Raw genomic sequence first — 105,159 nt, 5'->3', positions numbered from 1 at the left:
CCCCCCAGCCACATCACCAGGCCGATCACGGCGGCGAAGGCCAGGGCGGTGATCAGCCACGGGCGCAGGGTACGGAACTTGGATTTACCGGTCGTTGGAGTCATGGTTCTTCTTCAGGCTTAGAACGGAGGCGCTTTTTCCAGGCTGCACGATAAGCATTGCAGGGGCCCAGGCAAAGCCTCTTTACCCGCTATTTACCCTTGCTTTACCGATAGTTAGGCATTCCGCCCGCATGCTTCGGCGAGCCACCCGCAGCCTGGCACCAGGCTATGACAACAAACGGCTTGCTCCGTTACGGGCGAAGGCTTGAAATAGAGCGTTCTGCATTCGCCCACTCCGCAATCGGCCAGGGACGCACAGATGATCGACCCGTTGAAACACCGCTTCGCGGCGCTCCGCAGTCGCGCCGAATTCCACTCCTTGCGCTACGTCCAGCGTAGCGGCGAGTACCTCTCGGTGCGCCGCAACGTCAGCGAACCGCCGCACTTCAGCCAGGACCGCGGCGCCATGCTCTGCGTACGGCTGAACGGCGTGGAAGCCTACGCCGCCACCAACGATCTCTCCGCGGCCGGCCTGCAGGCCGCCCTGGAGCAGGCCGAACGGCAAGCCGAGCGGATCGCCCGGCACGCCCTGTTCGACGTCCGCGGATTGCCGCCGGCAAGCGGCCGCTCGCAGTATCGCTCGCCGAACCAGGACGCCCCTTTCCCCTCCCTCGCCGAGTGCTACGAACTGCTCGCCGAGGAGTCCGCCAAGGTGCCGCGCGACGAGCGCCTGGTGAACTGGAGCGTATTCCTCGAAGTCAGCCGCCAGGAACAGCTCTACCTGAACAGCGCCGGCGCCGAGCAATACCACGAGCAGCGCTTCGTCTATCCCGGCGCCAGCGTCACCGCCTACGACGGCCATGACAGCCAGACCCGCAGTTTCGGCGGCCACCATGCCGGCCAGCAGGGCGGCGCCGAAGTGATCGAGCGCCTCGGCCTGGTCGGCGCCGCGCCGCGCATCGCCGACCAGGCCCTGCAACTGCTGGCGGCGCCGAACACCCCGAGCGGCCGCTGCGACCTGCTGCTGATGCCGGACCAGATGATCCTGCAGATCCACGAGTCGATCGGCCACCCGCTGGAGCTGGATCGCATCCTCGGCGACGAGCGCAACTACGCCGGTACCAGCTTCATCAAGACCGAGGACTTCGGTCGCTACCAGTACGGCTCCAGCCTGCTCAACGTCAGCTTCGACCCGGAAATCCCCGAGGAGCTGGCCAGCTACCGCCAGGACGACGACGGCAGCCCCGCGCGCAAGGAATACCTGATCCGCGAAGGCCGCCTGCTGCGTCCGCTCGGCGGCGCCCTGTCGCAACACCGCAGCGGCCTGGAGGGCGTCGCCAACAGCCGCGCCAGCAGTTGGAACCGCGCGCCCATCGACCGCATGGCCAATCTCAACCTGGAGCCCGGCGACAAGAGCTTCGCGCAGCTGGTGGCCGGTATCGAGCGCGGGGTGCTGATGTCCTACAACCGCTCCTGGTCGATCGACGACGCACGCAACAAGTTCCAGTTCGGCTGCGAATGGGGCCAGTTGATCGAGGACGGCGAACTCAAGGGCGTGGTGAAGAACCCCAACTACCGGGGCATCTCCGCGCAGTTCTGGCGCAACCTCAGCGCGGTGGGCGACGCCGGCACCTTCGAGGTGCTCGGCACGCCCTACTGCGGCAAGGGCGAGCCGAACCAGGTGATCCGTGTCGGCCACGCCTCGCCGGCCTGCGTATTCAGCGATGTGGACGTATTCGGGGGAGATACCTGATGCACCAGAGACAGCATTTCGAAGCCCTCGCCGAGGACCTGCGCCGGCATCTGGCCGAGGGCGAGGACTTCACCCTCTGGTACAGCGCCGAGGACTCCGAGTTCATCCGCTTCAACCGGGCGCGGGTGCGCCAGGCCGGCCGGGTGCGCCAGGCCAGCGCGCTGCTCCGGCTGATCCGCGACGAACGCCAGGCGAGCCTCGACCTGACGCTCTCCGGCGCGCCGGAAGAAGACCGCCAGCGTCTGGCCGAAGGCCTTCGGCAACTGCGCCAGAGCCTGGCCTGGATTCCCGCCGATCCCTATCTGCTGCTCGACACCTCGGCCTGGCAGCGAGAGAACCAGGACCTCGGCGCAGCGCCCGACAGCGGCGCGCTGCTGGCCAGCCTCGAACGCCGGGCGCGCGACCTCGACCTGGTCGGCATCTATGCCGCCGGACCGCTGTTCCGTGGCTTCGCCAACTCCTGGGGCGCCTTCGGCTGGCATGCCGGCAGCAGCTTCAACTTCGACTGGAGCCTGTTCCATGGCAACGGCCAGGCGGTGAAGGCCGACTACGCCGGCCAGCGCTGGGACGACGAAGCCTTCGCCCGGCGCTTCGAACAGGCCCGGGAGCAGCTCGGCCACCTGGGCAAGCCGCTGCGCCAGTTGCGCCCCGGCGACTATCGCGCCTACCTGGCGCCGGCGGCGCTCGAGGAAGTCATGCAGATGCTCTGCTGGGGCGGTTTCTCCGCGCGCGCCCTGGCTACCGGCGAAAGCCCCCTGCAACGCCTGCAGAACGGCGACGCCCTGCTCAGCCCGCTGCTGAACCTCGCCGAGCGCCCTGCCACCTCGCCCTCCCCGGCATTCAGCGCGGAAGGCTCGCCGCGCGCCGAGGTCGAACTGGTCGGCAACGGCCGCCTGAGCGGACGCCTGGTGAGTTCGCGCAGCGCCCGCGAATACGGCCTGGTAGCCAATGGCGCCGGCGCCAACGAGGCGCCCACGGCGCTGGACATGGCCGGCGGCAGCCTGGAACAGGCGCGCATCCTCGAGGCCCTGGATACCGGCCTGTACATCGGCAACCTGTGGTACCTGAACTACTCGGACATGCCCGCCGCACGCCTGACCGGAATGACCCGCTTCGCCACCTTCTGGGTGGAGAACGGCCAGATCCGGGCGCCGGTCAGCACCATGCGCTTCGACGACAGCCTGTACAGCTTCCTCGGCGCCCACCTGGAAGACCTCAGCCACGAGCGCGAACTGCGCCTGTCCAGCAATACCTACGGCGAACGCCAGACCGACTCGATGCACCTGCCGGGCGCGCTGACCGGGCGCTTCACCCTCACGCTCTGAATCCACACGGCGCTCCCCGGCGGTTCGCCGCCCGGGAGCGCCGCGTGCGCAATCCGAAGAACGACCGCCGATATTCCGGCGCCATTATCACGCCACCATAAACGGACCGACTCCCTCCTCGTTATCCACTCTGGTGACACACGCCCGAGAGGAACCCACCGCACGCATATCCCATTCGGTACACGGAGGTGAAGCTATGCCCGCTTTGAGTCGTCGTTCGTTCGTGACCCTGACCGCCCTGGCCTCCAGCAGCATCCTGCTGAGCCCGCGAGCCTTCGCCGGGAGCGGCGCGACAAGCGCCGCCGGCAAGCCGCAAGAGACCTTCCTGGATTTCAACGAAAGCCCCTACGGCCCCTCCGCCAAGGCCAGGGCCGCCATGCAGCGGGCGGCCGCGCTCTGCGGTCGCTACGACTACGACGCGCAGGACGCCCTGGTCGGCCTGTTCGCCAAGCAGAACGGCATCCCCGCCGAATGCGTGCACACCTACTGCGGCTCGCGCCAGCCGCTGCAATACGCCGTCGCGGCGTTCACCGGCAAGGAGCGCGGCCTGGTCATCGCCGATCCCTCCTACGACTCCGTGGTCGGCGCCGCCCAGGCCCAGGGGGCGAAGGTCGCTGCCGTGCCGCTGGACGCCGAGGCGGCCCACGACATCGAGCGCATGCTCGCCGCCGCGCAACGCGACGCCGGGCTGATCTATATCTGCAACCCGAACAACCCGACCGGCACCCTCACCCCGCACGAGCGGATCGTCAGGGCGATCGAACGCAAGCCCGAGCGCAGCGTGGTGCTGGTCGACGAGGCGTATATCCATTTTTCCGACGCACCCAGCGTCGTTGGCCTGGCCGTCCAGCGCCAGGATGTGCTGGTCCTGCGTACCTTCTCGAAACTCTACGGGATGGCCGGCGCCCGGCTCGGCCTGGCCATCGGGCATCCGCAGCTGCTGGCGCGACTGGAGCGCTTCGGCGGCCACAACGTGGTGCCCTCGCCAACCGCCCACGCCGGGCTGGAAAGCCTGCGTGACGACGACCTGGTGCCACGGCGCAAGCAGCAGAACGCAGAGGTCCGCGAGCGCACCATCGCCTGGCTGCGCCAGCAGGGCTTCCGCTGCACCGCCTCACAGTCCAACTGTTTCATGGTGGATATGCGCCGTCCCGCCGAGCTGGTCATCGCCGAACTGGAGAAACAGCGGGTGCACGTCGGCCGCCCGTGGGCCTCCTGGCCCAACTGGGTCCGCGTGACGGTAGGCAGCGAGGAAGAGATGCAGGCGTTCCGGAGCGCCTTCGCCGGCGTCAGCCGGCGCCACCAGGTCGCCATGCGCTAGCGCTGCGTCTCTGCGACGCAGGGCGGATGACCGCGCCGCGATTATCCGCCCTGCTCATGGCCCGAGGCGAGCAGCCAAGGGATTCGGGTTCGCCCGTTACCAGCCAGCCTGGCTGACGGTCATGGGACGAAGCGGGTTGGCCGTGGGGCTCAGAGAGCCGCCAGGGCCGCCGCGTAGTTCGGCTCGTCGGCGATTTCGCCGACCAGTTCGCTGTGCAGCACCTTGTTCTGCTCGTCGAGCACCACCACGGCGCGCGCGGCCAGGCCGGCCAGCGGGCCGCTGGCGATGGCCACGCCATAGTTCTCGAGGAACTCGCGACCGCGCAGGGTCGACAGGTTGACTACGTTCTCCAGGCCTTCGGCGCCGCAGAAGCGCTTCTGCGCGAACGGCAGGTCGGCGGAGATGCACAGCACCACGGTGTTGGCCAGCTTGCCGGCCTCGACGTTGAACTTGCGCACCGAGGTGGCGCAGGTCGGGGTGTCGACGCTGGGGAAGATGTTCAGCACCTTGCGCTTGCCGGCGAAGTTTTCCAGGGTCACGTCGGCGAGGTCGCCGCCGACCAGGCTGAAGGCCGGAGCCTGGGCGCCTTTCTGCGGGAGCTGGCCATCGACGTTGACCGGGTTGCCCTTGAGAGTCACTTGAGCCATTGCGTTGATCCTTCTAGTCAGTGAGAAGCCGCCGGCCCTGTGGCCGGCGGCGGAAGCATTCGGGGCCGGCGACGATGCTAGCACGCTTTACCCGAGCGAAAACCTCGGGTTTGAGCGTCGCCGTCCCCCGAGGCTCAACTCCTGGCCTTGGCGAAATACTCCCGGGTCAGGCGGAACACCACCGGACTCAGCAGCAGCAAGGCGATCAGGTTGGGAATCGCCATCAGCGCGTTGAGGGTATCCGCCACCAGCCAGGCGAAGTCCAGCTGGGTCATGGCGCCGAACGGAATCGCCAGGGTCCAGACGATCCGGAACGGCAGGATCGCCCGGGTGCCCGCCAGGTACTCCCAGCAGCGCTCGCCGTAGTAGCTCCAGCCGAGGATGGTGGTATAGGCGAACACCACCAGGGCCAGCGACAGGATGTAGTGGCCGACGCCCGGCATCGCCGCCTCGAACGCCGCCGAGGACAGCGCCGCGCCGCTGGCGCCGCTGGTCCAGACGCCCGAGGTGATGATCGCCAGGCCGGTCAGGCTGCAGATGATCAGGGTATCGATGAAAGTGCCGAGCATACCGATCAGGCCCGAACGCACCGCGCTATGGGTCGTGCCGGCGGCCTGGGCGATGCCGGCGGTGCCGAGGCCGGCCTCGTTGGAGAAGATCCCGCGTGCGACGCCGAAACGGATTGCCGCCATCACCGCTGCGCCGGCGAAGCCGCCGGTGGCGGCGATCGGCGTGAAGGCGTGGGTGAAGATCAGTTGGAACGCGCCGGGAATCGCCTCGGCATGGACCACCAGGACGATCACCGAGGCGACGATGTAACCGACGCACATGAAGGGCACCAGGGCTTCGGCGACCTTGCCGATACGGCGGATGCCACCAAGGATCACCAACCCGGTGACGAGCATGGTGGCGACCCCGGTGACCCAGTCGGGCACGCCGAAGGAAACCTCCAGGGCATCGGCCATGCTGTTGACCTGGACCATGTTGCCGATACCGAAGCCGGCGAGCCCGCCGAACAACGCGAAGGCCGCGCCGAGCCAGGCCCAGCGCTTGCCCAGACCGTTCTTGATGGCATACATCGGACCGCCGACGTGTTCGTTGCGCTCATCCTTCTCGCGGTAGTGCACCGCCAGCACCACTTCGGAGAACTTGGTGGCCATTCCCACCAGCGCGGTGCACCACATCCAGAACAGCGCGCCCGGGCCGCCGAGGAAGATCGCCGTGGCCACCCCGGCGATGTTGCCGGTACCGACGGTGGCCGCCAGGCAGGTCATCAGCGCCTGGAACGGGCTGATCTCGCCGCTGCTCTCGTCATCCTTGCTACGCCCCTGCCAGAGCAGGCGAAAGCCGACTCCCAGGCGCACCAGGGGCATGAACTTCAACCCCAGCATCAGGTACAGGCCGGTGCCGAGAATCAGCACCAGCATCAACGGCCCCCAGACCACGCCGTTCAGGTCGACCACCCACTTCTGCAAGCTTTCCATCAGCGATCCTTATTCTTGTTCGAATGAATGCGGCCTGGCGGCAGCGGGCATCCGGAACTCGGACGAACATCCCTGCTCGACAGGCCAAGGCTGCCGATCCTAACGAGGTTCTCTCGGCGAAATCGAGAAAAATCTTCGCCCGGAAAGCCTGCGTCTCATTGCGTCTCGCCGGCCGCCTGGCGACCGAACAGTTCCACCAGCCAGTCGACGAACACCCTCACCCGCGGCGACAACTGGCGCTGCGAGGGATACACGGCATGCAGCGGCAGCGATGGCGGCAACCATTCTCCGAGCACTTGTCGGAGGCTACCGTCGGCCAGGCCGGCGGCGACGTGATAGTGCGGCGCCTGGATCAGCCCGAGCCCGGCCCGGCAGGCGGCGACGTAGGCATCGGCGTTGTTGACGCTGACCCGGCTGCGCATCGGCAACGTGCGCAGACGCCCGTCGACGCTGAACTCGAAGTCGAAGGTACGCCCGCTGGAAGGCGACTGGTAGTTCACCGCGAGGTGCCCGCCGAGCTCGGCGAGCTGCCGCGGATGGCCATGACGCTCCAGGTAGGCGGCGCTGGCGCAGGTGACCTGCGGCAGGTCGGCCAGGTGCCGGCCGACCAGGCTGGAATCGTGCAGTTCGCCGACCCGCAGCACGCAGTCCGCGCCCTCGCGCAGCAGGTCGACCAGGCGATCGTTGCTGCTCAACTGCAGCTCCAGTTCCGGGTAGCGCTCGCAGAACTCCGGCAGGAACGGAATCACCCGCATCCGCCCCAGTGCGCCCGGCAGGTCGACCCGCAAGCGCCCGCGCGGGTTGTTCAGGACGCGTGGAAAGCAGCTTTCCGCCTCCTCCAGGTCCGCCAGCAGGCGCACGCAACGCTCGTAGTAGGCCTGCCCGTCGAGGGTCAGGCTGACCTGGCGGGTGGTGCGCTGCAGCAACTGCACGCCAAGGTGCGCCTCCAGTTGCTGGATCGCCTGGGTCACGCTGGCGCGCGGCAGCTCCAGGCTGTCCGCGGCCTTGCCGAAGGCGCCCAGCTCGACGATGCGGGTGAAGGCCTGCATGGCCTGGAAACGATCCATCGGACACCCTCGATTATTTGGAAAATACGAATGGTAAAACCGTAATTATGGGCTTTATCCAGACCAATGCAGAGCGAAGAATGACGACGTTTTCCTTCCCTCCCGCGAGGCTCGACACATGAAAACCCGTCAACTCGGCCACAACGGCCCTTCCGTCTCCGCCATCGGCCTCGGCTGCATGGGCATGACCGACTTCTACACCACCGGCGGCGACCGCCAGGAGGCCATCGCCACCCTGCATCGCGCCGTGGAACTCGGGCTGAACTTCTTCGATACCGCCGACATGTACGGCCCGCACAGTAACGAGGAACTGCTCGGCGAGGCCCTGCGCGGCAAACGCGAGCAGGTGTTCCTGGCCAGCAAGTTCGGCATCGTCCGCGACCCTGCCAATCCCCGGGCGCGCGGCGTCGACGGCAGCCCGGCGTACATCCGCCGCGCCATCGAAGGCAGCCTGAAGCGCCTCGGTACCGACCGCCTGGACCTGTACTATCAGCACCGCATGGACCCGCAGGTACCCATCGAGGACAGCGTCGGCGCCCTCGCCGACCTGGTGAAGGCCGGCAAGATCCGCCACATCGGTCTCAGCGAAGCCTCGGCGGAAACCCTCGAGCGTGCCCACCGGGTGCACCCGATCAGCGCGTTGCAGAGCGAGTACTCGCTGTGGACCCGCGATCCGGAGGACACCGGGGTGCTCGCCGCCTGCCGTCGCCTGGGCATCGCCTTCGTCCCCTACAGCCCGCTGGGCCGAGGTTTCCTTACCGGCACCCTGAAGCGCCCGGAAGACTTCGCCGCCGACGACTACCGTCGTTTCAGCCCGCGCTTCCAGGGCGAGAACTTCGCGAAGAACCTGAAGCTGGTGGACAAGGTCGGCGAACTGGCCGCAGCCAAGGGCGTGAAACCCTCGCAACTGGCGCTGGCCTGGGTGCTGGCGCAGGGCGATGACCTGATCCCGATTCCCGGCACCAAGCAGCGGCGCTACCTGGAGGAGAACGTCGCCGCGACGGAATTGCGCCTGAGCGCGGCGGAACTGGCCGAGCTGGATGCGATCTTCCCCGCCGAGGCGGTCGCCGGCAGTCGCTATAGCGAGGAAGGCATGCGCCTGGTCAATCTCTGAGACAGTGAAGCTGCAGTCACGTCCCCGTATGCCGGAGCCTGGTTGTAGGGCGAATCACCGCTTGCGGTTATCCGCCGCTTATCCGGGGTTTCGGCGGATACCGCCTGTGGCGGTATCCGCCCTACGGGTCTCTATCGCTCGCAATTTCCTGGCTGCCTACACGGCAGGAAAACGACGACGGGGCGGCCGCCATCGGCAACCGCCCCGCTCCCCTCGGCGCCAGGCGAACCTCAGGGCGTCCACCAGTAGCGCACCACGTGGAAGAAGATCGGCGCGGCGAAGCACACCGAGTCCAGGCGGTCGAGCATGCCACCGTGACCTTCGATCATGTGCCCCCAGTCCTTGACCCCACGGTCGCGCTTGATCGCCGACATCACCAGGCCGCCGAAGAAGCCCAGCAGGTTGATCAGCAGCGCGATCAACGCCGCCTGCCAGAGGTTGAACGGGGTGATCCACCACAGCGAGGCGCCGATGGCGGTGGCCAGGGCGATGCCGCCGACGAAGCCTTCGACGGTCTTCGACGGCGACAGGTTGGGAGCGATCTTGCGCTTGCCGAACAGCTTGCCGCAGATGTACTGCATCACGTCGGAGAGCTGCACGACGATCACCAGGTAGGCGATCAGCAGCAGGTTGCGCCCCTCGAAGCCGGGGATGTCGAGGGTCAGCAGCGCCGGCACGAAGGAGATACAGAACACCGCCAGCATCAGGCCCCACTGCACTTTCGAGGCGCGCTCGAGGAAGTGCTTGGTGTCGCCGCCCAGCGAGGCGAGGATCGGCAACAGCAGGAACACGTACACCGGGATGAAGATCGAGAACATGCTGTACCAGTCGATGTAGATCAGCAGGTACTGCATCGGCAGCACGAAGTAGAACGCCGCCACCAGCGCCGGGTAGTCGCTGCGCCGGGTCGGGGTGAGGGTGATGAACTCGCGCAGGGCGTAGAACGACACGCCATAGAACAGCAGGATTACCGCCGCCTGGCCAAGCCAGAAGGCGAAACCGATCACCAGGACCATCGCCCACCAGGCGTTGATCCGCGCGTTCAGGTTGTCGATCACCGCGTTCGGGCCGGGACCGGCGCGCCACTTGAGGACGAAGCCGACCAGCGAGGCGAGCAGCAGCAGCGCGCCGATCCCGCCGAAGAGCATCCAGGTCTGTTCGTTCATCTCAGGCCTCCTCTTCCGGCGCCAGGTCCAGCAGGGCCATGCGCGCTCGTTCGAGGAACGCCTCCTTGCCTTCTTCCGCCGTGGCGACCAGCGGCTTGCCGAAGCTCAGGGTGCAGAGCAGCGGCAACGGCAGCATGCGGCCCTTGGGCATGACCCGGTTGAGGTTGGCCAGCCAGACCGGCACCAGCTCGACGTCCGGGTGGGCCAGGGACAGGTGGTAGATACCGCTCTTGAATGGCAACAGCTTGACCTCGTCGTCCAGGTTGCGGGTGCCCTCGGGGAAGATGATCAGCGAATCGCCGCCGTCCAGGGCGCGGTCGAGGGGTTCGAGCGGATTGGCATTGGCCTCGCTGCGCTGGCGGTCGACCAGCACGCCGTTGAACACCTTGTTGATCACGTAGCTGCGCAGGCCGGCCTTGTTCCAGTAGTCGGCGCCCGCCACCGGCCGGGTACGCCGCCGCACCTCCGGCGGCAACGAGGCCCAGAGCAGGACGAAGTCGCCATGGCTGCTGTGGTTGGCGTAATAGATGCGTTGCTTGGGGATCGGCGTGGTGCCCAGCCAGAGGCTGCGCAAGCCGGTGATGGCGCGGGCGCCGGCGATGATGCCATAGGCGACGACTGATTCGAGCATGGGAAGACTCTTCAGGTTTGAGCGTTGAATAGAGGGACCGACAACAGGCACGACAAGGCCAGCAGGAACTGGGCGCCACAGGCCAGCGCCTGCCAGCGTAGCAGGCGCAGGGCGCCGCGGCTGCGCTGGTGCCAGGTGCGCCCTGCGGCGTCCGCGCGGGCCAGGCCGAGATCGGCCAGGGCCCGGTCCAGGTCTTGGGTCTGCGCTTCCAGCCTGTCGCCGACGTGGCTGAAACGTTCGAACAGTTCGGCGTCCAGGGCCACTCGCAGCGCCCAGTACTTCTGCCACAGGCCGAGCATGGCGATCGCCAGCATCGCCGCAGCGAAATAGCGCCAGCCGATGCCCTGCACGGCCTGGTACAGGCCCAGCCCGATGGCCAGCAGGGTCAGTGCGGCGGACAGCCGGTCAAGCTCGCGGCCACGGCGCAGCAGGGCCGCCACCAGGGCCAGGGTTTGCTCAGGCATGGCGCACCTCGCCCAGTTCCGCCGATGGCTCCGGCACGCTTCCGCTCAACGCCGCGAGGGTCCGCCGCTGGGCCTCGCCCAGCAGCACTTGCGGTCGCGCCCGACGTAACACGGCCACGGCCGACTCGACGTCCGCCGCGCGGCCGCTGAGCAGCAGCCAGGCGGCGACCAGCGTGGCGCTGCGCGAATAGCCCAGGGCACAGGCCACCAGCAGCGGCCCTTGCGCCAGCAGTTCGTCGATCAGCACCGCGGCGCGCCGGCAGTCCTCGACGTCCGGCGCGACCAGGTCGAGCAACGGCAGGCTGCGATAGGCCAGCCCCTGCGGCTTGCAGGAAAGTTCGGCGGTAGCGTCGAGCAATGCGCGGAAGCGGCCGTCGGCCAGTTCCGCGGACGACGGCAGGCGCCCCAGCCAGAGGCCCGGCAGCACCTCGTCCGGCTGCGGCCGGCGACGGGTCCAGAGCCAGGCGTTGATCCGCGCGGCAAGCAGATATGGCGCCAGCAGCCAGCGCGCGGCGGCGCTCAGGCGGCCAGTGCTGCCCTTCTGGAAGCCGGCGGCGCCGAACAGCAGGTAGTTCAGCGCCACCAGCGCCAGCGCCAGCGCCGGCCAGCACAGCCACAACGCCGCACCGCCGACGGCAAAGGCGACGGCGGCGCAGGCCAGCGCGCCGAGGCCGTAGCGAGCGGCCAGCCGCCGCCGTTGCCGGTCGCGGCTCAGACTGGCGCGGGCGAACGGCGCGGGCTGCGCCTGCGGCCACAGCCAGACGCACAGCCAACCGGCCAGCGCGCCGGTGGGCACGTCGATGAAATGGTGCTGCCAGGTGGTCAGCACCGACAGCCCGATCAGCGCGAACCAGCCATGCAGCAGCCAGCGCCAGGCGCCGCTGGCGTAGCGCGCGTAGCAGACCCAGAGCACTACCAGCAGGGCGATGTGCAGCGACGGTGCCTGGTTGTACGGTTTGTCGAACCCCATCAGCACGTCGAACAGCCAGCCGAACACGCCGCCCAGTTCCGGCCGTTCGAAGGTGAAGCGCAGGGGGAACAGCAGGAAGCAGGTCACCGACAGCACCTGGGCGCTGAGCAGGCGCAGGCAGTGGGTGTCCAGCTCGCGCTTGTCCCGCGGCAACAACAGCGACAGGCCGTAGAGCAGGTCGATCGACCAGTACGGCAGGATGGTCCAGGGCCACAGCGGCATCCCGCGTTCCCAGTCGAAGACCAGGCTGCCGACGTCGCCGCGCTGGCTGGTCAACCAGTTGGCCAGGCCATAGCTGGCGAAGAAGAACGGGCCGAGGAACAGCAGCCAGAGCACCGCCCGCTTCAGTACCCCCGGCTCGCGCGGCGCCATCAGCGGGCGACCTTCTGCGCCAGCGATACGCTGAAGATGCCCCACTGGTCGACCCGCTGGGTGATCTTGCGGAAGCCGGCGGCGGCCACCAGTTGGTCCATTTCCGCCTGGGTCCGGCGCCGCATCACCCAGGCCTGGCCCTGGCGGTGGCTGGTCAGCGCGCGGGCGATCAGTTCCAGTTGCGGGTGCCAGGGCTGTCCGGTGTAGACCAGGTAGCCGCCCTCCTCCAGCGCCTCGCCGAGGCCGGCGAGGGAGTCGCCGACCATGCGGTTGTCGGCGAACAGCTCGTAGAGCCCGGAAACCACCCCGAGGCTCGGCTTCGGTTGCAGCGCCGCCAGGTCGGCGCGATCGAAGGCGTCGCCCTTGACGAAGCGGGCGATGCCGGCGAGGCCCTTGCTTTCGATCAGGGCGCTGCCGTCACGCACGTTGATCTCGCTGTAGTCGCGCAGGAGGATGCTTTCCGGCAGCGGCTCGACGCCTTGCAGGGCTTCGAGGATGTAGCGGCCGTGGCCGGCGGCGATGTCGACGATGCGCACCTCGCGCTGCTCCTCACGCAACCGCTGCATGGCCAGGCGCAGCAGCTCCTCGGCGTGCAGCTTGCGCTGGCGGATGCCGCGCCAGCCGATGGAGTCCAGGTAGTTGCGGTCGATTAGGCGACCCAGCGGGCCGCTGCCGCTGGGCTGGTTGCGGTAGACATAGTCGAGGGTGCTGCCGGAATCGAAACCGGTGTCGAAGCCCAGCTTGACCCCGTCCGACCACAGGCTGCCCAGGCGCAGCCCGGCACGGGTGGCGCGCCAGTAGAGATCGCGCGGCGAGTTCTTCGGCAACGGCGCGGCCAGCGCCTCGGCCTCGGCGCAGGTATGGCCCAGGCGGTCGGCATCGAGCAGGCTCGGTCGTTCGGGGGCCGTGGCGAATGCCTCGAGGAGGAAGCGCCGGGCACGGCCGACGGCCAGGTGACGATCGCGCTCGCCAAGGGTGTCGTGGAAGAAGCCGGGCAGGATGTGCTTTTCCTTGCGCAGGCTGCCGAGACGCTCGAAGAAGCGCTCCTGCGGCGCACGATGGACGACGAAGTCGGCCCCGGAAATCAGCAGTTGGGTGGGAATCTGGATCGCCTGTGCGTCCGCTACCACCCGCTCGGCAGCTTCGTAGAGGCCGAGCAGGACGTTCACCGAGATCGCCTTGGCGATCAGCGGGTCGCTGTCGTAGGAGGCGATCCGCTGCGGGTCGTGACTGAGGAAGCGTGCCTTGACATAGCTGTTGACGAAGAAATTGCCGCGCCACAGGCGCATCAGTTTCAGCCCGCTGCGGGCGAACGGCACGTAGAGCTTGACCTGGAACGCCGGCGAAGCCAGCACCAGTGCGCGCACCTTCGGCGCGTAGTCGTGGGCCCAGGTGGAAACCAGCACCGCGCCGACGCTCTGCGCCACCACCGCCATCCGCTCTTCGGCGATACCGTGGACGGCCTGGATATGGTCGACGAAGGTCTGTACGTCGCGCACGCTGGTGGCAAAGCTCGGGCTGTCGCCGCGGGCGCCTGGCGAGAGGCCGTGGCCACGGGCGTCCCAGGCGAAGAAGTCGTGTTCCGGCAGGTCGAGTTCGTCGACCAGGTGGGCGATCCGCCCGGAGTGCTCATGGCCGCGGTGGAACAGCAGCACCGCCTGGCGCGTGCCGTCCGGCGCCGGGCGGCTGGCCGGCCAGTGGCGGTAGAAGAGCTCTACCCCGTCGTGGGTGGTGAAACGCAATTCCTGTACGTCGCGCATGTGATGTCCCTATGTCGTTGCCCCGGCCGGGATCCCGGCGGGGTTGCTTCCTGCGGGCGCCCACCTCCATGGCGTTCGCCCGTTCCCTCTCAGGCCTGGCCGTCGCTGCCCCGTCGACTCGCGGCCAGCTCGGCCAGGCCCTGGCGCACGCGGTTGCCGATGGTCAGCAACAGCAGGGCCGCGATCAGCAACATCAGCCAGTCGATCCAGGCCAGCGGCAACAGGCCGCTGGCCACCCCGGCGCCGATCACGCCGAAACACAACGCCCGGTCGCTCTTGCCCATCGGGCCGTCGTAGCGGCGCGAAGCGCCGACCATGGTGCCCAGCGCGCCAGCATATTCGCTGATCACCGCCAGCAGCACCACCAGCACCACCCACAGCGGGTTGACTCCCGGCAACAGGGCGAACGGCAGGTACAGGCCGCTGTCGGCGATCACGTCGGTGAGTTCGTTGAGGTAGGCGCCCAGGTCGGATTTCTGGCCGAACTCGCGGGCGAGCATGCCGTCCACCGCGTTCAGCGCCATGCGCAGGAACATCCACAGCGGAACGAGGGCGAACAGCCAGAGATGGCTGGCGAAACCGGCGACCAGCGCGCCGACCAGCAGCGACAGCAGGCAGGCCGCCAGGGTTACCTGGTTGGCAGTGATGCCGCGCTGGTAGAGGCGCTGCACGCCGGGACGAAGAAGATTCTGAAAGCGCGGTTTGAGTTGATAGACGGAAATCATGTCAGCCAGTCCTTGTGCCGAGTTGCTTCGGGCACCGACCTGGCGGTCGGCGCCCGCTCCATTCTACGACGTCGATGCGCCGCTAAAAGTGACACACTTTTATGCGTTACGCATGGTCCGTATCAGCGCATCCGTCAGAAATCGCGCTTGAAGAACAGGTCCAGCGAACTGGCCAGGCCGCTCGCCGCTTCGAGATAGAGGCGTTTGGTCAACTGGTAGCGCAAGGCGATGGTATTTGCCGGTTCGAACACTCCAACACCATAGCGCAGGCTGAGCTTGTCGGTGATATTCCCGCTGGCGACCACGCTGGTGCTGTTGCCGGTGCCCTCGGTGTCCAGCTGGAAGTCCTGGATGCCGAGCTGCTTGGCGATTTCCCCGGTGAGCGGTGCGCTACCGGCCAGGCCCAGGGCCAGGGCCGCCTCGCCGAGCATGTTGCTGTCTTCGCCGGTGCTCATCGGCCGCCCCAGCACCAGGTAGGACAACGCCTGCTCCTGGCTCATCGCCGGTTCGGAGAATACCGCGCTGGTCGGCTGCTCGGCGCTGCCGGTCAGGCGCAGGCCGGCGACCACGTCGTCGACCCGGCGGATCGCCTCGATATCCAGGTACGGCTGGTCGATCGGTCCGGCGAAGAACAGCCGCGCCCTACGGATCGTCAGGCGCTGGCCGTAGGCACGATAGCGGCCCTTGTTCAGGTTCAGCTCGCCGCGGGTATCCAGGTTGTCGCCGATGTGCAGGTGGCCGGCCAGTTCGGCGCTGAGGCCGAAGCCGGAAAACGCCAGCTTGTCCTGGCCGACCTCGACATCGATGTCCATCTTCATCTTCAGCGGCTGCTGCTCGGGCTGCTCGGAGCCGACGATCACCGCGTCGTCGGAGACCTTGACCGTGGATGGCGGCAACTGGCGGATGGTGATGTCGCCACGCGGCACCAGGACCTTGCCGGAGATCGCCAGCTCCTGGCCGGCCATGCCGATCTTCAGGTCCGGTTCCACCTCCAGTTGCGCATAGGGATCGACCACCACCGGCAGGCGGTTGCCACGGATGTTCAGGGCGACGTTCAGCGCCTCGCCCCAGCTCAGGTTGCCGGACAGGCTGCCCTGGCCGTACCTGCCGCTGCGCCAGCCGCCGCCGAGTTCCAGGCTTTCGCCAGCGATGCGAGCGTCGAGGGAAAGGTTCTCGAAGCTGGTCGGCAGCTCGCCGCCGCCGATGTTGCCGTCGCTCAGCGTCACCCGTCCGTCGACCCGCGGCGCCAGCAGGCCGCCGGACAGCCGGCCGCTGCCGTTCAGCCTGCCTTGCAGTTTCTCCACCATCGGCACGAACGGGCGCGCCAGCGACAGGTCGAGGCCGGCCAGGCTGAACTCGCCGCTCAGCGGCTTGCTCGCCGGGCGCGGGTCGATCTGCGCCTGCACCCGCAACTCGCCGAGCTTCGGTCCGCGGAAGTCGAGGGAGGTATCGACGCGGTTGGGCGCCAACCGGCTCTCCAGGCGCAGGCTGTCGTAGCCGACGTCGACCCACTGGCCCTGGTCGCGCAGGCGCAGCGTACCGCTGCCGGCGTCCAGGCTGACCACGCCGCTCGGGCCGCGGGCCGGAACGTCCAGTTGCAGGTCGCCGTTCAGCTTGCCCTGCCAGGCGAAGTCCTCGGGGAACCATTGCTTCAGGCTGTCCAGCGGGAAGTCGCGCAGGGTGTAGCGCAGCCGCGGCTCGGGCAGCAGGCGCTGCTCGCCGCCGCAGAGGCTGGCGGCGCCGGATACCCAGCAATGTGCGCCGAAATTGACCCTGCCGTCGGCCAACCGCTCCAGGCGCGCCGGCTGCTGTAGCTTCCAGTCCTGGCCGCCGCTGCTCAACTCGCCGCGCGCCAGGCGACCGCGCCAGTTGCCGCGCTCCAGTTGCCCGTCGAAGGCCAGGCCGAGCTTGAGCAAGGCGCCTTGCAGGTCCAGTTCCAGTTGCTGGCGGCGTTGGTCGCCGCGGGCATTGGCCTTGAACAGGCCGAGGTCGGTTTCGCCGCTGCGCAGGCCGGAAGCGACCAGCGCCAGGGTGCCGTTCTGCCGGGCATCGAGGTTCGCCTGCAGGTCGAGGCCGGCGATGCGCTGCTCGGCGTAGGCGATCTGCTGTCCCTTGAGGTTCAGCCTGCCTTGCGGCGCCGCGAGGCTGCCAGCCAGGTCGAGGCGTCCGTCGAGGCGACCGAAGAGTTGCGGCCAAAGCTGGCCGAGACGGTTCAGGGCGATGTCCAGGCGGCCTTGCAGGCGCTGGTCGAGCGCCCCGCTGCCCTGAACCTTGTTATCCCCCAGGCGCAGGTCGAGGTTGCCCAGCGTCCAGCGCTGCCCCTCGCCCTCGGCGCGCGCCTGGAATAGCGCCGGCTGGCCGCGCAGGCGGCCCTTGACGTCGAGATCCACCCCCAACGCCAGCCGCTCGTCGCGAACACTTCCCTGGCTGCGCAAGGGACCGGCCAGTGAACCCGGCAGCTCGGCGACCCAGTAAGCCGGGTTCAGTTCGCTGAGCTGCAGGGCGGTATCCCAAGCCACGCCATTGTCGAAACGCAACGTCACCCGCCCCTCGGCCTGGCCTTGCCCGGCGCGGAGCTGCAGCGACGGCAGGTTGAGCTGAACGAGGTCGCCGGACACCGGGCTGGCCAGCGTGAAGTCGCCCGCCGGACCGCTCGCCGCCGCGCTGAAATTGCCCAGGTAGCGCTGGTCCTGGTAATGCACTTCCGCCTTGAAGGTCTTCAGCGTCACCGGCGGCGGCTCCGCCAGCGGATACAGGCGCAGCCAGGGGAAATCCTTCCAGTCCAGGGTCGCGTCGGCGGCCAGGCTTTCGCGCCAGTCCAGGCGTCCGACCAGCTCCAGGCGCTGCTCGCCGCCAGCGTCCAGGCGCAGTTGGCGGATATCCGCGCCCTGGGCGTCGACCCGCCCGTCCAGGCTCAACGCCACCGCCCCGCCCTCGCCCGGCAGGCTGGCGCCACCGCGGATCAGGTAACCGCTCTTGAGATCGCCGCCGGCATCGAGCTGGATGGCATTCAGGGTCAAGGTGTCCGGTAGTCCGGCCGCACCCTTGAAACCGTCGGCGCGGATCAGCAATCGTGCCGGCAGGTTTTCCGCCAGCGCCTGCAACTCTCCTTCCAGGCTGCCGTCCAGGTAACCGCTGCTGCGGCCTTTCAGGGTCAGCGCCTGCTGCAGCTCACCGCCGACCTGGACGGCCAGCTTCCACGGCTTGCCTTCGGGAGCGGGCAGGCCGAGCGTGGCTTCGGCCTGCAAGGGCCAGTCGCCGCTCGGCTGCAAGCGCCCCTGGAGCGCCAGGTCCAGGCCGAAGCCCCGCGCCGTCAGCGAGTCGATGTGCAGGCCGTCGGCCAGCCAATGGGCCGCCAGCTTGAGTTCGGCGACCTGCTGGTTGCCGTCGAGCAGGAAGCTGCCGACCGCCACTTCGCCGAGCTCGATGCTCAGCGGCAGTTTCAGCGTCGGCAGGCTGATCGGCCCGCTGTCGGCGCTGTCGCCGCTCGGCGGCAGGTCCAGCGCGACCCGCTCGGCGGCCACCCGCTGCAGGCACAGGCGCAGCCCCGCCAGGCAGGCCGGCGACCAGCGCAGTTCAGGCCGCTCGACGACCAGTTGCGTACCGTCCTGCGCCCAGGACAGCCGCCGTGCCTGCCAGGCGCCACCGAGGCGACCCTCGAAGCCGCTGACCTGCAGGCCCGGCACGCGGCCGAGCAGCCAGGCGCTGCCGGTCTGGGTGCCGAGCAGCGCAGCGAGTCCCAGGAGCAGCGCGAGGAGCAGCCCGACTATGGCCAGCAAGGTGATCTTCAGCGCCTTCACAGTTCTGGCCCCATGGAGAAGTGCAGGCGGAAACCGCCGTCGTCGTCGAGCGCATGGGCCAGGTCGAGGCGCAACGGGCCGACCGGCGAGACCCAGCGCACGCCGAAGCCGACCCCGGTCTTGATCGACGGGAAGTCCAGCGAGTTGAAGGCGTTGCCCTGGTCGACGAAGGTCGCCAGGCGCCAGCGCTCGGCCAGCGGATATTGATACTCGACGCTGCCGGCGATCATGTAGCGGCCACCGATCTTGTCGCCATCGGAATTCTCCGGCGACAGCGTCCGGTAGTCGTAGCCACGCACGCTCTGGTCGCCGCCAGCGAAGAAGCGCAGCGAGGGCGGGATCGACTTGTAGTCGTTGGTGGCGATTCCGCCTACCTGCAGGCGGCCGAGCAGGCGATGGCCGCCGGCGAAGCTGGTCAGGCCCTTGGCCATGGCGTCGACATGGAGGACGTCGGCGTCGGCCAGCAGGCCTTCCTTCGCCCCCTTGACGTTGAACTGCAGGCGGTAGCCATGGCTGGGGTCGACCTTGTTGTCGGTCTCCAGCAGCGAGTAGCCGATCCCCGGCATCAGGAAGCTGCTCAGCCCGGAGTCGTCGCCCAGCTTGTACTCCTCGCGCATCCAGTTCAGCGAAACCACCCGCTGCCAGCCATCGGGCCGCTTGCTGTGCCATTCGCCGCCAAGGGTCAGCAGCTTGCTCTCGGTGTCGACCAGGTCTTCGAACTGGTAGCCGCTGGTGAAGCGCAGCTTGTCGGTGAGCGGCGGATCGAGGGGAATCTCGTACCAGGCGCCGACGTTCTGCCGCGGTGCGGAGATTTCCGACTCGAATCCCAGGCTATGTCCTTCGGCATTCACCCAATGGCGGGTCCAGTTGAACCTCGCGCGCGCCCCGACGTCGGTCGAGAAACCGAGGCCGACGCCCATGGTCCGGGGCTTGCGCGCCTCCAGCCGGACCGCTACCGGGATCGCCTGGCGCGCGCCGTCGGCCTGCGCCTGGGTCGGCGCGGCGTCGACCCGCACGCCCTCGAAGTAACCGCTGGATTGCAGGTTCTGGTTGAGTTCGGCGATCAGTTCGGAGTCATAGGGTTGGCCGGCCTTGAACGGCACCATGCGGCGCAACAGTTCTTCCTCGATGATCGAGTCGCCGTCGAAGCTCACCTTGCCGAAGGTGTAGCGCTGGCCGCTGTCGTAGACCAGGTCGATGTCGGCGATGCCGGCGCGCGGATCGATGCTCAGGCGCTGGGTGCTGAAGCGGCCCTGGAAGAAGCCGTAGCGCGAGGCCTGGTTCTGGATCAGCCGCTTGGCATCCTCGTAGACACCCTGGTTCAGCTTCGCGCCCGGTTTCAGCTGCTTGCCCGACGGCAAGCGGAAGCTCTCCAGGCTGGCGGCCTCGCCGAGCACCTGGATATTCACCTGGCGCAGGCGCACGGGCTCGCCGGGCACTACCTTGAGCGTGAGCTTCGGCGGCTTGCCGTCCTTCACCTCGCTGTCGATCTGCGCCTGGAAGTAGCCGAGCGCCTGGGCCGCCTTTTCCGCCTGCGCCTCGGCATTGCGGCGGAAACGTTGCAACGCCGCCTCGTCCCGCTCGCCGAGGCTACCCACATAGGCCTCGATATTGGCCTTCAGGGCGGCATTGGCGGGGGTGACGCGCACGCTAAGCTGGCTCTCCGCGAAGGCGGCCGTACTCAGGCACAGCAGCCCGGCCAGCGGGAACCGGAACAATCCTTGAGTCAGTCTCATGGCGCGGATGCTACGCAGGCGGGTGGCGCGCGTCCAGATTTGCGCGGACGCCGCCGACCACCTCCTGACATTCGGGTTTTATGACGCCAAGCGCCTGACAGGCATGGCTTTTCTCGCGCGTCCGGGGGAACGCTCAGGTCGCCGCCGGCGTCTCGCCAGGATGCAGGAGGACGTGCTCGCGCACCGCTCCCAGCGTCACCTCGCCGATCTCGCGGTAGCCGTGCCGCTGGTAGAAGTCCAGGTAGCGCGCATTGCCGGTATCCAGGACCAGCCCCTGCGAAGCGGAGTCCTCGGCGCACCAGCGCTGCACGGCCGCCAGCAACTGCTCGCCGATCTGCCTGCCCTGGTACTCGGGATGCACGCCGAGCATCGGCAACTGGTGGTGGGGGCCGACCGGCAGGCAGGCCTGCACCGCCCGGTGGTAATCCAGGTAGCGCCGGGTCGCGGCCAGGCCGACGCTGAACAGCATGCGCAGGCGCCAGCTCCAGCTCTCGGTGATATCCAGGCGCCGCTGCGGCGGCGTGATCAGGGCCGCCGCGACCAGCCGATCGTCGATGAACAGGCCGATGGCCGGCAACTCTTCGCCCAGATGGCGCTCGACCATCTCCCGGACGCAGGCACGCACGCGCTGGTCGTAGCCGGCGCGCTGCGCATCCATCAGGTAGGCGAAGGTCGGTTCGTGGCGGTAGGCGTGGTAGAAAAGCGAGCGGACTTCGCGACTATAGCCGTCGTCGAGCAGACGGACATCGGTGACCTGATCAGGCATGGAACGCATTCCTTGTCGGCCGCAGGCGCAGCGACACGCACGCTTCGCCACGGCGATTGGTCGAGCGGATGGCCTGGCCATCCCCGTCCGCGGCAGACCACAGGGCCGGCAAGGCGCCAAGCCACACAGCCATCGGGTACCCGGCGGACACTAGCACAGCGCCTCCAGGGTCGCCAGGCATCCCCCGGCTGGGCTAGCATTCCTGTTTTTGCCAGGACGCCCACCATGAAAATCGTCTCTTTCAATATCAACGGTCTGCGCGCCCGGCCGCACCAGTTGGCGGCGCTGATCGAGCGGCACCAGCCCGACGTGATCGGGCTGCAGGAAACCAAGGTCGCCGACGACCAGTTTCCCCAGGCCGAGATCGAGGCGCTCGGCTACCACGTCCACTACCACGGGCAGAAAGGCCACTACGGCGTCGCCCTGCTCTCCCGCCAGGCGCCCCTGGAACTGCATCGCGGCTTCCCGAGCGACGGCGAGGAATCCCAGCGGCGCTTCATCTGGGGCACCTTCAGCGACGCCCAGGGCAACCCGATCACCGTGATGAACGGTTACTTCCCGCAAGGCGAGAACCGCGAGCATCCGACCAAGTTCCCGGCCAAGCAGCGCTTCTACGCCGATCTCCAGTCGCTGCTGGAGAACAGCTTCAAGCCCGAGCAGGCCCTGGTGGTGATGGGCGACATCAATATCTCGCCGGAGGACTGCGACATCGGCATTGGCGAGGAAAACCGCAAGCGCTGGCTGAAGACCGGCAAGTGCAGCTTCCTGCCGGAAGAGCGCGAATGGCTGGCTACCTTGAAGAACTGGGGCCTGGTCGACAGCTTCCGGGCCCTGAATCCGGAGGTGAACGACCGCTTCAGCTGGTTCGACTACCGCAGCCGTGGCTTCGAGGACAACCCCAAGCGCGGCCTGCGCATCGATGTGATCCTGGCCAGCCGGGTGCTGCAGTCGCGCTTCAAGGACGCCGGCATCGACTACGACCTGCGCGGCATGGAGAAGCCCTCCGATCACGCCCCGATCTGGCTGGAACTGGCCTGAGGCTCAGCCCAAGGAAAAGGCTCATCCCCCGGATGAGCCTTCAGGCGATCGCTACCTGGTCCGGGCGATCTCGCCGACGCCGCCCCCCTATCCGGCGCGGGGCCTTTCCCTCAGGCAGGATTGTCCACCCGCGGCCCCTTCAGCTCCACTCGATTGCCATCCGGGTCTAAGAAGTACAGCGACCAGCCGTCGCCCTCGGCGCCGAAGCGGATTTCCGCGGGAACCTGCGGGACCAGGCCGAACCCCTCGAGATGGGCGACCAGCGCGGCCTCGTCGAACGGCTCGATGCGCACGCAGAAATGGTCGACGTTGCGCCCTTCCCCACCCGGAGCCGCACCGCCCTCCCGGCCGAGCGCCCCGGACACCGCGACCAGATCGAGCATCGACGTGCCCAGGCGCAGATGGGCCAGCTCCAGGTCGTCGCGCCACTTCACCACCACGCAACCGAGGACATCGCGATAGAACGCGATGCTGCGTTCCAGGTCGCGGACCCGCAGGACGATGTGATCGAGACGTTCGACGACGAAGGGTTGCATGGTCATTCACCTCTTGGACCGTGGACTATGGCAAGACTTTAGCCAGCACACCTCGGGTTGATAATGGTTTAATCCCTGATTCATTGATTACTGACAGTGAATTATCCCCGTGGATCACCTCACCGCTCTCAAGGTCTTCCGCGCCGTGGCCGCGAATGGCGGCTTCGCCGCCGCGGCCCGGCAGATGAATCTCTCGCCGGCCGCCGTGAGCAAGAACGTCGCCGAGCTGGAAGCGCACCTCAAGGTGCGCCTGATCAATCGCACCACCCGCAGCATGAGCCTGACCGAGGCCGGCGAAGTCTACCGGCAGCGCCTGGAGCGCATCCTCGACGACCTCGAGGCCGCCGACGCCGCGCTCACTTCGATGCAGCAGGGCCCCAGCGGCCTGCTGCGGGTCAGCGCCCCGCTGACCCTCGCCCTCACTTGCCTGACCCCGGCCATTCCGGCTTTTCTCCAGCGTTATCCGGACCTGCGCCTGGAACTGCTCCTGCAGGACGGCCGCCAGGACCTGATCGCCGAAGGCATCGACCTGGCCCTGCGTGGTAGCGACCGGGTTGCGGACTCCGGCCTGGTCGCCCGCCCGCTGCTGGTCCTGGAGCACGTGCTCTGCGCGGCGCCGGCCTACCTCAGTCAGCATGGCCAGCCGCTGCGGCCGGAGGCCCTGCGCGAACACGAGTGCATCCGCTTCAGCCTCTCTGGCCATGCCGACCGCTGGACCTTCCGCAAGGACCGCGAGTGCATAGCGGTGCCTATCGCCGGCCGTTACCGGGTGTCCTCCAGCCTGGCGGTGCGCGATGCCCTGCTCGCCGGCTTCGGCTTGAGCCTGATCCCACGGCTGTACGTACAGGCGGAACTGGCCGAAGGCCGCCTGGTTGAATTGCTGGCTGACTGGAAGGCCGACGAGACGGCGATCCACGCGGTCTATCCATCGCGCCAACTGGCCGGCAAGACCCGGGTGTTTCTCGACTTCCTGACCGAGACAATGGCGCAGGGCCATGATTCCCCAACGCTGTAACCTTAGCGTCCCCCGTCTGACTTAATCTCGCCGGCAAATCCCTTCCCCCATAGAAGACGATGCCCGCGATGCCACACCGCCAGCGCGCCAGTGACAAAGACCTCTGGAGCCGTACCCTGAGCCTGGTTTTCCTCGGATTCCTCTGTTACGCCTTCCCCTGGTCGGTATTCGCCGCCCCCTTGCCGATCCCCACGGACGACACGCCGGCGCTGCGCATCCAGGGTTCCAACACCATCGGCGCGAAGCTCCTGCCGGCCCTGGTCGAGAGCCTGATGGAAGAGGAAGGCCTGGAGGATATCCGCCGTACCCCCGGAGAACGGGAAAACGAACTCCATCTGCTCGGCAAGAGCCGCGACGGCCGCCTGGTGAGGGTGGAGCTATCCGCCCACGGTTCGAGCACCGGCTTCGCCGCCCTCCTCGAACGCCACGCCGAACTCGCCGCGGCCTCGCGTCCCGTCAAGGACAGCGAAGTTCGCGCCCTGGCCGGCTTCGGCGACCTGCGCAGCCCATATGCCGAGCAGGTGATCGCCATCGACGGACTGGCGATCATCCTGCATCCGGACAACCCGCTGGCCTCGCTGGACACCGCGCAACTGGCGGCGGTGTTCGCCGGCGAGGTGCGTACCTGGGAAGAACTGGGCGGCAAGGGCGGCGCCATCCGCCTGTACGCTCGCGACGAGCAGTCCGGCACCTACGACACCTTCAAGGAACTGGTGCTGGCCAGTCACGGCAAAAGCCTGGCCAGCGACGCCCGCCGCTTCGAATCCAACGATCGGCTGGCGGCCGCGGTGAGCGCCGATCCGCACGCCATCGGCTTCGTCGGCATCGCGTCGGTGGGCCGGGCCCGCGCCTTGGCCATCGCCGACGGCGAATCGCTGCCGATGGCGCCCCAGGAAAGCCTGATCGCCACCGAGGACTATCCGCTGTCGCGCCGCCTGTTCCTCTACCTGAAGCCCGGCGAGAAGAACCCCTGGGCCCAGGCCCTGGTACGTTTCGCCCAGGGCCCGCGCGGCCAGGCGATCGTCACCCGCAGCGGCTTCGTCGCGCAGAAGATCCAGGCGGTGCAGATCGCACCGCGCCCGCAGATGCCCGCCGAATACCGCAAGCTCGCGGAACAGGCGCGGCGCCTGACGGTGAACTTCCGCTTCCAGGAAGGCAGCGCGCTGCTCGACAACAAGGCACTGCTCGACGTACAGCGTTTGCTGGACTACCTGCGGCAAAATCGGAAGTTGCAGGAGCGCACCGTGCTGGTGGGCTTCGGCGATCCCAAGTCCGACGCAGAGCGCTCGGTCCTGCTTTCGCGCCTGCGCGCCATGGCCGTGCGCCGCGAACTGGCCCGCGGCGGCGTGAGTTTCCGCGAGATCGCCGGCTTCGGCGACGAGTTGCCGGTCGCCAGCAACGACCAGGAACTGGGCCGACAGAAGAACCGGCGGGTGGAAGTCTGGGTCTACTGAACGCTGTAGCACTTTGTAACCTCGCCGTTTTGCCGGCGCCCGGAGCCTGGTTTATTTTTTCCGAGTGACTGCGGGCCCCTCTGACGGTAAGCAATTGCCGCCATGTCGGAGTCACATGACCATCCGACAATTCGAAGCGAGGGGGCCCAATGGCAGCTCTGCATGCATTTCTCACCGAACCGTTCCTCGGTACGGCTACCTGGTTCTGGCTGGCCTTCCTGGCCATCGTCATCGTTCTCCTGGTCCTCGACCTCGGCGTGCTGCAACGCGACCACCACGAAATCGGCGTGCGCGAAAGCCTGCTGCTGTCCGCCGGCTACTTCGCCTGCGGCCTGGCCTTCGGCGGCTGGGTCTGGTACGCCTTCGGCCCCACCAGCGCGGTGGAGTACTACACCGGCTTCCTGGTCGAACAGTCGCTATCGATGGACAACGTGTTCGTCATGGCGATGATCTTCAGTTTCTTCGGCATCCCCCGCCGCTACCAGCACCAGGTTCTGTTCTGGGGCATCCTCGGCGCCATCGTCCTGCGGGCGATCATGATCGGCCTGGGCGCCGCGCTGGTGAAGGAGTTCGACTGGATCATGTACGTGTTCGGCGCCTTCCTGCTGTTCAGCGGCGTGAAGATGCTGTTCAACAAGCACGAGGAAGAACCCGACCTGGAGCACAACCCGGTGCTGCGTTTCCTGCGCAAGCACATGCGGGTGACCAAGGAACTGCACGAGCATCACTTCTTCGTCCGCCTGCCGGACGCCAGCGGCAAGCTGGTGCGCTACGCCACCCCGCTGTTCTTCGCCCTGGTGCTGATCGAGCTGGCCGACCTGGTGTTCGCGGTGGACAGCGTGCCGGCGATCTTCGCCATCACCCAGGACCCGTTCATCGTCTACACCTCGAACATCTTCGCCATCCTCGGCCTGCGCGCCCTGTACTTCTCGCTGGCGGCGATGATCCACCGCTTCGTCTACCTGAAGTACGCCCTGGCCCTGGTGCTGGTGTTCATCGGTGCGAAGATCATGCTCCACGGTGTGATCGGCAAGATTCCCGCCGGCCTCTCGCTTGGCGTAACCTTCGGCCTGCTGGCGGGCGGCATCCTGCTCTCCCTGCTGAAGACCCGCACGCCGAAAGCCACCGTCGAGGACAAGGCCGAACCGAATGCCGAACACGCTCTGGATCGAACGTCTGGACACCCACGCTGAACCTTTCTGGCGGGTCCGCCTCGGCACGCGCGGGATCTGCTTCCGCAACGAGCGGGCGGCCCGCGAGTTCGCCGCCCTGCTGCACAGCCGTCGCGCGTGGCAGCTGGAACGCAACGCCGAGGAAAAAGGGGCGGAGTCCCCGGAATGAAAAAGGCCCGCATCCGCGGGCCTTTCCCGTATACCACAGCCGTCAGCGGCTGCTGCGCAGCATCTCCCTGGGCACGTACTTGCCCAGCTCGAACTTGCCGATCGCCGCGCGGTGCACCTCGTCCGGACCGTCGGCCAGGCGCAGGGTGCGCTGCATGGCGTACCAGTAGGCCAGCGGGAAGTCGTTGGAAACCCCGGCGCCACCATGCATCTGGATCGCCCGGTCGATCACCTTCAACGCCACGTTGGGCGCCACCACCTTGATCTGGGCGATTTCGCTCTGGGCGATCTTGTTGCCCACGGTATCCATCATGTAGGCGGCCTGCAGGGTCAGCAGGCGCGCCATGTTGATCTCCATCCGCGAGTCGGCGATGTGGTCGATGTTGCCGCCCAGGCGCGCCAGCGGCTTGCCGAACGCGGTACGGCTGACCGCGCGCTTGCACATCAGTTCGAGGGCGCGCTCGGCCATGCCGATGGAGCGCATGCAGTGGTGGATGCGGCCCGGGCCGAGGCGCCCCTGGGCGATCTCGAAACCGCGGCCCTCGCCGAGGATGACGTTCTCGTAGGGCACCCGTACGTTCTCGAACAGCACTTCGGCATGGCCATGCGGCGCGTCGTCGTAGCCGAACACCGGCAGCGGGCGGAGGATCTTCACCCCGGGGGTGTCGACCGGTACCAGGATCATCGAGTGCTGCTGGTGGCGCGGCGCGTCCGGGTTGGTCAGGCCCATGAAGATCAGGATCTTGCAGCGCGGATCGCAGGCGCCGGAAGTCCACCACTTGCGCCCGTTGATCACCCAGTCGTCGCCGTGGCGCTCGGCGCGCGCCTCCATATTGGTGGCGTCGGACGAGGCCACGCCCGGTTCGGTCATGGCGAAGGCCGAGCGGATCTCGCCGCTCAGCAGCGGTTCCAGCCAGGTGCGCTTCTGCTCCTCGCTGCCGTAGCGCACCAGCACCTCCATGTTGCCGGTATCCGGCGCGGCGCAGTTGAAGGGTTCCGGCCCGATCAGCGAACGGCCCATGATTTCCGCCAGCGGCGCATATTCGTGGTTGGCCAGCCCGGCACCGTACTCGGACTCGGGCAGGAACAGGTTCCAAAGCCCTTCGGCCTTGGCCTTGGCCTTCAGCTCTTCCATGATCGCCGTCGGCTGCCAGCGGTCGCCCTCGGCGACCTGGCGCTCGAACACGGCTTCGGCGGGATAGACATGCGCTTCCATGAACGCGCTGACGCGTTCACGCAGCTCCTGGACCTTGGGGGAATAGGCGAAATCCATGGGGGATACCTTCTGACGGGTTGGCAGGCGAGGCATCGGACAAAGGCGCTGGTAACGATGCCGGAACAGGGCTTAAGATTTGCCCAGTCTATTTTTTCCGTCCATGAACATTCATGATCCATATGGGGGTCATCCAAGCCCCCAATAACAAGAAAAGTCGCGGAGCCAGTGCCATGAACCTGAACAAAGTCGACCTGAACCTGTTCATCGTGTTCGATGCGATCTATACCGAAGCCAACCTGACCCGCGCCGGGCAGATCGTCGGCATCACCCAGCCAGCCGTATCCAACGCCCTTTCCCGGCTGCGCGAGACCTTCAACGACCCGCTGTTCGTGCGCACCGCCCAAGGCATGGTGCCGACCCCTATGGCGCAGAACATCATCGGCCCGGTGCGCAACGCGCTGCAGTTGCTGCGGGTTTCGGTGCAGGAGAGCCGCAGCTTCGATCCGCAGCAGGCGAACAAGACCTACCGCATCAGCATGACCGACCTCACCGAAGCGGTCATCCTCCCCCCGCTGTTCCAGCGCTTGCGCCGCCTGGCGCCGAACGTGCATATCGAGAGCTTCCTCGCCAAGCGCCGCGAGACCACCAAGGAACTCGCCGCCGGCCGCCTCGACTTCGCCGTCGACGCGCCGCTGAACACCGATCCCCAGGTGCGCCACGTCAAGCTGATGGAGGACCGCTACGTCTGCGCCATGCGCCGCGGCCACCCACTGGCGGGCAAGCCGAAGCTGGCCCTGGACGATTACCTGGGCCTGACCCACATCCATATTTCCAGCCGCCGCAGCGGCCTCGGCTACATCGACCTGGCGCTGGGCAAGATGGGCATCCAGCGCAAGATCGCGCTGCGCTCGCAGCACTACCTGATGGCCTCCACGGTGGTCCAGCAGACCGACATGGCGATGACCGTGCCGGAACGCTTCGCCCGTCACCACGACCTGCACTACGCGGTGCTGCCGGTGAGCGACGTGCCGAAGCTGGAAACCCACCTGTACTGGCACGAGAGCACCGATCAGGACCCGGCCAACCGCTGGATGCGCGAGCAGATCATCGAGCTGTGCCAGCAGGTCACCGCGCGCGAGAACAAGGCGGCACAGCCGGCGTGAGCGCCTGCCAAGGGGCGTAGGGCGAACGAGGCTCGGGCATTTGCTTCCGAGGTGCCTCAGTGCGCCCTCTCCCTGAAGGGAGAAGGCGCCGTTGCGGAAACGACGGATAGTCGCCGCTACAGGCTGCGCGCGATCACCAGGCGCTGCACGTCGCTGGTGCCCTCGTAGATTTGGCAGACCCGCACGTCCCGATAGATGCGTTCCACCGGGAAGTCCTTGAGGTAGCCATAGCCACCGAGGGTCTGGATCGCCGCGGAGCAGACTTCCTCGGCCATCTCCGAGGCGAACAGCTTGGCCATCGAGGCTTCGGTCAGGCACGGCAGACCGGCTTCGCGCAGGCTGGCGGCGTGGTGGACCATCTGCCGCGCCACGGCGATGCGGGTGGCCATGTCGGCCAGGCGGAAGGCCACCGCCTGGTGCTCGATGATCGGCTTGCCGAAGGTTTCCCGCTCATGGGCGTAGTCGCGCGCCGCCTCGAACGCCGCGCGCGCCATGCCGACCGCCTGGGCGGCGATGCCGATGCGGCCGCCTTCGAGGTTGGCCAGGGCGATGCGGTAACCCTCGCCCTCCTCGCCCAGGCGCAGCGTGGCCGGGATACGCAGGTCGTTGAAGGCCAGCTGGCAGGTGTCCGAAGCGTGCTGGCCGAGCTTGTCCTCGATCCGCACCACCTCGTAGCCGGGCGTGTCGGTGGGCACGATGAACGCGCTGATGCCGCGCTTTCCGGCATCCGGATCGGTGACCGCGAAGACGATCACCATCCCCGCGTGGCTGCCCGAAGTGATGAACTGCTTGGCACCGTTCAGCACGTAGTGGTCACCGTCGCGGCGGGCGCGGGTCTTCAGGAAGCTCGCGTCGGAACCGGCCTGCGGCTCGGTCAGGGCGAAGGCGCCGAGCATCGAACCCTGGGCCAGCGGACGGAGGAAGCGCTCCTTCTGCTCGGCGCTGCCGAACTTGTGGATCGGCATGCAGCCGACCGAGTTGTGCACGCTCATGATGGTCGAGCAGGCGCCGTCGCCAGCGGCGATCTCCTCGAGGGCCATGGCGTAGGCCAGGTGCCCGGTCTGCGCGCCGCCCCATTCCTCGGGCACCAGCATGCCGAGGAAGCCGAGGTCGGCCATCTCGCGGATCGCCTCGGCCGGGAAACGGTGCTCGCGGTCCCAGTCGGCGGCGAACGGTTTCAGCCGTTCCTGGGCGAACTGCCGCGCCATGTCACGGATCTGGATCTCTTCTTCGCAGGGAATCATCGCGGGTTCCTCTTCTTCACTGCCTGCATCAGCGCAAGCGCTCGACGGCGATCGCGGTCGCCTCGCCGCCGCCGATGCAGACCGCCGCCACGCCGCGTTCCAGGTCGTACTGCTGCAGGGCGTTGAGCAGGGTCACGACGATCCGCGCGCCGGACGCGCCGATCGGATGGCCCAGCGCACAGGCGCCGCCGTGGACGTTGAGGCGCTCGTGGGACAGGTCGAGGTCGCGCATTGCCGCCATGCCGACCACGGCGAAGGCTTCGTTGACCTCGAACAGGTCGACCTCGCCCAGCGACCAGCCGGTACGCTGCATCAGACGCTTCACCGCACCGACCGGCGCGGTGGGGAACAGGTTCGGCGCGTCGGCGAACGAAGCATGCCCACGAATCGCCGCCAACGGCGCGAGCCCGCGTCGCTCGGCCTCGGAAAGGCGCATCAGGACCAGCGCGGCGGCGCCGTCGGAAATCGAACTGGAGTTGGCCGCGGTCACCGTGCCGCCTTCGCGGAACGCCGGCTTCAGGGTCGGGATCTTGTCCAGCCGGGCCTTCGGCGGCTGCTCGTCGCTATCCACCAGGCGCTCGGTCTTGCCGGCGGTGACCGTCAGCGGCACGATCTCGGCCTGGAAGCGCCCGTCGCGCATGGCTTGCTGCGCGCGGGTCAGCGAGGCCACGGCGAACTCGTCCTGTGCTTCGCGGGTGAAGCCGTAGGCCTCGGCGCAGTCCTCGGCGAAGGTGCCCATCAGGCGGCCTTTGTCGTAGGCGTCTTCGAGGCCGTCGAGGAACATGTGGTCGAGCACCTTGCCGTGGCCCATGCGGTAGCCGCTACGGGCGCGCTCCAGCAGGTAGGGCGCGTTGGACATGCTTTCCATGCCCCCGGCCAGCGCGACCCCGGCGCTGCCGGCGAGCAACGTGTCGTGGGCGAGCATCAGCGCCTTCATGCCCGAGCCACACATCTTGTTCAGCGTCGAGCACGGCGTGCCGCGCGCCAGCCCGGCGCCAAGCACCGCCTGGCGCGCCGGCGCCTGGCCCTGGCCGGCGGCGAGCACGCAGCCGAGCACGGCCTCGTCCACTTCGTCGGCTTGCAGGCGCGCCCGCTCCACCGCGGCGCGCACCGCCGCGGCGCCGAGGGTAGCGGCGTTGACGTCCTTGAAGTCGCCGAGGAAGCCGCCCATCGGGGTGCGGACGGCGCTGACGATGACGATCGGATCTTCGCGGGTCATGGGATCTTCCTCCTGTATTAGCGGGCGGCCATGCGGATGGCGCCGTCGAGGCGAATCACTTCGCCGTTGAGCATGCTGTTCTCGATGATCTGCCGGACCAGCGCGGCGTATTCGTCCGGACGCCCCAGGCGCGGCGGGAACGGCACGCTGGCGCCGAGGGAGTCGCGCACCTCCTGGGGCATGCCGGCCATCATCGGTGTCTCGAAGATGCCCGGGGCGATGGTCATCACTCGGATGCCGAAGCGCGCCAGCTCGCGGGCGATGGGCAGGGTCATGCCGACCACCCCGCTCTTCGAGGCGGAATAGGCGGCCTGGCCAATCTGCCCGTCGAACGCCGCCACCGAGGCGGTATTGACGATCACCCCGCGCTCGCCGCCCTCGTCCGGCTGGCCCTGGGACATGGCCTCGGCGGCCAGGCGCAGCATGTTGAAGCTGCCCACCAGGTTGATGTCGATGACCCGGCGGAAACTCTCCAGGGCATGGATGCCATTGCGCCCTAGGACCTTCTCGGCCGGCGCCACGCCCGCGCAATTGGCCAGGCCATGGAGGCCGCCGAAGGCCTCCAGTGCAGTGGCCACGGCCTGGCGGCCGTCGGCCTCGCTGGCGATGTCGGCCCTGACGAAGCGCGCCTGGGCGCCAAGCTCGGCGGCCTTGGCCGCGCCGGCCTCGGCGTTGATGTCGGCCAGCACCACCTTGCCGCCCTGCTCCACCAGCATCTTCGCGGTGGCGGCGCCAAGGCCGGAGCTGCCGCCGGTGACCAGGAACACTCGATTTTCGATACGCACGTCGTTTTCTCCTGCTGAATCAGTTCGCGGCGGCCGCCCGTGGGGCCGCCTCGCGTTGCCGGGCGATCTCCTGGTTGCGCAGGAGAAAGCGCTGGATCTTGCCGCTGGGGGTCTTCGGCAGTTCCTCGAGGAACTCGATCTCCCGCGGGTAGGCGTGCGCCGACAGGCGCTGGCGCACGTATCGCTGCAGTTCGTCCGCCAGTTCCGGCGTCGGCCGGTGGCCGGCGCAGAGCACGACGAAGGCCTTGACCAGTTCGGTGCGCTCCGGGTCGGGCTTGCCGATCACCGCCGCCTCCATCACTGCCGGGTGTTCGATCAGCGCGCTCTCCACATCGAACGGGCCGACCCGGTAGCCAGAGGTGGTAATGACGTCGTCGGCGCGGCCGACGAAGCTGATGCTGCCGTCTTCGTTGAGTTCGACGGTATCGCCGCTCAGGTAGTAGTCGCCGACGAAGGCTGCGGTTTCCAGGCCCTGGTAGCCGGGGAACCACATCAGCGGCGAACGCCGCCGGTCGAGGGCGAGGATGCCCGGCTGGCCGGGCGGCAGTTCGTTGAGATCGTCGTCCAGCACTACCACCCGGTGCCCGGGACAGGCGAATCCGGCGGCGCCGACCCGCACCGGATGCGCCAGGGCATGGTGGTTGCACAGCACCATGCCCAGCTCGGTCTGCCCATAATGGTCGTGGATGGTGGTGCCGAGCCTGTCGGCGAACCAGCGGATCACCTCCGGCGTCAACGGCTCGCCGGCGCTGCTGACCGCGCGCAGGCGCCCTTTCAGCGCAGTCTCCGCGGCCGCGCCGGCGGCCATCAGCAGGCGATAGGCGGTGGGCGATCCGGCGAGGTTGGTGATGCCGTAGTCACGGATGATCCGGCAGGTGCTTTCCACGCTGAACGGCCCTTCGTAGAAGGTGGTCGGATGGCCCATGGCGAGGGGACCGGCGACAGCGTAGTAGAGGCCGTAGGCCCAGCCCGGATCGGCGAGGTTCCAGAAGGCGTCCTCGGGGCGCAGGTCCACCGCCTCGCGCAGGTAGCCGACAAAGGCGAGGATCGCCTTGAGCGGCACCGGCACCGGTTTGGCCAGGCCGGTGGTGCCGGAGGTGAACATCATCAGGAACGGATCCTCGCCGCTGCGCGGAACCGGCTCGAACTCGGCCGGATAGCGCTCCAGCTCGGCCCAGAAGCTGAAATCGCCGCGACGGATGCCCTGCCCCTTCGGTCCGCCGACGGTGACGGCCAGAGGCGGATCGGCGAGTTCGTCGAGCTTGTCGCGGTTGGCCGCATCGGTGACCAGCACCTTGCTGCCGGCGGTCGCCACGCGGTGTTCGATGGCCTTCGGGCCGAAGGCGGTGAACAGCGGCTGGTACACCGCGCCCAGGCGCCAGGCGCCGAGGATGGTGACCAGAAGCTCGGGCGTGCGCGGCAACAGGCCGGCGACGCAGTCGCCCGGGCGTACGCCCTGGGCCTGGAGGAAATTGGCGAAACGTCCGGAGAGCGCTTTCAGCTCGCTGAAGGTATAGCTGGCGCGACTGCCATCCTTGCCCTCCCAGAACAACGCGATCCGTCCCGGCAGGGCATGCCGGTCGCAGCATTCGACGCAGGCGTTGAGCGCCTGGAGCGTACCGGAAAGCGTGGCGGCGGCGGTCCGCTGCAAGTCGAACCCGGCGGCAGTGGTGGCGTAGTCGCGCATTGCAGGACTCCTCGGCTTGTTTTTGTATGGAGTAGCCGGAATCTTCACGCCATGGCCGACGCGGGGCAATGTCGAAAGGCTTCAATCTGCCTGAGCGGTTTGGACAATCCGTGCTGGCCGCCTGCCCCGCCGAACCGTTCGCGACATACGGCGGATGACGCTGCGCGGGCATTCACCCTATCGATGGCCGAGCGTTTCGGACAAGACGCCTGACGACTCGGCCGACGCGGTTTCCGCCGCGACCTGCGTCCGGTACTGCCCGGGGGTCGAGCCGGTCCACTTCTTGAACGCCTTGTGGAACGCGCTGCCATCGGCGAAGCCCAGCTCCAGCGCCAGTTCGGCGAAATTCGCCGCGCCGGCGTCCAGCCGCGCGATGGCCAGGTCGCGGCGGACCTGGTCCTTCAGCGCCTGGTAGCTCTGCCCTTCCAGGGACAGCTTGCGGCGCAGGGTCGAGGGCGCCATGAAGAAATGCCCGGCGAGCGCGTCCGCGTCCGGCCAGCGTCCCGGCCGCAGGCTGCGCAGGTAGGCCTTGATCCGCGCCGCCAGGCTCTGCGGATCGCGATAGCGGACCAGAATGTTGGCCGGCGCGCCGAGCAGGAAGCGCCGCAGCTCCCGCTTGTCGCGGCGGACCGGCAAGGCCAGGCAGTCGGCATTGAACAGCAGGCGGCTGAGGGGACGGGAGAAACGCAGGTTGTCGCTGAACATCACCCGGTAGTCCTCGATGTAGTCCGGCTGCGGACAGCGCAGGTCGATGGCCAGGATCGGGATGCGCCGGCCGACCAGCCAGCAGGCCAGGCCATGGGTGATCATCCATAGGGTGAAGTAGGACAGCGCTCGCCCGTACCGGCCCGGCGCCTCGTCGAGGACGATTTCCGCCAGGCCGCCGCGGCGCTGCAGGCGCGGCTGGAAGTCGTCGAACTGCAGGCAGAGGAATCGCAGGATGCCGGTCAGCGCCGGCTCCAGGGTCTGCTCGTGGATCGCGCAGCGGCTCATGAAAGCGAAGCTGCCACTCTTCAGGCGCCGCGAGTCCATGCCGAAGAATTCGTCGTCCATGCGCCGAGCGAGATCCAGCCAGAGCCGCGAATAGGCGTGCGAGGTGACCCGCGCGTAGGGTTTGCCGAGCAGCTGCGGATCGATACCGGCGGCCTGGAGGACCTCCCCCTGCTCGCCGCCCTGCCGGCGCCACTCCACCAGCGCCTCGCCGACCAGGCGCACCGAGATGGTGCCCTTGGTGCTCGCCTGAGTCTCGCCGTCGTTCTTCACCCGCCCCTCTCGCCTCGCTGCGCGCCGCCCGCCACCTTAGCGCAGGAGCGGGGCGCGGCTCCATCCTCTCAATCGCACCCCTGGCGCAGCGCGAGTAGGCGAATCTCTTCGATGCTGATCTCGCGCATGCGGAACTTCTGGATCTTGCCGGTAACGGTCATCGGGAACTCGTCGACGAACTTGAAGTGGCGCGGGATCTTGAAGTGAGCGATACGCGCCTTGCAGAACGCCCGCAACTGTTCGTCATCGGCGTGGTGGCCCGGATGCAGCTTGATCCAGGCGACGATTTCCTCGCCATAGCGCTCGTCGGGGATGCCGATCACCTGCACGTCGGCCACCGCCGGGTGAGTGAAGAAGAACTCCTCCAGTTCGCGCGGATAGATGTTCTCGCCGCCGCGGATGATCATGTCCTTGCTGCGCCCGACGATCCGCACGTAGCCGTCGTCGTCCATCACCGCCAGGTCGCCGGTGTGCATCCAGCGCGCCGGGTCGATGGCCTCGGCGGTGGCCTGGGGGTCGTTCCAGTAGCCGAGCATCACGCTGTAGCCGCGGGTGCACAGCTCGCCGATCTCGCCGCGCGGCACCACCCTGCCCGTCTGGTCGACGATCTTGCTCTCCAGCCTCGGCTGGGTGCGTCCGACAGTGGTCACGCGCAGCTCCAGGCCATCGTCCGGACCGGTCTGCAGCGACACCGGGCTGGTCTCGGTCATGCCGTAGGCGATCTGCACCTCGGCCATGTGCATGTCGCCAATGACCCGCCGCATCACCTCGATCGGGCAGGTGGCGCCGGCCATGATTCCGGTGCGCAGGCTGGAAAGGTCGAATTCGCGGCGGCGCGGATGATCCAGCTCGGCGATGAACATGGTCGGTACCCCGTACAGCGCGGTGGCGCGCTCCTCGGCCACGGCCAGCAGGGTCGCCTCGGCGTCGAAGCTGGGCGCCGGGTAGATCATGGTCGAGCCATGGGTGACGCAGCCGAGGTTGCCCATCACCATGCCGAAGCAGTGATACAGCGGCACCGGGATCACCAGGCGGTCTTCCGCGCCGAGTCCGAGGCTTTCGCCGACCATGTAGCCGTTGTTGAGGATGTTGTAGTGGCTGAGGGTGGCGCCCTTGGGGAAGCCGGTGGTACCGGAGGTGTACTGGATGTTGATCGGCTCGTCGAACTGCAGCGAGGCCTGGCGCTGGCGCAGTTCCTCGGCGCCTACCGCGGCGGCCAGCCCCGGCAGGCCCTGCCAGTGCAGGAAGCCCGCCGGCGCCCGCTCGGCCAGGCTGATCACGCCGCGCAGTTCCGGCAGGCGCTCGCTAGCCAGTTCGCCCGGACGCGCCCGCGCCAGCTCCGGCAGCAGGTCGCCGAGCATCGCGTGGTAGTCGCTGGTCTTGAAGGCGTCGGCGCAGATCAGCCAACTGCAACCGGACTGCTTGATAGCGTATTCCAGCTCGCTGCTGCGGTATGCCGGGTTGATGTTCACCAGGACCGCACCGACCTTGGCGCTGGCGAACTGGGTAATGCACCATTCGGCGCAGTTCGGCGCCCAGATCCCCAGGCGTTCGCCGGGGCGCAGGCCCAGCGCGATGAAGGCGCGGGCGTAGGCATCGACCCGCTCCGCCAGTTGCCGCCAGCTGTAGCGCAGGCGTTGATGCCGCACCACCAGCGCCTCGCGCTCGGCATGACGCGCGACGGTGGCATCGAAGGCGTCGCCGACGGTGGTCGCCAGCAAGGCGACATCCTGGCGACCCGAGGTATAGCTCGGCTGATTCATGGCTTTCCCTTGTTGTGGTTGTTCTGGGAATGTCGCTGAACCGTCGTCCTGCGCCGCCAGGGCGCTACGACGGACACCGGCGAGCGGTGTCGGTGAAGTCGAAGAGCATGTTTACGTTAACGTAAAGGTAAACGCAAGAGGCTTATCCGCCCAGGGCCGTCGGCCCCGGCGCGGCCCAACGGAACGGCGTAGAATGGGTGGTTTTTTCACAGGAGCACAGCATGACCCCGGAAATCGCCATCGGCCTGGTGACGGCCCTCGGCCTCGGTGCGCTGGTCGGTCTCGAGCGACAATGGCGACAGCGCTCTTCCGGCATGGCCACCCACGCGATGGTCGCACTCGGTGCGGCCAGCTTCTCGATCCTGCCGCTGTTGCTCGACAACGAGGTCAGCGTGACCCGCATGGCGGCCCAGGTAGTCAGCGGCATCGGTTTTCTCGGCGCCGGCGTGATCATGCGCGACGGCCTCAGCGTACGCGGCCTGAGCACTGCGGCGAGCATCTGGAGCACCGGCGCGATCGGCGTACTGGCCGGCAGCGGTTTCATCCTGGCGGCCTGCATGACGACCGCGCTGATCGTCATCGCCAACCTGTTCCTGCCCGCTCTCGGCCGGGTGGTGGACCGCCACACCTCGGGCGAGGCCGAGCAGGAGCGCTTCTACCAGATCAGCGTGTCCTGCGAGGCGCGCAACGAAGCGCTGGTGCGCATGCAGTTGCTGCAACGCATGGGCGACAACCGCCTGAACCTGCAGAGCCTGGAAAGCCACGCGCTGAAAGGCAGCGGCAACGTGGAAGTGAACGCCGTGGTGTTCACCCTGCACAAGGAGGATTCGCTGGTGGAACAGATGGTCGGCGAGCTGTGCCTGGCACCGCAGGTCACCGCCGCCAGTTGGGTGATGAATCCCGCCGCGGAATGAACCGGCGAATTTAGGTTGCCCATTCTAGACGCTTCGCCGCAGGCTTTTCCCACCTCCAGACAAGAACAAGCCGGAGTGAACCACACCACCACTGCCTGTTTCGTGGACGGGGCGAGCCGCCCCGCGGGGAGGAGTCATGCGCTTGCGTTGTTTCTTGCGAGGTTGCCGCTGGGACGAAGGTAGCCTGGTCACGGTAGGCCCCGACCTGATGCTGCGCCAACGTTGCCGGCGTTGCGGCGCCCATCGCTATCTCAGCGTCGAGGCGCCGCCCGAGGAAGCCTGAGCGACTCCGGTCGCGTCCAGGCGTCGAGCGGCTGGCCCTTCAGCGCAGGACCAGGCTGGCCCGGGTGCGCAGGTAGCTCTGCCGGTAGACCACGCTGTTGGACGGACTGGCGGTATATACCAGGGAGTACATCGCGCGCTGTCCCAGGGCCATCGCCACGATCTGGGTCAGCAGCACCTCGTTGCCCTGGCTGATCCGGCAGTGGGTCTCCAGCGATGCCAGGCCGCCGAGGTTCGAGCGGATCGGTGTGGTGCAGCGCGAGCCCAGCCCGGCCTTGCGGTAGCCCGATTGGACGACATCGAAGACACTCTGGAACTGGCCGTCGATCTCCACCGACTCCTCTTCCATCATCTTCAGGCTGAGCAACTCGATGCTGGCTTCCTTCTCGCCTCCCGGCCCGAGCTTGGTCGCCAGTTGCCGGGAGCCCAGTTGCTCCACGTCGCTGGCCTCGGGTGGGATGCTCTCGGTGATCACCTGCCAGCCGGCCGGCCAGTCGACCTCGGGCTGATAGCCACTGCTGGCGCAACCCGCCACAAGCCCCGCCACTACCACCAGCGCCAAGCCGGACGCCTTGCTTCTCATAGCATTTCCTTACTCGCAAAACCCATCGGAGGGAAAGGTCGGACCTGTCGCCATGGCGCCGTCCGCGCAGTCTCCGAGCCCATGGCGACAACGTTCCCAGCTTACCGGAGAGACGGCGAGCGCCAAGGCGCAAGCCTGAACAAGCTAGCCGACTTGGCGAGGAACGCACAAATTTCATCGGCTGGCGTACAGGTATGGGACATCGGTACCAATAGCGAAGTCGCGCAATCCGTCAGTTTTTTTTGAATTTTTGCCATTGGAAAAAGTCTGTTCAGCGCAGCGTTTTTCCAAGTCCCATCCGGCCCGCAAGGAGAACCCATGGCTGAACCCCAGGACAAGTACACCCGGCGCACAGGCAGGACCTGGGCGGACGACCAGGCGACCTACAACCGTCTGCGCGAAGAAGCCGACGCCGCTCGCCAGAAGCTGCGCGAAAGCGGCTACAGCGGCGCCGAGTACGACCAGTTGCGTCAAGCCGCCTTCGATCTCAACCGCAAGGCCAACCAGTACTGGGAGCAGATGCTCAGCGACCTGCGCCAGGAAGACTGATCAGCGCCACGCCGGGAGACTGCCGCTCTCGGCCCGCACACCCCCTCCACTCTTTGCGTGCTCCTGGCGTCGGCTCATTCGGGCGCATCCGGGTATTGCACCTCGTCCAGCAGGCGAAACCCCACGTTGTCGGCGTCCAGCGCGCTGAGCAGCTCGATCTGTCGATCAATGTCCTGGTTGATATTGGCCAACTGGCCGATGAAGGCATTGGCCGCCTGGCGGGTGCCAGGGTCGGAGCTGCGCGACAGCTCGAAGCCGAGCTGGGTCAGGGCAGCGGCCAGGTGAGCGAGATTGCGCACACTCAACGAGTGCAACTGGCGGGAAACGGCCTGTTCATCCTGAACGGTGGGAGGGACATCCATGAGTCAGATCCTTCGACTGGCACAATGTGACATTCGTCACAGAGATTAACCGAAGCCCCGCAGAACATCCATGCCAGCTATTTCCCTTCGTCGGCTCTGGCCCGGCCCCTGCGTCGTCCTCAAGTTGTCAGATCCGCTGTCGATACTCTGCGAGCCGGAACACGCGCCATGCCCGCCTCGCCGGGCCACAGGGACGTCCTCGGCTGCCTCGTCGCAGCCTGCGTGCCGGTCCAACCTGGCAATCCATCGAGGCGTTCCATGCTGCAACAATCCCTACGTGCGCAAATCCTTGTCCTGCTCGGCGGCAGCCTGGCGGCGCTGCTACTCATAGCCCTGGCCTGCTTCGGCTCGCTGACCGGCGACGTACGCGCCTACCGCGAGCTGCTCGGCGGCCCCGTGCGGGCGGCGCAACTGATCGACGAGGCCAACCTGCAATTCCGCGGCCAGGTCCAGGAATGGAAGAACGTCCTGCTGCGCGGACGCCAGACGGAGGCCCAGACGAAATACTGGAGCCAGTTCGAAGCCCAGGAGCGAGCGGTGCAGGACATCCTCGGGCGCCTGGGCAGCGTGGCCGAAGGCGAGTTGAAGGATCGTGTCGAGCGCCTGCGCGAAGAGCACCGGCGACTCGGTACGGCTTACCGACAAGGCAGGCAACGGTTCCTCGAGGCGGGCGCCGACCCCATCGCCGGCGACCAGGCGGTGACCGGCATCGACCGCGCCACCACCGCGCAGATGCAGACCCTGCGCGACGAACTGCACCAGGCCAGTGATCTCCATTCCTCCTCCATCAGCGCGGAGGCCCGGCGCACCATGCTGCTCGGCAGCCTGGTGCTGATCGGCGCCAGCCTGGCCGTCGCCCTGCTCAGCCTGTGGCTGGTCAACCGCAACCTGGTCCGTCCGGTGCAACGCCTGATCGAGCACATCGCCCAGCTCAGCCATGGCGACTTCGGCGAGCGCATCGAGATCCGGCGCAAGGACGAACTCGGCAAGCTGGCCCTGGCCGCCAACACCCTGCGCGACTTCCTGGTGGACATCTTCGACCGGCTGCGGCGCAGTACCCGCGACCTGGACAGCGCCAGCGGCTCGCTGAACGCGATCGCCAGCCTGATGGCGGCCGGTACCCGCGAGCAGTTCAGCCGCACCGACCAGGTCGCCACGGCGATGCAGGAAATGTCCGCCACCGCCCAGGAAGTGGCGCGCTACGCCGGCGACGCGGCCAGGGCCGCCGACGAGGCGGACGATTCCGCCCAGCGCGGCGAAGACGTGATGGAAGAAACGATTCGCAGCATCGGCGAGATGCGCAAGGAGATCGACCATACGGTGGAGGTCATCCGCCAATTGGAAAGCGATAGCGGCAGGATCGGCAAGGTCCTCGACGTGATCCGTGGCATCGCCGAGCAGACCAACCTGCTCGCCCTCAACGCGGCCATCGAAGCCGCCCGCGCCGGCGATGCCGGCCGTGGCTTCGCGGTGGTCGCCGACGAGGTCCGCACCCTGGCGCAGCGCACCGCCGAGTCCATCGCCGAGATCCACCAGATCATCGATACCGTGCAGAACGGCGCGGTGAATGCCGCGCGCGCCATCGAAAGCGGGCAGTCGCGCAGCGAGGCCGGTGCCGAGCAGGTTGCCAACGCCGGCGCCATGCTGCGCCAGATCACCGCCTCGGTCGAATCGATCCGCGACATGAACCGCCAGATCGCTACCGCCGCCGAGGAACAGACCGCCGTGGCCGAGGACATTTCCCGCAACCTCACGGAAATCGCCTCGATCGCCTCCAGCAACCAGGAACAGGTGGAGCAGACCGAAGCCGCCAGCCGCGATCTCCACGGCCTCTCCGCGCAACTGGGCGATGCCCTGCAACGCCTGCGGGCCTGACCTGGGGTAAGAAAACGACTTCCATGAGGTAAGGCGGACAACCGCAACGCGATTATCCGCCGCTCCAACGGGGGGGTCATGGCGGATAGCGTTGTGGCGCTATCCGCCATGCACAGCCAGGGTTCGATCAGTCGAGGACGTTGTCCAGCACCTCGTAGATCAGCCCGGTCGCCACCGCCACCAGCAGCAGGTCGGTGCCGGCCTGCATCCACTCGTAGCCGTCGTAGTGCGGCAGCCGGCCTAGCAGGCGGCCGTCGAGTTTCTTGGCGATGCCGGGCGGCAGCGGCTTGCCGCGCGCCAGGTTCTTCTGGATGCCGGGCGGCAGGGCCGGCCCCGGGTTCCAGTAGCCGCGGTTGTCGCCGAGGATCACCCGTACCCCGCCGACGTCGATACGCGGTCCCGAGTCCCAGTTGCCGCCGCCGTTGCCCTTCTGGCCGGCGCCGCCGCCCTTGTTGCCGGGGCCGCCATGGTTGTCGTGGCCACCCTGGTTGCCTTTGTTGCCCTTGTTACCCTTTCCGCCGTCCATCTGGTTACCGTGCGGGTTGCCCTTGCCATTGCCCGGGTCGGCCAGGACGGCAGGCGTACCGCCGATCAGGGACAGGCTCACGACCAGCGCCAGCACAGAACGAGTGTTGAACATGATGATGTTCTCTCCATGCGAGGACGATCCCTCGATAGCTTAGAACCGTTTCGCTTGTTTGGTTCCATGCCGTCGATCGCGACGCACCCCAGGGAAAGCCCGAGCTGCAGGCTTGGTCGAACCTGTCGAATCGGCTATGCTGCCGCTCCCTGCAAGCGACTACCCGCTACTCCCCGATGACCTGGCTGCCCACTCCGCCATAGCCATGCCTGCCCCTTCCGGCCACCGTCCGAACGACCGTGGCCAGCGTTCGTTCGCCTGAACGCCTGTCGTCATCCCTTGTTTTTTCCAATGCCATCCCGCGGCCCGCGCTGTCGACCGACTGCACGGGCCGTGCCTCGCCCCTGGGTATCCCGATGCTACAGACGCTGAAACAGAACTGGTTCTCCAACCTCCGCGGCGACCTGCTCGCCGGCCTGGTCGTCGCCCTGGCGCTGATCCCCGAGGCCATCGCCTTCTCCATCATCGCCGGGGTCGACCCGAAGATCGGCCTGTACGCCTCCTTCAGCATGGCGGGGGTGATCGCCTTCGCCGGCGGCCGTCCGGGAATGATCTCCGCCGCGACTGGCGCCATGGCGCTGCTGATGGTCAACCTGGTGAAGGACCACGGCCTGCAATACCTGCTGGCGGCGACCCTGCTCTGCGGCGTGCTGCAGATACTCGCCGGCTACCTGCGCCTGGGTTCGCTGATGCGCTTCGTCTCGCGCTCGGTGGTGACCGGTTTCGTCAATGCCCTGGCGATCCTCATCTTCATGGCCCAGCTACCCGAACTCACCGATGTCGGCTGGCCGGTCTACGCGATGACCGCCGCGGGCCTGGCGATCGTCTACGGCTTCCCGCACCTGCCCCGGATCGGCCGGCTGCTGCCCTCTCCGCTGGTATGCATCCTGGTCCTCACCGGCATATCCATCTACCTGGGCCTGGACATCCGCACCGTCGGCGACATGGGTCAGTTGCCCGACAGCCTGCCGCTGTTCCTCTGGCCGGACGTGCCGCTGAACCTCGACACCCTGCTGATCGTCCTGCCCTACTCCGCCGCCCTGGCGGTGGTCGGCCTTCTGGAGTCGCTGATGACCGCCACCATCGTCGACGAGATGACCGACACCGGCAGCGACAAGAACCGCGAATGCAAGGGCCAGGGCCTGGCGAACATCGCCACCGGCCTGCTCGGCGGCATGGCTGGCTGCGCGATGATCGGCCAGTCGGTGATCAATGTTAAATCCGGCGGGCGCAGCCGGCTCTCGACCCTGGTGGCCGGCGTCGCGCTGCTGCTGATGGTGGTGTTCCTCAGCGACTGGGTCGGGCGGATTCCCATGGCGGCCCTGGTGGCGGTGATGATCATGGTGTCCATCGGCACCTTCCGCTGGGAGTCGATCCGCAACCTGAAGCGCTACCCGCTATCGACCAACCTGGTCATGCTGGTGACAGTCGGCGTGGTCCTCGCCACCCACAACCTGGCCTTCGGCGTGGTCGCCGGCGTTCTCCTGGCCTCGCTGTTCTTCGCCAACAAGATCGGGCACTACCTCGATATCGACAGCGAACGCTCCGCCGACGGCACCCGCCGCCACTACCAGGTGAGGGGACAGGTGTTCTTCGCGTCGTCCGGCAGGTTCGTCGCTGCCTTCGACCTGAAAGAGACACTGGAGCATGTGCTCATCGACCTGCGCCACGCCCACCTGTGGGACGTCACCGCCGTCGCGGCACTGGACAAGGTGGTCCTGGGCTTTCGCCAGCGCGGCGTGCAGGTCGACGTGCTGGGCCTGAACGCCGCCAGCGCGACCCTGGTCGATCGCTTCGGCGCCTACGACAAGCCGGGCGCCGTGGACATTCTCTCCGATCACTGAAACGCCCGTTCAGCGGCCGAGACTGGCGACGATGAATACTCGACGGAACGGGAACAGCGTTCGTCCATCCAGTTCCCGTGGATAGTGACGGTGCAGCAGTTCCAGGTAACGGTCGAGGAAGCGCCGACGCGCCTCTTCGTCCAGTTCGCCGAGCACCGGACGCAAGGCGGAGACCTTGATCCAATCGAAGATCGGGTCGTTGCCGTCCACCACTTGCAGGTACTCGGTCTCCCAGATGTCCAGCTCCGCCGTCAGCGGCGCCAGTAGCCGGTAGTAGTTGTCCAGCGACAGCACATTGCGCCGATGCAGCCGGTAGCGCAACGCGGGGCTGCCCAGCGATGCACCACCGGGGCCCGCACTGTCCAGCGCATCGAGCATCAGGCGATACCAGGAAGCATCGCGCCAGTTCGGCATGTGCGCCGCCAGGCAGCCTCCCGGAGCCAGTTGCCCCAGCAGGCGTGGCAGCAGCTTGCCGTGATCTTCGAGAAAGTGCAGTACCGCCGCTGCGAACAGCAGGCTGGCAGGGCGCTCGGCGCACCAGTGGCGCAGGTTGGCGCGTTCCCAACTGGCCTTGATCGGCAAGCGCGCGGCCTCCTCGAGCATCTCCACGGAGCTGTCCACGCCGTGCAGTTCGGCCAGCGGCCAGCGGCGGGCGAGCAATTCGGTAGCGATGCCGGTTCCGCAGCCAAGATCGTAGATCCGCTCCGGACAGCACAGCTCGATATGGTCCAGCAACTCAACCACCGGCCGCTGGCGCAATCGGGCGAACTGCATGTAGGCGGAAGGGTTCCAACGCGCCTCTAGATCCGCACGATCTCGGAGAAGGTCATGCACCATGGGCAACCTCCTGCTCCGCGGCGAGTTGGCACCCCAGGCTGCGCAAACTACCCAGCACGAGAGCCAACCCGCGCCGGGTATCGGCGTCGCGCAACAACCGCAGCAGGTCTTTCAGGCTTGGCGGCTGCTCTCGGAGCAGCTCCGCCTTGGCCACGCGTACCGCGTTGCCGACTGACCAACCGACGCTGGTGACCTGCTCGAAGAGCTGCGCCAGCCTGTCCACCATGGCCGGGTCCAGCAGATCGACGATATCCGAAAGCAGTGACAGCAGATCCACCAGGTTGTCCAGGCGGTGGCCCTCGATCAGCGGCTGCAACTTGACGGCCAGGGCCTGGAGACTCTCGCGGGTCTGCTCGGGAAACAGGGTGGTATCGGCCTGCGCCTGCGACGCGTATGGCTGCTGATGGCTATCCATGTCGGCTCCTCCCCGTGCGGGGTCAAAGCATTCCACGGGCTACGGCCCAGTACAGGCCGCGATTGAAACCCTGGCGCAACAACCCGCCAAGCTTGGTCGGCGGGGTCGGCTTTACGTCGTGCCGATAGTCGTACCAGAGCGGCATTCCGGCGTTCAGGCCCATCTGCGCGACAGCCTGGACTCGTCCATCGTAGATCGCGCAGGGCTTGCCGAGACGAATCTCGGCAGCGATGTTGCTGGCGACTACCGGCGCCTGGTTGTGACAGGCCCCACCGGCCTTGCTCACCGGCAGATCGACGGTATCGCCCAGGGTATACACCCGGTCGACGCCATACACCTGCAAGGTTTCATGGTTCGTCGGCAACCAGCCTTCGTCGGCGGCGGCCTGGGACAGGCCGCACTCCCTGACCGCATCCACGGCGTGGATCGGCGGTGTCGCCATGAGCAAGTCGAACGGCTGCTCGTCGCCCTCCTCCGAATAGGCGATGCGCCGCTCCGGGTCGACCCTGGCCAGGGTAAAACCGCGCTGGAAACGGATGCCGCGTTGCTCGAACAGGCTCGGCAGGATTTCGCAGGTCGGTCGTTGCAGGAACAGACAGTTGCGCAGCAACTGGGCCGTGGTGGGATAGGTGTAGACGATCTCGACACGTTCGCGGACACCCCGGCGGCGCAAGTAGTCGTCGAGCATCAGGGTCGTCTCCACAGGCGCGATCCCGCACTGGTGGGGCACGTTCGGCGTCCTCGGGAAGCTCACCGTGATGAATACCCGCCCCGACTCCAGGCTCGCCAGCCGCTCGGCCAACCGACGGGCCGGCTGGTACTGGTAGAAATGGTCGCCAGCCTCTTTCAGCCCCTCGATACGTTCCGGAGCCGGCACGCAACCCGTGGCGATCACCAGGTAGTCGTAGCCATGGCGCCTGCCGCTGCGGGTCTGCAGTTCCTGGCGGGGGAAATCGAAACGGTCGACCCGGTCGAGCTGGAAAATCACTTCCGGCCGCAGCAGCGAGCGCTGCGGTCGTTTCAGATCTTCGAGGAAGAATTGCTCGAAGGCGACGTACATGAAGGCCGGCTTGTAGTAGTGATCCGGCGAGTCGGAAATCAGCAGTACCTGCACCTCGCCGCCGAGTATCTCCGGGTAGAGCCGGACGACCAGCAGGTTGGCGAGCATGGTGCCGCCCACTCCGCCCCCGACGATGACGATTCGTTGCATGACTTCTCCTTAACCCTGAGAAAGCCATGGGTATATCTAGATGAACCGGGGGATTAGGCAAGCACGGCTTCGCCACGGAAACAGGACAAATCCGGAAACCTCATCCAGTTCAAGCGCTTGCCTGAGAAGACCCGCCGCCTACCAGAACTGGCAGGGTAAAACGACGGGAATACAGCGCTGCCTCGCTGACGCCTAGCGCCTCGTTCGGGCGAGGGCCCGGAACGTATCGAACGCCAGCACCAGCACGAGCATCGGCATGAGCAACGGGACGAAGGCGGATATGGCGTCCTGGTAAGGCCGCCCCAGCCACCACAGGAAGAGGCTGGCGCCGCCGATCAGCAGGATGACGAGAAGGATGACGAACTTGCAGAGGCGCGAGGCGAAGGAGAGCGTGTCGGACATGTCTTTTCTCGGTGGAAGCATGTGCGACCGTTTTAGCGAGCGGTGATGCTGGCCGATATAGGAAGAGTCCGTTTACCAGGTAATCGATTTCGCAGAGCTGGCGTCGGCGTCGAAGGCCGTACCGGCATGACCGCGATCAACCTCCACGCCCTTTCATCGCTGCAATCTGGGAAAAGAGCCCGCGCTCCACGAAATAAAGGCACAATGACATCATTGATTGCCGATGCCCGACATCGCAGTAGCCCAGGAGTCCAGCATGGCAACCCCACCCTATCCCGAGGACGAGCATTCGAGACAGGCCTACGTCGACCAACTCGGTCTGCTGGAAGAAGGTGCGGACGAGGTATTCGAGGAAATCCTCGCCGCCGCTACGTCCTACTTCCAGACGCCCATCGCGCTCATTTCCATCCTCGACCATCAGCGCCAGTGGTTTCGCGCGAGCATCGGCCTCGATATCCGGCAGACGCCGCGACGGGATTCGTTCTGCGCCTATGCGATCCTGGGCAAGGGAGTATTCGAGGTGGCCGACGCCACCCTCGACCCGCGCTTCCGGGACAACCCCTATGTGCAAGGCGAACCGCGCATCCGCTTCTACGCCGGGGCTCCGCTGGCCACCGCGGAAGGTCTCAACCTCGGCAGCCTCTGCGTCATCGACCGGGAACCACGCGGGCCGCTGGCCGAGCGGGACGTCGCCATGCTCGAGCACTTCGCCCGGCTGGTGATGGCCCGTATCCATACGCTCCGCTCGACCAACTACATCGACGAGCCAACCGGCCTGTACAACCGTCTCCGCCTGCAGGAGGACGTTTCCCTGCGCCTGCAGCGCGACGGCGCCCTCACCGTGATCGCCGCCGACCTCCTGCCCCTCGCCCTGCTGAATACCATCATCCGTACGCTGGGCTATCCCTTTTCCAACGACCTCATGCTCGAGGCGCGCGACCGCATCCGCGCGGAACTGCCGGATTTCACTCTCTACAAGATCAGCCCGACGCGCTTCGGACTGCTCCTGCCACGGCAGCAACAGGAAGAAACCGAGTCGGTCTGCCTCCGCCTGCTGCGGGCCTTCGAAAGCCCCGTCGTATGTCGCGGGATCCCGATCAAGGCCAACGTGGGCCTCGGCGTACTACCGCTTGCCGACGATCCCCTCGACGGCGATCAGGACTGGCTGCGCCTGGTGGTCAGCGCGGCCGACGACGCCCGCGACCGCGGTGTCGGCTGGGCCCGCTACAACCCGCCGCTGGACCAGGCCCAGCAGCGTGCCTTCACATTGCTGACCTCGCTGTCCCAGGCGATCGGAACCGAAGAAGGCTTCCATCTGGTGTATCAGCCGAAAATCGACCTGCCGACAGGCAGGTGCACGGGCGTGGAAGCGCTGCTGCGCTGGCGGCACCCGCAACTCGGCTTCGTCAGCCCCGCCGAATTCGTGCCCCTGGCGGAGAAAACCGCACTGATGCGCCCCCTCAGCGACTGGGTGCTGCGCCATGCCATGGCCCAGCTGGCGCAATGGAACGCACGGAACATCCCGCTCAGGCTGGCGATCAACGTATCGGCATCGGACATGGAAGACAGCAGCTTCCTGGAAGAGGCCGTCAGACTCGCCAAAACCTACGACATCGACCTTTCCGCCCTCGAGCTGGAATTCACCGAAAGCGTACTCATCCGCGACGCCTCGGCGGTCGGCTCGGTGCTGCTGCGTGCCCGGGAGCTTGGCATGGGCATCGCGGTGGACGACTTCGGCACCGGCTACAGCAACTGGACCTACCTGCGCGATCTGCCAATCACCGCCATCAAGCTCGACCAATCGTTCACCCGCGACCTCGCCGGCTCGCCGAAGGCGCAGAGCGTCACCCAGGCGGTGATCGGCCTGGCCAGCCAGTTGGGTTATCGGGTGGTCGCGGAAGGCATCGAGACCCACGACACCTTCCACCTGCTGCAGGCCTGGGGCTGCCACGAGGGCCAGGGCTATCTGATCGCCCAGCCGATGCTGCCGGAGCAACTGGAGGACTGGCTGCGGCGTTAGCCAACGCAGGCACGTGGAGTGGGCCCTACCAGCATGCTCGCCAGCCTCGGCGCGTCGCTCAGGGACTGGCGAGCAAGGCCCAGACCAGATAGATCGAGTAAAGGGTCAGGAGTATCAGTGCCAACAGCACCGCCCTGCTGGCATGGCGCGCAGCCACCCAGCGGGAATTGCGCCCGCAGCGCCAGACCACGACGAGGCTGAGGCACAGGTAGGCCAGCCTAACCAGCTCGACACCGACCATTCCCCACAAGGTCAGGGCCACCGCATGTTCGCCGGGAGCTTCCTGCATCAGCGGATCGACAATGGCCACCATCGCCTGCCTGGCGGCGACGCTGAGCAATAAGAAACCCGCAGCGAAGAACAGCCAGAATGCCTTCCACAGCGGCTGCCCGCCGGAAAGGAAACCTCTCGCAGTCAGCTTCTCCTCGGCCAGGTCCGCCTCTGGGGTCTTGTATGGGTGCTCCATGCCCTGGGTCCTCCCTGCAAACGGGCACCCTAGCACATCCCGCGCCGCTCGCCTTCTTCAGCGGGCGGCAGACCGTCCGTTGCACCTCGCGATGTTTCCAGCGCTCGGCCGAGCGTCTCTAGAGCGGGCAGGAGACCTGCGTGCCTTCCACCTTGCGGATGTGATCGCGATAGGAGCCGGAAACCAGGATCGATTGCGTGCCGCCCTTCTCGCTGAGAATGCCATCGCAACTGTAATCGCAGCCAGCCTCGATGCTGAGGCACACGTCCTGTCCCTCGAAACGGTACAGGTTGGCAGGCCACCCCGTGCAATCGTACAGGCCTGCGCCAGGGCATTCGACGGCCTCGAGTCTTCCGGCAACGACGATGGTCGAACCTGCCATGTCCTTGAGTTCCTCCGCGGCGCCAGCGGCAATGGAGAAGAGAGCGGGAAATACAACCAGGGAAAGTCGGCAGGGCATCGGCTTCGGTACTGTCTACTATGTGGACGGAATTCTGAATCGGGTCAGGAATCGATATTCCCGTTCAGACCGAAGCGTGTTGAAGCAGTTCCCCGCCCCCCCTCGCTCGGTTTCCCACGACCGCGGCAGCCCCAGGAGTTCGATACCCTTGTCATTGGTAGTCGCAACTGCGAAGCGCTGCCTGTCCGTTCATAACGGCCACACGGGCAACTTCACTTTATTTGTATTTAAAAAAAGAGCCCATTCGGGCCCTTTTTTTCCGAGACAAGTTATCAGGACTGATCCTTTCCAATATTGACACTGAACGAGCCGGAGTTATTGCCATAGGTTCCGGGCACGTCGTTGTAGATAAGAGTGATTGCACCCTGGACATTATTGGGTGCAACCCAACGGAACAACCCGGTATTGACCGGAATGGTTCCGCTGTTGCCAATCTTCATGACCAGCGCACCACAAAACGCATCGTGGCAGATCAGCCCTTGGTCCGGATGCTCCCGATCGCCCTGCGGCCCCCATTTCTGGGTAGGTCCGTAACTGGCCCAACCGGCGGCGACGATGGTAATGACATCACCCGGATTGTAGATAATCGACGTTACCTGCCCTGCTTCGTTATTAGCCAGAACCTCACCTTTCCAAGCCATGATTGATCTCCGATATATGAATTCCTGTTCATAAACGAAAGAGGCGAAAAACCCTGATTCGCGATCCTTCCCTGTCAGCAAAGCACAGCAACGAGGAAGTACCGCCTACCAATTCATGCAGGAGAAAAGAGGATAATTCCGCCAGTGAATTGAATATATTCGGAAAGGAAATTAAAAAGCAGGAGCAGAAGATAACGACAAAAAATCAAACTTCCAAAGACAACTACTTCAAGCTGCACAAACACTCCCGCACACCAGCCAGGGCGAACCCTATACGGAGCCGTACTAGAATGAAACGCCTCCAAGGCCGAGGAGGGAAAGAAGGCAACGTCGACTCGTTGATTGCCGCGCGATGGCGGGCCGGAAGAAAATCGGGGAAGGAACGCAGAAGTCGGCTGAACGCCAGGAAACACAATGGTGCCCGGAGCCGGGGTCGAACCGGCACGGGGTTACCCCCGAGGGATTTTAAGTCCCTTGCGTCTACCGATTTCGCCATCCGGGCAGGATCTCGCTTCAAGTGAGCCGGCAACGGGAACCAAACCGGCATCCCAACCCGAGACCCACCCCAAACGGTAGATAAATCATTGTCTTACGTTACCCTAGCCGGCGCAACAGTTAATTTCCGTGGGCTCCGCCCAGGTTGCCGGGCGATTCCAGGGGAAGCACGATCCGGAAAGCGCTGCCGACTCCCGGCTGGCTACGTACCTCGATGGTGCCGCCGTGTTTCTGGACGATGCCGTAGGAGAGCGACAACCCCAGGCCGGTCCCCTTGCCTACCGGCTTGGTGGTGAAGAACGGATCGAAGATGCGCGGCAGGATCTCGGGGGAGATACCCTGCCCCGAGTCTTCCACCTCGATCCAGGCATGCTCCACGGTATGCCCCGTGCGAATCACGATGCGACCCCGCTCCGGCCCCATCGCCTGGGCCGCGTTCATCACCAGGTTCATCACCACCTGGTTGATCTGCGACGGCAGGCACTTCACCTCGGGCAGATCGCCGTATTCGCGGACCACGTCGGCCCGGTACTTCAGTTCGCTGGCGACGATATTGAGGGTCGACTCGATCCCCTGGTGCAGATCGGTCCACTGCCAGTCGTCCTCGGCGTCGACGCGGGAGAAGTTCTTCAGGTCCTGGACGATCTTGCGCACCCGCCCTATACCTTCCCTGGATTCGCGCAGCAACACGGCGACATCCTCCTTGACGAAGGCCAGTTCGACCCGCTCGCCGAGCTGCTCCAGGCGTCTTGCCAGCGCCTCGTCGCGGATCGCGGGGCGAGCCTCTTCATAGGCTTCAAGTACCTCCAGCAAACGCCTGACGTGCTCCTCCAGGGTGGTGTAGTTGGAGGAAACGTAGCTGATGGGGTTATTGATCTCATGGGCGACGCCGGCGGCCAGGTGGCCGATCGAGGCAAGCTTCTCCGTCTGCACCAGTTGGCTTTCCAGTTCCTTGCGCTCGCCGATCTCTTTCTCCAGCGCCTCCTTGGCCTGGCCGACTTCCCGGGTGATCTCCTGGATGGCAGCCTCCATCCGGCTCATCTGCAACTGGAGGTGAGCCGTCACGTTCCACTTGGCGCTGAGATTGCCGGCCATCTGGCGGACCTCCTGTCCCTGCAAAGGCAGGCCGAGGAGCAGCAGGCGCTCTTCCGCAGCCCACGGCGCCAATAGCGGAAAATCGGCGGGAGGCGCATGCACCACGACCTGCAAGCGGGAGTCGAGACGCCAGAACCGCTCGAGAACGGGAATATCCGCGCCTACCGACGGCATCCCGAGAAACACCACGGCATACGGCGCATCGGCCTGGAGGGCCGAGCGTATCCGCCCCAATGCCTCCTCGGCGCTTCCCGCCGTATCCACCTGGTAGCCCCGCTCAGGCGCCACGGGAGGCGATTCGGCCCCTAGGGTTCCCTGCAACACCCCGCATACACGGTCTCGATCCGCCTGCCGCTCATCGATCACCAGCAAGCGCCGGTTCCTGATGGGTAACGTCTCCATGATCCGCACCTCCGCTCGCCCAGCCGCCGCGTGCATGCGCCCTCGTCCAGGCCAGACTCGGACTATGCTTGCCTGAAGTATTCAGGCAAAACTCACCCGGTGGACAGACACTCATGAACGATAGCGCACCTCCTTCCAACGAGACGGAGATCCGCTTCAGCGTGCTGCTGGTCGACGACGAGCCGCTGATCCTCAGCAGCCTGCGCCGGCTGCTACGCAACCAGCCCTACGACCTGTTGCTGGCGGAGAGCGGCGAACAGGCCCTGCAACTGCTGGAAAGCCGGCCCGTGGACCTGGTGGTGTCCGACGCCCGCATGCCGAACATGGACGGCGCTGCCCTGCTCGCGGAAATCCATCGCCGCTCCCCGGAAACCATTCGCATCCTGCTCACCGGCCATGCCGACCTGCCAACCATCGCCAAGGCCATCAATGAAGGGCGCATCCACCATTACCTGAGCAAGCCGTGGAACGACGACGAGTTGCTGCTGACCCTGCGCCAGTCGCTCGAATACCTGCATTCCGAGCGCGAGCGGCGGCGCCTGGAGCGACTTACCCAGGAGCAGAACGACCGCCTCCAGCAACTCAACGCCACGCTGGAAAAGCGCGTTCAGGCGCGCACCGCCGAACTGCAGCAGACCGCCGACATGCTCGACCTCGCCTATGAGGAGCTAAAGCGCAGCTACGTGGTCGGCACCGAAGTCTTCTCGCTGCTGGTCAACCAGCGCCTGCCCAAGGACAAGCAGACCAACCAGCAAATCATCGAACTGGTCCGCGCCTGCTGTGCCAGCGGCCTCGTCGACGAATCGGATGGTCGCGACCTGGCGATGGCCGCGGCGCTCTACAACATCGGCAAGCTGAGCTGGAACGACACCCTGCTCAGCTCGCCCTCGGACCTGCTCTATCACCACGACCGCGATCGTTTCCGCGGCTACCCGGAACTCAGCGAGTCGCTGCTGATGTCGCTGGAACCGATGCAGGACGCCGCCCGCCTGATTCGCCATCACCAGGAGCACTGGGACGGCAGCGGCTATCCGGACCACCTCAAGGGCGAGGCCATTCCCCTGGGCTCGCGCCTCTTGAAGCTGGCGGTGGATTTCGTCGAGCTGCAGCGCGGACTGATCCTCGAACGGCGCATGAATCGCGACGAAGCACTGATGTACATCCGCAAATACGCCGGCCGGCTGTACGACCCCGAGCTGATCGAACCGTTCATCCAGGTCTGCGCGACGACCCTTGCCGATGTCACCCTGGCCGATCCGCAAGTCCGTGCCCATGGCACCCGCGACCTGGTTCCGGGCATGGTGCTGGCGCGCAACCTCACCGCCAACAACGGCATGCTGCTGCTCAACGCGGGCAAGGTCCTGAACCTGGCGCTGATCGAGAAGCTGATCGCCTTCGAAGCGATCGAAGGCGCACGCTACACGCTGTTCGTGCGCCTCCCGGAGTCGACGACCTAGGCGGCTCCCGTCAGATCTTGAAGCGCTCCACCGACGAGCGCATGGTCGCTGCAACCTCGTTCAGGCGCCTGGCGGTGGCGGCCATCTCGTGCATCGCCTGGGTGTTCTGCTGCGAACGCTGGGCGATGAGTTCCACGCGCTGGGCGATTTCATCACTGGCGCGCGACTGCTCGCGGATGGTCTGGGAAATCTCATCGACCACCGACGCGGCATGACGGGTTCCATCGAGGATCTCGTTGATCGACACCCCTGCCTGGCGGGCGAACGACACCCCCTCGTTGACCCGGCTCACGCCGGCCTCCATGCTGTTGATCGCTTGCCCCGTGCTGGCGCGGATGCGCTCGATCATCGCGGTGATCTCCTGGGTCGACTGGGTGGTCCGCGCCGCCAGCCCGCGTACCTCGTCGGCGACCACGGCGAAACCGCGCCCGGCCTCTCCGGCCCGCGCCGCCTCGATGGCGGCGTTCAACGCCAGCAGGTTGGTCTGCTCGGCGATCCCCTTGATCACCTGGATAATCGAATGGATCTCGTCCGACGACTGGCCGAGAGCGGTGATGCTGGTGGAGGACTGGTTGACCACGTCGGCGATGCGGCTCATCCCTTCCACCACGTTGAGGATCACCTGCCCGCCACTGCTGGCCAGCTCCTCGGACTTGGCCGAGATCACCCTGGCGTTGTCGGCGTGGTCGGAAATCTGCGAGATATTGGTGATCATCTCTTCCATGCTCGCGGCCATGCTGGTGGCGCTGTCGGCCTGTTGGCTGGCACCGTCGACGATCGACTGCGAGGTCTGGCCGATGGATTGGGAGGTGTCATGGAGTTCTTCGCTTTCCTGGCGGATGATGGTGATCATCTGCCGCAGGTTCTCCTGCATCTCGCCCAAGGCCCGCTGCAACTGTCCGGCCTCATCGTCGCTGTCGACACCGATCGGCTCCTGCAGGTTGCCCTGGGCGATCACCCGGGCCGATGAAACCAGTTTGCGTAGCGGCTGCAGGACGGCGCGCAGCAACTGGCGACAGAGCTGTCCAAGGACCAGGCAGGCGACCAGGATGCCGCCCGCGAGCATCCAGGCGGAATAGCGCATGCTGTCTTCGCGCGCCCGGTTGGTCTGCTCGACGTGTTTCTCGATCAGGCTGCTGAGCGCTTCGTTGCGCCCTTCCAGCTCCTTGAAGGCCTGGACGAACTGCGGCAGCTCGGCCCGTGCCGCCACGGGATCGAGCAACGCCTTGCCGACGATGCTCTCGGCGGCGCCGATGTAGGCTTCCAGGTCGGGCCGCAACTCGACCAGCGCCTGGTGGATGGCGTCGTTGAGAGGCAGCCCCTGGTTCTGCTCGACCACCTTGCGAAACCACTGGCTGTGCTCCTGCAGGTCCTGGCGGACCTGCTCGGCCGCCGCGCCGTCGCCGGGCTGGACCACGAACGCCGCGAGGACGTCGGCGCGCAAGGCGTCGTGCATCATGTCGCCTTCCATGTGGTTGCGCAGCGCATTGACGCTCAGCTCGTTCTCCGACAGCGCCTTGCCCAACCGCAATTGCCCCCAGAAGCCGACCCCGCCTAGCAGCACCACAGCCACGATGCCGATGGCGCCCGAAGCGAGGATTCTCTGCCGAATGTTCATCCCTGGGCTCCTTTCCGTGCCGAGATATCGCTAAGGATAGTCAACCCCAGGCAAGGCGGGATTGCCCGAACGAAGAGCTATTCGGGCACGGAGCGGGGACGCCGGCCATTCTCAGGAAGCTGCCGGCCGCTCGCTCTGTTCGGCCGTCAACTGGAACTCTTCGCCCGCATAGTAGGCCCGCACCTTGGGGTCCATGACCGCCCGCCACAGCGGCGGGATCAGCGCCAGCACCACCATCCCGGCATAACCGCTGGGCATCTGCGGGCTATCGTCATAATGACGGAGGACCTGATAGGGGCGTTTGGCGAAGGCATGATGGTCGGAATGCCGTTGCAGATGGAACAGGACCAGGTTGGTGAAGACGAAGTTGCTGTTCCAGGAGTGGGTATGGTTGGTCCGCTCGTAGCGCCCGTCCTCGCCCTTTCGCCGATGCAGGCCGTAGTGCTCGACGTAGTTGATGATCTCCAGCAGGGTCACCGCGACGAACGCTTGGCCAAGGAAGAAAACCATCCCCAGCCAGCCGAACGCCCAACCGAAACCGACCAGCAACGCCAGGCTCAGCAGGTACCACCAGATCAGTTCGTTCTGCCAGCCGAACACCGGCAGGCCCTTCTTGCGCAGCCGCACCGCTTCAAGGCGCCAGGCGTTGAGGAAGTTGTACTTGTAGGCATGCGGCAGGAACTGGTAGACCGACTGGCCGAAACGCGCCGACGAAGCGTCCTCCGGCGTAGACACATGCACATGGTGGCCGCGCACATGCTCGACCTTGAACCCCGCGTAGCACACGGCGGCCAGCAGGATGCCGCCGGCAGCCTGCTCCAGCGCCGAGTCCTTGTGGATCAGCTCATGGGCGACGACGATCCCCACCGCTCCCATCACCGTGCCCATCGAGAGGATCCAGCCCAACCGGCCGAGCCAGCCCCACTCCTGGAAAGCGACGAACACGCCAGCGGCCCACACCAGCGTACCGATGAGCACCGGCACCGTGGCCAGGGTCAGCAATACGTAATAGCCCTGGCCGAGCAACTGCGGCGTCTGGGTTTCCTCGTCGGGGTTGGCCGGGTCGCGGCCGAACAGCATGTCCAGCAGCGGCCCGATGCCGAATACCGCAATCACCAGGGAAAATGCCCAGAAGGCCGGATGCGCGCTGTCCTGGGCCATCCAGTAGTTGAACGGCATGGACAACGCCAGCAGCAGCCAGAGCCAATAGGCGTACTTCTTGATGGCCAGCATGGTGCTGGGAGAGAAATTTTCAAACATCGTGCGCTCCAGTTTTTGTCCGACAATCCTACAATCGAACCATCACCGAGCCGGGCTGCCAGGTCACCATCACTAAAGGTTGGCCGCCTCCCCGGCCTTCACCCTCCTTGACCTGAATCAAAGGCCAAGTCCTCGCGGTTTTATGCCCATCGACTTTCTCGATATTCCATTTTCATCCTTACTTGCCGTCTCTCGCTGCTGGCCGCGCTGGACCGTGGATACCCGGCTTTCCTGGGTAAGCCGGGTATCCATCGCATCAGCCGATAGGAATCACCGGTTATTTCCCATTGATCTCATCGAGGCCGTCGTTAATATCGAATCCAATTTCCAAACAAGGAGCCTCACGATGTCTGACGCATTCCTCTCCTCCATCAAGAACCGCCGCACCATCTACGCCCTGGACAAGCAACTGCCCGTCTCCCAGGAGAAAATCGTCGAACTGGTCAAGGAGGCCGTCTCGCACAGCCCTTCCGCGTTCAACTCGCAGAGCTCGCGGGTGGTCGTCCTGTTCGGCGCCGAGCACGAGCAGTTCTGGAACATCGCCAAGGACGAGTTGAAGAAGATCGTTCCCGCCGACGCTTTCGCCGCCACCGAAACCAAGCTCAATTCCTTCGCCGCCGGTGCCGGCACCGTACTGTTCTTCGAAGACCAGACGGTAGTGCGCCAGCTTCAGGAGCAGTTCGCCCTCTACGCCGACAACTTCCCGGTGTGGTCGGAGCAGGCCAGCGGCATGGCCCAGTTCGCGGTCTGGACCGCCCTCGCCGAGCACAAAGTCGGCGCCAGCCTGCAGCACTACAACCCGCTGGTAGATGCGCAGACCCACAAGACCTGGAACCTGCCGGAAAGCTGGAAGCTGCGCGCACAGATGCCTTTCGGCGCCATCGCCGCTCCGGCGGGCGAGAAAGCCTTCATCGCCGAAAGCGAACGCTTCAAGGTCTTCGGCAACTGATCGGCCGAGATCGCCGTAGAAAAGCCCCGCCTCGTCGCGGGGCTTTTTCTTTCCCCCGCGCCTCAGCCGCGACGCACCGCCGGCCTCGGCAGGCGCACGCTCCAACCCTGCTGCATGCCCGCCGCGGCGAGCAGGATGGCAGCCACGCCAAGCCACTGGGCCAGGCTCAGGCGATGTTCGAAGACCAGCCAGTCCACCAGGATCGCCGCGACCGGATAGATGAAGGACAAGGCACCGGTCAGCGCCGTCGGCAATTTCTGAATGGCGCCGTAGAGCAGTACGTACATCAGCCCGGTATGGACGATTCCCAGGGTCGCCAGGCTGGCCCAGGGAGCAACGTGCCGGGGCAGTTCGGCAAGGTTCGCCAGCGGTGCGAGCATCAGCACGCCGGTGCCCACCTGGATCAAGGCGATAAGATGCGGCGGCGTGCCTTGCAGGCGCTTCACGATCAGCGCGGCAAAGGCATACAGCAGCGCGGCAGCGAGCGCCAGGAGGATACCGAACAGGTAGTCCCCGCGCGGGGCGTCGCTGTCGCCGTGGGCGCTGACGATCGCCAGCATGCCGGCGAACGAAAGCCCCAGCCAGCCCAGCTTGCGCGCAGTGACCTTCTCGCCGAGAAACACCGCGCCTAGCCCCACCAGCATGAACGGCTGGACGTTGTAGACCGCGGTACCGATGGCGATCGAAGCCCGTGAGTAGGATGCGAATAGCAATACCCAGTTGCCGACGATGAACACCCCGCTGAGGAGCGCCAGCAGGAACGCCTCGCGCCCCAGGCTGCCGCGGCGCAGGAAACCCAGCGCGGCACAGGCGACCAGCAGCGTGGCGAAACCGAATACGCAGCGCCAGAACACCACGTCCAGCACGGGCTGCCCGGAGAGCAGCACCAGCCAGCCAATGGTGCCGCAGATCAGCATGGCCGAAGTCATTTCCAGCGTACCGCGACGGATCGGATCGTTCATGGGCGCTCTCCCGCAAGACAGGCCTATGATTATCCAAAGTCGTCTTCCAGCCCTCCATCGCATTACTCAGGCAAAAACCCGTGACGACCTTTTTTATCAGGGCTATTTTGAAAAAAAACTTTCGAGGCCGACATGACCGACGACATCGACCAACGCCTGATCAACGCCCTCATGGCTGACTCGCGACTGTCCCTCAAGGCTCTCGCCCAGGTCAGCGGGCTATCGGCCCCGAGCGTCGCCGAACGCCTGCGCAAGCTGGAAGAACGCGGCGTGATCCGCGGCTACACCCTGGATGTCGACCCCCGCTGTTTCGGCTACCAATTCCAGGCGATCGTGCGCATCCGCCCCCTGCCCGGCAGGCTGCACGAGGTCGAGCGACAGATCCAGGACATCGCCGAGTTCACCGAGTGCGACAAGGTCACCGGTGACGACTGCTTCATCGCCCGCCTCCAGGTTCGTTCGATGGAACAGCTCGACACGCTGCTGGACAGGATCAACGGCTACGCGGAAACCAACACCGCCATCGTCAAGAAGTCCCCGGTTAAACGCCGGCTCCCCCCGATGACCTGAGCGAGGCACTCCGCATGCCCACACCCGGCACGGGTTCCGTCCCGGAATTGCAACTCGTCCCGTTCCAGCTGGAACACTTCCCAATCCTGCAACGCTGGTTCGCCACGGAAAAGGAGCTGGTGCAATGGGCCGGCCCCGCCCTGCGGCATCCGCTGAGCCTCGAGCAGATGCATGAAGACCTCGCGGAAAGCCGCCGGCGACCGCCGCTGCGCCTGCTCTGGAGCGCTTGCCGGGATGACCAGGTCATCGGCCATTGCCAGTTGCTGTTCGACCGCCGCAACGGCGTCGTCCGCCTGGCTCGCATAGTCCTGGCGCCAAGCGCGCGCGGCCAGGGCCTGGGGCTGCCGATGCTGGAGGCGCTGCTCGCCGAGGCCTTCGCCGACGCCGACATCGAGCGCGTTGAATTGAACGTGTACGACTGGAACGCTGCCGCCCGTCATCTCTATCGACGCGCGGGGTTCCGCGAAGAAGGCTTGCGCCGCTCCGCCACCCGGGTCGGCCGGGAACGCTGGAATGTCGTTCTCATGGGGCTTTTGCGGCAAGAGTGGGCGGCGGGAGGCGCCGGCAACGACTGAGGCGCAGGCGGATGCTGCACCTCATCCGGTACTACAGGTTGGAACGGAGCCGCCACAGTTCGGGGAAGAGGATGGTATCGAGCATGCTGCGCAGATACCCCACTCCCTCGGTTCCGCCCGTGCCGGGTTTGAAACCGATGATGCGCTCCACCGTGGTCACGTGACGGAAGCGCCACTGGCGGAACGAGTCCTCCAGGTCGATCAGTTTCTCCGCCAGCTGATACAGGTCCCAGTAGCGTTCCGGCGCCTGGTAGACCTGTCGCCACGCCGCCTCCACCGAGGCCTCGTAACAGGTGCCGGCCGCCGCGTCCCGGGCGAGCCGCTCCTGGCTTACCGGCAACCCCTGGGCGGCCATCAGGCGGATCGCTTCGTCGTATAGCGACGGCGTATGCAGGGCCTGCTCCAGGGCCGCCAGCAGCTCGGCACGGTGAGCATGGGGCTTGAGCAGGGGGGCGTTCTTGTTGCCGAGGATGAATTCGATCTCGCGGTACTGGTAGGACTGGAAACCGGAAGACTGGCCCAGGTACGGGCGGATGGTGTTGTACTCGGTCGGCGTCATGGTCGCCAGCACCGCCCAGGCGTGTACCAGCTGGTCGAAGATCCGCGAGACCCTGGCGAGCATTTTCAGCGCCGGACCGAGCTTGCCTGACTTGACGTGCTCCCGGGCGGCCCGCAGTTCGTGGAGCATCAGCTTCATCCATAGCTCCGAGGTCTGGTGCTGGATGATGAACAGCATTTCGTTGTGGTCGGGCGAAAGCGGGAACTGGGCGTCCAGGACCTTCTCCAGCTTCAGGTAATCGCCGTAGCTCATCGCATGGGTGAAGTCCAGGGCGGCGTTATGCCACTCAGCCTCTCCGTCCGTTTCTCCCTGGGTCTGGGAGTGAGGGCAAGGACACATGTGAATCTCCTGAATTCGGCGGCAGGCGTCGGAAGTCGATGAGCGACCTGCCGGCAACGTTGTCGGGGGTGGCTTCGACACGGTCGAAGCGCGCTCATTTTACGATGCGCCCATTCGAATATTCGTGCAAAGCATCCTTTCCTGCCCGTCCCCGATGAAATCTAATTCGACGGATTGATGGAAAAATCGAATTTCGGATCACTCGCGGGTCGTGGCCGAGAAAAGCCCGGATAGCGGATCCGTGACCATTAGGCCTCGTCCCGAGAGCCTGGATTTCGACCCGCCACTCCATCCAGCGAAGCGACACGAGGCTCGCCGTCGAACTCAGCCGGCGCGCCCGAACACCCTGTCCAGGTGCGCCTGGTAGGCAGCGACGGTAGCCGGGACGTCCGGGCGCTTCATCACATCCACCGCGAGGAACGTCGGCAGGCCGGACATGCCGAGGAACTGGTTGGCCTTGTGGAAGGGGAAATACACCGCATCCACGCCTTTCCCTTCGAAGAAGTCGCTCGGATCGTCGAACGCCTGCCGTGGTGCATTCCAGGTCGCCGAGATCATGTAGCGCTTGCCCTGCACCAGACCGCCGCTGCCATATTTCTGCGTGCTGTCGGAGCGGGTACGACCGTCGTTGGCATAGAGGCTGCCGTGTCCGGCCGTGAAGACTTCGTCGATGTAGCGCTTCACTGTCCATGGCGCGCCCATCCACCAGCCGGGCATCTGGTAGATCACCACGTCGGCCCAGAGGAACTTGTCCACCTCCGTCGGGATGTCATAGCCACCGTCGATGAGGGTCTGGCGCAGGTCGAAGCCACGGCGGTCCAGATGGGCCAGGGCGGTTTCGTGCAGGGTCTGGTTGAGGCGACCGTCGGAATGGGCGAAACGCTTTCCGCCGTTGAGCAGGAGAATGTTTTTCATGGTGTTCCGTACATGCTGGAACCGCAGCGGAGATGCCTGCCGATCCCGGGTTGAAGAGAGCGGCAGGTTAGATAGGCGCAGGGAACGGAAAAAGTCGTACGGCGGTAAAACAGATTTGATCCGCACTCACGAATCGCCAGAAGAGCTGGGATGCGCGTCTTCATTGCGCCCCCACGCAGCCAGCCCTCGATGACCGGCACGAACTCTACCCGCAGCGAGCCATCACCAACGCAGTACGCACTGGCTCGCCAGCATTCGAACGCATGTGAGTACCCAGGATTGCAGCAACAGGCTGTGACGCGCTCGACTCAAACGCTCCTTCCTACGCGCGGGACGAACGCTCCTTGGGAATCCGCAAGGAGTAGATTAGGATTCTTCCCGCACTCGCCTTAAGTCATTGGCCCGTATAGATAAGGATATCTCATGAAAACCATCGCTCGGCGTCTGAGCCCCTTCGCGATCCTGCTCCCGGCAAGCCTGTTGTCAGCCTGCGCCTCCCTAGGCAACGCCGGACTCGGCGGTTCCCAGCAGAACCCCACCAACCAGCTCCTGAACATGATCGATGAGGCTACCCGCGAAGGTATGTCCGTGGTGCTGGTACCGGCACTCATGCCCAACAAGAGCGTGACGGACCTCTCCAGCTACTCGCATCGGGTCATATTCAAGAACAAGGACGTGCCCGGGATCGCCTACATGCAGGCCTTTGCCAACAACGACCTGGAGAAGATCAAGGAAGCCGTCTATCTGTGGGACTTCCTCGAGGTCAACATCGTCCCGCCGGGAACCTACCTGCTGTCCGGAGGGATCGACTACAAGATCGACAGCACCCTTGCCCAGATCAAGGCGCCAAAGGGGCAGCCGGCTGCCAGCCCACTTGGTTCGGTGAACCTGTCCGCCGTGCTGTATCGCCGGTTCGTGAAGGAGAACTACTGGCGCGACGCCTCCTATGCAGACAAAACCTACACACAGAATGTCTGCAGCGCCGTGCACATGGCCTCCGGCCAATGCGTGGGCTGGACCGAGCAGCAATACAGCCAGCGGGAAATGGTCTCGGATGCCGGTTGGGCCGAAGGCACGAAGATCGAGGATGTCCCCTCCATCAAGCTGCAAGCGCAGATACCCGACGCCTATGCCCCGCTGTCCTTCACCATTCAGCCTGGGCAGATCCTGCTCAGCGATCGGTTCCACTTGAAGACCCCGGCCGTGAGCTATGACAGGAAGACCTGCAAGGCCGTGGACACGCAAAACATCAAGTGCGCCTTGCAGGATATCCAGGTCTTCATGAGGCCCGCGCCCATGGAGCTGACGAAAAGGTTCATCGATCGCGAGCAGCCAAGGCTGGATGAAACGGGCCGCCAGGTGCTCGCGCGGATCCAGCCGATGAAAACCGAGATACTCGGCGAAGCAGGCATGGAAGACCTGACCTGGGGCCTGCCGGTTTCCTTGAAACGCAAGGCAAGATGAAACGGGCCCTCCGCCAAGCGCCTTCCGCTCGCGGTCGCCACAACGGTTGATCGATAGAGGCCCGGAAGGCAGGCGGCAGGACAGACCGGCTCGGCTGGTCATGTTCGATGACGACCAGCCGATGACCGACCCAGACCGGATCTTGCGTCCAGATAAAAGCCGCGCACGGGGCTGAATTGCAGGCAACGGCCGAAAAAGTGACAGGTGCTGGGGTACTCCTCGGACACTCCGGGAAAGTAGCAATTACGGAGCGGTTATCGGGAAAGGGAGGCGGTTGCGAGACCGTAAAAGTATGAAAGCGTTATGGGGGCACCCCAAGGAACTTGCTTCAGCAATACCGGACAGGAAAGAAAAAAGCCCCGTAACTCACTGAGCTACGGGGCTTTCCTGTTGGAGGCTGAGGTCGGAATCGAACCGGCGTTCACGGATTTGCAATCCGGTGCATAACCACTCTGCTACTCAGCCTTTGAGCGAAGCGACATGCGTTTGGCATATCGCTGAAATCTCTTTCCTGACGCGACTTTGAACTTATAACCCTTTGATTTAAAAAGATTTTTAGCTCACCCATCGCTGGAATGGACGCAATTATGGACGGATTCGCCGAGCTTGGCAAGCGCTCTACGAAAAAAACTTTGCAGATCAGGCTATTGCGTAGCACAAGCCGGGAGAAACGGGCCCAGACGTCCGCGAAATGGGCCCGCAGCGACCGGCAACCGAGAGGCGCGTCAGGATCCGACGCGCCCTGCCCCGGCGATCAGTTCGCCTCGGGGCTCGCTTCGGTTGCGGGCGCTTCAGGCGTCGGCGCCTCCGTGGCGGCCGGCGCTTCGCCACCCGCCTGTGCACGCTTGGCGCGCTTCTCGCGCATCTGCTCGCGCTGCCGGCGAGACGCCTGCCGCCGCGCATACACCGCCTGCTCGGCGGTTACCTTGCCGGCAACCTGGCCTTGCAGATCCAGTCGCGGCGCATCTTCCACCATACAACTCCAGTAGCGGCTGCCCTGGCACCAGGTGGCGATGGCCTGTTTCAGTTGTTCGGCGGTGATTCCCAGTAGTTCGAGGTGCTGCTGCGCATCCTGGAGAATACCCTGCTTGAGCGGAACCTTGGCCGCGGGACTTTTCGGAAACGCCAGCGGAAAATGCCGTTGCAGCCTCCAGATAGCCTCGACTCCCGGCTCGACGGCTTCACGTTTCTTCGCGCGTCCCGCGGAGCTTTTGGTTTGAGCCGGTTTCGCCTGCGCCGCCTGTGCGCGCAGACGGTCTCTCAGCTCGGCAAGTTGTTCAAAACCCATCGTTCGCTTCACTAGTGCTGGTTCATTTCTGCGAGAGATTACCCGATACATCCGCTCGCGGCACGCAAAACGGCAACCAGTCGGGCACTTTCATTGCGAATCGACGCTCGTAGGCATGAGCGGCTCTCCCCCGTTCAGCGCCCGAGCGAGCTCATCGAGCGTAGTCGGCTTGAACAGGACCCGGTCCATGCCGGCAGCCAGGCAACGCTCCAGCGCATCCTTCTCGGCGCTGGCGGTAAGCGCTATCACCAAGCAGCGACGCCGACCGCCAAGGGCTTCTTGCGACCGGATCCGTCGCGCCAGCTCGTAGCCATCCATCCGCGGCATCATGCCGTCGGTAATCACGACGTCGAAGTCTTCGCCCTGCCAACGTTCGAATGCTTCCTCGCCATCTTCCGTGGAGGTCACCCGGTGCCCAAGGCTTTCCAATTGCATGGTCAGGGTCAGCCGATTGAACGGATGGTCTTCCGCAAGCAATATCGAGAGCGCCCTTGCCTCTTTCCGCTCCTCGACCTCGGCAACTCCGGAACGCGCTTCGCTGGACTCGCAGGGCGGAGGCTCGGTCAGCGGAAGATCGAACTCGACCGAGAAGCAGGAGCCGTTGCCCAGTTCGCTGCGCAGGCTGATCTGGCCGCCCATCAGGTGCACCAGGCGTCGGCTGATATACAACCCCAGGCCGCTGCCGGACGCCTGGCCAAGCGCAGGCGAGCCGACCTGCGAGAATGGCCGGAACAGCCTGGCCTGGTCCTCCTCCGAAATACCGAGGCCGGTGTCGCTTACCTCGAGCAGCAAATGAAGCCTCTCCGCCTCGCGCCGCCCCACCGCCCGCACCGTTACCCCTCCGCGCTCGGTGAACTTGATGGCATTGCCCAGCAGGTTGAACAACACCTGCTTGAAATGCAGGGGATCCACCAGCACCCATTGCTCGAGATCCCCGTCGAGTTCCAGTGCCAAGGAAAGATTCTTCTGCCGCGTCAGCCCACCAACCAGCGGCAGGATTCCTCTGATCAACTCGCCAGGAAGCACTGGTTCGGGAGCGGAATCGAACCGACCGGATTCGATCCGCGACAAATCGAGAATATTGCCCAGCAGAAGCAGCAACCCCTGGGCCGCCTCTTGGGCAATGCTCAGCGAATCTAGGTCCAACACGCCCTTCTCGCCCTTTTTCAGCACCAGTTCCTGCAGGCCGATGACCGCATTCAATGGCGTACGGATCTCGTGACTCATCGTCGAAAGAAACACGCTCTTGGCACGGTTGGCAGTGTCGGCTTGCTCTTCTGCCTGGCGGGTCTTGCGCACCTGGCGCATCAGGTAGAAACCCCAGATGAGGGAGATGGAAATCAGTACGCCGAACAATCCGCCGATCTGCAGAATCTTGCTCCGGTGATCGCGCCAGAAGTCCGCCCCTCCCTTGGCGAAGCGAGGCTCCCAGCGGTGGAGGATTTCCGCCACTTCTTCCGGAGCGATCGCCAGCTGCGCCTTCTCCAGGATGCCCTGCAGCTCCGGCTGGTTCCTCGCCACGCCGATGCTGATCGGGATGGAGAGGTCATCGAGGATACCGACGACCTGGATCCGGTTGTCGAAATGCTGGGCGGACAGATAGCGACCGGTATAGTCGCTGCTGATGGCGGCCTCGCTCTGGCCGGCGTCTACGCTGCGCATGGCGGCGAGGAAGGTCGGATAGACCTGGAGCTTGATCTCCGGGTGTTCGCGTCGAATGAAGTCGTTGAGAAAATAGCCAATCGTCGTCGCCAATCGCTTGCCCGCCAGGTCCGCGAGGCCATGGACACGCCCCACCCTTTCATCCCGGCCACCCTGGCGGGCGCCCATCAGCACCGTGGTGCTGCGTAGATAGGGCGTCAGCACTTCGAGGCCGGAATCGAAGCGCTCCGACGAAGGCATGGTCGGCGTAACCAATGCCTCCCCCGCATCCAGTCGGCTTTTCGTCTCGACGAAGTTGCGTGCTCCAGTGAAGGAAAACTGCAGGCCACTGCGCTTGCCGATCAGGTCCAGATAGTCACGCCCGATACCACTCAGCCTCCCCTCGTTATCCAGTTGCCCGAGCGCGCCAAGGGAATGGTTGATCACCACCGGCACGACCGGGTGCGCGGAGAGCCAACGCTGCTCCGCCGGCGACAGCGTCACCCGGGGCTCGTCGAAGCGCAGGCGCCGCCCGGCGCTCCAGCTGCGCAACAGTTCGTCGCCGTAGCGCCCGCTAATATGCGGCAGGGCGCGATCGATGAGCGCGAGCAGAGGTTCGTCACCTGGCCGGAGCAGGAAACGGAAACCCTGGCTGTCGATGGGTGCGAAGTTCTCGATGCGCAAGTTCAGCAGGTAATGGGTCTGGATGAGGTAGTGCGTGGAAACTGCGTCCCCCAGCACGCCATCGACATCCCCCATGCTCAGCGCTTCCAGGGCAAGCTGCGGCGAGTCGAACCAGATGATCCTGCTGTGCGGATAGGCAGCCTTGATACGTTCGGCGGGAAGATAGCCCTTGACCGTGGCCAGCCAGGACTCCGCCTGCGAATCGAACGGGGCACCGCTGGAAGACACCAGTACCGGCCGGTCGGAAAGATACGCAGCGGATGCCAGCAAGCCGTGTTGTCGGGCCTCGACCTCGCTACCGACGCCAAGCAGGTCGATCTCCCCTTGCGACAACGCGTCGATTGCCGCCTGCCGCGACGGAAAGTCCCTGACGCGCAACGGCCGCTCGAACACCAAGGCCAGGTAATCGGCCGTGAAGCCCTTGTAGGAGCCTGCGTAGAAGATGGACAACGGCGGATAGTCGGGGGAAACCACGCCTACCGTCAGCGGCTCCCGTGCATCCAGCCACTGCCTGGCTCGTTTATCGAGCCAGGGACGCATCGTTGTCGTCGTACGCCCATCCGGCAGGATGGATTCGGCTTCGACGGGCAGCGGCTGCAGAGCGATCAGCAACAGGCAAAAGACCGCGGACAGCAACGACCTTGTCAGCATGTCGAGTCTACGATGGCAAAGTTCTCCGGCCGGACAGAAAGCAGCGCATCCGCGACCCGGAGCCTGCGGATACATCGGCAACGATGCCGCCATGTTAGCAGGTAGATGGATACTTTTCCCAGGAACCCACGCCTGTCGACACTCGCTCTGGCAGCCGCCTTATGCCCGGCTCGCGAAAACCCTCGACTCTTTCGCGTCGCCGGCTAGATCGATGAAGCCGCTTGCGATGACGTGCGCCCTGGCCGTGGCATGCCTGCACTCGAAAGCCCAGTTCGAGCCGCACATCGCCGAGGGCAACCTGGTAGCGTGCTGGAAGGCTGGTGCGATCCATTCCCGGGCTATTACCTCTATCACCCAAGTCAGAGGCAACCTTCGCCGACCTTCTCAGTGGTCGTCGAAGCGCTGCGATACCGAAGCGCTGGCCTTGGGACGGCTCGGTCGAACGTGGCAGCCAAAGCAACAGGCGCACGAAGGCGGTCCAAGGTGCAATGAATCGAGCCCCCCTGGAGTGCGACAGCCACACTTCTGATGTGCCGAGGCAGCATCTTGCGGCAAGCCGCCTCGCTGGCGAGACGAAGGGCTTCACGAAACGTACGGCCCCGGTCGCCGGGAAAGCGGCAAGGAGAACCGCCCCTCGGCGCGGACGTTCCACGAACGGGTACGGGACTTGGAGGCGGAACGAAAAAAGGGCCCGAAGGCCCTTTCTCAATGATCTACAGACTTCATTGGAACTCTATAGATCTATATTTGGAGCGGGAAACGAGACTCGAACTCGCGACCCCGACCTTGGCAAGGTCGTGCTCTACCAACTGAGCTATTCCCGCATCGTCTTGGTGACGGGCGCCATTCTATAGCATCGCGGCGCCGTGTCAACTCCTTGATTCAAAAAAGTTTATTTCTCTTTCGGGGTGGTCGACAGATGCGGCCACGCGGCCAGCAGGTAGTGCACCATGGACCACAGGGTCAGCGCCGCGGAGATGATCAGCAGCACGTAGCCGAGAATCACCCAGAAGGTCATCAGCGGCGGATTCGCCAGGAGAATGACCAGCGCCAGCATCTGCGCCGCGGTCTTCCACTTGCCCAGGTTGGACACCGCGACCTGCGCCCTCGCCCCCAGTTCGGCCATCCACTCACGCAAGGCGGAAACCACGATCTCGCGGCCGATGATGATCACCGCCGGCAGGGTCAGCCACAGGTTGGCGTGCTCTTCCACCAGCAAGACCAGCGCAACCGCCACCATCAGCTTGTCCGCGACCGGGTCGAGGAAGGCGCCGAACGGCGTGCTCTGGCCGAGGCGCCGGGCGAGGTAGCCGTCCAGCCAGTCGGTGGCGGCGGCCAGGGCGAACACGGCACTGGCGGTCAGGTAGCTCCAGGACGTCGGCAGATAGAACAGCAGAATGAAGATCGGAATGAGCAGGACGCGCAGTAACGTGAGCAGATTGGGGATATTCATCGGACCATCTAGGCTGCGAGGTGAGCCGGCATTCTACTCGCTGTGCAGGACGGCATAAATCTGCTCGGCAAGCTTTTTACTGATACCGGGGGCTTTGGCCAGTTCATCGATACTCGCCCGCGACAATTCCTGCAACCCGCCGAAATGCTTGAGCAGGTCGCGCCGACGTTTCGGGCCGACGCCAGGGACGTCCTCCAGCGTCGACGTCCGCCGTGCCTTGCCGCGCCGCGCACGGTGGCCGGTGATGGCGAAACGGTGCGCTTCGTCACGTATCTGCTGGATCAGGTGCAGCGCCGGCGAATCGGCCGGCAGGGTGAACTCGTGGGAGGCATCGTTTAGGTAGAGGGTTTCCAGCCCCGGCTTGCGGGTCACGCCCTTGGCCACGCCGAGCAGGATCAGACCGGCGACCGCCAGTTCCTGGAGCACCTCCTGGGCCATGGCCAATTGCCCCTTGCCGCCATCCACCAGGAGAATGTCGGGCATCTTCCCCTCGCCGTCCTTCAGGCGACTGAAGCGGCGGGTCAGCGCCTGGTGCATCGCCGCGTAGTCGTCGCCGGCCGTGACGCCTTCGATGTTGTAGCGGCGATAGTCCGACTTCAGCGGCCCTTCCGGGCCGAACACCACGCAGGAAGCCACGGTGGCCTCGCCGCTGGAGTGACTGATATCGAAGCACTCCAGGCGTTGCGGCGGCTCCGCCAGGTCGAGCGCCTCGGCAAGGGCTTCGAAGCGTGCCGCCACATGCTGGCGGTTGGCCAGGCGTGCGCCCAGGGCCTGTTCGGCGTTGGTCACCGCCAGTTGCTGCCAGCGGGCGCGGGTACCACGCACCCGGTAGCTGATCTCCAGTTCGCGGCCTCGCGCTTCGGCGATCGCCGAAACCAGCACCGGGAAATCCTCGTGCGTCACGTTGACGATCAACTCCGCCGGCAGGTCGCGCTCCTGGTGGCTGAGATAGTACTGGCCAAGGAACGCCAGCAGCACTTCGCCCACCTCCTCCTCGATCGCGACCTGCGGGAAGAAGTTCTTGCTGCCCAGCACCCGCCCGCCGCGTACGCTGATCAGGTGTACGCAAGCGCCGCCAGGGGTGACGATGGCGGCGACGATGTCGACGTCGCCGTTGCCACCTTCCATGCTCTGCTGGTCCTGGACCCGCCGCAGGATCGCCACCTGGTCGCGCAACTCCGCCGCCTTCTCGAAGTCCAGGCGCATCGCCGCCTGCTCCATGCCGACGTTCAGCTCGTCGGCCAGCGCGTTGCTCCTTCCTTCGAGGAACATCACCGAGTGGCGCACGTCCTCGGCGTACTCCTCAGGACTGACCAGCCCCACGCAGGGCCCCTTGCAGCGCTTGATCTGGTATTGCAGGCAGGGCCGCGTACGGTTGCGGAAATAGCTGTCCTCGCACTGGCGGACGAGAAACGCCTTCTGCAGCAGGTTGAGGCTCTCGCGGATCGCTCCCGCGCTCGGATAGGGACCGAAGTAACGCCCCTTGCGCTTCTTCGCGCCACGGTGCAGGGACAGCCGCGGATACTCGTCCTCGCTGGAGAGGAACACGAAGGGATAGGACTTGTCGTCCCGCAGCAGGATGTTGTAGGGCGGCCGCCACTCCTTGATCAGCGTCTGCTCCAGCAGCAACGCCTCGGTTTCATTGGCGGTGATGGTGGTTTCCACCTGGGCGATCCGCGCCACCAGCGCAGCGGTCTTCGGCGCCAGGCCGGACTTGCGGAAATAGCTGGCCAGGCGCTTCTTCAGGCTCTTCGCCTTGCCCACGTAGAGAAGCTTGGCGTCCGCATCGAACATGCGGTAGACGCCCGGACGATTGCTGCAGGTAGCGAGGAAAGCGCTTGCGTCGAAAACGGCGCTCATCTAGCTGGCGGCATCGACCATGCCGTGGCGGACGGCGAGCAGCGCCAGCTCCACGTCGCTGGTGATCGAGAGCTTCTCGAAGATGCGGTAGCGATAGGTATTCACGGTCTTCGGCGACAGGCACAGCTTGTCGGAGATGCTCTGCACCTTGTGGCAGTTGGCGATCATCAGGGCGATCTGGATCTCGCGCTCGGACAGCGAATCGAAGGGGGAATCGTGCTGCTGCGGCTGGAAGGACTTCAGCGCCAGTTGCTGGGCGATCTGCGGGCTGATATAGCGCTGGCCGGCGAAGACCTGGCGAATCGCCTGGACCATTTCCTCCAGCCCCGCGCCCTTGGTCATGTAGCCGGCGGCGCCGGCCTGCATGAGGCGGGTGGGGAACGGATCCTCTTCGCAGACGGTGACTACCACGACCTTGATGTCGGGCTGGCTGCGCAGCAGCTTGCGGGTTGCCTCCAGGCCGCCGATACCGGGCATCTTCACGTCCATCAGGACGACATCCGGCTTCAGTTCGCGGGCCAGTTTCAGACAGTCTTCACCGCAGTCGGCCTGGCCGACCACTTGCAAGCCTTCGATGTCGGCCAGCATGCGGGTAATACCGGTGCGTACCAGATCGTGGTCGTCGACCACCAGCACCTTAATCACGCTGCACCTCGTCGCGCATTAGCAGACAACCGCCCACACGGGCCCCCAGGAGATTTCGGCAACCTTAACAGAAAGCCATCCCATGACCTAGCTTGGCGCAAAGGCGTCATAAATCAAGCGTCATGGAAACATCATTCGACGGCATCGAACGGGCACTGCGAAGTATACCGCCAGCCCCCGGCGAGCGGCAGACCGGATCGCAGCAAAAACCGGCGAATCTGTGGAGAGCCCAGCGACGCCGGGCCTGGTAAAGCGCAAGCGCCCTGGTTGCCCGGGACTCCTCCATAGCGACCATCGCCGAAGTCGAAAACAGGCGACCAAGACGCCACTGGCACCGGCGGCTACTGCGCGGCCATCTCACCGACACCGGTGAAAAGACGCTGGTGGAGGCGCCTGCGACTGGCATTCGGCACCAGGCGAACGAGGGTATTCCTCAGCCAGACGCTCCAGGGCGATTCCCACTGACCAAGGCGGCCGACGATCCAGGATTGCTTCCTGATGAACTCGATCCGCGCCTCGCGTTGCTGCTGGAACAGGATCAGCGTCTCGGCGCGCGGCGCCAGGCACCACAGGCGCGCCAGCAGGAAGGCGTCCTCCAGGGCCATGGCCGCGCCCTGCCCCAGGTTCGGCGTCATGGCGTGTGCGGCGTCACCGATCAGCACTACCCGTCCGCGGCACCAGGAGGCGCCGGCCAACTCCTCGAGGTCGTTGTGCACCAGCGTGGTGGCGCTCGGTATGAGCCGGGCGATGCTCGCGCCGATGCCGTCGAAGTCCGCGTAGTGGGCGGCCAGCCGTTGCGGGGTTACGAAGCCCTCCTCGTCCTCGGGCTCCTCCCGGCGCACCTTCAGGGTCGCGTAGACATACATCTCGCGCGGGCTGATCTGGATGAAGCCGAGGCGCTTGCCGTGCCCCCAGACCTCTCCCGCCAGCTCGGCGTCCTCCAGCCGATGGGGAACGACCAGGCGCCAGCAGGTTTCGCCGGAATGACGCAAGGTCGCCTCCGGCCAGACATAACGTCGCACGCTCGAACGAATGCCATCCGCACCGACCACCAGCGAACAGTCGTGGACAGTGCCGTCGCTCAGGGTCACGCGTTCGTGGTCGAGTCCGTCGAGGATCTGCACGATGGAGACCCCGACCCGAATGCGCGACTCATCCAGCCCCTCCAGCAGCGCCGCATGCAGTTCGTGGCGCTGCAACGCCAGGCCGCCGCGGGAATTCCCACCCAGACTGGAAGGCATCGACATCAGCATCGAACCGTCGTGGGCGTATACGTTGATCCCGGCCAACGGCATGCCACGGCGGAACAGCCGGTCGAGATCCAGGGTGCTGGACAACGCCGTCAACGCATTGCTCGCCAGGGTGATGCCGGTACCGATGGGCCTGATCTCGCTGGCCCGCTCGACCAGCAGCCAGTCGATGCCTGCCTTGGTGAATTCGCGCGCCAGCGCCAGGCCGGCGATCCCGGCCCCCTGGATAAGAACGGTCATCCGTTGCTCCTTAGCAGCGGCATCCGTCGCGACTTCGCGCGGTCGCGACAGGCCTGCCCGAGACGATGAAAATGTCCATCCTAGCCGCCCCGGACAGCCCACCGACCCTATCAGAAGATCGAGTTGACCCTGCTCGCCGACACCTCGCCGCTCGCTTTTCCTGTCCTCCAGGCCACCGGAAGTCCGGCGCGCCGGGAAGGCAAGCGTGGCCCGGGCACGGCACGCGTGGCCGGAAATCCCCGCTAGCCGCCGCCCGCCTAGGCGCTACGGTTTTCCTTGGCCAGCGGCCTCCCGAGCGCCGGCAAGCGGCGATGGCGCCTGAAGCTCAGGGCGACCGGCCCGCGCCACCACCGCCCACGACGATCATCCAGGCGCAGCCACCCCGGCGAGAGTGGCCGGGACGGCAGCGTTCGGCCGGGCCACGGCAAGCATGCACGACCGATCGGCACGGCGTCGCGGAGGCGCGACTATACGCAGACCCCGCTCCTGTCAACCCCTTACGCAAGGTAGTGATTGCCGGAAGCCCAGCGTACGAAAATCAACCGAAACGACATCCGCATGGAATAACGAAGCCCTGACGCCTTCAGGGCGATAGCATCGCGTGCAAGAGGTAACCGATGAGCCCGTCCGAAAACATCCAGTACGATTTCGAGTGGCGACCACTCAACAACTACCTCGCCGTGCAACGCATCACGCCTCCGGACATGCGTCAGGGTTCGGCTGCCGAGCCGCGCCTACCCAGCGAAGCGCTCTACGAGTGGATCGTGCTGAACGGACGCTCCCCCCTGGAAGGCCTGAGCCTGGGGGAGCACTATCGCCTTTCCGACTACGGCGTCGCCGGGCTGGCATTGCAGAGTGCCGGCACCGTCGGCGAAGCCTTGCAACTGATCAAGACCAACATGCTGCTGTTCCGCAAGGATATCCGCGGGATCGCGGTGCGACGTTCCAGTTGCGACACCGTGGATGTGGATATCGACCTGCAGGACAAGCCGGACTGGCCGCAGTCGGCCCGGCTGTATCACGCCAACGTCCTGGCGTCGGCCGCCTACGCGGTGTTCCGCGACCTGCTACTGGGCGAGCTGGAACTGGTCCGCCTGCGCCTCCCGGAAAGGAACGGCGACGTGCGGGCATACGAGGAGTATTTCCGGGTGCCGGTGTATTTCGCCGGCGCAGGCATCACCTTCACCCTCCCCGAGGAATTGCTCGAGGCCGAGATCGCCACTGCCAACTCCGCCGTGTTCCAGGCCTCGCTGGCGCTCGGCAGCAAGGCCTTCAACACCCGCGTCACCCGCGAGATGGGCGGCTACCGCCAACGCATCGTGGCACTGCTGGAGGTGCTACAGGACCGCTACCCGAGCATCGCCTGGGTCGCCCGGCAGTTGAAGGTCACCGAGCGGACGCTGCGCCGACGGCTCGCCGACGAGGGCACCAACTACCGGGAAGTGCTCGATCTGGTCCGCCACGACAGGGCGCGCCAACTGCTGCGGGACGAGCGACTGCGCATCGAGGAAGTCGCCGAGAGGCTGGGCTACATGGATACCTCCAGTTTTCGCCACGCCTTCCGTCGCTGGACGGGACAGTGCGCCAACGACTATCGCCAGGCCCGCCTCGCCGGCAAGACCGCGCGGCGCCAGGGCGAACGCTAGCCGGCATGATTCCCTTCAGGGCAATTTCTGCGGATAGGGGCGAAAGGCGAACAGGCTGCACGCAGCCAGGGAAAAAGCCGCGAGCAGCACCCATTCGGCCGTCCCGTAGCCTTCGGCGCGGTCGTACAGCCAGCCCAGCAGGTAAGCGCCGAGACTGATCGATAGGGCGAAAGTGAACGGTTGGATCGAGCCGTAGATCACACCGAAGCTGCGCAGGCCGAAGTAACGCATCAACAGGTACTTGGTGGTGCCGCTTTCCCCTCCTCCGCCCAGGCCGACCAGGAACACCGCCAGCCATAGACCGCTCGGTGTGTCGCCCACCAGGAACCAGGCCATGCCGAGCACCGCCGCCAGGGCGAAGGGCAACGCCACCCGAGGCGTCACCACGCGGTCGAGAAGCCAGCCCATCAGCGGCTGCGACAGCATCATGCCGACCCACAACGCCGACAGCGCGGTGCCCGCCTCGCCCCGGGACAAACCGCGCTCCACCAGCATCGGCACGCCATGGGTCATGATCCCGGACATCACGAACACCGCCAGTACCTGGTTGCCCAGCACCAGCCAGAAACTGGCGCTGCGCCAGGCCTGGGGCGCCGTCGATCCGCTCAGCGCGGTTTCCGCTACGGCCGTGCCGGCGGCCACGCCAGCACCCGGCGCTGGCTCGCGGAACAGCCAGGCCAGCAGCGGCAGCGCCAGGCCCAGTTCGAGCACGCCGTAGACCAGGAAAGCGCCGCGCCAGCCCCACGCTTCGAGGCTCTGGTGGCCGACCAGCAGGCCCAGCGGCCCGCCCACCCCGAAGCCCAGGCCTAGCAGGCCGTAGGCCACGCCCAGGCGTTGGCGGAACCAGAGTCCGAGGATACGTCCGTAAGGCAGGTTGCCTGGCGCCAGCAGGCCGATCAGCAGGAACAGCGCGTAGAGTTGCCAGACGGCATTCACCGCCGCCAGGCCGAGCAGCGGCAGCGACAGGGCGGCGGTCAGCCCGAGCATTGTCCGCCGCGCGCCCCAACGATCGATCAGCCAGCCCTTGAGCGGGCTGGTGATGGCGACCGCCAGTCCGAACAGCGTCACCAGCAACGACACCTCGGCGCGGTCCCAGGCGTACTCGGCGCTCATCGGTGCGATGAACAGACTGAAGGTGTTCAGCAGGATGCCGGTGGGCCCGAGCATGATCGCCACCACCGACGCCAGCAGCACACCGCCGCTGGTCGCGGAAAATTCTCGTTGCGCCACGCCTGGCCCTCTAGAAGCGGTATGCCGCGCGTAGGTAGTAGAAGGCGCCGTTGAAGCCGATCTGCGAGGCATAGGTGTCGTAGCGCAGCACGTCGCCATAGGTGGTGTTCTGCGCGGGCAGCTTGTCCGGACGGACGTCGAACAGGTTGTCGGCGCCGGCGGTCAGCGTCAGGTCGGCGCTGAGCCGGTAGCGCGCGGCGATGTCGGTGATGTACTTCGGGTCGTTGACGAAATGGTTGAATTTCTCCGTCGACCAGGCGTCCGGCCCTACCGTGTAGTCGAGTTCCGAGCTGGTCCGGCCGTAGCGCGTCAGGCGCAGGCTGACCTCCCAGTCCTGGCGGCTCCAGGTGCCGCCGAGGGAAACCTGGCTGCGCGGGGTGGAGCAGGTGATCCAGGCGACCTGCTGGGCATTGAGCAGCGGCTCGCCGTTGGCGCCTCGATGGTTCTTGCGCAAGGTGGTGCGGTTGAAGTTGGCCGACAGTTCCCAGTCGACCTGCCCGTACTCGCCAAGCGCGACGAGGTAGTGACCGGTGATGTCGACACCGCGGGTGCGGGTGTCGGCACCGTTGGCCAGGTAGTGGGTACTGACCGTACTGGCACTGGCCGGCAACGAGATCCCCGCCGCGGCCAGGGCATCGATGGCTTCCTGGCCGGAATAGGTGGCGCTGTCGACGATGCGGTCGCGGATGCTGATCTGGTAGGCGTCGATGTTCAGCCCGACGTTTTCCCACGGGCTGAGTACCAGGCCAAGGTTGAAGCTGGTCGACTTCTCCGGTTGCAGTTCGTCGGCGCCGAGCATCTTCGCCGCCGGCGAGTTGGCCGCCAGCAGGCCAAGGGCGATGGTCGGGCCGACGCTGAGGCCGGTGTAGTGCTCCTGGACCAGGGACGGCGCGCGGAACCCGCTGCTTACGCTGGCGCGCAGCGCCACCCGCGGATCGAACTGGTAACGGGTGGCGAACTTGCCGTTGGTGGTGCTGCCGAAGTCGCTGAATTTCTCGTGGCGCACCGCCACGTCGACCTCCCAGGCTGGGGTCAGGGAGGTACCCAGGTCCAGGTAGGACGCCCAGGCGTGCCGCGACCATTGCCCCTCGCTGAGCGGCGAGAGGCCAGCCAGGGATTCCGCCCCGCCGCTGTAGTAGGACGCCGGGTCGCCGGCGTCGATGCGGTAGCTTTCCCGCCGGTATTCCGCACCCAGCGACAACGCCAGCGGAGCAGCGAGGAAATCCAGTTCGAATTCCCGCCCCAGGTCCAGGTTGCTGGTCCATTGGCTGTTGCGGTAGCGCGCCAGGTCGAAGCTTCTCGGACTGTTGCCGGTTTCACGGTAGATCGCCGCGTTCACCGACTGGGTCATGCCGATATCGGGACGGTCGGCGCCGTAGCCACTGCTCAGGTCCCAGTGCCAGGCATCCAGCAGACGCTCGCCGCGCACCCCGGCGAGGAACGCATAGTCGTCCTCGTCGCTGTTCGGGCGCGGCGTGAAGCCGTCCGGATACAGCGTCGGCGCCACCGAAGCCAGGCGATAGTTGGCCGCCGAGGAGGCCTTGCGCCGGGTATAGGTGCCGAAGCCGTACACCTCGATATCGTCGCCCAACCCGAAACCCGAGTTGAGCGCCAACGATTGCCGGTGGAACGCGGGATCGCCCATGGAAATGTTGTCGCGCCGACCGGTGCGCTCATCGATGCCGCTGCGCATCGTGCGCTCCTGCTCGCGATATTCGGCGGTGAGGTTGACGAAGCCGCTATCGCCGAAGGCCAGCCCGATGTTCCCCCCGCCGCCATGGGTGAAGCCGTCGCCGTCGCCGGTCTGCCCGACGTCAGCGGCCGCCGACCCGCCGCTGTCGGCGGACTTGAGGATGACGTTGATCACCCCGGCGATGGCGTCCGAACCGTACTGCGCCGAGGCGCCGTCGCGCAGCACCTCGACCCGCTCGATGGCGTTGATCGGGATGGTGTCCAGATCGACGCCGGTGGAGCCCTTCTCCAGCCCGCCGCTGATATTGAGATTGGCCGTTTCGTGGCGACGCTTGCCGTTCACCAGCACCAGCACATGGTTGGGGCTCAGCCCGCGCAGCGACTGCGTGTGGGTCAACGCCGAGGCGTTGAACGGCTGGGCCTGGCGGGTCAGCGAGGGCAACAGTTTGACCAGCGCATCGCGCAGGTCGACCGCACCGCTGCTGCGTAGCTGGGTAGCGCTGACCACATCGATCGGGCTCAGGCTGTCCTGCGCCTTCACATCGCTCTTGCGCGTGCCGGTGACCACCACGGTGGACAAGGTCGGTGCCACCGTCGCACCTCGCGTCTCCTGCACAGGCGCCTGTCCGCGGCGCAGGACGAAGGCACCGCTTTCGTCCTGCGCGTATGCCAGCCCGCTGCCGGCCAGGGCACGCCGCAAGGCGTCCTCGACACTGAGCCGGCCGCGGATATCCGGTCCGCGCAACCCCGCCACCAGGCGCTGGTCGAAGGCGATCGGCACGTGTCCCTGGCGCACGATGTTCAACAACACCTCGGCCAGTTCGCCGGGCGCTATGTCGAATACCCGGGGCGCCGTGGCCACGTCGCGCGGCCCACCGTCGGCGGCCTGCACCTCGCCCTGCAGCGCGCAGGCGAGCCCCACCGCACAGAGCACGGGGGTCAACGAACGAGAGGAAAGACGTACATCGGGCATGGTCGAATCGTCCTGGATGGAATTCGCCCATGAGTGCAATCCGACGCCGGCTTTTTCAGCGTCGGGCAATATGAATTTCGCATAACCTTATGCGCCCGGGTTCCTCCGCAGGCGGCGCACTAGCGTGCGTCGGCGAGCCGCGGCGCGGGCGGGTTGATCAACAGCGCGAATATCTCGGAGTGGGACTTCACGTTCAGCTTCGCGTAGATGTGCCGGCGATGCACCTTGATAGTGGCGATCGACAGCGTCAGCCGATCCGCTATTTCCTTGTTCGAGTATCCATCCAGCATCAGCCGGATGACATCCGACTCCCGCGCGGTCAGCGGCGATATCAACCCTCTCCAGGGCTGGACTTCCACCTCCGCCGCTGCGATCGGTTTCGCCTCCTCCCTGACCGCATCCTCGAAGTGGATGCGTTTTTTCATCAGCGCGATGACCCACGGGCGAAGCAGCTCGAACAGCGCGATCTGCTCGGCACCGAAGCGGCTCTCGCTGCCCAACGACAGGCATAGGGTTCTTTCACCATCCAGCGGGACGTTATATTGAACTTCGTCCGTCACCACATAATGCGCAAAGTACGTATTGTAATATTCGGTCGTTTCGAAATCTTCGGAGACGATATCCGCAAGATGAAAAAGCCCGCCGCGCCGACAGTTCCTGGATACCTGGTAGAAAGGATCTTGCAGATAAAGTCCGGTTATATATCGACTGATCAGCGGGTCCGGCTCGACTTCTTCTCTCTCCTCCTCCATGAAGGAAAGAATCAAGGGACTGGAATCGCTGAATATCAGGGCCGCCCAGTTGTCGACGGGGGCGAACTGGCCGAGGGTCTGCGCCAGGATCCGCCAGAAGAACGGCCGGTCCAGCGCTTCGAGCAACTTTCCCAGTGACTCGTGCCAGGCGCCGCCGTGCAATGCGATATCCACACAACTACTCCTCTGGGATTAGTCACTCGGCGTTATGTCATGAAGAGTTCCAATGTGCATAATATCGATGCCTTCGAAGATAGCCACAGGTCAGAACTACCAGTTCTGGTAGGTGCAAAATCCAACTTGTTTCGTTTCGGAAAGGAAATCCAATGAAAAAAGTTTGTGCACTGGCGTTATCGATCCTGACGACGATCGGTGCGACAGCGGCGGACAGTGCATGGGCTGCGCAAACCAGCGTCCATCTTTACAACTGGTATGACTTCATCGCCCCGGAAACGCCCAAGGCTTTCCAGAAGGAAACCGGCACCCGTGTCGTCCTCGACACCTTCGACAGCGCCGAGACCGCGCAGGGCAAGCTGATGGTCGGCCGCTCCGGCTACGACGTGGTGGTGATCACCTCCAACATCCTGCCCGGGCTGATCAAGGCGGGCGTCCTCCAGGAACTCGACCGCGACCGGCTCCCCCACTGGAAGAACCTCGACGCGGACATCCTCGGGAAGCTTCAGGCCAACGATCCCGGCAATCGCTATGCCGTACCTTATCTCTGGGGAACCACCGGGATCGCCTACGACGTGGACAAGGTCCGCAAGCTGCTCGGCCCCGACGCGCCGGTCGACTCCTGGGACCTGGTCTTCAAGGAGGAGAACATCTCCCGCCTCAGCCAGTGCGGCGTGGCCACGCTGGACTCCTCCACCGAGCTGGTGTCCATCGCCCTCAACTACCTGGGCCTGCCGCACAACAGCCAGAATCCCGAGGACTACCAGAAAGCCCAGAAACTGTTGCTGAAGGTTCGCCCCTACATTCGCTATTTCGACTCCTCCAGAGTCGACACCGATCTCTCCAACGGCAACGTCTGCGTGGTGGTCGGCTGGCAGGGCACGGCCTACATGGCCCAGGTCAACAACGAACAGGCCGGGAACGGTCGCCATATCGCCTACAGCATTCCCCGGGAAGGCTCGCTGGTCTGGGCCGAGAACATGGTGCTGCTCAAGGATGCACCGCATCCGCAGCAGGGTTATGCGCTGATCGACTACCTGCTGCGTCCGGAGGTCATCGCCAGGACCTCCAACTACGTGGGCTATCCGAATGGCAACCAGGCGGCGCTGCCGCTGGTAGAGCGGAAGCTGCGGGAAAACCCGGCGGTTTACCTGAGCAAGGAAACCATGGCGACCCTCTTCCCGCTGGAAACCCTGCCACTGAAGGTCGAGAGAATACGTACCCGGGTCTGGAGCCGGGTCAAGACCGGGAGCTGACACTCGCCCGAGACGCCCCCTGGAAGCGCGGGAGCGCCCGGAGCCAGAAAAATCCAGCGAGGTCCGCCAGGACCGGCGTTCGCGTCTTTCACCGGGTGAGGCTCTGCCTCGTCCGTCAGGATGCGGCTTGCCGGCTGACCTGCGACCGATAGAGATACCTCTCCCCCAGGGCGGGAAAGCCCCGGGCATGCCTGATGGAGAAAACCATGCTTATCCATTTCTGCCCCAGGCTGCTGACGCCTGCGGGGTTCGACCTGCCGTGCGAGTTGATCGACATCCGCATCAAGGAGTTCGACCTGCACCTGCTTGGCGGGCGCGACGTGGTGGCGCGTCACCCCCTCCCCGACAAGCGCTACCACGTGGCCTGCCGCAAGTCCGGCTGCAAGGCGGTGAATGGCCTGCTGGTGGACGTGGAAAAGCACGTTCCGCTGTTCACCGTGGACACCCGCTGGAGCATCGACGCCGAAGTGGTCCTGCGCCACCGCGTCGAGTACGTGGTGCTCGACGCCGAGCACGATGCGGTGAGCGACTACATGCTGCTGTGGTGCGACGAGGTGCCCAACTACTTCCTCGGCCAGAGCACCCCGGCCATGCAGGTTCCGTTGATGGAACTGATGCGCGGCAATGCGTTGCAGACCGAGCGGCAGGATGTGTTCCGCCTGCCGACGCTGAGGTCCGAACGCCTGCGCCAGGGCAACGCCGATGCCAACCAGCATCTTCCGAGCCGTGAGCAGGCGTTCCACGTCAAGGCCGAGCAGATCAGCTATGGGCTGGCCTGAAGGACGCGCGCCAGCGGCAAGCTACGCTGGCCGCCGGTGCCGCGCATCACAGGGCAGCCGCGCCGCTCAGTGCCGCGGCTGCCATACCTCCACGGCGCGCGCATCCACCGGTTTGGGTAGCAGTCCCTGGGCGTGGAAGGCGTCGGCGATGCGCTGTTGCTCGTCGAGACCATCTGCGCTCACCGGTTGTACGTCGTAGCTGCGCCGCGCATTCGCCTGCTCGACGGTAGCGGCATCGAGATTGCCCCACAGCGGCCCCAGCACCTTGGCCGCGTCGGCCGGGTGGCTCTTGAGCCAGCGCCCGGTGCGCTGCAGTTCGGCGAAGACCTGCTGGAGCACTTCAGGATGTTTCCTGGCGTAGTCGCTGGAGGCGAGGTAGTAGCGCTGGTAGCTGGCCAGGCCCTGGCCGTCGGCCAGTACCCGCGCGCGTTGCTGGCGCTGGGCGCTTGCCACGTAGGGGTCCCAGGTCACCCAGGCGTCGACCTTGCCGTTCTCGAAGGCGGCGCGGCCGTCGGCTGGCGTCAGGTAGGCTGGCTGGATGTCGGAGAACTCAAGCCCGGCGCTGGCCAGCGCGGCGATCAGCAGGTAGTGGCTGCCGGCGGCCTTGGTCACGGCGATGCGCTTGCCCTTCAGCTCGGCCAGGGACTTCAGCGGCGAATGTTCGCCGACCAGTATCGCCTGCGCCGCGGGCGAAGGTGTTTCGCGGGCGAAGTAGGTCAGGCGAGCACCCGCCGCCTGGGCGAACACCGGCACGGTGTCGGCGACGTCGGCGGAGAGATCGACGTTGCCGACATTGAGCGATTCGAGCAACGGCAGGCCGCTGGGGAACTCATGCCAGGACACCCGGATGCCCTGCCTAGCCAACTCGCGCTCGAAGGTGCCCTGGCTGCGGATCAGGGTCAGCAGAGTCGAGGATTTCTGGAAGCCGATGCGCAGGACCTCCTCGGCCTGTGCGCCACCAATGCCCGACAGGACGACGGAAGCGGCAAACACGATGGCCAAGCGACGCAGGAACGGACGAGACATGCGATGACTCCTGGGATAGGTGCGAGCGCCCGCAGGGACGGGAGTTCCAGCTGCCGGCGACGGAACGGATAGATTATTGGAATAAAAAACAATCGATAAATAACTTATAGTTATCAATTAATGCCCAGGCAGCGCCTACCGGATATCCGCATCCGACGCCTGCCTGACCGCAAAGCCCCTGGCGAAGGTCGGCCGCACATCGAGGCGCTGCGGAATCAATCCATGGGCCTGGTAGAAATCGGCGGTCTCCTGCTGCTGGCCGAGCGTTCGCTCATCCAGCGCCTGCCAACGCAAGCGCCGGCGTTCGAACTGCAAGCGCGCGGCGTCCTCGGGGAAGCCGATGATCTGCGCCAGGCTTCGCGAATACTCGTCCAGGTGCAGGTACGCCCAGCGCTGGGCGCTGGCCAGGCGTTGCAGGTAGTCCTGCAGCACGGCGCGTTTCGCCGGGTCGGCCAGTGCGCTATCGGTAGCAGCGAGGAAGCTGTTGCCAGCCCACAGGCCGCGACCGTCGACCAGTACCCGAGCCTTGTCGGCGGTCTCCGCGAACGCGGTGTAGGGCTCCCAGGTCGCCCAGGCATCCACGGAACCATTGGCGAGGGCCATTTTCGCGTCCACCGGGCCGAGGAAGCGGAATTCGACGTCCTTCTCGCCCAGCCCGACCGAGGCCAAGGCCTTGAGCGCGACGAAGTGGCCGATGGAACCGCGCCCGGTGGCAATGCGCTGACCTTTCAGGTCGTTGGCCGAGCGCAGCGGCGAATCCCCTCTCACCAGCACGGCGGTACCGTAGGGATCGGATTTGTCGACGGCGATGGCCTTCAGCCGGGCACCGGCGGCCAGGGCGAAGAGCAATGGCGCGTCGCCGATGATGCCGGCATCCACCGCACCGGCATTGAGTGCTTCGGCGAGGGGGGGCGGCGGCGGGGAATTCGAACCAGCGGATGTCGTAGGTCAGGTCGTCCAGCGCGCCGGCAGCCTCCAACTGGGCGCGCATGTTGCCCTTCTGGTCGGCCAGGCGCAGGGTCACGCGCTCGTCGGCACAGGCCTGGCCGACGAGCAGGCAGAGAAGCAGGAACAGGCTCAGGGTCTGACGCATTCCGTAACTCCTCAACGCTGGCCGACGCGGAGGTCGGCGGGCAACTGGCGGGCCACTTCGGCGGCACCGGCGGACAGGCTGAAGTCGAACGCCGGGGCGACCTCCAGCGACTTCGGCAGCACGCCTTCGGCATGGAAGAAATCGGCGGCGGTCTGCAGGGTGGCGGCAACCTCCGGACCGAAGACCACAGGACTGATGCGCGCCTCGCCAACCCAGCGCCGAGTGACTTCGCGCGGCATGTTCAGATCCTTGGCCAGGGCCTCGGCGAACGCCTCCGGATGCCTCAGGGCCCAGGCCTGGGCACGCGCCAGGCGGGTCAGCAGGTCGCTGATCGCGGCCTTCTTGCGGGCGATCGCAGCGTCGCTGGCCAGGGCATAGGAGTAGCCGGTCATGATCCCGGCACCGTTGTCGATGACCCGCGCCTGATCGAGCAGCACGGCGCTGGAGGTATAGGGCTCCCAGGGCACCCAGGCGTCTACCGAGCCACGCACCAGGGCGGCACGGCCGTCCACCGGACCAAGGAAGGAAAAGCTTACGTCCTGCGGTCCGAGGCCGGCGCGACGCAACGCGCCAAGGGCGAGGAAATGCCCCCAGCCGCCGCGATTGACGGCAATGCGCTTGCCCTTGAGGCCGGCCACCGAACGGATCGGCGAGTCCTTGCCGACCACCAGCGCCACGGTCGCCGGGTTGAAGTGCCAGGCGCCCACCGCCTTGAGCGGCGCGCCGGCAGCGTAGACGAAGAGGAACGGGATGTCGCCGGTAAAGCCTATGTCCAGGGCCCCGGCGTTGAGCGCCTCGAGCACCGGTGCACCGGAGGGGAACGCCGACATTTCCAGCTTGTACGGCAGGTCGTCGAGCTCGCCGGACGCGCGCAGGGCGGCGTAGCGGTCGCCCTTCACATCGCCCAGGCGCAGGCTGATGAGGTCGGCGGCGCTGGCGGCTCCAGCCAGCAGGGTCGCGGCCAGCAGGCCGGCAAGCACACACAGGGGTCGTTTCATGGGCAATCTCCAGGCAGCTCCGCACGGAGCCGGGGCTATCCTGGGCTATCCGTTCCGCCGGTGCGGTCGCCGACAAGGCCAGGGTCGAGAATCGTGGGAGGTACGTTTCAAAGACTCAGCGCCGCCCTCCCCGCCGCGCTCCAGACGCTATCTTTCTGTGGCGTGTGGACACGTCCGCAAAGCACGTCGCGGTAGTGCCGCTGTAGCGGATTGTGCCGGCTGAGGCCGTGGTTGCCGCTCAGTTCCAGGGCCTTCTCGACCACCGCCAACGCGTTGTCGATGACCGCGACCTTGAGCAGCCCGGAGTCGCTGGCGGGCAACTGTCCGCAGCACGCGGCATCGAGCAGCAGGCGGTTCTGCAGGAGCAGGCCGTCGATCCCGCCGAGCGCCTCCTGCATCCTCGGCAGGCTCGCCAACGGCGCGCCGAGACTGGCCGGCACGCGCTCGCGCAGCCAGCCGACGAGCCACTCGCGGGCGCTCCCGGCGATACCGTCGTAGAGAGCGCCAAGCAACACCGCGCTAGCCTGGGCGAAGTCGCGCAGCACGGCCTGGTCCGGCGCCGGAGGCTGGTCGTGGGGATGCAGGCCGATGGCGTTTTCCAGAGGCACCGCCACCTCTTCGAAGAGCACCTCGTGGCTGCCGCTGGCGCGCATGCCCAGATGGTCCCAGCTCTCCACGATACGGATGCCTGGGCTGTCGCGGCGCACCAGCCAGGTACCCACGCGGGGGATCGGCTCGTCGCTGCGCGCCCATACCGCCAGCCAGGTCAGGCCGGGAATGCCGGTGGTGTAGAGCTTGTGCCCAGACAGCTGCCAGCCGTCGCCGACACGCCGCGCCAGCGTACCCGGCAGACCGCCGCGTGACGGCGAACCCAGCTCGGGCTCCACGCGCAGGCTATTGATCAACGCCCCCTGCTCCAGCACCTCGCGCGCCACGCGCCGCTTGAGCGCGCCGGGCCAATCGGGGTTATCGGCCAGGCGCCGCAAATGCAGGTACTGCATGCACAGCACCAGGGCCGTGGAGGGTTCGCCGCGAGCCACCGCGCCGATTACCCGGCGCAGCTCGCCGAGGCTGGCGCCGGGACCGCCGAGCGCAGGCGGCAAGGCCAGGGCGAGCAGCCCGTGGTGTCGCAGCAGGGCCAGGTTGGCATGGGGAAAATCTCCGCTGCGGTCATGGGCATCGGCGCTTTCCGCCAGTTGCCGGGTCAGTTCTGGCAGCCGTTCATCGAACGCCGCCGAGGGAGTCTGCAGGACGGCCATGGGATCAGGCCGTGGCGCGCCGGCGCTCGCGCTCGGCGACTTTGGCGCGGGTCAGCGGGATCAGCTCGCGGCCATATTCCACGGCATCGGCGAGGGGATCGAAACCGCGAATGAGGATATTGCGCACGCCCAGGTCGTAGTAGGCGAGCAGGGCGTCGGCCACCTGTTCCGCGGTACCAACCAGGGCGGTGGAGTTGTGCCCGCCACCGACCAGCCTGGCGATTCCGGTCCAAAGGCGCTCGTCGAGGCGCTCGCCCTGCTCCACCGCCTTGAGCAGACGCTGGGCGCCGACGCTCTGCGGCTTGCCCTTGGGGAAGCCGGCCTCGCCCAGGCGCGCGCCGGCGCTTGCGCGTATCGCCTCGGCCTTGGCCCAGGCCTCGTCCTCCGTGCGCCCGAGGATGGGCCGGAACGACAGGCTGAATTCCACTTCGCGACCATTCGAGCGCGCCTGTTCGCGCACAGCGGAGATGGTTTCGGCGGCCTGTGCCAGGGGTTCGCCCCAGAGCATGAACACATCGGCCTGCTTGCCGGCGACCTTCAGCGCGGCTTCCGAGGAGCCGCCGAAATACACCGGAATGTGCGGTTTCTGCTGCGGACGGATGGCCGAGAAGGCGTGCTCCACGCGGTAGTGCGCGCCGTGGAAATCGAAGGGTTCGGTGCTGGTCCAGGTGCGCTTGAGCAGTTCGATGAATTCGTCGCTGCGGGCATAGCGCTGGTCGTGGTCGAGATAATCGCCGTCCTTGCGCTGGTCGGCGTCGCTGCCGCCGCTGATGATATGCACCGCCAGGCGCCCGTCGAGGAGGTGTTCGAGGGTCGCCAGCTTGCGCGCGGCCAGGGTCGGGGCGACGAAACCGGGGCGGTGCGCCAGCAGCAGACCGATCCGGGAAGTGGCCAGGCCAGCGGCGGCGGCCACCAGGAATCCATCCGGCTGGTCCGACCAGTAGCCGACCAGGATTCGATCGAAGCCGGCCTCTTCGTGGGCGCGTGCGAAAGCGGCGATGTAAGGCTTGTCGAGGATAGGTCCGACCGGCGCGTGGGTCTCCGAGGCCAGGCGATGGCCGATCATGCCGAGAAACTGGATGCTCATGGTCCGTACTCAGTGGAAGGCTTCGTTGAAGGACGTGTCGATCACCGTGGAAGTGTCGAACGGCTTGGGCAAGGCACCGGTCTGCAGCAGGAAATCCGCGGTCTCCTGGTAGTCGGTGGCGGCCTGGGCGTCTACCGGGCCGACGCTCATGCCGGCCTGGCCGATCCAATGGCGGGAGACTGCCCGGTCGAGATTGGCCTTCTGCGCCCAGAGGTCGGCGTACTGCTCCTTGTGTGCCTCGACCCAGGCCCGTGCCTTGCGCAGGCGGCCGAGGAAGTCGGCGATCTGCGCGCGCCTGGGCTCGATGGAAGCAGCGTTGGCGGCGATGCTGGACAGCCCCGGCATCAGGTCGCGGGCGGTGAGAATCGGCCGTGCGCCGGAAACCACGATCTGCTGCGAGATATACGGCTCCCACACCGGAAAGGCATCGATGCTGCCGCGCGGCAAGGCGGCGGCGGCGTCGATCGGCATCAGCTTGACGAACTCCACGTAGTCCTTCGGCAGGCCGGCTTTCTCCAGCGCGCGCAAGGTCAGTTGCTGGCTCCAGGCACCGGGCCAGTAGGCGACTTTCCTGCCCTTGAGATCGGCAATGCTGCGCACCGGAGAATCCTTCGGCACCAGCAGGGCTATGGTATCGGGGTTCTGCCGCGAGACGCCGACCAGCTTCACCGGCGCGCCCTTGGCGGCGAGGAAGATGAAGCCCGAGTCGCCGAGGAAACCCAGGTCCAGCGCTCCGGCCTGCAACCCTTCGGCCACCGGCGCGGCGGACTGGAAATGCTTCCATTCGACCTGGTAAGGCGCGCCTTCGAGAACTCCCGAGGCCTCCATGGAAGCCCGCACGTTGTAGTAGTTCTGGTCGCCCACACGCAACGTCGGCAGCTCTGCGGCCTGGGCCAGGGAGGCACCGAGCAGAAGCGTGGCGAAGCTGGTTAGCAGGTATTGCTTGAGTTTCATCGGAGCTCCTCAACCGGCGTGCCGCAACAGCGGCAGGCGGGCGATATGGTCATGTATGGCGGGAATCAGGCCCTGGCCGTAGCGCACGGCGTCGCCGAGCGGCTCGAAGCCTCGAATCAGGAAGGTCGAGACGCCCAGCCGGTAGTACTCGCCAAGCGCAGCGGCAACCTGCTCGGGGGTGCCTACCAGGGCGGTGGAGTTCCAGCGCGCCCCGGTCAGCCGGGCCACGCCGGTCCACAAACGGCTGTCGAGCACCTCGCCCTGCTCGGCGGCGGCCAGCAGGCGCTGCGAACCGACGTTCTGCGGCTGGTGGTCGCGCAGCGGCAGACCGAGGCGCGCACGGTTCTCGCGGACCTGTTCGAGCACCTCGGCGGCACGCTTCCAGGCGGCCTCCTCGGTATCCGCGACGATCGGCCGGAATGACACCGAGAAGCGCGGATCGCGTCCCTGGGCCTTGGCGGCGGCGCGCACTCGGCGGATATGCCCGTCGACCGCGGCCAGCGGCTCGCCCCAGAGCATGTAGGTGTCGGCGTGCCTGGCGGCGACCTCGATGGCTGCGTCGGAGGAGCCACTGAAATAGATCGGTATGTGCGGCGACTGGCGCGGGCGCACCGCTGGCGAGGCGCCCTGGAAGCGGTAGAACTCGCCGTCGAAATCCACCGGTCCCGTGGCGGTCCAGATAGCACGCAGGGCTTGCAGGTATTCGTCGGTACGGGCGTAGCGGCGGTCATGGTCGAGGTAGTCGCCATCGCGCGCGAGGTCCTCGTCGTTACCACCACTGACTACGTTCAGGGCCAGGCGGCCCTCGCTGAACTGATCCAGGGTAGCCAGTTGGCGTGCCGCCAGCGGCGCTGCAATCACCCCCGGGCGATAGGCCAGGAGAACGCCAAGGCGCCGGGTGGCAGCGGCGACGAAGGAACTGACCACCGCGCCCTCGGCGGCATTGCTGAAATACCCCACCAGCACCCGGTCGAAGCCGGCGTCCTCATGGGCCTGGGCGAAACGCCGGACGAAACCGGCGTCCACAGCCTCCCCCAACGGCTGGTCCACCTCGGAACTCGGTGTGGCGGTGATCATGCCGAGAATTTCCACGCTCACGCTGTTGCCCTCGCCTGGGCCGCTCGACTGATAAGGTTGGCGGCTGTCGTTATAAGAAAAACATCTGCATGGGTGCTTTTCTTAGAAGCTACAGGCTGAAACTACATGATGGAAATTCATTTTTTTCATATCTTAATATGCTAAACGCGCATATTTAGCTTTTCCGTCTTTGCGTTTCCCAAGGCGGACACTATGCGTAGCCGCCCTCGCTCCCTCTTCCCTCTGAAGCGAAAAGGGGCTCGCAGGGGAATGTTGATCCCGACTGCAGCCCCTTCTCATTCACGCTCCCGTCTCCCGGGGATCTCCCGGCGCCGCTACTCAACCGGCTTGCATATCCACCCCCTCGGCCACCGCCCTGCCGAACAGCCGTGCCGGCGTCTCCAGATTGCCCAGCAGGCGCGGACGCACCAGCCAGAGCTGGATCAGCGGCTGGAAATCCTCCAGTTGCAGCACCTGCAACTGATCGCGGTAGCGGCTACGCGCCAGGGCCGGCGCCGGCACCAGGCCGAGACCCCGGCCCGCGGCGACCAGGCCCAGTTGCAGCTCGCTGCCGAAAGTCTCGAGGTTCAGTTGCAGGCCCAGGCCCTGATCGGCCAGGGCCCGTTGCAGGCCGGCACGGAAGCCGCAGCCATCGGGGTTGAGCACCCAGCCATGGTGGTAGCAATCGAGCAGGCGTCGCGCCTGGATGGCACTGTCGCGGGCGACCACCACGCAGAGTTCCATGCGCCCTAGGGGCGTGGCGCCGAGTTCTTCGGGGAACACCTTGCTTGGCGGAAACAACACCACTGCCGCGTCCAGTTCGGCATTCTCCAGGCGCGCCAGCAAATGGCTGCCCCAGCCAGTGCCGACCTGCGCGCGCAGCTCCGGGTACTCGTCGGCCAGCCGCCGAAGGGCATCCAGCAACACCACCTCGCCGATACTCTGCGGCACGCCCAGGCGCAGCACGCCACTTGGTGTGGCGTCACCGGCCACCAGTTCACGCAGGCCATCCACCTCGCGCAGCACCCGCCGGCACTGTTCGTAGACCCGCAGTCCGCTGGCGGTGGGTTTGAGCGGCTTGGTATTGCGGTCCAGCAATGCCACTCCGAGGGACTCCTCCAGGCTCTGTACCCGCCGGGTGATCGCAGACTGGGTCAGGCCCAGGCTCTCGGCGGCCTGGCTCAGGGAAGCGTTGCGGATCACCGCGACGAAGGCGTCGATGTCATCGATTTTCATGGGGCCGGCACCAATTGCATTTCTCGCATATTAGCTTAGATTCAAAATGCATTTCAGGAATAAAAAAGCGTTTGCTACCGTACCGCCAGAACTTCCCGGAGTGAATCCCCGCATGTCATCCATCCTGCGCCTCGACCGCCTGCGCCAGTTCATCGGCGAGCTGGCGACACTGCTCGACAGCCGTCCCGACGAATCCACCCTGCTCGCCCAAGCCCACCCCCTGCTGGCCGAGCTGGTGCGCCAGGACGACTGGCTGCCGGAAGACTGCGCCCGCCCCGATCCACAGCGCTACCAACAGTACCTGCTGCATGTCGACTCACGGCAGCGCTTCTCGGTGGTCAGCTTCGTCTGGGGGCCGGGCCAGATCACACCGGTACACGATCATCGGGTCTGGGGCCTGATCGGCATGCTCCGCGGGGCCGAATACTCGCAGCCGTACGCCTTCGATGCGGGGGGGCGTCCGCATCCCAGCGGAGCCCGTCGACGCCTGGAGCCCGGCGAGGTCGAAGCGCTGTCGCCACGCATTGGCGACGTGCACCAGGTGAGCAACGCCTTCAGCGACCGCACATCCATCAGTATCCACGTCTACGGCGCCAATATCGGTGCGGTACGGCGTGCCGTGTTCAGCGCCGAAGGTGAGGAAAAACCCTTCATTTCCGGCTATTCCAACAGCCGCTTGCCCAATATCTGGGACCTGTCGAAAGAGAACCCCGCATGAGCCAGATCGCCGTACGCACCTTCCACGATATCCGCGCCGCTCTCCTCGCCCGCCGGGAGCTGGCGCTGCTCGACGTGCGCGAGGAGGACCCGTTCGCCCAGACCCATCCCCTGTTCGCCGCCAACCTGCCGCTGTCCAGGCTGGAACTGGAGATCCATGCCCGGGTGCCGCGCCGCGACACGCCGATTACCGTCTACGACGACGGCGAAGGCCTGGCGCCGGTCGCCGCGCAACGCCTCCACGACCTCGGCTACAGCGACGTGGCCTTGCTCGATGGCGGCCTGTCCGGTTGGCGCAACGCCGGCGGCGAGCTGTTCAGGGATGTGAACGTGCCGAGCAAGGCCTTCGGCGAACTGGTGGAGGCCGAGCGCCACACGCCATCGCTGGCCGCGGAGGAAGTACAGGCTTTGCTCGACGCCAGGGCCGACGCGGTGATCCTGGATGCCCGTCGTTTCGACGAATACCAGACCATGAGTATCCCCGGCGGCATCAGCGTGCCCGGCGCCGAACTGGTGCTGCGCGTCGCCGAACTGGCGCCGGACCCGCGCACCCGGGTGATAGTCAACTGTGCCGGGCGCACTCGTAGCATCATCGGTACCCAGTCGCTGCTCAACGCCGGCATCCCCAACCCGGTGGCGGCATTACGCAACGGCACCATCGGCTGGACGCTGGCCGGTCAGCAACTGGAACACGGCCAGACGCGACGCTTCGGTGCGATCTCCCAGGACACTCGCAAGGCCGCCGCCCAGCGCGCCCGTGCCGTCGCCGACCGCGCCGGCGTCGAACGCCTCGACCTGGCCGGTCTGGCCCAATGGCAGGACGAGCACGACCGCACCACCTACCTGCTCGACGTACGCACGCCCGAGGAATACGAAGCCGGTCACCTGCCTGGCTCCCGCTCCACGCCCGGAGGCCAGCTGGTTCAGGAAACCGACCATGTCGCCAGCGTGCGCGGCGCGCGCCTGGTACTGGTGGACGACGATGGCGTACGCGCCAACATGAGCGCCTCCTGGCTGGCCCAGATGGGCTGGCAGGTCGCGGTACTGGACGGACTCTCCGACGCCGACTTCAGCGAGAGGGGCGCCTGGAGCGCGCCGCTGCCGAGGCAACCCCGGGCCGACACCATCGACCCGACCACCCTCGCCGACTGGCTGGGCGAACCGGGCACCCGGGTGCTCGACTTCACCGCCAGCGCCAACTATGCGAAACGCCACATCCCCGGCGCCGCCTGGGTATTGCGCAGCCAGTTGAAGCAGGCACTGGAACGGCTGGGCACGGCCGAGCGCTACGTACTCACCTGCGGCAGCAGCCTGCTGGCACGCTTCGCCGTGGCGGAAGTCCAGGCACTCAGCGGCAAGCCGGTGTTCCTTCTCGACGGCGGCACCAGCGCCTGGGTCGCCGCGGGCCTGCCGACGGAAGACGGCGAAAGCCTGTTGGCGTCGCCGCGCATCGACCGCTACCGCCGCCCCTACGAAGGTACCGACAATCCGCGCGAAGCGATGCAGGGCTACCTGGACTGGGAGTTCGGCCTGGTGGAGCAACTCGGTCGCGACGGAACCCACGGCTTCTTCGTGATCTGAAGCCATTACCCGACGAAATCGGAGAGTCATCGAATCGACGCCGGGCAGGCTGCGGAAACGACCCGGAAGTGCGGAAGAGCGGCGCCCCGAAAATGCAAAAGCCCCGCTCAGCGGGGCTTTTCAGTACGCGGATATGGCGGAGGCGGTGAGATTCGAACTCACGGAAGAGTCTCCCCTTCGACGGTTTTCAAGACCGTTGCCTTAAACCACTCGGCCACACCTCCGCATCGCGGGGCGCCATAGTACCGGATAGCAACACACTGTCAAACTCTATCGATTGGCCCTGGCAGAGGCTTTGCTATCATGCCCATCAGTACGTCATGGACCCGTTCCCGTTAAGGAGTACCCACACCATGCAAGAACAGCAATATCAGCTGAACTCCGCCGTCGCGGAACAGCGTGAAGTCAGCGGCGTTCTGCGCAATACCTACGGCCTGCTGGCACTCACCCTGGCCTTCAGCGGCCTGGTGGCCTACGTTTCGCAGCAGATGCGCCTGCCCTATCCGAACGTGTTCGTGGTGCTGATTGGCTTCTACGGCCTGTTCTTCCTTACCGTGAAGCTGCGCAACAGCGCCTGGGGGCTGGTCAGCACCTTCGCCCTGACCGGCTTCATGGGCTACACGCTCGGCCCGATCCTCAACATGTACCTCGGCCTGCCCAACGGCGGCAGCGTCATCACTTCGGCGTTCGCCATGACCGCCCTGGTGTTCTTCGGCCTGTCCGCCTATGTGCTGACCACCCGCAAGGACATGAGCTTCCTGTCCGGCTTCATCACCGCCGGCTTCTTCGTCCTGCTGGGCGCCGTGCTGGTATCGCTGTTCTTCCAGATCAGCGGCCTGCAACTGGCGATCAGCGCCGGCTTCGTCCTGTTCTCCTCGGCGATGATCCTCTACCAGACCAGCGCGATCATCCACGGCGGCGAACGCAACTACATCATGGCCACCATCAGCCTGTACGTGTCGATCTACAACCTGTTCATCAGCCTGTTGCAGATCTTCGGCATCGCCGGCGGCGACGACTGATAGAAAGCGCCTCCGAAAAAGCCCGTCCCCGCGACGGGCTTTTTCATTTGCGGACCGGCAAAACACAGGCATTGGTTTATCATTCGAAGAAATCCTTCGCGTATCGCAGCATGAAATTCGCCATCGCCCTATTCGACCCTCCCCACTCCCCCGCCGCCCGCCGCGCGCTGCGCTTCAGCGAAGCCGCGCTGGCCGGCGGACACGAAATCGTCCGCCTGTTCTTCTACCAGGACGGCGTGCACAGCGCCTCGGCCAACGTCGTGAGCGGCCAGGACGAGTTCGACCTGCCCGCCGCCTGGCGCGAGTTGGTCGAGCGCAACGGCCTGGACGCCGTGGTCTGCATCGCCGCCGCCCTTCGCCGCGGCGTGCTGAACGCCGAGGAAGCCGAACGCTACGGCCGTCCCGGCGCCAACCTTGGCGCACCATGGGAACTGTCCGGACTCGGCCAGTTGCACGAGGCGGCGCAAAGCGCGGACCGCCTGGTCTGCTTCGGAGGCGACCGATGAGCCAGTCGCTGCTGATCATCAGCCGCCAGTCGCCCTGGTCCGGCCCGAGCGCCCGCGAGGCGCTGGACATAGCCCTGGCCGGCGGCGCCTTCGATCTACCGGTCGGCATGCTGTTCCTCGACGACGGCGCGTTCCAGCTGGCTCCCGGCCAGCATCCTGCGCACCTGCAGCAGAAGGACCTGCAGGCCAACCTGCAGGCCCTGCCGATGTTCGGCGTGGACGACCTCTACGTCTCGGCCCGCAGCCTGCGCGAGCGTGGCCTGGCTGAAGAGCGCCTGGCCCTCGCGGTCGAGGTGCTCGACGACCAGGCCCTGCGCGACCTGCTGCAACGCTACGACCAGGTGATTACCCTCTGATGGCCACGACCCTCCACGTACTGTCCCGCTCGCCGTTCAATGACGGCCGCCTGGGCAGTTGCCTGTACCTGCTCAACCCCGGCGACGGCCTGCTGCTCTGCGGCGACGCCGTGCACGCCTTGCTGGCCGGCAGCCACGCCTGCCAGGCCCTGGAACTGATGCCGGCGGAAATCGAACTGTTCGCCCTGCTGGAAGACCTCCAGGCGCGCGGTATCGAGGACGTCCCCGCTCGCCTGGTGGCGGTGGACTACCCCGGCTTCGTCGAACTCGCCACCCGCTTCGACAAGGTCAACAGTTGGCTATGACGCTCCTTACGCTGGAAGGCCGGGAAATCCGGCTGGACAAGGACGGCTACCTCGCCGCTCTCGACGATTGGTCGGAGCCGGTGGCGGAAGCCCTGGCCGCCCGCGAGGAGCTGGCCCTGACCGCCGAGCACTGGGAGATTCTCCAACTGCTCCGCGAGTTCTATGCGAAGTTCCAGCTGTCTCCGGCCAACCGCCCGCTGATCAAGTACGTCGCCCAGCGACTGGGTCCGGACAAGGGCAACAGCCTGCACCTCAACCACCTGTTCAAGGGCGCCCCGGCCAAGCTTGGCGCGAAGCTGGCCGGCCTGCCGAAACCGAGCAACTGTCTATGACTCTCTCGACTCCCGCCGAACATCCGTTCGCCCAGTTCGTCCGCATCCTCGGCAAAGGCAAGCGCGGAGCGCGCAGCCTGACCCGGGAGGAAGCCCGCGAGGCCCTCGGCATGATCCTCGACGGCAGGGTCGAGGACACCCAGTTGGGCGCCTTCCTCATGCTCCTGCGGCACAAGGAGGAAAGCAGCGAGGAACTGGCCGGTTTCACCGAGGCGGTGCGCGAGCGCCTGCAAGTCCCGTCCTTGCGCGTCGACCTCGACTGGCCCAGTTACGCCGGCAAGAAGCGCCACCTGCCCTGGTACCTGCTGGCCGCCAAGTGCCTGGCCGGCCATGGCGTGCGCATCCTCATGCACGGCGGCGGCGCGCATACCGCCGGACGCCTGTACAGCGAACAGTTGCTGGCGGCGCTGGAGATCCCGCTCTGCCACGACTGGCTGCAGGTAGAACAGGCCCTGGAGCGCGGCCACCTGGCGTTCATTCCGCTCGGCGCCTGGATGCCGGTGCTGCAACGTATGATCGATCTGCGCAATACCCTCGGTCTGCGCTCGCCGATCCATTCGCTGGTTCGCCTGCTCAACCCCCTGAATGCGGATTGCATCCTGCAGAGCATCTTCCACCCCGGTTACCAGGAAACCCACCGCGAGGCCAGCCGCCTGCTCGGCGACCGGGCCATCGTCATCAAGGGCGAAGGCGGCGAGGTCGAAGTCAACCCGGACGTCGTCGCCCACCTGTATGGTTGCGACCAGGGCGAAGCCTGGGACGAGGAATGGCCGGCATTGTCGACGCACCGGCACATGAAGCCGGAACAGCTCGACCCGGGTTTCCTTCGGGCCGTCTGGGACGGCCGCGAAGGCGACGCCTATGGCCACCTGGCGGTGCTCTCCAGCATGGCCCTGGCGCTACGGGCCCTTGGCAAGAATCGCGAAGAAGCCTTCAAGGAAGCCGCACACTACTGGGCGACCCGAAACGAATCGATCTGATCGATACGAATAGCCCTTTATTTATATAAATTTATCGATCAACCGACACTAGACTGTTCCTCCAACGACGTATGGAGGAACCCGCTCATGGGACAGTTGATCGATGGCCGCTGGCACGACCAGTGGTATGACACACAGAAAGACGGCCGCTTCCAGCGCGAAAACGCCCAGCGCCGCCATTGGCTGGGCGAGCCGGCGTTCCCCGCCGAGGGCGGGCGCTACCATCTCTATGTCTCGCTGGCCTGCCCCTGGGCCCATCGGACCCTGATCGTGCGCAAGCTGAAGGGGCTGGAGTCGCTGGTGGATGTTTCGGTGGTCAGTTGGCTGATGCGCGAGAACGGCTGGACCTTCGACCCCGCCCACGGCTCCACTGGCGATCGCCTCGACGGCCTGGCCTTTCTGCACCAGCGCTATACCCGCGACGACCCGCACTACAGCGGCCGGGTCACGGTGCCGCTGCTGTGGGACAAGCGGGCGCAGAAGATCGTCAACAACGAATCAGCCGATATCGTCCGCATCTTCAACAGCGCCTTCGACGCCATCGGCGCCAACGCGCTGGACTTCTACCCGGAGCCGCTGCGCGAGGAGATCGAACGCCTCAACGGACGCATCTATCCTGCGGTCAACAACGGCGTGTACCGTGCTGGCTTCGCCACTCGCCAGGACGCCTACGAGGAGGCCTTCGTCCAGTTGTTCGAGGAGCTGGACTACCTGGAAGGCTTGCTCGGCGAACGCCGCTACCTGGCCGGCGAATACCTGACCGAGGCCGATATCCGCCTGTTCACCACCCTGGTGCGCTTCGATGCGGTGTACCACGGACACTTCAAGTGCAACCTGCGGCGCATCGAAGACTACCCGAATCTCTCCGGCTGGTTGCGCGAGCTGTACCAACGCCCGGGCATCGGCGAGACAGTGGACTTCGAACATATCAAGGGGCACTACTACGCCAGCCACCGCACCATCAACCCGACCGGGATAGTACCGCTGGGCCCGCGTCTCGACCTGGCGCGCGCGCCAGGCCGGGAACGACTTCCCGGCAAGGGCATCTGGGGAGAAGGCTGAAGGCTCAGGCATCCTCGCGGGCGCCTTCGAACCAGGCCAGCTTGTCGCGCAGTTGCACGACTTCGCCGACGATCACCAGGGTCGGCGCATGCACTTCGTGCTCAGCCACCAGTTGCGGCAGGTTTTCCAGGGTTCCGGTGAATACCCGCTGCTGGGCGGTGGTCCCCTGCTGGATCAGCGCCGCCGGGGTCTGTGCGGAGCGACCGTGGGCGACCAGTTGCTCGCAGATCACCGGCAATCCCACCAGGCCCATGTAGAACACCAGGGTCTGGCCAGGCGCTACCAGGTCCTGCCACGGCAGGTCGGTGGTGCCGTCCTTCAGATGACCGGTGACGAAACGAACCGATTGCGCATGATCGCGATGAGTCAGTGGAATCCCGGCGTAGGCCGCGCAGCCGCTGGCCGCGGTGATTCCCGGCACGACCTGGAAAGGTATGCCGTGGGCAGCCAGTTCGTCGATTTCCTCACCGCCGCGGCCGAAGATGAACGGGTCGCCACCCTTCAGGCGCAGCACGCGCTTGCCCTGGCTGGCCAGCTCCACCAGCAGGCGGTTGATCCGATCCTGCGGCACCGCATGTTCGGCGCGGCGCTTGCCGACGTACAGGCGTTCGGCATCGCGGCGGCATAATTCGAGGATCGACGGCGCCACCAGGCGATCGTAGAGCACCACGTCGGCCTGCTGCATCAGGCGCAGGGCACGGAACGTCAGCAGGTCCGGATCCCCCGGCCCGGCCCCGACCAGATATACCTCGCCCGTGGCTATGTGCGCGAGGCCGCCGGCCAGGTGCTCCTCCAGGAGACGCTCGGCTTCCGCCGGACGGCCGGCCAGGACACGCTCGGCGATCTCGCCCTGGAACAGGTTTTCCCAGAACACCCGGCGCTGCTGCAGGTCGGGTAGCAATTCCTTGACCCGGTGGCGGAAGCGGCTGGCGAGTCCGGCCAGTTGCCCGTAGGTCGAGGGAATCCAGGTTTCCAGTTTGGCCCGGATCAGCCGCGCCAGCACGGGCGCATCGCCGCCGCTGGAGACCGCCACCACCAGCGGCGAACGGTCGACGATGGCCGGGAAGATCACGCTGCACAGGGCCGGCGCGTCCACCACGTTGACCGGTATCCCGCGCGCATTGGCCGCTCGCGACACCTCGGCGTTCAGCGGTTCGTCGTCGGTGGCGGCGATGATCAGGACGCAGCCGGGCTGGTCGCCGTCCTGGTAGTCGCGTTCGAGCAGCTCGCCGCCGCCCTGCTCCACCAGATGCCGCAGTTCGATGTGGATCTGCGGCGCGACCACGCGCAGGCGCGCGCCGGCGTCGGCCAACAGGCGCGCCTTGCGCAGGGCGACTTCGCCGCCACCGACCACCAGCGCGAGGCGCCCTTGCAAGGAGTGGAACAGCGGCAGGAAATCCATGTCAGCCGATCACCTCGATGCCAGCCATGTAGGGCTTGAGGACTTCCGGCACACGGATCGAGCCGTCCGCCTGCTGGTAGTTCTCCAGTACCGCCACCAGGGTACGGCCGACGGCCAGGCCGGAGCCGTTGAGGGTGTGCACCAGCTCGGGCTTGCCGGTTTCCGGATTGCGGTAGCGGGCCTGCATGCGCCGGGCCTGGAAGTCGCCGCAGTTGGAGCAGGAGGAAATCTCGCGGTACTTGTCCTGGCTGGGAACCCAGACTTCCAGGTCGTAGGTCTTGGTCGCACCGAAGCCCATGTCGCCGGTGCACAGCGCCAGCACCCGATACGGCAGCTCGAGCAGTTGCAGGACGCGCTCGGCGTTGGCGGTCAGGCCTTCCAGCGCCTCGTAGGAGGTGGCCGGATCGACGATCTGCACCATCTCCACCTTGTCGAACTGGTGCTGGCGGATCATGCCACGGGTATCGCGCCCGGAGGCGCCGGCCTCGCTGCGGAAGCACGGGGTATGGGCGACGAACTTCAGCGGCAATTGCTTGGCGTCGAGGATCTGCCCGGAGACGATGTTGGTCAGCGAAACCTCGGCGGTCGGGATCAGGTAGAGGTCGGCTTCGCCGTCGCGGCCGATCTTGAACAGGTCCTCCTCGAACTTCGGCAACTGGCCGGTGCCCTGCAGCGCCGGAGCCTGGACGAGATAGGGGGTGTAGGCCTCCTCGTAGCCATGCTCGGCGGTATGCAGGTTGATCATGAACTGCGCCAGGGCGCGATGCAGGCGGGCGATCGGGCCGCGCATGAGGGCGAAGCGCGCGCCGGAAAGCTTGGCAGCGGTCTCGAAATCCAGCCAGCCGTGCCGTTCACCGAGGGCGACATGGTCCTTGACCTCGAAATCGAAGGTCTTCGGCGTGCCCCAGCGACGCACTTCGACGTTGGCGTCCTCGTCGGCACCGACCGGCACCGACTCGTGCGGCAGGTTGGGAATGCCCAGCAGCATGGCATCCAGTTCGCCCTGGATGGCGTCCAGCTGGCGCTTGCCTTCCTCCAGCTCGGAGCCCATGCGATCGACATCGGCCAGCAGCGGCGCGATGTCCTCGCCACGCTGCTTGGCCTGGCCGATCGCCTTGGAACGCGCGTTGCGCTCGGCTTGCAGCTGCTCGGTACGGGTCTGTACCGACTTGCGCTGCTCTTCCAGCGCTTCGATGCGTGCGACATCCAGTTGGAAGCCACGGGTGGCCAGGCGGGCAGCCACTTCTTGCGGCTGGGTGCGTACCAGTTTGGGATCGAGCATGCTCTTTTCTCGTCTCGTGTCGGTTATCGGCGGTTCGTGGCCCGGCTGGCGCTTCGCCGGCCCCGGCGACGTCATCGACGCCGTCGCGGAAGCCTGGCTAGCTCCGCCGAGCCCATACCGCTCAGGATTTTCTGCGTTGGCGGGGACTGGTGCGATCCAGCTCGGCCAGGTGTTCCAGCTTGTCGCGGATCTTCAGTTCAAGGCCCCTCGGCACCGGTTGATAGTAACGCCGCGGCTCCAGATCCTCGGGGAAATAATCCTCTCCGGCGGCATAGGCATCCGGCTCGTCGTGGGCGTAGCGGTATTCCTCGCCATAGCCAAGGCTCTTCATCAATTTGGTCGGCGCGTTGCGCAAGTGCAATGGCACTTCCCGCGAGCCGCTTTCGGCGACGTCGCGCATCGCCGCGTTGAACGCGCTATACACCGCATTGCTCTTCGGCGCACAGGCCAGGTAGACGATGGCCTGGGCCACCGCCAGCTCGCCTTCGGGGCTGCCCAGGCGCTCCTGCACGTCCCAGGCCGACAGGCATAGGCCGAGGGCGCGAGGATCGGCGTTGCCAACCTCCTCGCTGGCCATGCGCACCACCCGCCGGGCGATGTACAGGGGATCGCAGCCGCCGTCGAGCATACGCGCGAACCAATAGAGTGCCGCGTCGGGATTGGAGCCGCGCACCGACTTGTGCAGCGCGCTGATCTGGTCGTAGAACGCCTCGCCGCCCTTGTCGAAACGTCGGCGGGTATCGCCGAGCAGATTCTGCAGCAGCTCGGGGCTGATCTCGCTGCCGTCCTCGGCGAGGTCGGCAGCGTTCTCCAGCAGGTTCAGCAGGCGCCGCCCATCGCCGTCGGCGGCGGCCAGGAGAACCTGGAAGCTCTCCTCCGGCAGCCTCAGCTTGCGCTTGCCGAGGCCCTTGTCCTCGTTCAGCGCACGGCCCACCAGCTTGCGCAGGGCGGCTTCGTCGAGGCTCTTGAGGACATACACGCGAGCCCGCGAAAGCAGCGCATTGTTCAACTCGAAGGACGGGTTCTCGGTGGTCGCGCCAATGAAGATCAGCGTGCCGTCTTCCACATAGGGCAGGAAGGCATCCTGCTGGCTCTTGTTGAAGCGGTGCACCTCATCGACGAACAGGATGGTCCGGCGCCCGTATTGCGCCGCGTGCTGCTTGGCCACCTCGACCGCCTGGCGGATCTCCTTGACCCCGGACAGCACCGCGGAAATGGTCTCGAAATGGGCGTCCGACACCTGCGCCAGCAGCCGCGCCAGGGTGGTCTTGCCGACTCCCGGCGGGCCCCAGAAGATCATCGAGTGCAGCGCGCCCTGCTCCAGCGCCTCGCGCAAGGGCTTGCCGCGGGCCAGCAGGTGTTCCTGCCCCACGTACTCGTCCAGGTTTGCGGGCCTCAGCCGTGCCGCCAGGGGCTGCGCGACGGGCTCGCTGCGGAACAGATCCACGGCTTGCGCTTACTCCTGGATCACGTCGACGCCCGGCGGAACGTCGAAGGTGAATTGCTTGGCATCCAGCGCCTCGTTCATCTTCACGTCGAAGAACAGGATGTTGGTGCGCTGGCCGACGCCATCGATCATCTGCATGTCGTTCACCTTGCCGCTGCGGAACGACAGGCGCAAGGTGTCGAAGAGGGTGTCCTTGGTCTTCGGCTTGAGCACGAAATCGACTACGTTGCCGCCTTCCTTGTAGGTGATGGCGAAGCTTTCGCTGATCTTCGAGATGTCGCCGGAGAGCAGCAGCGCCGGCGTCTGGGTCAGGCGCTGATCGAGCTTCTGGATGGTCACCTGCTCCAGGTCCGGGTCGTACAGCCAGACCTTCTCGCCGTTGGAAATGAGCAATTGCTCGTTCGGCGCATCGGTATGCCAGCGGAACAGTCCCGGCCGCTTCAGGCTCAGTTGGCCGGCGGTTTCCTGCAGGCGCGTGCCGCTACCGTCCAGGGTCAGTTGGGAAAAACGCGCGGTCAGGGTCTGGGCCTTGTTCAGCAGGCCGGTCAGGCGCTGGACAGCGGCGCTGTCGTCGGCATGGGCCAGCGAAGCGCCCATGGCCAGGGCGGCAACGAACAACGTGCGGATCAGTCGCATCGGAATCCTCTAAAACCTGTCGGGTTCAATCACGAACCGGCGCCGGCGCGATGACTTCGCGGGAGCCGTTGGTATTCATCGGGGTGACCACGCCGGCCATCTCCATCGCCTCGATCATCCGCGCGGCGCGGTTGTAGCCGATCTTCAGCTTGCGTTGCACGGCGGAGATCGATGCCCGGCGACTCTCGGTGACGAAACGTACCGCCTCGTCGTAGAGCGGGTCGTCCTCGCTGCCTTCGCCGGAGCCGTCGCCGCCATCGAAGGAACCGCCACCGCTGCCGCCTTCGTCGACGCCAGCGAGGATGTCCTCGATGTAGTCGGGCGCGCCGCGCAGCTTCCAGGCCTCGACCACCCGGTGCACCTCGTCGTCGGAAACGAAGGCGCCGTGCACGCGAATCGGCAGGCCTGTGCCCGGCGGCAGGTAGAGCATGTCGCCGTGGCCGAGAAGTTGTTCGGCGCCACCCTGGTCGAGGATGGTGCGCGAGTCGATCTTGCTGGAGACCTGGAAGGCGATCCGGGTCGGGATGTTGGCCTTGATCAGGCCGGTGATCACGTCCACCGACGGCCGCTGGGTCGCCAGGATCAGGTGGATACCGGCCGCCCGCGCCTTCTGCGCGATACGGGCGATAAGCTCCTCGACCTTCTTGCCGACGATCATCATCATGTCGGCGAATTCGTCGACCACCACCACGATGGTCGGCAGGGTGCTCAGCTGCGGCGGCTCGTCGTCCGGGCTTTCGCGACGGAACAGCGGGTCGGTCAGCGGCGTGCCAGCCTCCTCGGCGTCCTTCACCTTGCGGTTGAAGCCAGCCAGGTTGCGCACACCCATGGCCGCCATCAGGCGGTAGCGCCGCTCCATCTCCGCCACGCTCCAGCGCAGGGCGTTGGCGGCTTCCTTCATGTCGGTGACCACCGGGCAGAGCAGGTGCGGGATCCCTTCGTAGATCGACAGTTCGAGCATCTTCGGGTCGATCATGATCAGTCGCGCCTCGCTCGGCGTGGACTTGAACAGGATCGACAGGAGCATGGCGTTGACCCCCACCGACTTACCGGAGCCGGTGGTACCGGCCACCAGCAGGTGCGGCATCTTCGCCAGGTCGGTGATGATCGGCCGACCGCCGATGTCGTGGCCCAGGGCCAGCGGCACGGTGGACTTGTGCTCGTCGTACTCCGGCGACGACAGCACTTCGGAGAAGCGCACCATCTGCCGGTCTTCGTTGGGAATCTCGATGCCGACGGTGGTCTTGCCGGGAATCACTTCCACCACCCGCACGCTGATCACCGCCAGCGAGCGCGCCAGGTCCTTGGCCAGGTTGGAAATGCGGCTGACCTTGACCCCCGCCGCGGGCTGGATCTCGAAACGGGTGATCACGGGGCCCGGATGCACCGAATCCACGCTGACCTCGACGCCGAACTCCTTCAGCTTGATCTCCAGCAGGCGCGACATCGCCTCCAGCGACTCGGGCGAGTAGCTCTTCTGCTTCACTTCCGCCGGATCGAGCAGCGACAGCGGCGGCAGGGTGCCCTCCACCGCCGTATCGACGAACAGCGGCGCCTGCTTCTCTTTCAGCACGCGCTTGCTCGGCTCCGGGGCCTTCGGCGGCGGTGGCGGATCGATCTTCGGCGGCGGGCGCTTCTCCCGCTCGCTCATGTGCTTGGCCAGGGCCTCTTCGCGTTCCAGCAGGCGCTCCTTGGCCTTGGACTGTTCGCGGCGGTCCGGCACGCTCGGCGCCACCACCTCGGCGACGCGCTCGTCGACCTCGCGCAGTTGCGCGACCAGTTGCTTGCGCTCGGCGCGCGCGCCCATCCAGCGATTGAAGGCGTTCTGGATCAGTTCGAAGAAGTCCAGGGTGATCTTGCCGGTGACATCCATCACCTTGAACCAGGAGAGGTCGGCGAACACCGTCAGGCCGAAGAGGAACAGGGCGAAGAACACCAGCGTGCTGCCCTGCACGTTCAGCGCATCCACCGCGACGCGGCCCAGGCTCTGGCCGATGGCGCCGCCGGCCGAGGCGCTGGCCGGCATGTGGCCGCTGGCGTGGAAATGGATGTAGGCCAGTGCCGAGCCGGCCAGGATCAGGAAGATCAGCCCGACCAGGCGCCAGGAAAACAGCCAGGTGTTCCATTCCCACGGCAGGTTGCGGCGGCGGAATACCTGCCAGGTCTTGATGCCCAGCAACAGCGGAAAGAGGTAGGCGAAGTAGCCGAGCGTCATGAACAGGATATCGGCGGATACCGCACCGAGCCGACCGGCGGCATTCTGCACCTGGTCAACCTGGCTCGAGTGACTCCAGCTCGGATCGGCCGGGTCATAGGTGAGCAGAGCCATCCACAAGTAGAGGCAGAGCGCGCCCAGCGCGATCAGGACCCCTTCCTTCAGGCGGGAATGCAGTTGCTGACGCCATGCGGCGGCATGGCTCGCGGTGGTCGAATCCTTCAAATCGCTATTTTTCCTGCGCACGGCTGGTGCTTTAGAAGCTGTCTTGGTCAAAACGCGCCTATTGTACGGCTTTAGGGAAACTCTGAAAAATCACACCCGAAATCAGCGGCAATCCGTGCGTGGCTGATCCCGGCCCCGGGGTTTTGCCGGCCTTTTGCGGATAGGTGTAGCATAGCCGGCAGAACTCTTCAGGCGGCTCCATTGGAGCACGCATTTTCTTATGTGACAAAGGCTTATGGAGTCTTTTTATGAGTGAAGTCAAGCATTCGCGCCTCATCATCCTGGGCTCCGGTCCGGCCGGCTATACCGCCGCCGTGTACGCCGCACGCGCCAATCTCAAGCCAGTGGTGATCACCGGCATCCAGCCAGGCGGCCAGCTGACCACCACCACCGAAGTCGACAACTGGCCGGGCGACGTCGAAGGCCTTACCGGCCCGGCGCTGATGACCCGCATGCAGCAGCACGCCGAGCGTTTCGACACCGAGATCGTCTACGACCACATCCACACCGCCGAGTTGCAACAGCGCCCCTTCACACTGAAGGGCGATAGTGGCACTTATACCTGCGATGCATTGATCATTGCCACCGGTGCCTCCGCGCAATACCTGGGCATGTCGTCGGAAGAAGCCTTCATGGGCAAGGGCGTTTCCGCCTGCGCCACCTGCGACGGCTTCTTCTACCGCAACCAGGTGGTCTGCGTGGTCGGCGGCGGCAATACCGCCGTCGAGGAAGCGCTGTACCTGGCCAACATCGCCAAGGAAGTCCACCTGATCCACCGTCGCGACAAGCTGCGTTCGGAGAAAATCCTCCAGGACAAGCTGTTCGACAAGGCCGAGAACGGCAACGTGCGCCTGCACTGGAACACCACCCTGGACGAGGTGCTGGGCGACGCCAGCGGCGTCACCGGCGTACGCCTGAAGAGCACCATCGACGGCAGCACCAGCGAACTGTCGCTGGCCGGCGTGTTCATCGCCATCGGCCACAAGCCGAACACCGACCTGTTCCAGGGCCAACTGGAAATGCGCGACGGCTACCTGCGGATCCACGGCGGCAGCGAAGGCAATGCCACCCAGACCAGCATCGAAGGCGTGTTCGCCGCCGGCGACGTGGCCGACCACGTCT

General features: G+C 65.9%; 92 protein-coding genes, 4 tRNA genes and 1 pseudogene. 34 read left to right on the top strand and 63 right to left on the bottom strand.

Going from position 1 to position 105,159, the window contains the following annotated elements; all coding sequences use genetic code 11:
• Window positions 1–104: hypothetical protein (locus HMPREF2716_RS30050; RefSeq protein WP_235221692.1), on the bottom strand; the 104-nt coding region annotated here is incomplete at its 3' end.
• Between the two features lie 256 nt (window positions 105–360).
• Here HMPREF2716_RS30050 and HMPREF2716_RS17425 point away from each other — a divergent pair.
• The 3 genes from HMPREF2716_RS17425 (at window position 361) to HMPREF2716_RS17415 (ending at window position 4,440) form a co-directional block, all read left to right on the top strand.
• Window positions 361–1,794, top strand: coding sequence for a TldD/PmbA family protein (locus tag HMPREF2716_RS17425; RefSeq protein WP_003113321.1), 1,434 nt, complete (start codon window positions 361–363; stop codon window positions 1,792–1,794).
• Entirely contained in the window at window positions 1,794–3,119 is a 1,326-nt protein-coding gene (locus HMPREF2716_RS17420) for a TldD/PmbA family protein (RefSeq protein WP_003113322.1), read from the top strand. The genes HMPREF2716_RS17425 and HMPREF2716_RS17420 overlap by 1 nt, the downstream gene beginning before the upstream one ends.
• A 196-nt stretch (window positions 3,120–3,315) precedes the next feature.
• Entirely contained in the window at window positions 3,316–4,440 is a 1,125-nt protein-coding gene (locus HMPREF2716_RS17415) for a pyoverdine biosynthesis transaminase PtaA (RefSeq protein ID WP_023517709.1), read from the top strand.
• 149 nt (window positions 4,441–4,589) lie between these two features.
• On the opposite strand, the gene tpx is transcribed toward HMPREF2716_RS17415, so the two are convergent.
• The 3 genes from tpx to HMPREF2716_RS17400 form a co-directional block, all read right to left on the bottom strand.
• Entirely contained in the window at window positions 4,590–5,087 is a 498-nt protein-coding gene (gene tpx / locus HMPREF2716_RS17410; RefSeq protein ID WP_003089950.1) for a thiol peroxidase, read from the bottom strand.
• Between the two features lie 134 nt (window positions 5,088–5,221).
• Window positions 5,222–6,571: an alanine/glycine:cation symporter family protein gene (locus HMPREF2716_RS17405; protein WP_003113324.1), complete on the bottom strand. Its 1,350-nt coding sequence runs from the start codon at window positions 6,569–6,571 to the stop codon at window positions 5,222–5,224.
• Between the two features lie 155 nt (window positions 6,572–6,726).
• Window positions 6,727–7,638 carry a LysR family transcriptional regulator gene (locus HMPREF2716_RS17400; RefSeq protein WP_003120066.1) on the bottom strand — a complete coding sequence of 304 codons (912 nt, stop codon included), beginning with the start codon at window positions 7,636–7,638 and terminating at the stop codon, window positions 6,727–6,729.
• Window positions 7,639–7,756: 118 nt separating this feature from the next.
• Here HMPREF2716_RS17400 and HMPREF2716_RS17395 point away from each other — a divergent pair, with 118 nt between their 5' ends.
• Entirely contained in the window at window positions 7,757–8,752 is a 996-nt protein-coding gene (locus HMPREF2716_RS17395; RefSeq protein ID WP_003113326.1) for an aldo/keto reductase, read from the top strand.
• A 230-nt stretch (window positions 8,753–8,982) separates the two neighbouring features.
• On the opposite strand, the gene HMPREF2716_RS17390 is transcribed toward HMPREF2716_RS17395, so the two are convergent.
• From HMPREF2716_RS17390 to HMPREF2716_RS17350, 9 genes are all read right to left on the bottom strand, one after another.
• Window positions 8,983–9,918: a phosphatidate cytidylyltransferase gene (locus HMPREF2716_RS17390; protein WP_003089962.1), complete on the bottom strand. Its 936-nt coding sequence runs from the start codon at window positions 9,916–9,918 to the stop codon at window positions 8,983–8,985.
• A 1-nt stretch (window position 9,919) separates the two neighbouring features.
• Entirely contained in the window at window positions 9,920–10,549 is a 630-nt protein-coding gene (locus HMPREF2716_RS17385) for a lysophospholipid acyltransferase family protein (RefSeq protein WP_003113327.1), read from the bottom strand.
• A gap of 11 nt (window positions 10,550–10,560) precedes the next feature.
• Window positions 10,561–11,013 carry a hypothetical protein gene (locus HMPREF2716_RS17380; RefSeq protein ID WP_016852826.1) on the bottom strand — a complete coding sequence of 151 codons (453 nt, stop codon included), beginning with the start codon at window positions 11,011–11,013 and terminating at the stop codon, window positions 10,561–10,563.
• Window positions 11,006–12,355 (bottom strand): phosphatase PAP2/dual specificity phosphatase family protein, encoded by a 1,350-nt coding sequence (locus HMPREF2716_RS17375; RefSeq protein ID WP_016852825.1) that lies wholly within the window; start codon window positions 12,353–12,355, stop codon window positions 11,006–11,008. The genes HMPREF2716_RS17380 and HMPREF2716_RS17375 overlap by 8 nt, the downstream gene beginning before the upstream one ends.
• Window positions 12,355–14,115, bottom strand: coding sequence for a bifunctional alpha/beta hydrolase/class I SAM-dependent methyltransferase (locus HMPREF2716_RS17370; RefSeq protein ID WP_004349997.1), 1,761 nt, complete (start codon window positions 14,113–14,115; stop codon window positions 12,355–12,357). Before HMPREF2716_RS17370 ends, HMPREF2716_RS17375 begins: the two co-directional genes overlap by 1 nt.
• A gap of 89 nt (window positions 14,116–14,204) precedes the next feature.
• A complete protein-coding gene (locus HMPREF2716_RS17365) occupies window positions 14,205–14,840 on the bottom strand; it encodes a CDP-alcohol phosphatidyltransferase family protein (protein WP_003104477.1) in 636 nt (211 codons plus the stop codon).
• Window positions 14,841–14,974: 134 nt separating this feature from the next.
• Entirely contained in the window at window positions 14,975–18,640 is a 3,666-nt protein-coding gene (locus tag HMPREF2716_RS17360) for a translocation/assembly module TamB domain-containing protein (protein ID WP_023517710.1), read from the bottom strand.
• Window positions 18,637–20,376 (bottom strand): autotransporter assembly complex protein TamA, encoded by a 1,740-nt coding sequence (locus tag HMPREF2716_RS17355; protein WP_004343881.1) that lies wholly within the window; start codon window positions 20,374–20,376, stop codon window positions 18,637–18,639. Before HMPREF2716_RS17355 ends, HMPREF2716_RS17360 begins: the two co-directional genes overlap by 4 nt.
• A 133-nt stretch (window positions 20,377–20,509) precedes the next feature.
• Window positions 20,510–21,223, bottom strand: coding sequence for a GNAT family N-acetyltransferase (locus HMPREF2716_RS17350; RefSeq protein ID WP_003122637.1), 714 nt, complete (start codon window positions 21,221–21,223; stop codon window positions 20,510–20,512).
• A gap of 144 nt (window positions 21,224–21,367) precedes the next feature.
• On the opposite strand from HMPREF2716_RS17350, the gene xthA reads away from it, so the two are divergent.
• Window positions 21,368–22,180: an exodeoxyribonuclease III gene (gene xthA / locus HMPREF2716_RS17345; RefSeq protein ID WP_003104469.1), complete on the top strand. Its 813-nt coding sequence runs from the start codon at window positions 21,368–21,370 to the stop codon at window positions 22,178–22,180.
• Between the two features lie 110 nt (window positions 22,181–22,290).
• Here xthA and HMPREF2716_RS17340 read toward each other — a convergent pair whose 3' ends face one another.
• Window positions 22,291–22,722, bottom strand: a complete 432-nt coding sequence (locus HMPREF2716_RS17340) for a VOC family protein (RefSeq protein ID WP_016561955.1) — start codon at window positions 22,720–22,722, stop codon at window positions 22,291–22,293.
• A gap of 94 nt (window positions 22,723–22,816) precedes the next feature.
• On the opposite strand from HMPREF2716_RS17340, the gene HMPREF2716_RS17335 reads away from it, so the two are divergent.
• The 4 genes from HMPREF2716_RS17335 to HMPREF2716_RS17320 all read left to right on the top strand — a co-directional run bounded on the left by HMPREF2716_RS17335 (window position 22,817) and on the right by HMPREF2716_RS17320 (window position 26,526).
• Window positions 22,817–23,731: a LysR family transcriptional regulator gene (locus HMPREF2716_RS17335; protein ID WP_075604361.1), complete on the top strand. Its 915-nt coding sequence runs from the start codon at window positions 22,817–22,819 to the stop codon at window positions 23,729–23,731.
• Window positions 23,732–23,790: 59 nt separating this feature from the next.
• Entirely contained in the window at window positions 23,791–25,185 is a 1,395-nt protein-coding gene (locus HMPREF2716_RS17330; RefSeq protein ID WP_073650757.1) for a substrate-binding domain-containing protein, read from the top strand.
• A gap of 149 nt (window positions 25,186–25,334) precedes the next feature.
• Window positions 25,335–26,378: a TerC family protein gene (locus HMPREF2716_RS17325; RefSeq protein WP_003104462.1), complete on the top strand. Its 1,044-nt coding sequence runs from the start codon at window positions 25,335–25,337 to the stop codon at window positions 26,376–26,378.
• A complete protein-coding gene (locus HMPREF2716_RS17320; protein ID WP_003160407.1) occupies window positions 26,335–26,526 on the top strand; it encodes a hypothetical protein in 192 nt (63 codons plus the stop codon). Before HMPREF2716_RS17325 ends, HMPREF2716_RS17320 begins: the two co-directional genes overlap by 44 nt.
• Before the next feature lie 42 nt (window positions 26,527–26,568).
• Here the strand turns inward: HMPREF2716_RS17320 and HMPREF2716_RS17315 are convergent, their stop codons facing one another.
• Window positions 26,569–27,798 (bottom strand): acyl-CoA dehydrogenase, encoded by a 1,230-nt coding sequence (locus HMPREF2716_RS17315; protein WP_023517712.1) that lies wholly within the window; start codon window positions 27,796–27,798, stop codon window positions 26,569–26,571.
• 173 nt (window positions 27,799–27,971) lie between these two features.
• Here HMPREF2716_RS17315 and HMPREF2716_RS17310 point away from each other — a divergent pair, with 173 nt between their 5' ends.
• Window positions 27,972–28,904: a LysR family transcriptional regulator gene (locus HMPREF2716_RS17310; protein ID WP_003090000.1), complete on the top strand. Its 933-nt coding sequence runs from the start codon at window positions 27,972–27,974 to the stop codon at window positions 28,902–28,904.
• A 116-nt stretch (window positions 28,905–29,020) separates the two neighbouring features.
• Here the strand turns inward: HMPREF2716_RS17310 and HMPREF2716_RS17305 are convergent, their stop codons facing one another.
• From HMPREF2716_RS17305 to HMPREF2716_RS17280, 6 genes are all read right to left on the bottom strand, one after another.
• Window positions 29,021–30,148, bottom strand: a complete 1,128-nt coding sequence (locus tag HMPREF2716_RS17305) for an acyl-CoA dehydrogenase family protein (protein WP_003090001.1) — start codon at window positions 30,146–30,148, stop codon at window positions 29,021–29,023.
• 28 nt (window positions 30,149–30,176) lie between these two features.
• Entirely contained in the window at window positions 30,177–31,367 is a 1,191-nt protein-coding gene (locus tag HMPREF2716_RS17300) for an acetyl-CoA C-acyltransferase (protein ID WP_003108823.1), read from the bottom strand.
• Between the two features lie 17 nt (window positions 31,368–31,384).
• Window positions 31,385–32,152, bottom strand: a complete 768-nt coding sequence (locus tag HMPREF2716_RS17295; protein WP_003090005.1) for a 3-hydroxyacyl-CoA dehydrogenase — start codon at window positions 32,150–32,152, stop codon at window positions 31,385–31,387.
• A 19-nt stretch (window positions 32,153–32,171) separates the two neighbouring features.
• Window positions 32,172–33,839 carry an acyl-CoA synthetase gene (locus HMPREF2716_RS17290; RefSeq protein ID WP_003139051.1) on the bottom strand — a complete coding sequence of 556 codons (1,668 nt, stop codon included), beginning with the start codon at window positions 33,837–33,839 and terminating at the stop codon, window positions 32,172–32,174.
• 177 nt (window positions 33,840–34,016) lie between these two features.
• The gene (locus tag HMPREF2716_RS17285) at window positions 34,017–35,102 is read right to left on the bottom strand and encodes an AraC family transcriptional regulator (protein ID WP_003113336.1); all 1,086 of its coding nucleotides are present in this window, start codon (window positions 35,100–35,102) and stop codon (window positions 34,017–34,019) included.
• 68 nt (window positions 35,103–35,170) lie between these two features.
• Window positions 35,171–36,865: an AMP-binding protein gene (locus HMPREF2716_RS17280; RefSeq protein ID WP_023517713.1), complete on the bottom strand. Its 1,695-nt coding sequence runs from the start codon at window positions 36,863–36,865 to the stop codon at window positions 35,171–35,173.
• A gap of 221 nt (window positions 36,866–37,086) precedes the next feature.
• Between HMPREF2716_RS17280 and HMPREF2716_RS17275 the strand changes: the two genes are divergently transcribed.
• Entirely contained in the window at window positions 37,087–37,779 is a 693-nt protein-coding gene (locus HMPREF2716_RS17275) for an MgtC/SapB family protein (RefSeq protein WP_003102512.1), read from the top strand.
• Window positions 37,780–37,915: 136 nt separating this feature from the next.
• A complete protein-coding gene (locus tag HMPREF2716_RS29615; RefSeq protein ID WP_003090016.1) occupies window positions 37,916–38,062 on the top strand; it encodes a PSPA7_2676 family Cys-rich small protein in 147 nt (48 codons plus the stop codon).
• Between the two features lie 39 nt (window positions 38,063–38,101).
• Here the strand turns inward: HMPREF2716_RS29615 and HMPREF2716_RS17270 are convergent, their stop codons facing one another.
• Entirely contained in the window at window positions 38,102–38,644 is a 543-nt protein-coding gene (locus HMPREF2716_RS17270; RefSeq protein WP_012614084.1) for a DUF4946 domain-containing protein, read from the bottom strand.
• A gap of 318 nt (window positions 38,645–38,962) precedes the next feature.
• On the opposite strand from HMPREF2716_RS17270, the gene srfA reads away from it, so the two are divergent.
• Window positions 38,963–39,193: a stress response facilitator SrfA gene (gene srfA, locus HMPREF2716_RS17265; protein WP_003090022.1), complete on the top strand. Its 231-nt coding sequence runs from the start codon at window positions 38,963–38,965 to the stop codon at window positions 39,191–39,193.
• Window positions 39,194–39,267: 74 nt separating this feature from the next.
• Here the strand turns inward: srfA and HMPREF2716_RS17260 are convergent, their stop codons facing one another.
• Complete coding sequence (locus HMPREF2716_RS17260; RefSeq protein WP_003102510.1) at window positions 39,268–39,555, bottom strand: type 4 pili assembly inhibitor PlzR; 288 nt, start codon at window positions 39,553–39,555, stop codon at window positions 39,268–39,270.
• A 168-nt stretch (window positions 39,556–39,723) separates the two neighbouring features.
• Here HMPREF2716_RS17260 and ctpH point away from each other — a divergent pair, with 168 nt between their 5' ends.
• On the top strand, window positions 39,724–41,430 hold the full coding sequence (ctpH, locus tag HMPREF2716_RS17255) for a methyl-accepting chemotaxis protein CtpH (RefSeq protein ID WP_003122632.1): 1,707 nt from the start codon (window positions 39,724–39,726) through the stop codon (window positions 41,428–41,430).
• Window positions 41,431–41,557: 127 nt separating this feature from the next.
• Here the strand turns inward: ctpH and HMPREF2716_RS17250 are convergent, their stop codons facing one another.
• Window positions 41,558–42,070 carry an anti-virulence regulator CigR family protein gene (locus HMPREF2716_RS17250; RefSeq protein ID WP_003090028.1) on the bottom strand — a complete coding sequence of 171 codons (513 nt, stop codon included), beginning with the start codon at window positions 42,068–42,070 and terminating at the stop codon, window positions 41,558–41,560.
• Between the two features lie 356 nt (window positions 42,071–42,426).
• On the opposite strand from HMPREF2716_RS17250, the gene HMPREF2716_RS17245 reads away from it, so the two are divergent.
• Window positions 42,427–43,914, top strand: coding sequence for a SulP family inorganic anion transporter (locus tag HMPREF2716_RS17245; RefSeq protein ID WP_070621969.1), 1,488 nt, complete (start codon window positions 42,427–42,429; stop codon window positions 43,912–43,914).
• A 9-nt stretch (window positions 43,915–43,923) separates the two neighbouring features.
• On the opposite strand, the gene HMPREF2716_RS17240 is transcribed toward HMPREF2716_RS17245, so the two are convergent.
• From HMPREF2716_RS17240 to HMPREF2716_RS17225, 4 genes are all read right to left on the bottom strand, one after another.
• Window positions 43,924–44,751 carry a class I SAM-dependent methyltransferase gene (locus HMPREF2716_RS17240; protein WP_003090032.1) on the bottom strand — a complete coding sequence of 276 codons (828 nt, stop codon included), beginning with the start codon at window positions 44,749–44,751 and terminating at the stop codon, window positions 43,924–43,926.
• Entirely contained in the window at window positions 44,741–45,166 is a 426-nt protein-coding gene (locus HMPREF2716_RS17235; RefSeq protein WP_003090035.1) for a DUF1641 domain-containing protein, read from the bottom strand. The genes HMPREF2716_RS17240 and HMPREF2716_RS17235 overlap by 11 nt, the downstream gene beginning before the upstream one ends.
• Before the next feature lie 22 nt (window positions 45,167–45,188).
• The gene (locus tag HMPREF2716_RS17230) at window positions 45,189–46,376 is read right to left on the bottom strand and encodes an NAD(P)/FAD-dependent oxidoreductase (RefSeq protein WP_015648930.1); all 1,188 of its coding nucleotides are present in this window, start codon (window positions 46,374–46,376) and stop codon (window positions 45,189–45,191) included.
• A gap of 192 nt (window positions 46,377–46,568) precedes the next feature.
• Complete coding sequence (locus HMPREF2716_RS17225; protein ID WP_023129750.1) at window positions 46,569–46,778, bottom strand: hypothetical protein; 210 nt, start codon at window positions 46,776–46,778, stop codon at window positions 46,569–46,571.
• Between the two features lie 256 nt (window positions 46,779–47,034).
• Between HMPREF2716_RS17225 and HMPREF2716_RS17220 the strand changes: the two genes are divergently transcribed.
• Entirely contained in the window at window positions 47,035–48,798 is a 1,764-nt protein-coding gene (locus HMPREF2716_RS17220) for a cyclic di-GMP phosphodiesterase (RefSeq protein WP_003102498.1), read from the top strand.
• A gap of 58 nt (window positions 48,799–48,856) precedes the next feature.
• On the opposite strand, the gene HMPREF2716_RS17215 is transcribed toward HMPREF2716_RS17220, so the two are convergent.
• The 5 genes from HMPREF2716_RS17215 to HMPREF2716_RS17195 all read right to left on the bottom strand — a co-directional run bounded on the left by HMPREF2716_RS17215 (window position 48,857) and on the right by HMPREF2716_RS17195 (window position 52,393).
• A complete protein-coding gene (locus HMPREF2716_RS17215; protein ID WP_003102495.1) occupies window positions 48,857–49,264 on the bottom strand; it encodes a hypothetical protein in 408 nt (135 codons plus the stop codon).
• A gap of 118 nt (window positions 49,265–49,382) precedes the next feature.
• Window positions 49,383–49,724, bottom strand: coding sequence for a hypothetical protein (locus tag HMPREF2716_RS17210; protein WP_023517715.1), 342 nt, complete (start codon window positions 49,722–49,724; stop codon window positions 49,383–49,385).
• A 272-nt stretch (window positions 49,725–49,996) separates the two neighbouring features.
• Window positions 49,997–50,365 (bottom strand): PA-I galactophilic lectin, encoded by a 369-nt coding sequence (gene lecA / locus HMPREF2716_RS17205; protein WP_003102492.1) that lies wholly within the window; start codon window positions 50,363–50,365, stop codon window positions 49,997–49,999.
• A gap of 415 nt (window positions 50,366–50,780) precedes the next feature.
• Window positions 50,781–50,867: transfer RNA gene (locus HMPREF2716_RS17200), tRNA-Leu, on the bottom strand.
• A gap of 113 nt (window positions 50,868–50,980) precedes the next feature.
• A complete protein-coding gene (locus HMPREF2716_RS17195; protein ID WP_070621968.1) occupies window positions 50,981–52,393 on the bottom strand; it encodes an ATP-binding protein in 1,413 nt (470 codons plus the stop codon).
• Between the two features lie 77 nt (window positions 52,394–52,470).
• Between HMPREF2716_RS17195 and HMPREF2716_RS17190 the strand changes: the two genes are divergently transcribed.
• The gene (locus tag HMPREF2716_RS17190) at window positions 52,471–53,814 is read left to right on the top strand and encodes a response regulator c-di-GMP phosphodiesterase, NosR family (protein WP_003102481.1); all 1,344 of its coding nucleotides are present in this window, start codon (window positions 52,471–52,473) and stop codon (window positions 53,812–53,814) included.
• 10 nt (window positions 53,815–53,824) lie between these two features.
• On the opposite strand, the gene HMPREF2716_RS17185 is transcribed toward HMPREF2716_RS17190, so the two are convergent.
• Window positions 53,825–55,432 (bottom strand): methyl-accepting chemotaxis protein, encoded by a 1,608-nt coding sequence (locus HMPREF2716_RS17185; protein ID WP_003102476.1) that lies wholly within the window; start codon window positions 55,430–55,432, stop codon window positions 53,825–53,827.
• 111 nt (window positions 55,433–55,543) lie between these two features.
• The gene (gene alkB1 / locus HMPREF2716_RS17180) at window positions 55,544–56,692 is read right to left on the bottom strand and encodes an alkane 1-monooxygenase AlkB1 (protein WP_003102475.1); all 1,149 of its coding nucleotides are present in this window, start codon (window positions 56,690–56,692) and stop codon (window positions 55,544–55,546) included.
• A 346-nt stretch (window positions 56,693–57,038) separates the two neighbouring features.
• On the opposite strand from alkB1, the gene HMPREF2716_RS17175 reads away from it, so the two are divergent.
• On the top strand, window positions 57,039–57,641 hold the full coding sequence (locus HMPREF2716_RS17175) for a nitroreductase family protein (protein ID WP_003113348.1): 603 nt from the start codon (window positions 57,039–57,041) through the stop codon (window positions 57,639–57,641).
• Window positions 57,642–57,703: 62 nt separating this feature from the next.
• On the opposite strand, the gene HMPREF2716_RS17170 is transcribed toward HMPREF2716_RS17175, so the two are convergent.
• Window positions 57,704–58,603, bottom strand: a complete 900-nt coding sequence (locus HMPREF2716_RS17170; protein ID WP_003116840.1) for a DMT family transporter — start codon at window positions 58,601–58,603, stop codon at window positions 57,704–57,706.
• A gap of 132 nt (window positions 58,604–58,735) precedes the next feature.
• Here HMPREF2716_RS17170 and HMPREF2716_RS17165 point away from each other — a divergent pair, with 132 nt between their 5' ends.
• Window positions 58,736–59,173 carry an Lrp/AsnC family transcriptional regulator gene (locus tag HMPREF2716_RS17165; RefSeq protein WP_003102469.1) on the top strand — a complete coding sequence of 146 codons (438 nt, stop codon included), beginning with the start codon at window positions 58,736–58,738 and terminating at the stop codon, window positions 59,171–59,173.
• A gap of 14 nt (window positions 59,174–59,187) precedes the next feature.
• Complete coding sequence (locus HMPREF2716_RS17160) at window positions 59,188–59,748, top strand: GNAT family N-acetyltransferase (protein ID WP_003120045.1); 561 nt, start codon at window positions 59,188–59,190, stop codon at window positions 59,746–59,748.
• A 31-nt stretch (window positions 59,749–59,779) separates the two neighbouring features.
• Here the strand turns inward: HMPREF2716_RS17160 and kynA are convergent, their stop codons facing one another.
• Both kynA and HMPREF2716_RS17150 read right to left on the bottom strand, forming a co-directional pair.
• Window positions 59,780–60,646, bottom strand: coding sequence for a tryptophan 2,3-dioxygenase (kynA, locus tag HMPREF2716_RS17155; protein ID WP_070621967.1), 867 nt, complete (start codon window positions 60,644–60,646; stop codon window positions 59,780–59,782).
• 324 nt (window positions 60,647–60,970) lie between these two features.
• On the bottom strand, window positions 60,971–61,561 hold the full coding sequence (locus HMPREF2716_RS17150) for an NADPH:quinone oxidoreductase MdaB (RefSeq protein ID WP_012614078.1): 591 nt from the start codon (window positions 61,559–61,561) through the stop codon (window positions 60,971–60,973).
• Between the two features lie 423 nt (window positions 61,562–61,984).
• On the opposite strand from HMPREF2716_RS17150, the gene HMPREF2716_RS17145 reads away from it, so the two are divergent.
• Window positions 61,985–63,025 carry a hypothetical protein gene (locus HMPREF2716_RS17145; RefSeq protein WP_003102461.1) on the top strand — a complete coding sequence of 347 codons (1,041 nt, stop codon included), beginning with the start codon at window positions 61,985–61,987 and terminating at the stop codon, window positions 63,023–63,025.
• A 391-nt stretch (window positions 63,026–63,416) separates the two neighbouring features.
• On the opposite strand, the gene HMPREF2716_RS17140 is transcribed toward HMPREF2716_RS17145, so the two are convergent.
• The 8 genes from HMPREF2716_RS17140 to pqsH all read right to left on the bottom strand — a co-directional run bounded on the left by HMPREF2716_RS17140 (window position 63,417) and on the right by pqsH (window position 72,737).
• Window positions 63,417–63,490, bottom strand: a tRNA-Cys gene (locus HMPREF2716_RS17140).
• Between the two features lie 289 nt (window positions 63,491–63,779).
• The gene (locus HMPREF2716_RS17135; RefSeq protein ID WP_003099002.1) at window positions 63,780–64,313 is read right to left on the bottom strand and encodes a ProQ/FINO family protein; all 534 of its coding nucleotides are present in this window, start codon (window positions 64,311–64,313) and stop codon (window positions 63,780–63,782) included.
• Between the two features lie 90 nt (window positions 64,314–64,403).
• Window positions 64,404–67,382: a response regulator gene (locus tag HMPREF2716_RS17130; protein ID WP_033863110.1), complete on the bottom strand. Its 2,979-nt coding sequence runs from the start codon at window positions 67,380–67,382 to the stop codon at window positions 64,404–64,406.
• A gap of 655 nt (window positions 67,383–68,037) precedes the next feature.
• Window positions 68,038–68,113, bottom strand: a tRNA-Gly gene (locus tag HMPREF2716_RS17125).
• Between the two features lie 68 nt (window positions 68,114–68,181).
• Entirely contained in the window at window positions 68,182–68,742 is a 561-nt protein-coding gene (gene pgsA / locus HMPREF2716_RS17120; protein WP_003090349.1) for a CDP-diacylglycerol--glycerol-3-phosphate 3-phosphatidyltransferase, read from the bottom strand.
• Between the two features lie 33 nt (window positions 68,743–68,775).
• Complete coding sequence (uvrC, locus tag HMPREF2716_RS17115) at window positions 68,776–70,602, bottom strand: excinuclease ABC subunit UvrC (RefSeq protein WP_003097551.1); 1,827 nt, start codon at window positions 70,600–70,602, stop codon at window positions 68,776–68,778.
• Complete coding sequence (uvrY, locus tag HMPREF2716_RS17110; protein ID WP_003090351.1) at window positions 70,603–71,247, bottom strand: response regulator transcription factor GacA; 645 nt, start codon at window positions 71,245–71,247, stop codon at window positions 70,603–70,605.
• A 341-nt stretch (window positions 71,248–71,588) separates the two neighbouring features.
• On the bottom strand, window positions 71,589–72,737 hold the full coding sequence (gene pqsH / locus HMPREF2716_RS17105; RefSeq protein WP_003090354.1) for a 2-heptyl-3-hydroxy-4(1H)-quinolone synthase: 1,149 nt from the start codon (window positions 72,735–72,737) through the stop codon (window positions 71,589–71,591).
• A gap of 617 nt (window positions 72,738–73,354) precedes the next feature.
• Between pqsH and HMPREF2716_RS17100 the strand changes: the two genes are divergently transcribed.
• Window positions 73,355–74,383 (top strand): AraC family transcriptional regulator, encoded by a 1,029-nt coding sequence (locus HMPREF2716_RS17100; RefSeq protein ID WP_003097554.1) that lies wholly within the window; start codon window positions 73,355–73,357, stop codon window positions 74,381–74,383.
• Between the two features lie 15 nt (window positions 74,384–74,398).
• On the opposite strand, the gene HMPREF2716_RS17095 is transcribed toward HMPREF2716_RS17100, so the two are convergent.
• The 3 genes from HMPREF2716_RS17095 to vqsR all read right to left on the bottom strand — a co-directional run bounded on the left by HMPREF2716_RS17095 (window position 74,399) and on the right by vqsR (window position 79,204).
• Window positions 74,399–75,613: an MFS transporter gene (locus HMPREF2716_RS17095; RefSeq protein ID WP_023518757.1), complete on the bottom strand. Its 1,215-nt coding sequence runs from the start codon at window positions 75,611–75,613 to the stop codon at window positions 74,399–74,401.
• Between the two features lie 10 nt (window positions 75,614–75,623).
• Complete coding sequence (locus tag HMPREF2716_RS17090; RefSeq protein WP_023517721.1) at window positions 75,624–78,278, bottom strand: TonB-dependent receptor; 2,655 nt, start codon at window positions 78,276–78,278, stop codon at window positions 75,624–75,626.
• A 119-nt stretch (window positions 78,279–78,397) separates the two neighbouring features.
• Complete coding sequence (vqsR, locus tag HMPREF2716_RS17085; RefSeq protein ID WP_003097562.1) at window positions 78,398–79,204, bottom strand: transcriptional regulator VqsR; 807 nt, start codon at window positions 79,202–79,204, stop codon at window positions 78,398–78,400.
• Window positions 79,205–79,356: 152 nt separating this feature from the next.
• Here vqsR and HMPREF2716_RS17080 point away from each other — a divergent pair, with 152 nt between their 5' ends.
• Both HMPREF2716_RS17080 and qteE read left to right on the top strand, forming a co-directional pair.
• On the top strand, window positions 79,357–80,460 hold the full coding sequence (locus HMPREF2716_RS17080; protein WP_003160427.1) for a polyamine ABC transporter substrate-binding protein: 1,104 nt from the start codon (window positions 79,357–79,359) through the stop codon (window positions 80,458–80,460).
• A gap of 206 nt (window positions 80,461–80,666) precedes the next feature.
• A complete protein-coding gene (gene qteE / locus HMPREF2716_RS17075) occupies window positions 80,667–81,239 on the top strand; it encodes a quorum threshold expression protein QteE (protein WP_003090369.1) in 573 nt (190 codons plus the stop codon).
• 66 nt (window positions 81,240–81,305) lie between these two features.
• Here the strand turns inward: qteE and HMPREF2716_RS17070 are convergent, their stop codons facing one another.
• The 8 genes and pseudogenes from HMPREF2716_RS17070 to HMPREF2716_RS17035 all read right to left on the bottom strand — a co-directional run bounded on the left by HMPREF2716_RS17070 (window position 81,306) and on the right by HMPREF2716_RS17035 (window position 89,969).
• On the bottom strand, window positions 81,306–82,265 hold the full coding sequence (locus tag HMPREF2716_RS17070; RefSeq protein ID WP_003097598.1) for an aliphatic sulfonate ABC transporter substrate-binding protein: 960 nt from the start codon (window positions 82,263–82,265) through the stop codon (window positions 81,306–81,308).
• A 135-nt stretch (window positions 82,266–82,400) separates the two neighbouring features.
• Window positions 82,401–83,358 (bottom strand): annotated as a pseudogene (locus HMPREF2716_RS17065) (ABC transporter substrate-binding protein).
• 11 nt (window positions 83,359–83,369) lie between these two features.
• Window positions 83,370–84,356: an aliphatic sulfonate ABC transporter substrate-binding protein gene (locus HMPREF2716_RS17060; protein ID WP_003113358.1), complete on the bottom strand. Its 987-nt coding sequence runs from the start codon at window positions 84,354–84,356 to the stop codon at window positions 83,370–83,372.
• A 107-nt stretch (window positions 84,357–84,463) separates the two neighbouring features.
• Window positions 84,464–85,615 carry an acyl-CoA dehydrogenase family protein gene (locus HMPREF2716_RS17055; protein WP_003162150.1) on the bottom strand — a complete coding sequence of 384 codons (1,152 nt, stop codon included), beginning with the start codon at window positions 85,613–85,615 and terminating at the stop codon, window positions 84,464–84,466.
• Window positions 85,616–85,619: 4 nt separating this feature from the next.
• Complete coding sequence (locus HMPREF2716_RS17050) at window positions 85,620–86,702, bottom strand: LLM class flavin-dependent oxidoreductase (RefSeq protein ID WP_003113360.1); 1,083 nt, start codon at window positions 86,700–86,702, stop codon at window positions 85,620–85,622.
• Window positions 86,703–86,711: 9 nt separating this feature from the next.
• Complete coding sequence (locus tag HMPREF2716_RS17045; RefSeq protein ID WP_003097609.1) at window positions 86,712–87,656, bottom strand: ABC transporter substrate-binding protein; 945 nt, start codon at window positions 87,654–87,656, stop codon at window positions 86,712–86,714.
• A gap of 9 nt (window positions 87,657–87,665) precedes the next feature.
• Window positions 87,666–88,733: an LLM class flavin-dependent oxidoreductase gene (locus tag HMPREF2716_RS17040; protein ID WP_003119982.1), complete on the bottom strand. Its 1,068-nt coding sequence runs from the start codon at window positions 88,731–88,733 to the stop codon at window positions 87,666–87,668.
• Between the two features lie 339 nt (window positions 88,734–89,072).
• Window positions 89,073–89,969: a LysR family transcriptional regulator gene (locus HMPREF2716_RS17035; protein ID WP_031643223.1), complete on the bottom strand. Its 897-nt coding sequence runs from the start codon at window positions 89,967–89,969 to the stop codon at window positions 89,073–89,075.
• A 112-nt stretch (window positions 89,970–90,081) separates the two neighbouring features.
• Between HMPREF2716_RS17035 and HMPREF2716_RS17030 the strand changes: the two genes are divergently transcribed.
• Window positions 90,082–90,687 (top strand): 3-mercaptopropionate dioxygenase, encoded by a 606-nt coding sequence (locus HMPREF2716_RS17030; RefSeq protein ID WP_003097613.1) that lies wholly within the window; start codon window positions 90,082–90,084, stop codon window positions 90,685–90,687.
• On the top strand, window positions 90,684–92,267 hold the full coding sequence (locus HMPREF2716_RS17025; RefSeq protein WP_070621966.1) for a rhodanese-related sulfurtransferase: 1,584 nt from the start codon (window positions 90,684–90,686) through the stop codon (window positions 92,265–92,267). Before HMPREF2716_RS17030 ends, HMPREF2716_RS17025 begins: the two co-directional genes overlap by 4 nt.
• Before the next feature lie 134 nt (window positions 92,268–92,401).
• On the opposite strand, the gene HMPREF2716_RS17020 is transcribed toward HMPREF2716_RS17025, so the two are convergent.
• A tRNA-Ser gene (locus HMPREF2716_RS17020) sits at window positions 92,402–92,491 on the bottom strand.
• Between the two features lie 129 nt (window positions 92,492–92,620).
• On the opposite strand from HMPREF2716_RS17020, the gene HMPREF2716_RS17015 reads away from it, so the two are divergent.
• The 7 genes from HMPREF2716_RS17015 (at window position 92,621) to HMPREF2716_RS16985 (ending at window position 96,830) form a co-directional block, all read left to right on the top strand.
• Window positions 92,621–93,289, top strand: coding sequence for a Bax inhibitor-1/YccA family protein (locus tag HMPREF2716_RS17015; protein ID WP_003090386.1), 669 nt, complete (start codon window positions 92,621–92,623; stop codon window positions 93,287–93,289).
• A 110-nt stretch (window positions 93,290–93,399) separates the two neighbouring features.
• Window positions 93,400–93,795 (top strand): sulfurtransferase complex subunit TusD, encoded by a 396-nt coding sequence (gene tusD, locus HMPREF2716_RS17010; protein ID WP_003090387.1) that lies wholly within the window; start codon window positions 93,400–93,402, stop codon window positions 93,793–93,795.
• Window positions 93,792–94,151: a sulfurtransferase complex subunit TusC gene (tusC, locus tag HMPREF2716_RS17005; RefSeq protein ID WP_003090389.1), complete on the top strand. Its 360-nt coding sequence runs from the start codon at window positions 93,792–93,794 to the stop codon at window positions 94,149–94,151. Before tusD ends, tusC begins: the two co-directional genes overlap by 4 nt.
• Window positions 94,151–94,456 carry a sulfurtransferase complex subunit TusB gene (tusB, locus tag HMPREF2716_RS17000; protein ID WP_003090391.1) on the top strand — a complete coding sequence of 102 codons (306 nt, stop codon included), beginning with the start codon at window positions 94,151–94,153 and terminating at the stop codon, window positions 94,454–94,456. The genes tusC and tusB overlap by 1 nt, the downstream gene beginning before the upstream one ends.
• The gene (locus HMPREF2716_RS16995; RefSeq protein ID WP_021264897.1) at window positions 94,453–94,788 is read left to right on the top strand and encodes a TusE/DsrC/DsvC family sulfur relay protein; all 336 of its coding nucleotides are present in this window, start codon (window positions 94,453–94,455) and stop codon (window positions 94,786–94,788) included. The genes tusB and HMPREF2716_RS16995 overlap by 4 nt, the downstream gene beginning before the upstream one ends.
• Complete coding sequence (locus HMPREF2716_RS16990; protein WP_009314043.1) at window positions 94,785–95,768, top strand: glycosyl transferase family protein; 984 nt, start codon at window positions 94,785–94,787, stop codon at window positions 95,766–95,768. The genes HMPREF2716_RS16995 and HMPREF2716_RS16990 overlap by 4 nt, the downstream gene beginning before the upstream one ends.
• A gap of 87 nt (window positions 95,769–95,855) precedes the next feature.
• Window positions 95,856–96,830 (top strand): glutathione S-transferase family protein, encoded by a 975-nt coding sequence (locus HMPREF2716_RS16985; protein WP_003108775.1) that lies wholly within the window; start codon window positions 95,856–95,858, stop codon window positions 96,828–96,830.
• Window positions 96,831–96,834: 4 nt separating this feature from the next.
• Here the strand turns inward: HMPREF2716_RS16985 and cysG are convergent, their stop codons facing one another.
• The 5 genes from cysG to ftsK all read right to left on the bottom strand — a co-directional run bounded on the left by cysG (window position 96,835) and on the right by ftsK (window position 104,058).
• Entirely contained in the window at window positions 96,835–98,232 is a 1,398-nt protein-coding gene (gene cysG, locus HMPREF2716_RS16980) for a siroheme synthase CysG (protein WP_003160439.1), read from the bottom strand.
• A gap of 1 nt (window position 98,233) precedes the next feature.
• A complete protein-coding gene (serS, locus tag HMPREF2716_RS16975; RefSeq protein WP_003097631.1) occupies window positions 98,234–99,514 on the bottom strand; it encodes a serine--tRNA ligase in 1,281 nt (426 codons plus the stop codon).
• A 121-nt stretch (window positions 99,515–99,635) separates the two neighbouring features.
• On the bottom strand, window positions 99,636–100,961 hold the full coding sequence (locus tag HMPREF2716_RS16970; protein ID WP_003097632.1) for a replication-associated recombination protein A: 1,326 nt from the start codon (window positions 100,959–100,961) through the stop codon (window positions 99,636–99,638).
• 9 nt (window positions 100,962–100,970) lie between these two features.
• Window positions 100,971–101,597: an outer membrane lipoprotein periplasmic chaperone LolA gene (gene lolA, locus HMPREF2716_RS16965; protein ID WP_003090414.1), complete on the bottom strand. Its 627-nt coding sequence runs from the start codon at window positions 101,595–101,597 to the stop codon at window positions 100,971–100,973.
• A gap of 25 nt (window positions 101,598–101,622) precedes the next feature.
• Window positions 101,623–104,058 (bottom strand): DNA translocase FtsK, encoded by a 2,436-nt coding sequence (gene ftsK / locus HMPREF2716_RS16960; protein WP_003119977.1) that lies wholly within the window; start codon window positions 104,056–104,058, stop codon window positions 101,623–101,625.
• 227 nt (window positions 104,059–104,285) lie between these two features.
• Between ftsK and trxB the strand changes: the two genes are divergently transcribed.
• Window positions 104,286–105,159: thioredoxin-disulfide reductase (gene trxB, locus HMPREF2716_RS16955; protein ID WP_034068669.1), on the top strand; the 874-nt coding region annotated here is incomplete at its 3' end.

The organism is Pseudomonas sp. HMSC076A11 (assembly GCF_001810205.1).
Lineage (GTDB): Bacteria > Pseudomonadota > Gammaproteobacteria > Pseudomonadales > Pseudomonadaceae > Pseudomonas > Pseudomonas aeruginosa.
The sequence above is the reverse complement of the archived record's forward strand: the minus strand, read 5'-3'. Positions and strand labels throughout refer to the sequence as shown.

Excerpts from the sequence above, each read along its gene's own strand:
- xthA (WP_003104469.1), top strand. The coding sequence starts at position 21,368 with ATGAAAATCGTCTCTTTCAATATCAACGGTCTGCGCGCCCGGCCGCAC.
- HMPREF2716_RS17400 (WP_003120066.1), bottom strand. The coding sequence starts at position 7,638 with ATGGATCGTTTCCAGGCCATGCAGGCCTTCACCCGCATCGTCGAGCTG.
- HMPREF2716_RS17045 (WP_003097609.1), bottom strand. The coding sequence starts at position 87,656 with ATGAAACTCAAGCAATACCTGCTAACCAGCTTCGCCACGCTTCTGCTC.
- srfA (WP_003090022.1), top strand. The coding sequence starts at position 38,963 with ATGGCTGAACCCCAGGACAAGTACACCCGGCGCACAGGCAGGACCTGG.
- HMPREF2716_RS17060 (WP_003113358.1), bottom strand. The coding sequence starts at position 84,356 with ATGAAACGACCCCTGTGTGTGCTTGCCGGCCTGCTGGCCGCGACCCTG.
- HMPREF2716_RS17305 (WP_003090001.1), bottom strand. The coding sequence starts at position 30,148 with ATGATTCCCTGCGAAGAAGAGATCCAGATCCGTGACATGGCGCGGCAG.
- serS (WP_003097631.1), bottom strand. The coding sequence starts at position 99,514 with ATGCTCGATCCCAAACTGGTACGCACCCAGCCGCAAGAAGTGGCTGCC.
- HMPREF2716_RS17160 (WP_003120045.1), top strand. The coding sequence starts at position 59,188 with ATGCCCACACCCGGCACGGGTTCCGTCCCGGAATTGCAACTCGTCCCG.
- HMPREF2716_RS17170 (WP_003116840.1), bottom strand. The coding sequence starts at position 58,603 with ATGAACGATCCGATCCGTCGCGGTACGCTGGAAATGACTTCGGCCATG.
- HMPREF2716_RS17195 (WP_070621968.1), bottom strand. The coding sequence starts at position 52,393 with ATGCACGCGGCGGCTGGGCGAGCGGAGGTGCGGATCATGGAGACGTTA.
- HMPREF2716_RS17055 (WP_003162150.1), bottom strand. The coding sequence starts at position 85,615 with ATGGCCGTCCTGCAGACTCCCTCGGCGGCGTTCGATGAACGGCTGCCA.
- HMPREF2716_RS17355 (WP_004343881.1), bottom strand. The coding sequence starts at position 20,376 with ATGAGACTGACTCAAGGATTGTTCCGGTTCCCGCTGGCCGGGCTGCTG.
- HMPREF2716_RS17390 (WP_003089962.1), bottom strand. The coding sequence starts at position 9,918 with ATGAACGAACAGACCTGGATGCTCTTCGGCGGGATCGGCGCGCTGCTG.
- HMPREF2716_RS17310 (WP_003090000.1), top strand. The coding sequence starts at position 27,972 with ATGAACCTGAACAAAGTCGACCTGAACCTGTTCATCGTGTTCGATGCG.
- HMPREF2716_RS17015 (WP_003090386.1), top strand. The coding sequence starts at position 92,621 with ATGCAAGAACAGCAATATCAGCTGAACTCCGCCGTCGCGGAACAGCGT.
- HMPREF2716_RS17235 (WP_003090035.1), bottom strand. The coding sequence starts at position 45,166 with ATGGATAGCCATCAGCAGCCATACGCGTCGCAGGCGCAGGCCGATACC.
- HMPREF2716_RS17250 (WP_003090028.1), bottom strand. The coding sequence starts at position 42,070 with ATGTTCAACACTCGTTCTGTGCTGGCGCTGGTCGTGAGCCTGTCCCTG.
- kynA (WP_070621967.1), bottom strand. The coding sequence starts at position 60,646 with ATGTGTCCTTGCCCTCACTCCCAGACCCAGGGAGAAACGGACGGAGAG.
- HMPREF2716_RS17350 (WP_003122637.1), bottom strand. The coding sequence starts at position 21,223 with ATGGCCAGGCCATCCGCTCGACCAATCGCCGTGGCGAAGCGTGCGTGT.
- HMPREF2716_RS17385 (WP_003113327.1), bottom strand. The coding sequence starts at position 10,549 with ATGCTCGAATCAGTCGTCGCCTATGGCATCATCGCCGGCGCCCGCGCC.
- HMPREF2716_RS17395 (WP_003113326.1), top strand. The coding sequence starts at position 7,757 with ATGAAAACCCGTCAACTCGGCCACAACGGCCCTTCCGTCTCCGCCATC.
- HMPREF2716_RS17080 (WP_003160427.1), top strand. The coding sequence starts at position 79,357 with ATGAAAAAAGTTTGTGCACTGGCGTTATCGATCCTGACGACGATCGGT.
- HMPREF2716_RS17365 (WP_003104477.1), bottom strand. The coding sequence starts at position 14,840 with ATGATTTCCGTCTATCAACTCAAACCGCGCTTTCAGAATCTTCTTCGT.
- HMPREF2716_RS17415 (WP_023517709.1), top strand. The coding sequence starts at position 3,316 with ATGCCCGCTTTGAGTCGTCGTTCGTTCGTGACCCTGACCGCCCTGGCC.
- qteE (WP_003090369.1), top strand. The coding sequence starts at position 80,667 with ATGCTTATCCATTTCTGCCCCAGGCTGCTGACGCCTGCGGGGTTCGAC.
- HMPREF2716_RS17270 (WP_012614084.1), bottom strand. The coding sequence starts at position 38,644 with ATGAGAAGCAAGGCGTCCGGCTTGGCGCTGGTGGTAGTGGCGGGGCTT.
- HMPREF2716_RS17035 (WP_031643223.1), bottom strand. The coding sequence starts at position 89,969 with ATGAAAATCGATGACATCGACGCCTTCGTCGCGGTGATCCGCAACGCT.
- HMPREF2716_RS16985 (WP_003108775.1), top strand. The coding sequence starts at position 95,856 with ATGGGACAGTTGATCGATGGCCGCTGGCACGACCAGTGGTATGACACA.
- HMPREF2716_RS17040 (WP_003119982.1), bottom strand. The coding sequence starts at position 88,733 with ATGATCACCGCCACACCGAGTTCCGAGGTGGACCAGCCGTTGGGGGAG.
- HMPREF2716_RS17220 (WP_003102498.1), top strand. The coding sequence starts at position 47,035 with ATGGCAACCCCACCCTATCCCGAGGACGAGCATTCGAGACAGGCCTAC.
- pqsH (WP_003090354.1), bottom strand. The coding sequence starts at position 72,737 with ATGACCGTTCTTATCCAGGGGGCCGGGATCGCCGGCCTGGCGCTGGCG.
- HMPREF2716_RS17150 (WP_012614078.1), bottom strand. The coding sequence starts at position 61,561 with ATGAAAAACATTCTCCTGCTCAACGGCGGAAAGCGTTTCGCCCATTCC.
- HMPREF2716_RS17165 (WP_003102469.1), top strand. The coding sequence starts at position 58,736 with ATGACCGACGACATCGACCAACGCCTGATCAACGCCCTCATGGCTGAC.
- HMPREF2716_RS17375 (WP_016852825.1), bottom strand. The coding sequence starts at position 12,355 with ATGGCGCCGCGCGAGCCGGGGGTACTGAAGCGGGCGGTGCTCTGGCTG.
- HMPREF2716_RS17225 (WP_023129750.1), bottom strand. The coding sequence starts at position 46,778 with ATGTCCGACACGCTCTCCTTCGCCTCGCGCCTCTGCAAGTTCGTCATC.
- HMPREF2716_RS16995 (WP_021264897.1), top strand. The coding sequence starts at position 94,453 with ATGACGCTCCTTACGCTGGAAGGCCGGGAAATCCGGCTGGACAAGGAC.
- HMPREF2716_RS17315 (WP_023517712.1), bottom strand. The coding sequence starts at position 27,798 with ATGGATTTCGCCTATTCCCCCAAGGTCCAGGAGCTGCGTGAACGCGTC.
- HMPREF2716_RS17190 (WP_003102481.1), top strand. The coding sequence starts at position 52,471 with ATGAACGATAGCGCACCTCCTTCCAACGAGACGGAGATCCGCTTCAGC.
- HMPREF2716_RS17050 (WP_003113360.1), bottom strand. The coding sequence starts at position 86,702 with ATGAGCATCCAGTTTCTCGGCATGATCGGCCATCGCCTGGCCTCGGAG.
- HMPREF2716_RS16990 (WP_009314043.1), top strand. The coding sequence starts at position 94,785 with ATGACTCTCTCGACTCCCGCCGAACATCCGTTCGCCCAGTTCGTCCGC.
- tpx (WP_003089950.1), bottom strand. The coding sequence starts at position 5,087 with ATGGCTCAAGTGACTCTCAAGGGCAACCCGGTCAACGTCGATGGCCAG.
- HMPREF2716_RS17240 (WP_003090032.1), bottom strand. The coding sequence starts at position 44,751 with ATGGTGCATGACCTTCTCCGAGATCGTGCGGATCTAGAGGCGCGTTGG.
- tusB (WP_003090391.1), top strand. The coding sequence starts at position 94,151 with ATGGCCACGACCCTCCACGTACTGTCCCGCTCGCCGTTCAATGACGGC.
- alkB1 (WP_003102475.1), bottom strand. The coding sequence starts at position 56,692 with ATGTTTGAAAATTTCTCTCCCAGCACCATGCTGGCCATCAAGAAGTAC.
- HMPREF2716_RS17130 (WP_033863110.1), bottom strand. The coding sequence starts at position 67,382 with ATGGCGGCATCGTTGCCGATGTATCCGCAGGCTCCGGGTCGCGGATGC.
- HMPREF2716_RS17275 (WP_003102512.1), top strand. The coding sequence starts at position 37,087 with ATGACCCCGGAAATCGCCATCGGCCTGGTGACGGCCCTCGGCCTCGGT.
- ctpH (WP_003122632.1), top strand. The coding sequence starts at position 39,724 with ATGCCCGCCTCGCCGGGCCACAGGGACGTCCTCGGCTGCCTCGTCGCA.
- HMPREF2716_RS17280 (WP_023517713.1), bottom strand. The coding sequence starts at position 36,865 with ATGAATCAGCCGAGCTATACCTCGGGTCGCCAGGATGTCGCCTTGCTG.
- HMPREF2716_RS17370 (WP_004349997.1), bottom strand. The coding sequence starts at position 14,115 with ATGCGCGACGTACAGGAATTGCGTTTCACCACCCACGACGGGGTAGAG.
- lolA (WP_003090414.1), bottom strand. The coding sequence starts at position 101,597 with ATGCGACTGATCCGCACGTTGTTCGTTGCCGCCCTGGCCATGGGCGCT.
- HMPREF2716_RS29615 (WP_003090016.1), top strand. The coding sequence starts at position 37,916 with ATGCGCTTGCGTTGTTTCTTGCGAGGTTGCCGCTGGGACGAAGGTAGC.
- lecA (WP_003102492.1), bottom strand. The coding sequence starts at position 50,365 with ATGGCTTGGAAAGGTGAGGTTCTGGCTAATAACGAAGCAGGGCAGGTA.
- HMPREF2716_RS17100 (WP_003097554.1), top strand. The coding sequence starts at position 73,355 with ATGAGCCCGTCCGAAAACATCCAGTACGATTTCGAGTGGCGACCACTC.
- pgsA (WP_003090349.1), bottom strand. The coding sequence starts at position 68,742 with ATGAATATCCCCAATCTGCTCACGTTACTGCGCGTCCTGCTCATTCCG.
- HMPREF2716_RS17330 (WP_073650757.1), top strand. The coding sequence starts at position 23,791 with ATGCCCGCGATGCCACACCGCCAGCGCGCCAGTGACAAAGACCTCTGG.
- HMPREF2716_RS17290 (WP_003139051.1), bottom strand. The coding sequence starts at position 33,839 with ATGCGCGACTACGCCACCACTGCCGCCGGGTTCGACTTGCAGCGGACC.
- HMPREF2716_RS17420 (WP_003113322.1), top strand. The coding sequence starts at position 1,794 with ATGCACCAGAGACAGCATTTCGAAGCCCTCGCCGAGGACCTGCGCCGG.
- HMPREF2716_RS17300 (WP_003108823.1), bottom strand. The coding sequence starts at position 31,367 with ATGACCCGCGAAGATCCGATCGTCATCGTCAGCGCCGTCCGCACCCCG.
- HMPREF2716_RS17380 (WP_016852826.1), bottom strand. The coding sequence starts at position 11,013 with ATGCCTGAGCAAACCCTGGCCCTGGTGGCGGCCCTGCTGCGCCGTGGC.
- HMPREF2716_RS17030 (WP_003097613.1), top strand. The coding sequence starts at position 90,082 with ATGTCATCCATCCTGCGCCTCGACCGCCTGCGCCAGTTCATCGGCGAG.
- HMPREF2716_RS17320 (WP_003160407.1), top strand. The coding sequence starts at position 26,335 with ATGCCGAACACGCTCTGGATCGAACGTCTGGACACCCACGCTGAACCT.
- HMPREF2716_RS17230 (WP_015648930.1), bottom strand. The coding sequence starts at position 46,376 with ATGCAACGAATCGTCATCGTCGGGGGCGGAGTGGGCGGCACCATGCTC.
- HMPREF2716_RS17425 (WP_003113321.1), top strand. The coding sequence starts at position 361 with ATGATCGACCCGTTGAAACACCGCTTCGCGGCGCTCCGCAGTCGCGCC.
- HMPREF2716_RS17260 (WP_003102510.1), bottom strand. The coding sequence starts at position 39,555 with ATGGATGTCCCTCCCACCGTTCAGGATGAACAGGCCGTTTCCCGCCAG.
- HMPREF2716_RS17145 (WP_003102461.1), top strand. The coding sequence starts at position 61,985 with ATGAAAACCATCGCTCGGCGTCTGAGCCCCTTCGCGATCCTGCTCCCG.
- tusC (WP_003090389.1), top strand. The coding sequence starts at position 93,792 with ATGAGCCAGTCGCTGCTGATCATCAGCCGCCAGTCGCCCTGGTCCGGC.
- HMPREF2716_RS17245 (WP_070621969.1), top strand. The coding sequence starts at position 42,427 with ATGCTACAGACGCTGAAACAGAACTGGTTCTCCAACCTCCGCGGCGAC.
- HMPREF2716_RS17135 (WP_003099002.1), bottom strand. The coding sequence starts at position 64,313 with ATGGGTTTTGAACAACTTGCCGAGCTGAGAGACCGTCTGCGCGCACAG.
- HMPREF2716_RS17340 (WP_016561955.1), bottom strand. The coding sequence starts at position 22,722 with ATGACCATGCAACCCTTCGTCGTCGAACGTCTCGATCACATCGTCCTG.
- HMPREF2716_RS17025 (WP_070621966.1), top strand. The coding sequence starts at position 90,684 with ATGAGCCAGATCGCCGTACGCACCTTCCACGATATCCGCGCCGCTCTC.
- HMPREF2716_RS17090 (WP_023517721.1), bottom strand. The coding sequence starts at position 78,278 with ATGCCCGATGTACGTCTTTCCTCTCGTTCGTTGACCCCCGTGCTCTGT.
- HMPREF2716_RS17175 (WP_003113348.1), top strand. The coding sequence starts at position 57,039 with ATGTCTGACGCATTCCTCTCCTCCATCAAGAACCGCCGCACCATCTAC.
- tusD (WP_003090387.1), top strand. The coding sequence starts at position 93,400 with ATGAAATTCGCCATCGCCCTATTCGACCCTCCCCACTCCCCCGCCGCC.
- HMPREF2716_RS17070 (WP_003097598.1), bottom strand. The coding sequence starts at position 82,265 with ATGTCTCGTCCGTTCCTGCGTCGCTTGGCCATCGTGTTTGCCGCTTCC.
- HMPREF2716_RS17215 (WP_003102495.1), bottom strand. The coding sequence starts at position 49,264 with ATGGAGCACCCATACAAGACCCCAGAGGCGGACCTGGCCGAGGAGAAG.
- HMPREF2716_RS17210 (WP_023517715.1), bottom strand. The coding sequence starts at position 49,724 with ATGCCCTGCCGACTTTCCCTGGTTGTATTTCCCGCTCTCTTCTCCATT.
- HMPREF2716_RS17185 (WP_003102476.1), bottom strand. The coding sequence starts at position 55,432 with ATGAACATTCGGCAGAGAATCCTCGCTTCGGGCGCCATCGGCATCGTG.
- cysG (WP_003160439.1), bottom strand. The coding sequence starts at position 98,232 with ATGGATTTCCTGCCGCTGTTCCACTCCTTGCAAGGGCGCCTCGCGCTG.
- HMPREF2716_RS17405 (WP_003113324.1), bottom strand. The coding sequence starts at position 6,571 with ATGGAAAGCTTGCAGAAGTGGGTGGTCGACCTGAACGGCGTGGTCTGG.
- uvrC (WP_003097551.1), bottom strand. The coding sequence starts at position 70,602 with ATGAGCGCCGTTTTCGACGCAAGCGCTTTCCTCGCTACCTGCAGCAAT.
- HMPREF2716_RS17325 (WP_003104462.1), top strand. The coding sequence starts at position 25,335 with ATGGCAGCTCTGCATGCATTTCTCACCGAACCGTTCCTCGGTACGGCT.